The sequence below is a fragment of the Streptomyces sp. AMJ-169 genome, from assembly GCF_055597585.1.
On record NZ_JBVLTJ010000015.1, the window covers coordinates 1 to 115,343 of the forward strand.

Below are 115,343 nucleotides of genomic sequence, written 5' to 3' on the forward strand. Positions count from 1 at the left end.
CCTCCGGTCATTCAGTGGCTCTGGCCGCAGCGGCTTGACTTGTTAGGCACGCGAGATGTCTCTCGGGGGCGGGGGCTTCCTAGTGTGCCCGCCGCGTATTTCGGTTGCCGGACGGGGGCGGCCTCCGACCACAATGTGTATCGCACGCGACACCGCTGACGCCGGTCCGGCATCCGTTTCGCCGACCTTGGCGCCGGTTTTGCGTAATCGGCTTTATGCCCTGTCAGGGGGCTGTTTTTCGGTTTTATGTATGGGGGATTCCATGTCGTACGTCGAACTGCCCGGCGCGCAGGTGCCGATCCGCATGTGGACCGATCCCGCGTCCGTCGAGGACGTCGCGCTCCAGCAGCTGCGCAATGTCGCGACCCTGCCGTGGATCAAGGGGCTGGCCGTCATGCCCGACGTCCATTACGGGAAGGGGGCGACGGTCGGGTCCGTCATCGCGATGCGGGGGGCTGTCTGTCCTGCCGCCGTGGGGGTGGACATCGGGTGCGGGATGTCCGCCGTCAAGACGTCGCTGACCGTCAATGATCTGCCGGGGGATCTTTCGCGGCTTCGGTCGGAGATCGAGCGGGTTATTCCGGTGGGGCGGGGGATGCATGACGAGGCTGTCGCTCCGGGGCGGTTCCATGGGGTTGCCACCTCCGGGTGGGATGACTTCTGGGGGCGGTTTGATGGGGTTGCGGAGGCGGTGAAGTTTCGGGAGGAGCGGGCGGTCAAGCAGATGGGAACGCTTGGAGCCGGGAATCACTATGCAGAGCTTTTGTCCGATTCTGTCGGCTTTGTGTGGATCTCCCTGCACTCCGGATCCCGGAACATCGGCAAGGAACTCGCCGAACATCACATCGGCGTCGCCCAGAAACTCCCGCACAACCAGGGGCTGGTGGACCGGGACCTCGCCGTCTTCGTCTCGGACACTCCGCAGATGGCCGCCTACCGCAACGACCTCTACTGGGCCCAGGAGTACGCCAAGTACAACCGCACGATCATGATGGCGCTCCTGAAGGACGTGATCCGCAAGGAGTTCAAGAAGGCCAAGCCGACGTTCGAGCCGGAGATCTCCTGCCACCACAACTACGTGGCGGAGGAGCGGTACGAGGGCATGGATCTGCTGGTCACCCGCAAGGGGGCGATCCGGGCCGGCTCCGGTGAGTACGGGATCATCCCCGGCTCGATGGGCACCAGTTCGTACATCGTGAAGGGGCTCGGGAACGAGAAGGCCTTCAACTCGGCCTCGCACGGCGCCGGTCGGCGGATGAGCCGGAACGCGGCGAAGAAGCGGTTCTCGCTGCGGGACCTGGAGGAGCAGACGCGGGGTGTCGAGTGCCGTAAGGACTCGGGGGTCCTGGACGAGATTCCGGGGGCCTACAAGAACATCGACCAGGTGATGGAGCAGCAGCGGGACCTGGTGGAGGTCGTGGCGAAGCTGAAGCAGTTCATCTGTGTGAAGGGCTGAGGCGGGGTGCCCCCGGTTCGTGGCGGGGGCACCCTGTCGTTCGGCTACTGCTCGCTGGGCTTCGGGACTTGGCCGGTGCGCAGGCGCCAGTGGCGGAGGTTGCAGCTCTGGACGGTCCTGCCTAGTACGTCGGCGGCGGCCGTGGGGCTGCCCAGCTCCAGCAGGATCAGGTCTTCCTGTTTGGTCCAGCGGCGCCGAGTGCACGCGGCCCGCATTCCGGCGGGACGGGTCCAACTCGCGACGGCGTCGGCGGCGTTCTGCTTGCGGTCCAAGGACAGGCAGCCGGGGTAGTACAGGTCGGCTGCCAGGCGCTGGGCATGTTCCATCATGTAGAGCACGTTGTAGATGCTGTCCCGGGTGTTTCGCGTGAGGGTGCGCTCCGTGCCCGTCACGTCCTTGGCGTACGCGCACAGATGGGCCGCGATGGCGTCGCTGGCCGTGGTGAGCGAGACGAACGGATACCCCTTCTTGGTGAAGCCGACTGAGCCGTCCGCGTCGATCAGTCCCCGGAGGTAGTCGCGGCGGGAGAACTCGGTGTCCGGTGGGGCGATGGTGCTGGACTTGCGGCCGTACGGCAGGCCGAGTCCGTTGAGCTTGGTCCTGGCTTCGAGGGAATACAGGCGCCAGGCGGCCAAGGTGTGCGCCTCGGCGAAGTTCGTGGACTGGGTGTATTCGGTGATGCTGCTGTAGTACGGCGTCAGTTTCTGGAACTTGTGCAGGATTCCGATGTCGCGGGCGTTGATCGCGACGATCAGCCTGCCCTTTTGTCCGGTTCCCTGTTCTAGATGCCCGTCGGCTTGAAAGAAGCCGAACATATAGGCGTACTCGGGGACCGTGAGGTCCATGAAGCGGTGGGCGTTAGGCTCGCAGTCAGCCATGAGGAAGCGCAGTCCTTCCTTGTCGGTCAGGCCCTCGCCCGGGTGGCTGCCTGGGTGAGGGCCGTCGAGTTGATGTGGTGCTGCGAGGCTAGGTCGCCAGTTCGGCGTCCGTTCGGGTGATCGGTGACGTTCACCCTTTTGGCCTACATGGGTGCCCTATGCCTGGCTGCGGTGTCCCTCGCGCCGGCCGTCACGGCGTCCCCCGTGCCGGCCCCACCCTCCCCGCCCCGCAGTCCAGCGTCACCAGCTCCGCCCCCGACAGCTGCTCGAAGAGTGTTTCGCCGCAGCCGATTGCCGCTGGGATGTCGAACTCGGCGCAGCGGATGGTCATGTGGGAGGCGGCGCCGCCGTATTTGGTGATGAGGCCGGCTATGCCGTGGGAGAAGAGCCATTCGTAGCCGGGGTCGGCGTTCTCCGTCAGGATGATGCGGCCGGACAGGGGAAGCGAGGGTGGGGTGAGGGGTTCCACCCTTATCGTCTGGGCCGTTGTGCGGTGGGACGTCACGTAGTTGGGGACTCGGGTCTGGGGGGCGATGATCTGGAGGTCCCGGGGGGTGGTGATGACGTCGGGGAGGTGGATGCGGGACTGGTGGGTGTGGCGGGCGCGGTTCGCGGCGGCCTGCGTGCGCAGCCAGTCCGTGCTCGCCTCCGTGCACTCCTCGTTCGCCCCGCCCAGCAGCTCCTCCACGCTCAGGTACGACAAGTCGTCCCGGCTCAGGCCCTGTTCGGCGCCCCACGCCGTCAACTCGTCCAGCGCCAGGCTGAGGTTCTTCGTGAACTCGAACTTGTACAGCTCCCGCAGGACCCGGGTGCTGCGCACGAACTCCAGCAACTCCCCGGTGCCGAAGGGGAATCCGAACTCGTCGAGTTTCGCCTGGATCGCCTTGCGGGCCGCGGCAGGCAGTGCGTACGAGGTCTCGCGCGCTGTGTCGCCGGAACCCGGCCCCGCGGCCAGGTAGCGCTCGGGGGCCTCGCGGTAGGACGGGACCGTGATGTCGTAGGTGCCGGGGCGCAGATGGCCGTACCTCCGGAGGAACTCCTCGCGGTCCAGGGCGCCTTGGTGCAGGCGGTCGAGGTCGGCGGTGAAGGCGGTGGAGACGGTTTCCACGGTGGTGAGGAAGCCGTCGTGCTCCTCCTGGGAGAGGACGCCGGTGCGCAGGAGCGAGCGCCAGAAGGCCGTCGCGATGAAGGCGCCGCGTACGACGACCGAGAAGGGGAGGGTGCCGTAGGCGGCCGCGTCGTCCAGGAGGGTTTCTGCGGCCTGGAGGCCGGACAGGGACTGCGCCTGTTCTCTGCGGATCGCCGACTCCTCGATGCGGGACGCCATTTCCGCGAACTGGCCGGCGCCGCCGAGCACCACGTTCGTCGTCAGGCGGCGCAGGCTGTCCCGGAAGCGGTCGATCTCCTCCGCCGTGAACCCCGTTTCCAGCAGCCGGAGTTCATGTTCCGGGAAGTCGAAGGCGAGGGAGGTCGCGCAGATGTCGAACTCCGCCTTGTCGTGCGACTCGGGCTGTTCGCGCAGCCGTTGGAGGTAGTGGTCGATCAGTTTGTGCGAGAGGCCGGCGCCGAGGCCGGCCGGGAGGTAGGAGTTGAAGTCGTTGCGGATGTCGACGTAGGGGTGGCCGCCGAGGACGACCATGAGGTGGTGCGGGGCGGGGTCGTGGTAGCCGAGCCGGCGCCGGGCCTCGCGCCAGACGTCCTTCATGACCAGCCGCCGGTACAGGGACACCGCCAGCGGGCGCGGGCGGGTGCCGATGATCTCGGCGGGGTTCCAGTCGGTCATGTCGCTGTAGGCGGTGGAGGAGCCGTGGACGCCGGTGCGGGGGCGGTCGCGGTCGCGCAGGAGGGCGCGGACGCCGGCCAGGGCGGTACGGACGTAGGCGTCGGCGTGTCCGGTGCCGGCGGTGGTCAGCGGGCGGGCCTGGAAGACGTGCACACGTCCGCCGCTGACCGCGAACTCCATGTCGAGGTGCGGCTCGCCGGTGAGCCGTACGACCTCCTTGAACGCCGCGACCACGTCTCGGAGGGGGGCGGGCAGCTCTCCGGGCCCGGCGTCGTGATGCACCCGCACGACCCGCTGCGTACTGCCCGCCCCCGCCGTCACCGTGTCCGTCCGCCCGCCCTCGTCATAGTTGACGACCAGATAAGGCCCCCCACTCTGAAGATCCCGCCCCAGCACCACCCCGCTCACCTCCACCCCCTCCAGCATCGGCTGCACCAGCACCTCGTACCCCCCGATCCCCCCGCCGCCCCGCTCCGCGTAGCCGCGTACGACCGTCCCCACCGCCTCGCCGACGGCCCCCGGATCGTCCGCCGCCACACCGAGCACGCTGTCGTACACCCCCGCCCCGGAGTCCGTCGCGGTGTCCTCGCCGGGCGCGCTGCTGCGGACGACGATCCGGCGGCCGGGGAGGCGGGCGGCGATCTGAGCCGCCAACTCCCTTGGCCGGGACCGCCATTCGGCGACGGTGAAGGTGAGCTGGTCCAGGACGGTCGCGGTGGTGAGGAGGGGGCGCAGCCGGGCCAGGGTCTGGGCCTTCGTACCGAAAATGACAGCGGCCGAGGGCGCGGAGGGCGCCGGGGTCACAGTGGTCATGCGCAGCGTTCCTTCGTGATCGGGTACGGCAGCGGCCGCACAACCCTGGGCGTCGTGCGCCCCAGCCGGACCAGTACCTCGGTGTTGATCGTCCCGGCGGCGTCGGCCCAGTCCTGGACGGTGAGGCCGGCGCCGAGCAGGACGACCCGGTCGCCGTGCGCGACGCGCGGGACGGCGGTGACGTCGACGTGGAGATGGCTCATGCCGACCTGTCCTACGACGGGCGCGGACCGCCCGCCGACCAGGACGCGTCCGGCGCCGCCGCCGAGCGCTTTGGGTAGCCCGTCGGCGAACCCGGCGGGGACGGTCGCGATCACCGCCGGGCCGGGGGTGACGTACGTGCCGCCGTAGCCGATGGGCGTTCCGGACGGGACGTGGTGCAGTTGCTCGACGCGTGAGGTCATCGACAGCACCGGGCGGAACTCCGGCAGGTCGGGCAGGAGGGACGGGAGGTGGGAGGGGCCGAGGCCGTACAACAGGACGCCGGGGCGGACCAGTTCGAGGGGGTGGCGGCGGTGGAGTCCTGCCGCGAGGCCGGGGCTGGCCAGTGCGTGGCGGGGCGGGCGACTGCCCAGGGCGGCCGTGGTGTTGGCGCAGGCCAGGGTGAAGCGGGCGAGCTGGCGGGCGGGGTCCGTGGTGCCCGCGAGGTGTGTGTAGACGCCCTCCACGGTCAAGTGGCGCAAGTTCGCGACGCGTTCGAGATCGGCGGCCGGGTTCAGGCCGTATCTGCGCAGGCCGGTGTCGAACTCCAGGTGGACGCGGGCCTGTTGGCCTTGTGCGGCGGCGGCTCTGTTCAGGTCGCGGGCCTGGGCCGGGTCGTACACGCAGGCGGCGATGCGGGCGTGGAGCAGTTCGGGGAGGTCGGCGGGGGCGGCGGGGCCGAGGAGGAGGATCGGGACCGGGATGCCGGCCGCGCGGAGGGTCAGGGCCTCTTCGGGGTGGGCCACCGCGAGGCGGGGGACGCCGTGGCGGACGAGGAGGCGGGCGAAGGGGACCAGACCGTGGCCGTAGGCGTCGGCTTTCACCACGCCCATCAAGTCGGTGTCCGGGCCCGCCAGTTGGCGCAGGGAGGCGATGTTGTTCGCGACGGCCGCTTCGTCGAGTTCCAGGGTGAGGCGGGTCATCGGGCCACCAGTCCGGTCACCAACTCCTTGAACACACGCCCCCGTTGGCGGTGGTCGGTGAACATGTCCCTGCTGTTGGCGCCGGGGCTGAAGACGACGGCCGCGCCGGACTGGGCTGTCTCGCGGGCGAGTTGGAGCGCTTCGGGGAGGGAGGCGGCGGGCGTGAGGGCGGTGTAGCCGTGGGTTCGGGCGGCGTCCGCGATGCGCGGGGCGGTCTCGCCGATGGTGATGACGTGGGCCGCGCCGCTGGGGAACGCGGCGGTGAAGTCGGCGTTCTTGTCGTCCTTGCCGCCGGTGATGAGGACGACCGGGCGGTCGGGGAAGGCGTCGACGGCGTGCAGGGTGGACCAGGGGTTGGTGGCCTTGGAGTCGTTGTAGTACTCGACGCCGTCGAGCGTGGTGACGTACTCGACGACGTGTTCGCGGCCGGGGTAGGCGGCGATCATCGTGTCCATCGCCTGCCGGCCGACGTCCCAGAGGAGGCCCACGGCGAGGGTGGCGAGGATGTTGGCGGTCGCGGACCGGACGCGCAGGTCGGTGAGTTGGGCCAGGACGCGGGTGAACTCGCCTTGCCGCGCTATGACTTGGCCGTCGTGGACGTACACCCCGTCTACGCCGTCCGGGAGTTCGCGCAGGCTGAAGTAGAGGACGCGGCCCGGTGTGGTCGAGGCGATCCGGCGGCACCACTCGTCGTCGTGGTTGGCGACCGTGTTCTGGAGCTTGGTGTGGTGGCGGACGATCCGGGACTTCAGCTCGGTGTAGTGCTCCCAGGTGTAGAGGTTCATGTGCTCGGCGCGGACGTTGGTGAGGACGCTGGTCAGCGGGCGGAAGCGGTGGCAGTTCTCCAGCTGGCCCGCGCTGACCTCGATGACGGCGACGGAGTCGGGCGTCAGCTCGGGCAGGACGGCGGTGAAGGGCAGTCCGATGTTGCCGGCGACCTGGGTGGGGCGTCCGGCGGCCCGCATCAGCTCGCCGATCAGCGTCGTGGTGGTGGACTTCCCGTTGGTGCCGGTGATCGCGACGACCGGCGCCGGGCACAGCTCGTACGCCAGTTCGACCTCGCTCCAGACGGGCACCCCGAGCGCCCGCGCGGACGCCAGCACCGGGAGGTCGTCGGTGGCGCCGGGGCTGCGGACGATCAGGTCGAACCCGGCGGCGTCCGGCGGTTCGCCGCCGAGCGCGTACGAGATCGGGTGCGAGACCGAAGAAGCCGAAGAAGCCGAAGAAGCCGAAGAAGCCGAAGAAGCCGAAGCTTCCGAAGCGGCCAACCTGCCCAGCGCGCCGGTGAGTTGGCCGGCCGGGCGGGTGTCGGTGACGGTCACTCGGGCGCCGCGTGCCGCGCAGCACAGGGCCGCGCTCTCTCCGCTCGCACCGAGTCCGATCACCAGAACGTTCGCATGGTGAAACAACACTTACTGCCCCCGTGATGTGAAACTCGTGAAACTCAAGGGGCGCCCCTTGCGAAGACGCCCCTCTTCAAAGGCGGTTCAGCCTGCGGCGAGTTCTTCGCTCAGCTCCCGCACCGTCTCCATGTCCTCGAAGTGGATCGTCCGGTCCCCGATGATCTGGTAGTTCTCGCTGCCCTTCCCGGCGATGAGGACGGTGTCCCCCTCGCCCGCCGCGACCAGCGCCGCCCGGATCGCGGCCCGCCGGTCGCTGACCCGCTCGAAGGGCGTACCGGTCGCGGCGAGGCCGGGGACGATGTCGTCGAGGATCTTCTCCGGGTCCTCGCTGCGCGGATTGTCCGAGGTCAGGACGCACAGGTCGGAGTAGAGGCCGGCGATCTCGCCCATGGGCGCCCGTTTGGTGGCGTCGCGGTCGCCGCCGCAGCCGAAGACGGTGATGACGCGGCCGGTGGTGAAGTCGCGGATGGTGGACAGGACGTTGTCCAGGGCGTCCGGGGAGTGCGCGTAGTCGACGATCACCGGGACCCCGGCGGGGGTGCGGTAGCTCTCGAACCGGCCCGGGGTGGGCGGGAGTTCGGCGAGCGCGGCGGCGGCCTGGTCCAGGGAGTGCCCGAGGCTCGCGCAAATCGCCAGCGTGGCAAGGGCGTTGAGGGCGGCGAAGCGGCCCGGGACGGGCAGCGACACCGGCAGCTCACGGCCGCCGTGGCGGAGCGTGAACCGGGTCCCGGCCGCGTCGATCACCAGATTCGCGCCGTGGAAGTCCGCCGACGCGTCCTCCAGCGCGAACGTCGTGACGGCCCCCGGCATCAGATCCAGGATCTCGCGGCCCACCGGGTCGTCGGAGTTGACCACGGCCCGCCGGCACAGCCCCTTGAAGAGGGTGAGCTTGGCGTTCTTGTAGTTCTCCATGGTGCCGTGGTCGTCGAGGTGGTCCTGGGTGAAGTTGGTGAACACCCCGACGTCGACGAAGCAGCTGTCGACCCGGTGCAGGTGCAGCGCCATCGAGGAGGCTTCGAGGACGACGGCGGAGGCGCCCTTGTCGCGCATGTACCCCAGGAGGTACTGGAGGTCGATGGCCTCCGGCGTGGTCGGCGTCGTCTTCTCCAGCGCGATCGGCTCCTCGCCGATCCGGTTCCCGGCGGTCCCGATCACCCCGACGGTGGCGTCGACCGACCGCCGCAGCACGGCTTCCAGCATGAACGCCACCGATGTCTTGCCGTTGGTGCCGGTGATGGCGACCATGTCCATGGCCTTGCCCGGCTCGTCGTACCAGCGGGAGGCGACGACGGGGGAGGCGGCGCGGGTGTCGGCGACGCGGACGACGGCGACGTGCTCGGGGACGCCGGTGACGTCCTCCTCGACCAGTACGGCCGCCGCCCCGTTCGCCACCGCCTGGGCGACGAACCGGTGTCCGTCCACGCTGAAGCCGCGCACCGCGACGAACAGGGCGCCCTCGGCGGCCTTGCGCGAGTCGTAGGCGACGCCCGCGGTGATCTCGGTGCCCGTGTCACCCCGCAGGACCTCGTGGTCGTATCCGTCCAGCAGTTCACTCAGCTTCACAGTCACTCCTACACCGCCGGTCGCGGCGGTTTCTGGCGTCTCGGTGGGCAAGGGTCGGCTCCGCCCCGTCACAGCTCGTCCGACAGCCACGCCTCGCCGATCGCCCCGATGTCGCCGGGGCCGATCGTCACCAGGACGTCGCCGCTGGTGAGGGACGCGCTCGCGAACTTCCTGATGGCGGCGGGGTCCTTTGTATAGCGCACGTCACGGCCGTCGGCGCGCATCGTGCGGACCAGGTCGAGCGAGCTGAGCCCGTAGGTCTCGGTGTCGCGCGCCCGGTGGATGTCGGTGACCACCACCGTCTCACGCCGGGTGAAGCAGCCCGCATATTGGTGCATGAGGTCGCGGACCCGGGTGAAGGAGTTGGGGCGCAGCACGACCAGGTTGCGGGCGCCGGGCGCGGCGGCGCGGACGGCGGCCATGGTCGCGGCGATCTCGTTGGGGTGGCAGGCGATGTCGTCGTAGACGCGGACGCCGGCCCGGCTGCCCTTGTACTCGACGCGGCGCGGCGCGCCTCTGAACTCCTCGATGCCGGGCCGCAGTTGATTGAGCGTCAGCCCGGCCTGGTGGCCTGCGGCGACGGCGGCGAGGACGTTGCCGATGTTGTGCCGGCCCAGCAGCCGGGGCGACAGCTCGCCGAGCCGTTCGCCGCGGTAGGTGACGGTGAAGCGGGGCCTGCCTTCGGAGTCGCCGATGTCCACGGCGCGGTAGTCGGCGCTCTCCGCGAGTCCGAACGTGACCCGGCGCCGGCCCTCGGCGACGGTGAGGGCGCGGGCGCGCGGGCAGTCGGCGGCGGCGATCAGCACCCCGCCGGGCCGCAGCCGCCCGGCGAACTCCTGGAACGCGGAGACGGTGTCGTCGAGCCCGGTGAAGTAATCGCCGTGCTCCGCCTCGATGTTGAGGACCACGGCGAGGTCCGGGGCGAGGCTGAGGAAGTGCCGGTGGTACTCGCAGGCCTCGGCGACGAAGTGCTCGCCGCGCCCCATGCGGTGGTTGCCGCCGGTGGCGGTCGCGACGGCGCCGAGCGAGGCGCCCGGGTCCGCCCCGGCCGCCACCAGCCCCTCGATCGTCAGCGACGTCGTGGTCGTCTTCCCGTGCGACCCCGCGACCGCGATCCCGGTCCGGTACCGGCCCATGACGGCGGCCAGCACCTCGGCCCGGTCGACGACCGCCATCCCGCGCTCCCGCGCCCGCGCCAACTCCGGGTTCCCGTCGGCGATACCGGGCGTCACGACGACGGTACGCACACCATCGTCAAGGTTCTCCGCCCGGTGCCCGACCGCTACTTGAACACCCGCGTCGCGTACGACGGCCAGGTTCGCGCCGTCCTCCCGGTCCGAGCCGGTGACGTGGCCGCCCATGCGGTGCAGCAGCACGGCGAGCCCGCTCATGCTGGAGCCGCCGACGCCGATGAAGTGGACGGGCCCGCCGAGGAGTTGGGCTGCCTGGAGACTGTTTTCGGCCATGCCGAGGCCTGTGTCCATGATGTGCGATACCCCCGTATCAGCACCGGACAGGGCGTGTCGCACGCGCCGGTCCGGTTGAATGTGACCGCGCGTTCCGGGCCTGCCGGCCGGCGCGATCAAGATCGTAGACCGTGACGATAGGGATCACTTGTGTGCCGTGCAACCGCACATCGCCCCCTGCTCGCGGGAGTTACAGGGTGGTGACTCAGCCATGACATACGCGGGGACGCGCCGGAGGATCGCGGCGCTGCTGACGGAGGGTGTGGAGAAGGGGGTCTTCCCCGGCGCGGTGTGGGCGGTCGGTGACAGCCGGGAGGTGCTGGCGAGCGGCGAGAGCGGCACGCTCTCCCCTTATGGATCAGGGGAGTTCGAGGGCCCGATGACCGCGGGCACGGTCTTCGACCTGGCCAGCCTGACGAAGGTGCTCGCGACCTGGGGCTGTGTCGGCGCCCTCGTCGAGAGCGGCCGGCTGACCCCGGACGACCGCCTCGCCGCCCACTGGCCGGAGCTTGACCGGCTCCCGCTGGGAGGGGTGACGGTCCGTCAACTCCTCACGCACACCGCGGGGTTGCCGCTGCGGGCGAACGTCCGGCCGCTCTACGGGCCCGACCGTGAGGCCATCCGCCGGGGTGTCCTGGGCGCCGAGTTGAGGCATCCGCCGGGCGCCGAGGTCCAGTACACCGACCGGGCCGCGATCGTCCTCGGCTTCCTCGTCGAACACCTCACCGGCGAGCCCTTCGCCGTCCACTGCCGCGAGCGGATCTGGGCGCCGCTGGGCCTGGCCGACACCCGCTTCGGCCCGCACGAGCCCGGGTACGCGGCCCGCTGCGCCCCCACCGAGTGGGACGAGGAGAGCGGCGGGCGGCTGCGGGGCGCCGTGCACGACTTCTCGGCGCGGGCGCTGGGCGGGGCGTGCGGGGCCTCCGGGGCGTTCTCGACCGCCGCCGACCTCGGCCGGTTCCTGTCCTGCGTCCTCGACCCGGCCCAGGGGCCCGCGCCCTTCGGCGCCGGCTGGGTGCGCGCCTCGTTGCGCGTGCACACCGGCGAACTCCGGCCGCGCTGGGGGCTGTTGTGGTTCCCGCCGGTCAACACCCCGCCCGCCGAGGATCTTTGGGCGCACTACGGGTTCACGGGCACGGCGATGTGGGTGTCGCCGAAGCGGGGGAAGTGGGCCGTGCTGCTCACCAACAAGCTGTACCACTCGCGGGAGCGGGGGCCGATGACGGCGGTGCGGGACGGGTTCCAGGAGATCGTGTTCGGCTGCTGACGCGGCTGTTCGTCACAGCTCCCGGTGCACCTTGGTGTTGGACGCCTGGGCGCGCGGGCGCAGGACGAGGAGGTCCACGTTGACGTGGCTCGGCCGGGTCACCGTCCAGGCGATCGTGTCGGCCACGTCGTCCGCCGTCAGCGGCTCGGCGACCCCCTCGTACACCTTCGCCGCCTTCGCCGCGTCCCCGCCGAACCGGGTCAGCGCGAACTCGTCGGTCTTCACCATGCCGGGGGCGATCTCGATGACGCGGACCGGCTTGCCGACGATCTCCAGGCGCAGGGTCTCCGCGAGGACGTGGGCGCCGTGCTTGGCGGCGACATAGCCCGCGCCGCCCTCGTACGTCCCGTGCCCGGCCGTCGAGGAGACGACGACGACCGTGCCGTCGCCGCTCGCCTCCAGCCGGGGCAGCAGGGCCTGGGTGACGTTCAGGGTGCCGATGACGTTCGTCTCGTACATCGTGCGCCAGTCCTCGGGGTCGCCGCTCGCCACCGGGTCGGCGCCCAGCGCCCCGCCCGCGTTGTTGACCAGCACCCCGACCGTCTTGAACGCCGACGCGAACTCGTCCACCGCCGCCCGGTCCGTCACGTCCAGCGGGTACGCCGTCGCCGAGCCGCCCGCCTCCGTGATCTCCTTCGCCAGCGCCTCGATCCGGTCCTCGCGGCGGGCGGTCAGGACGACGCGGTAGCCGGCGGCGGCCAGCTTGCGCGCGGTCGCGGCGCCGATGCCGCTGCTGGCGCCGGTGACGACTGCGATACGGGACGCGGGGGAGGGCATGTGCGGCTCCTTGGCCGAGCGGACGGACTCCGTCCAGGGTAGGCGGGGGCGGCCCGGGGGCGCCGGGGGGCTTCACCTGTTGGACGGCGCCTGCCCGCCGCTGCGGGTGGGATACATCGGTACGACCCAGGTCGGAGCCGGTCGAGAGGTGGACGGTATGCGCGGGATGCGGGTTCTTGTCGTGTGCGGGGCGGTGGTGGCGGGGGTCGCCGGACAGGGCGGGGGTGCGCTGGCGCTCGTACGGGTGGAGAGTCCCGCGCCCGAAGCCGGTCTCTCCTACCACGGGTACGCCGTCCTGGAGCGGGGGCACGTGCGCGTGCGCCTCACCGCCCGTAACCACGGCCCCGCCGGCATCCCCGACTCCGCCGTCCGGCTGCGCTGGTCCGTGCCGCTCGCGCAGGGGGCGCAGGGGCTGCCGGGCGGGTGTGCGCGGGCGGGGGCGGCCGAGGTGGTCTGCCGGACCGGGGCGCTGGCGGCCGACGAGGCGGGGGAGCGGGTCGAGGTGGGGGTGCGGCTGCGGGGGCGGCCCGCCGAGGTGGTGCTGGAGGTGGAGACCGCGTGGGGCGGGGGGAGCGCGGACCGGCGGCGGGTGCTCGTCCTGGACACGGGGGATGCGTACAGCTTCTGAAAAGCTGTCCCGGAATACGCGATACCCTCCCGCTGTTCACCGCTATAGTTGAACGGTCAACCACTTGGAGGGTGAGCCGCCATGCAGTTCGGGATCTTCACCGTCGGGGACGTCACCCCGGACCCGACGACCGGACGTACGCCGACCGAGGCCGAGCGGATCAAGGCCATGGTCGCCATCGCGCTGAAGGCCGAGGAGGTCGGCCTCGACGTCTTCGCGACCGGCGAGCACCACAACCCGCCGTTCGTCCCGTCCTCGCCGACGACCATGCTCGGCTACGTCGCCGCGCGCACCGAGAAGCTGATCCTCTCCACCGCGACGACGCTCATCACCACCAGCGACCCGGTGAAGATCGCGGAGGACTTCGCGATGCTCCAGCACCTGGCCGACGGCCGGGTCGACCTCATGATGGGCCGCGGCAACACCGGCCCCGTCTACCCCTGGTTCGGCCAGGACATCCGCGAGGGCATCAACCTCGCGATCGAGAACTACGCCCTGCTGCACCGCCTGTGGCGCGAGGACGTCGTCAACTGGAAGGGCAAGTTCCGTACGGCGCTCCAGGGGTTCACCTCGACGCCGCGCCCGCTGGACGGCGTACCCCCCTTCGTCTGGCACGGCTCGATCCGCTCGCCCGAGATCGCCGAGCAGGCCGCCTACTACGGCGACGGGTTCTTCCACAACAACATCTTCTGGCCGGCCGACCACACCAAGCGGATGGTCGAGCTGTACCGCGGCCGGTTCGCGCACTACGGGCACGGGACGGCGGAGCAGGCGATCGTCGGCCTCGGCGGGCACGTCTTCATGCGGCGCAACTCCCAGGACGCGGTACGGGAGTTCAGGCCGTACTTCGACGTCGCCCCGGTCTACGGGCACGGCCCCTCCCTGGAGGACTTCACCGCCCAGACCCCGCTCACCGTCGGCACCCCGGAGCAGGTGATCGAGAAGACGCTCGCCTTCCGCGAGTACGCGGGCGACTACCAGCGCCAGCTGTTCCTGATCGACCACGCCGGGCTGCCGCTGAAGACCGTCCTGGAACAGCTCGACCTGCTGGGCGAGGAGGTCGTCCCGGTGCTGCGCAAGGAGTTCGCGAACGGCCGCCCGGCGTCCGTGCCGGAGGCGCCCACGCACGCGTCGCTGAAGGCGGGGGCTTCCGCATGAAGCTCGTCGTCGTCTGCGCGGGGCTGAGCGTCCCCTCGTCCACGCGGCTGCTCGGTGACCGGCTCGCCGCCGCCGTCGGGGAGCGGGTGGCCGGGGCCGGCATCGAGGTCGTCGAGGTGCGGGAGCTGGCCGTCGAGATCGCGCACCACCTCACCAGCGGGTTTCCGGGGAAGCGGCTGGCGGGGGCGCTGGACGCCGTCGCGGGGGCGGACGCCGTGATCGCGGTGACGCCGGTGTTCTCGGCGTCGTACAGCGGGCTGTTCAAGTCGTTCTTCGACGTGCTGGAGCCCGGGGCGCTGGAGGGGAAGCCGGTGCTGGTCGCGGCGACCGGCGGGTCGGCGCGGCATTCGCTGGTGCTCGATCACGCGCTGCGGCCCCTGTTCTCCTACCTGCGGGCCGTCGTCGTGCCGACCGGGGTGTACGCGGCCTCCGAGGACTGGGGGAGCGAGGGGCTGCCGGAGCGGATCGGGCGGGCGGCGGGGGAGCTGGCGGCGCTGGCGGGGGCCGGGCGGGGGGCCGTGCCCGCGCAGAAGGGCGCGCCGACCTCCGTGCCGGACGGCGGGCTCACCGTCGTCCCCTTCGCCGAGCGGCTCGCGGCGCTCGAGGAGTAGCCCGGCCGGAGCAACGTCCGGCCGCTCCTGTCAGGAGGCGTCCCGCAGGCATGAGGTTGCCTGCGGGACGGTGAGAGGCAGGTAAAAAGGCTGATCGTAAACCCGGTCGCCGACGCTGCCGGACAGGATGCCTTGGCAGACTGGACGAGTGCCTCAGACCGTACTGCTTGCCGAAGACGACCGCGCCATCCGCCATGCCCTGGAAAGGGCGCTGACGCTGGAGGGCTACCAGGTCACCGCGGTCGCCGACGGGGTGGAGGCACTGGCGCACGCCCACAAGTCGCCGCCCGACGTCCTCGTCCTCGACGTGATGATGCCCGGCATCGACGGACTCCAGGTCTGCCGGGTGCTGCGCGCCGAGGGCGACCGCACGCCGATCCTGATGCTGACCGCGCTGGTCGAGACCGCCGACCGGATCGCGGGCCTGGACGCGGGCGCCGATGATTACGTCGTCAAGCCCTTCGACGTCGAGGAGGTCTTCGCCCGGCTGCGCGCCCTGCTGCGCCGCAGCAGCCCTGATACCCCCTCCGCCGCCCCCGTCTCCGCCCTCCCCAAGGAGCCGCAGGTGTCCGACCGGCACATCGAGGCGGCGGGGCTGCGGATGGACCCGCAGGCGCGGCGGGCCTGGCGCGGCGCGCGCGAGCTGGAGCTGACCCGGACCGAGTTCGAGCTGCTGGAACTGCTCGTGCGCAACGCCGGCATCGTCCTGGACCACTCCACGATCTACGACCGCATCTGGGGCTACGACTTCGGCCCCGGCTCCAAGAACCTCGCCGTGTACGTCGGCTATCTGCGCCGCAAGCTCGACGAGCCGGGCGCCTCGCAGCTCATCCACACCGTCCGGGGCGTGGGGTACGTCCTGCGGGAGGACTGAGTGAGCCTGCTGCGCCGCACGCTGGAACGCAGGCGCCCGGGACTCGCCTCCCTCAGCACGACGTTCGCGGTGTCGTTCGCCGCGATCACCGCCGCCGTGACCATCCTCGTCGGCATCACCTCCTACAACGCCGCCGCCCGGCTGGTCCGGGTCGATCAGCAGACCGTGTTCGGCGAGGTCGTCCAGGACCTGCGCGACGAGGTCCGCCAGCAGCGCATGACCCCGGAGGACTTCTCCTCCTCGGCCCCCGGCCACGACCTCGTCCGCCCCGCCCGCACCAACGTGCAGGTCCTGGGCGCCGGCGGGGACGTCGTCGACCCCGGCCGCCCCCACCTCCCGGTCACCGCCGCCGACCGCAAGGTCGCCGCCGCCCCCGACTCCGGCGCGCTCGTCCAGTACAAGGACGTCACGGTCGGCAGCGACGTCTACCGCATCGCCACCGTCTCCCTCGGCCGCGGCTGGGGCGCCGTCCAGGTCGCCCAGGAGTTCAGCGGCACCGAGGACCTGCTGCGGGCGCTGCAACAGCGGACGCTGCTGCTGGTGGCGGCCGTCGTCACCGCGTCCGGCCTGTTCGGCTGGTGGCTGGCGCGCCGCATCACGCGCCGGCTGGTCGTCCTCACGACGGCTGCCGAGGACGTCGCCCGCACGCGGCGGCTCGGCATCGAGGTCCCGGTGACGGGGTACGACGAGGTCGGCCGGCTCGGCCGCGCCTTCGACCGGATGCTGGGCCGGCTCGCCCAGTCCGAGGAGGACCAGCGCCGGCTCGTCCAGGACGCCGGGCACGAGCTGCGGACGCCGCTGACGTCGCTGCGCACCAACATCTCCCTGCTGCGCCGCATCGACGAGCTGCCGCCCTCGACCCGCGACGAACTGGTCGCGGACCTCGGCCAGGAGGCCCGCGAGCTGACCGACCTCGTCAACGAACTGGTCGACCTCGCCGCCGGGCAGTCCGACACCGAGCCGCCGCAGCGGGTGGACCTCGCCGACCTCGCGGAGGAGGTGGCGGCGCTCGCCCGGCGCCGGACCGGCCGCGAGATCGTCGTCCGGGTCAGCGGCGACACGACGACCGACGGCCGCCCCGGGCTGCTCCAGCGCGCCATGTCCAACCTCCTGGAGAACGCGACCAAGTTCGACCGGGAGGGGAAGGGGCCGGTCGAGATCGCGGTGACCGGTCCGGCGCGGCCGGGGACGATCCGGGTGGAGGTCCTGGACAGGGGGCCGGGGATCTCCGAGGCCGACATGACGCGGGTGTTCGACCGTTTCTACCGGGCGGCGGACGCGCGGTCGCTGCCGGGGTCGGGGCTGGGGCTGTCGATCGTGCGGGAGGTGGCGCTGTCGCACGGGGGGACGCCGTACGCGCATCGGCGGGCGGGGGGCGGGTCGGTGATCGGGTTCACTGTGGGGGGTGGGTGAGGCGGGGGGTGCCGGGGGGTTCGCCGGGGGCTCCGGGCCGGGGCATTTGCTGTGGGCGGTGCGGGATGGGGCAGCGGCTCGGCAAGGAAATGGTGAGAGCGGGAGTGTCCGGCGGCTGGGGTCCGCCGTCGCCGTCGTCGCCCCGGATCTCTCCGGCCGGGACCGGATAGCGGTCGCCGGGTCCGCCGCCGACGCGGTGCCTCTCGTACGACGGCTGCTGGGCGAGGTCGGGCCGTCGTACCGTCCGTTCGGGCCGGCCGCGCTGGTGCGGGAGCTGGTCGCGGGGGTGCCTGAACTGGTGTGGGGCGGGCCGGAGTTCGTGTGGATGGAGACGTGCGCGGCGCCTTCGGTGCCTTCGGTGCGTGTCGAGTGGCTGGACCCGGCGGGGGAGGCGGAGGCCGCCGGGCTGTTCGCGGAGGGGTTCCCGGGGTCGTACGCGCAGCCCGGGCGGGCCGGGGTGCGGCGGTGGGCCGGGGTGCGGGAAGGGGGTTCGCTGCTCGCCGTCGCCGCCGACGCCTGGTCGGCCGAGGCGTGCGGGTTCCTCGCCGGGGTCGTCACGCGGGCCGACGCGCGGGGGCGGGGGCTCGGGGCGGCCGTCTCGGCGTACGTCGTCGACGCGCTCGTACGGCGGCACGGGCGGGCCGCGCTGATGGTCGACGCGGGCAATGTGGCGGCCGTCTCGGCTTATGAGCGGGCCGGGATGAGCAGGTATGCGTTCGGGGCGGCTGCCGTCGCTTCCTGAGGGGCTGTCCTGAGGGAGGGTGCTGTGGGCTTCGGTGAGCTGGACGCGCGTGAGGCCGCTGTGCTGGCGGCGATCGACGAGGGGGCGCTGGCGCGGACCTTGCGGGAGCTGATCGCCGTGCCGAGCGTCACGGGGAGCGCGGCGGAGTCGGAGCTCCAGCATCTGCTGGCGGGGAAGCTGCGGGCGCTGGACATGGACGTCGACCTGTGGTCGATGGATCTGCCCGCGCTGACGGGTGACCCGGGGTTTCCTGGGCTTGAGGTGGAGCGGGACGAGGCGTGGGGGCTGGTGGGGTATCTCGGTCCCGGTGAGGGTGAGGCGGACGTCATCCTCCAGGGGCACGTCGACGTCGTGCCCGCCGGTGATCCCGCCGCCTGGGAGGGGGACCCTTTCGTCCCCCGGGTCCGGGGGGATCTCGTGTACGGCCGGGGGGCCTGTGACATGAAGGCCGGGCTGGCGGCGCAGCTCGCGGTGCTGGGGGCGGTGCGGGCGGCCGGGGTGCGGCTGCGGGGGCGGGTCGGGGTGCACTTCGTGGTGGGGGAGGAGGACGGGGGGATCGGGGCGTTCGGGACGCTGGCGCGGGGGCACCGGGGGCGGGCCTGCGTCATCGCCGAGCCGACCGAGTCCACGCTGATCACCGCCAACGCGGGGGCGCTGACGTTCCGGATCGAGGTCAACGGGCTTGCCGCGCACGCCAGTTCGCGGGAGAAGGGGGTGAGCGCCTTCGACGCGTTCCTCCCCGTGCACCGGGCGCTGGCCCGCCTGGAGGCGGAGCGCAACAAGAACCCCGATCCGTTGTTGGCCGAGTACCCCATCCCCTACGCCCTCTCCATCGGCACGGTCCGCACCGGGGACTGGCCCAGCAGCGTTCCGGATCTGCTGGTCGCGGAGGGGCGGTTGGGGGTGCGGCTTGGGGAGGAACCGGGGGCTGCGCGGGCGGAGTTGGAGGGGGCGGTGGCTCAGGCGTGCGCCTCGGAGGGCTGGTTGCGGGAGCATCCGGCTCAAGTGACGTGGCCGGGGGGTCAGTTCGCGAGCGGGCGGCTGCCGCAGGGCCATGCGCTGTCAGGCGTGGTGTCCCGGGCCCACGCGGACGCCAACGCGGGAGCCCCGCCCCGGGAACGAGGCGCCACTTACGGCAGCGACCTCCGCCTCTATACCGCCGCGGGCATCCCGACCCTCCAGTACGGGCCTGGGCGGATCGGGGTGGCGCATAGTGCGGGGGAGGTGGTGTCGGTACGGGAGACGGTGTCGGTGGCTCGGGCGTTGGCGTTGGTGGTACTGCGGAGCGAGGGCGTGCCTCAGGGCCACACCAGGCAATAAGGCTGATGCCCCGCCTCATGCAACCGATGGCTGAAGTCCTGCCACTCATGCAGCAGTTGGTACACATTGAACGCGTCCCGGGGCCCGCCCCGGTCCGGGACCGTCGACCAGATGAAGGCTGCCGCGCCCACCGCCTCCTCGCCGATGTCCCGCAGCGGATCCACCACCGTCATCGGAAGTTTCACCACCGCGTAGTCCGGGTGGAGGACGACCAGTTCGAGGGGCGGGACCTTGTGGAGGGGGACGCCTTCGATGCCCGTCAGGACCATCGCGGCCATCGTCTCCGGCTTGATCTTGGTGAACATGCCGTTCATGCCCAGCTCGTCACCGCCGAGTTCCTCGGGGCGCATGGAGATCGGGACGCGGGCCGCGGTCGCGCCGTCGGGCGCGCCGAAGTATTTGTAGGTCACCCCCACCCGACCACCATTCCTGCTCCCCGCCCGGAGGCGGTCGGCCCGCTGGTCGATCAGCCGATCGATCCCTTCGGGCACGTCGTTCTGTGCGCTCTGCGGATTCCCGGAGTTTCCCGGACTCCCCGGGCCCCCCGGAACCCCCGGTGCCGGTGAGCCATGGGCCTGATATCGCTGCTCTGCTTCGTTCGCTTCCTCCGCGTCGCGCCGGTGCCTTCCCCGCCGGGCACGTCGAGGACCCAGGTCATCGGTCCCCTCGCCCAGTCCGCCACCGCGATGCATATCTCCACCCGACTGCTTTTCTAGGACGCGCGGACCCCGCCGCGCAACCCGATCATCGTGTCAGTGACCTCCCCCACGGCCGCCCGCCGAAACGTGCGGTGAAACACCTGTCCGCAGGATCTTCCCGGTCCCCGTTCAGTACGGCCCGTGCGGGCTGTATGTATCAGCTCTCAGTTTCTCAGATTCACCGCCGCTCCCCGGCCGACCGCCGGGCCCGCGCACCCCTGGCCTACCCTGAGACGGTGAGCGAACTGCCCTTTGCGTACGACGCACCCGCCTCCCAGGCCCTCTTCGACCGGGCCACGGCCGTCACGCCCGGCGGCGTGAACTCGCCGGTGCGGGCCTTCAAGGCCGTCGGCGGCACCCCCCGCTTCATGGTCTCCGGCACCGGCCCCTATCTGACCGACGCCGACGGCCGGGAGTACGTCGACCTCGTCTGCTCCTGGGGGCCGATGATCCTCGGCCACGCGCACCCCGAGGTCATCGCCGCCGTCCAGGACGCGGTTTCACGTGGAACATCCTTCGGCACCCCCGGCGAAGGGGAGGTCGCCCTCGCCGAGGAGATGGTCGCCCGGATCGCACCCCTGGAGCAGGTCCGCCTCGTCTCCAGCGGCACCGAGGCCACCATGTCGGCGATCCGCCTCGCGCGCGGCTTCACCCGCCGCACCAAGGTCGTCAAGTTCGCCGGCTGCTACCACGGCCACGTCGACTCCCTTCTGGCCGCCGCCGGTTCGGGCCTCGCGACCTTCGCGCTCCCCGACACCCCGGGCGTCACCGGCGCCCAGGCCGGCGACACCATCGTCCTGCCCTACAACGACCTCGAAGCCCTCCGCGAGGCCTTCCGGCTGCACCCCGGTGAGATCGCCTGCGTCATCACCGAGGCGTCCCCGGGCAACATGGGCGTCGTCCCGCCGCTGCCCGGGTTCAACCAGGGGCTCAAGGACATCTGCCAGGCGGACGGGGCCCTCTACATCTCCGACGAGGTCATGACCGGGTTCCGCACCTCCCGCGCCGGGTGGTTCGGGGTCGACGGCGTCGTACCCGACCTCATGACGTTCGGGAAGGTCATGGGCGGCGGTTTCCCCGCCGCCGCCTTCGGGGGGCGCGCCGACGTCATGGCGCACCTCGCCCCCGCCGGGCCCGTCTACCAGGCCGGCACCCTCTCCGGGAACCCGGTCGCCACCGCCGCCGGCCTCGCCCAGCTGCGGCTGCTCGACCAGGCCGCCTACGACCAGCTCGGCGCCGTCTCCGCCCGGCTCCAGTCGCTCGTCTCCGACGCGCTCACCAAGGAAGGCGTCGCGCACACCGTGCAGAGCGCCTCCAACATGTTCTCCGTCTTCTTCACCGACCGGCCCGTGCGCGACTACGAGGACGCCAAGGCGCAGGAGTCGTACCGCTTCACCGCGTTCTTCCACTCGCTGCTGAGCGACGGCGTGTATCTGCCGCCGTCGTCCTTCGAGTCCTGGTTCGTCTCCACGGCCCACGACGAGCGCGCCGTCCAGAAGATCGCCGACGCCCTCCCGGCGGCGGCCCGAGCGGCTGCGGAGGCCACGGCATGAGCGGCACCCCGAACACCGGCGGCAGAAGCAAGGAACTCACCGTCGTCCACCTCATGCGCCACGGCGAGGTGCACAACCCCGACGGGATCCTCTACGGGCGGCTGCCGGACTACCACCTCTCCGAGCTGGGCCGGCGGATGGCCGACCGGGTCGCCGAGCACCTCTCTTCCCGGGACATCACCCACGTCGTCGCCTCCCCGCTGGAGCGGGCGCAGGAGACGGCCACGCCGATCGCCAAGGCGCACGGGCTCGACCTCGCGACCGACGGGCGGCTGATCGAGGCCGGCAACGTCTTCCAGGGCAAGACCTTCGGCGTCGGCGACGGCGCGCTGAAGAACCCCGGGAACTGGAAGCACCTCGTCAACCCTTTCAAGCCGTCCTGGGGCGAGCCGTACGTCGACCAGGTCGTGCGGATGAAGGGGGCGCTGGACGCGGCCAAGGACGCCGCGCGCGGACATGAGGCGGTGCTGGTCAGCCATCAGCTGCCGATCTGGATCGTCCGCTCGTACGTCGAGCGGCGCCGGCTCTGGCACGATCCGCGGCGCCGGCAGTGCACGCTCGCCTCGCTGACGACCTTCACCTACCAGGGGGACCGGATCGTCTCCGTGGGGTACTCGGAGCCGGCGATCGACCTCGTGCCCGCGCATCTGCGGGCGGGGGCGAAACCGGTCAAGGGCAAGGACAAGGCGTTCGGCGCCTGAATCCCTCCCGCACGGCGCCCGAACCCCCGGATTTTCCGGAGCGTAACTGACCGACTCCGTAAGGTAATTGACTCGAACATATCCTTATCTCTCCATCCTGTTACCAAACCCGGAACTTTTCGAGGAACCTCTTCGTTCGTCGCCACCTCTGAATGGGTGACCCAGACAGATAATCGTGACGAACGGGGAGGCCATGCGCACTCTCAGCCGAAGGGGAGCCCTCGGGCTCGGAGCGGGTGCTGCGGCTGCCGCGGGCCTGACCGCCTGCGGAAGCTCCGACGCCGGTTCCGGCAGCGGGGACAAGGGGAGTGACGGCGGCACCAAGGGCAGCGCGAGCCCCAGCGCCGCCGCCCGCCCGATCGGGGACGGCTCGACCTCGTTCACCGGCAAGCAGCCCCACCAGCCCGACGCCCCTCAGCCGCTGGAGGCCGGGCAGGAGCCGCCGCAGTTCGTCATCTTCTCCTGGGACGGCGCCGGCGAGGTCGGCAACGGCCTCTTCCCCCGCTTCCTGGACCTCGCCAAGCAGCACGGCGCGTCCATGACCTTCTTCCTCTCCGGGCTCTACCTGCTGCCCGAGTCGAAGAAGCGGCTCTACGCCCCGCCGAACAACCGCGTCGGCGCCTCCGACATCGGCTACCTCACCGACGAGCACGTCAGGTCGACCCTCACCAACGTCCGCCGCGCCTGGCTCGAGGGCCACGAGATCGGCACCCACTTCAACGGGCACTTCTGCGGCGAGTCGCACGGCTCGGTGAAGTGGTGGACGGCCAAGCAGTGGGCCAGCGAGATAGAGCAGGCCAAGTCCTTCGTCAAGGAGTGGCGCACCAACACCGGCTGGAGCGATATGCCGGCGCTGCCCTTCGACTACGACAAGGAACTCGTCGGCGCCCGCACGCCCTGCCTCCTCGGCCAGGACAACCTGCTGCCCACCGCCCGCGAGCTGGGCTGGCGCTACGACGCCTCCTCGCCCGGCGGCCGCCAGGTGTGGCCCGTCAAGCGGCACGGCGTCTGGGACCTGCCGCTCCAGGCGATACCTTTCCCCGGCCGCAAGTTCGAGGTCCTGTCCATGGACTACAACATGATGGCCAACCAGTCCCAGAACTCCACCAAGGCCCCCGCCTACAACTACCCGGGCTGGCGCAAGCAGTCCGCGGGCGCCTACATCGCCGGCTTCGAGCGCGCCTACGCCACCAACCGCGCCCCCTTCTTCATAGGCAACCACTTCGAGCACTGGAACGGCGGCATCTACATGGACTCCGTCGAGGAGGCGTTCAAGCACATCGCCGCCGAGAAGGAGAAGGGCGCCGACGTCCGCATGGTCTCCTTCCGGCAGTACGTCGACTGGATGGACGTCCAGAAGCCCGAGGTGCTCGCCAAGCTGCGGACCCTCGATGTGGGCCAGGCGCCGTCGCAGGGCTGGAAGAACTTCCTCGTGGAGGCGAAGCCGTCCGCGACCCCCTCCAAGACGGCCTGAAACCCCGCCTGAAATGCGGGTTTCCGCCCACAAGGGGGGTGCGCAAGATCCCCAGAACGGGCATGCGAAACTTTTCACATGAGTGCCGCCCGCAGCGCCCCCCGACGCTCCACCAGCACCTTCCCGCCCCGGCCCCGCTCCCGCCGCGCCGCCCTGACCACGGCCGCCGGCGCCGCGACGGCCGCGCTGCTGCTGTCCGCCTGCTCCTCCGGAGGCACCTCCGGAGGCGGCGGTGACACCCACTTCATCGTCGGCGCCGACGGCATCGCCACCGTCGCCCAGGGCAAGCGGGACGCGGTCCCCGACCTCTCCGGCAAGGCCATCGACGGCACTCGGCTCGACGTCTCCTCCTTCAAGGGCAAGGTCGTCGTCCTGAACGTCTGGGGCTCCTGGTGCTCGCCCTGCCGCGCCGAGGCCCCCGGCTTCCAGAAGGTCTCGCAGGACCTCAAGGCCAAGGGCGTGCAGTTCGTCGGCATCAACACCCGCGACACCAGCACCGAGCACGCGATCGCCTTCGAGAAGCAGCAGGGCGTGACCTACCCGAGCCTGTACGACCCGACGGGCAAGCTGCTGCTGCGGTTCAAGAAGGGCACGCTGAACCCGCAGGCGATCCCCTCGACCCTCGTCATCGACCGCGCCGGCAAGATCGCCGCCCGCTCGCTCTCCGCGCTCAGCGAGGAGCGGCTGCGCGAGATGATCGCGCCGGTGCTCGCGGAGAAGTCGTGACCGACGTCACCGAGTTGGCCGTCGGCGGGCTCAACGGCACGGTCCTGAACGGCGCGTTGATCGCCGCCTTCCCGCTCGCCCTCCTCGGCGGCCTCGTCTCCTTCTTCTCGCCCTGCGTGCTCCCCCTCGTCCCCGGTTACCTCTCCTACGTCACCGGCGTCGCGGGCACCGACCTCGCACAGGCCCGCCGGGGCCGGATGGTCGCCGGCGCGAGTCTCTTCGTCCTCGGTTTCACCGCCGTGTTCGTCTCCAGCGGGGCCCTGTTCGGGTACTTCGGCGAGACGCTGCTGGAGAACCAGGGCGTGCTGTCCAAGGTGCTGGGCGTGCTCATGATCGTCATGGGTGTGTTCTTCATGGGGCTGATGCCCTGGATGACCCAGCGCGAGTTCCGCATCCACAAGAAGCCGGCCACCGGACTGCTCGGCGCCCCGCTGCTGGGCGCCCTGTTCGGGATCGGCTGGACCCCGTGCATCGGCCCGACGCTGGCGTCCGTGCTCACGCTCTCCTCCCAGCAGGGCAGCGCGGGGCGCGGTGCGATACTGACCGTCGCCTACTGCCTCGGCCTCGGTGTGCCGTTCGTGCTCGCCGCGGTCGCGTTCCGCAAGGCGCTCGGCGCCTTCGGCTGGGTCAAGCGGCACTACGTGTGGGTGCTGCGGACCGGCGGGACGATGATGATCGTCACCGGTCTGCTGCTGCTGACCGGGGCGTGGGACAGCCTCGTACAGGACCTCCAGTCCTGGTCCGCCGGCTTCACTGTGGGGATCTGATGAGCAAGACCACCGAGACGACCGCCTCCGCCGCCACCGGCGACGACGATCTGGGCGCCGCCGGTTCCCAGCTCTCCACCGCCCCCCAGGAGTCCCTGAACGTCCCCGCGCTCGGCGTGCTCGGCTGGGCCCGCTGGTTCTGGCGGCAGCTCACCTCGATGCGGGTCGCGCTGCTCCTGCTGCTGCTGCTCGCGCTGTGCGCGATCCCCGGCTCGCTGATCCCGCAGACCGGCAACGACGTCACGAAGGTCACCGACTTCCGCAAGGCGCACGAGACCCTCGCGCCCATCTACGACAAGCTCGGCCTCTTCCACGTCTACAGCTCGGTGTGGTTCTCCGCCGTCTACATCCTGCTGTTCGTCTCCCTCATCGGCTGCATCGTCCCGCGCACCTGGCAGTTCGTCGGCCAGCTCCGCTCCCGCCCCCCGGGCGCCCCGAAACGACTCAACCGGCTCCCGGCATACACGACATGGCGTACGGAGGCGAAGCCGGAGGAGGTCCGCGAGGCCGCGCTGAAGCTGCTGAAGAGGCGCCGCTTCCGCGCGCACGTCGCCGGGGACGCGGTCGCCGCCGAGAAGGGGTACGTCCGCGAGGTCGGCAACCTCGCCTTCCACATCGCCCTGATCGTCCTGCTCGTCGCGTTCGCCTGGGGCCAGCTCTTCAAGTCCGAGGGCAACAAGCTCATCGTCGAGGGCGACGGCTTCTCCAACGTCCTCGTCTCCTACGACGACTTCAAGTCCGGCAACCTCTTCGACGTCTCCGAGGACCTCGTCCCGTTCAGCTTCACGCTCGACAAGTTCACCGGCACGTACGAGCTGACCGGCCCCAACCGGGGCACGCCCCGCACCTTCCAGGCGGCCATCACCTACAGCAAGGGCGCCTACGGCAAGGACCGGAAGACGGTCGTCAAGGTCAACCATCCGCTGGAGATGGGCGACGCGAAGATCTACCTCACCGCCCACGGCTACGCCCCCGTGATCACCGTCCGTGACGGCAAGGGGAACGTCGTCTACCACGACGCCGTCCCCCTGCTCCCGCTGGACGCCAACGTCACCTCCTCCGGTGTCGTCAAGGTCATGGACGGCTACAAGGACGCCGCCGGGAAGACCGAGCAGCTCGGCTTCCAGCTGTTCTTCCTGCCGACGTACACCCAGGGCAACGAGGTCGCCTCGACCTTCCCCGCGCTCCAGAACCCGATCATGAACGTCGTCGGCTACCACGGTGACCTGGGCGTCGACTCCGGTATCCCGCAGAGCGTCTACCAGCTCGACAAGACGCACATGACCGAGTTCAAGGACGCCAAGGGCGCGCAGCAGCGCGAGAACCTGAAGCCCGGGGCGACCATGACGCTCCCGAACGGCGCCGGCTCGATCACGTACGAGGGCACCAAGGAGTGGGCGAACTTCCAGGTCGTCCAGGACCCGGGCGGCGCCTGGGCGCTCACCGGCGCCGTCGCCGCGATCTTCGGCCTCGCCGCGTCCCTGTTCATCCAGCGCCGCCGCGTGTGGGTGCGCGCGGTGACCGGGTCCGACGGCGTCACCGTCGTCGAGATGGCCGGCCTCGGCCGCAGCGAGTCCGCCAAGGTGCCCGAGGAGCTGGGCGCCCTCGCCGAAACCCTCTACGACCAAGCCCCCGGGGCCCCTGACCCCGAAATCCCCTCCCACAAAGCCGTCCTTCCCGAAGGGGCTGAGAAGTGACTCTCGCCGCCACGACGGATCTCGCCGCCGCGACCAACGAACACCTCGCCAACATCAGCAACACGCTGATCTACTCCTCGATGGCCGTCTACACCCTCGCGTTCTTCGCGTACATCGCGGAGTGGACCTTCGGCAGCCGCAGCAAGATCGGCCGCACCGCCGCCGCGCTCGCCCCGGCCGCCGCCGCCAAGGCCGGCAAGAAGACCGCCCCCGCCGTCCAGGTCAAACAGGCCGGCGGCACGGCCGTCCTGGAGCGCCCCCAGGTCGTCGTCCGCGCCGCCTCCGGCAGCCGGGACGTCCCGGACGGGCCCGGCGCGCACGGCGGGGACGAGCAGGGCGACCTGTTCGGGCGGATCGCGATCTCGCTGACGGTCCTGGCGTTCCTCGTCGAGCTGAGCGGCGTCATCGCCCGCGCGGCCTCGGTGCAGCGGGCGCCGTGGGGCAACATGTACGAGTTCAACATCACGTTCTCCACGGTCGCCGTCGCGGTCTACCTGACCCTGCTGGCGCTGCGCAAGAACGTCCGCTGGCTCGGCCTGTTCCTCATCACGACCGTCCTGCTGGACCTCGGCCTCGCCGTCACCGTCCTGTACACCGCGAGCGACCAGCTCGTGCCCGCGCTGCACTCGTACTGGCTGTACATCCACGTCTCGACCGCCATCCTCTGCGGCGCGGTCTTCTACGTCGGCGCGGTCGCCACGATCCTGTACCTCTTCAAGGACTCCTACGAGACCAAGCTCGCGAGCGGCGGTACGCCCGGAAAGTTCGCGAACTCCGTCCTCGACCGGCTGCCCGCCTCCTCCTCCCTCGACAAGTTCGCCTACCGCGTCAACGCGGCCGTCTTCCCGCTGTGGACGTTCACGATCATCGCGGGCGCGATCTGGGCGGGCGACGCGTGGGGCCGGTACTGGGGCTGGGACCCGAAGGAGACGTGGTCGTTCATCACGTGGGTCGGCTACGCCTGCTACCTGCACGCGCGCGCGACGGCCGGCTGGAAGGGCCGCAAGGCCGCCTACCTGGGCCTGGCCGCCTTCGGCTGCTGGCTGTTCAACTACTACGGCGTCAACATCTTCATCTCCGGCAAGCACTCCTATGCGGAAGTGAAGAGCCTCGGGGCCATTGTGGGCGTGCACTTCTGAGTTCGGCCTTCTGAGCGGCGGGCGTCCCCAACCGGGGGCGCCCGCCGCTGTTTTACGAAGCCCTCCGATGAGGCTTCTACGACGGCGGCAGGCACTCCTTCGCCGGCGGGTTCTTCTCCGGCCAGGCGATCTTCACGAACCGCGACCCGCCCTGCGGGGTCAGCTCGACGATCGGTACGGCCTTGTCGTACGGGTTGCCATGGTCGTCCAGGCAGATCCAGCCGCTCGCGCCGTCCACCCGCAACGAGCCCTTGACCTGCGGCCATTGGACGCTCACGGTGTCCAGCGCGGGGAGGGTGGCGCCCTGCCCGGTGGCGCCGCGGATGCCGCGTACGGCGAGGGCGAGCGCGTCGTGGCCGACGATCAGCTGGCCGTCGTCCAGCGGGGCCGCGCCGATCGGGCCGACGGGCTCGCGGACCGCCTGGGCGGCCAGGGACAGCAGGGACGCGGTGTCGGCGGCCGAGCCGCCCGGGGTGCCGGCCGGGGTCCTCGCCCAGGCGTCGGGGTGGGCGAGGCCGGTGTAGCGCACGGAGACGCCGTTGCTGAGGGCGGCGCGCTTGAGGGCGCTGTCGCCCGCGAGGTAGGAGCCCTCGTCGCCGGTGAGCACGGTGAACGAGCGGTTCTGGCAGCCCCGGTCGCCCAACGCGTTGATGAACTGGCGCAGTTGGACGTGGCGGCCGGCGAACAGGATGGTGTTCGTGTCCGGGGCGGTGTCGCACATGATCTGGGTGATCTGCCAGAACGTGTTGGCGGTGGTGCCCTCCTGGTTGCGGTCGGCGGGCGGGGTGAAGGGCTGCGCCCCGTACGGGGAACCCTTGGTCAGCGCGGCGAAGGAGTCCTGGAGCGTGCGCGTGTAGGGGTCGCCGGGCTTGTCGTACACGAGGACCGCCTTGCCCGCGTTGACCTGCGCGTACGAGGCGAGGGCCGCGGCCTCGTCGGTGTTGGTGGGGGAGACCCTGGCCAGGCCCGGGTAGGGGTCCTTGCCGCCCTGGCCGTTGGCGAGGTCGTCGGCGGTGATCGAGGAGCCGATGACCGGGATGCCGTGTTTCGTGAGTGCGGCGACGGCCTGTTTGTTGGCGTCGGTGCTGGTGCCGACGCCGATGACCGCGCGCAGCCGGTCCTTCGTGGCCGTCAGCGCGGCCAGCTGGTCGACCACCGGCTGCCAATGGTCGCTGGTGGCACCGGGGTTGGCGAGCACCAGGCGGATCGCGGGGGAGCGGCCGTTGGCGTCGTGGTTGGCCTCCCACTGGGCGAGGTAGGCGCCCTGGAGCTGGTGCAGCACGTTGCCCAGCGCGGACGGGGAGGACGCGGAGAACGGGAGCAGGACGGCGACGGTGACGTAACTGTCCTTCTTCAGGCCCGCGTTCTCCCGCGCGATGGCCTTGGTGACGTCGGCGAGGGCGGGTCGGCCGAAGTCGTACGCCGTGCCGCTCACGCCGACGCACTCGGCGCTGTGCTCGGGTCTCGCGACGCCGGGGGCGCAGGCGCGGTCCTCGGTCAGCAGGGTGCGGGTGCCGATCACGACCCCGGCGACCAGGGCGGCGGCGGCCAGGACCGCCGCGTACCGGTAGAGGCGGATCGCCCACAGCTCACGCAGCCGGCGCACCATCAGCTCTCCCCGTCCTCTCGGATGTCCCGCGCGACCGTCAGCGGCCGTCCCGCGAGGGCCTGCGCGGGCCAGGTCCGGGACGTCGCGAAGAGCAGGGCGCCCCCGGCCGGGCGCAGGTCGGACAGCTGCTCCAGCTCGAACCGCAGCCGGTCGCAGACCCGGGGGTCGGGCAGCACCAGCGGATCGGTGACCTGCCACACCGCGTGCAGCAGCCTGCGCACCCGCAGGTGCAGTCCGACGTCGGTGCCCCGGGGCGGCGGCGCGGTGCCCAGCCGGCCGAGGGCGACGTCCGTACGCCGGTCGTCCCTCGGGAAGCACGGCGCCGACGCGATGAACCGCAGGTCCGCCAGCCACCGCCCGGTGTCCGACTCCGCGAAGCCGTCCCGGAGATGGGCCACCGCGTCGGCCGACTCCTCCAGCGCCAGCTCGTGATGGAGCCGGTAGCGCGGCCGGTCCTCGTAGTGGACGATCAACTCCTCATGCACGTCACTCCACTTGGGGCCGACGGCGCTGCGGTGGTGCAGCCGCAGGAGCAGCAGCGTGCGCACGAAGGGGTCGCCGACGAAGTGCCCGGGCGTGTCCGGCATCCCCTCCCCGGCGAGCCGTGCCCGCAGCTCGCGCACCCCCGACGAGCCGAAGTCGTCGGGGAGTTGGGCGCGGGCGAGGACGGCAGCGGAGTCGTGGTCGTGGGCGGCGGCCAGCACGGTCAGCTCGTCGAGCCGGTCCGGCGGCACGAGGTGCCCGAGGAGTTCGCCGTACAGCGGCGGCCCGTCCGCCTCGGCCGGCTCGGTCAGCAGCCGGGCCAACTCCCCTGCCGCGCCCGGGTGGTCACGGGCCGCGCGGGCGACGAGGACGATCCCCAGCGGGTTGCCGCCGGTCAACCGGTGCACGGCGTGCGGGAGTTCGGGCGGGAAGTCGGCGTCCTCGCAGACCGCGCCGACGATGTGCAGGGTGTCGTCGGGGGACAGCGGCGGGAGCGGGACGAGCAGGACACCGGGGTCCTGCGGGCCTTGGTGGCGGCCGGCTTCGGCCAGCGGTCTTCGCAACGCACCGCGCAGGAAAGGGAGTTGGGTGCCGCGTACGGTGGCGATCACCGCGACCTGATGGGCGGCCCCGTCGGCCCGGTCCCGCAGCAGCGCCTCAACGAGCCCTTGTCCGGGGCCGGTTGCGATGTTGTCGAGGAGGACGACCGGGCGGCCCAGCCGGGTCAGCCGGGCGCCGATCCCCGTATAGCCGTCGGCAAGATCGGCCAACAGGGCGCGTACCAGCCAGCGTTCGGCGTGCTCGCGGGAGGTGCCGCCCGCGCGGAAGTTGCCGGAGAGCAGCATCAGCCCGCGCTTGGCGTTGCCGCCCGCGTTCGGATAGGTCCGGTACCAGGCGGAGGGGCGCTGGTCCTTGCGGGAGAGGGCGTCCTCGGAGACCGCCTCCAGGGTCGCCTCGACGACCGCCGCGAGGTAGGGGCCCTGGCCCACGGAGGCGGCGGCCACTTTCGCGGCGACCTTCGTGGCCCAGCGGCCGGCCGTGGAGAAGCGGGAGCGGGGCTCGCCCAGCAGCAGGATGCGGGTCAGCTCGGCGCGGATGCGCTCGGAGTCGGGGGCGCCGCCCCAGCCGCCGGCCCGCACCGCGACCAGCCCCGCGGTGAGCCGGGGGAACGTCAACTGGCCCGCCGCGCGCACCGGTTCGGTGAGCTGTTCGGCGAGGACCAGCACGGCCTGCCAGAGCGGGGACCAGGACTCGGGTCTTTCGGTGTGCGGGGCCGCCGCGAACTGGGGGTCCTCGCAGTCGATCCGGGCCAGCGGGGTGTGCTTGCGCCGCTCGCCCTTGTACGGGGTGCTGTAGGCCGCGCGGATCTCGTCCAGCACGGCCGTCTTGCCCAGGCCCCGGCCGCCGGAGAGCACCAGCACCGGTGGGCCTTGCGGGTGTTCGGGCGGGCTCGCGACGTGTTCGTAGGGGCGGATCCCGATCAGCCGGGGCAGCAGCCCCGGGGGCTCCGCGTCGAACAGCGCCCCCCGCCCGTGCAACGGTCCGTGCACCGCACCTCCCCCTGGCCGGTCCCTCAAGTAGAGGGTAAGGACGGGGTGTTGGTGCAGAACAGACGGTGGCGACAAGTTCGTACAAGAAATACATACGGGGGAAACACCGAAGTCCCGGGCCCGCTCGCCCGAGTCGGCTCGGGGAGGGGGCCCGGGACGTCAAGTTCCCCTCAGGTAAGGGAACTTGAGCCTCGGTCAGGCACGGGCGCCTGGAAGGTCAGGCGCCGGTGCCCTGAGAGTCAGGCGCGGACGTCGAACCGGTCCAGGTCGGCGACCTTCGCCCAGGCGGCGACGAAGTCCGTGACGAACTTGGCCTTCGCGTCGTCGCTCGCGTACACCTCGGCGAGGGCGCGCAGCTCGGAGTTGGAGCCGAAGACCAGGTCGGCACGGGTGCCGGTCCACTTCAGCGCGCCGTCCACGCGGCCCTCGAACGCGGTCTGGGAGGCGTCGGTGCCCTTCCACGTCGTGCCCAGGTCGAGCAGGTTGACGAAGAAGTCGTTCGACAGGACGCCCGGGCGGTCCGTGAGGACGCCGGCCTTGGTCTCACCGTGCGAGACGCCCAGGGCGCGCAGGCCGCCGACGAGGACGGTCAGCTCGGGGGCGGTCAGGGTGAGCAGGTTGGCGCGGTCCAGCAGCAGGTACTCGGCGGGGAGGCGGTTGCTCTTGCCGTAGTAGTTGCGGAACCCGTCGGCCTGCGGCTCCAGGGCCGCGAACGACTCGGCGTCCGTGTGCTCCTCGCCCGCGTCGACGCGGCCCGGGGTGAACGGGACCTCGACGTCGTACCCGCCGTCCTTGGCGGCCTTCTCGACCGCGGCGGCGCCGCCGAGGACGATCAGGTCGGCGAGGGAGACCTTCTTGGCGCCCTGGCCGTTGAACTCGGCCTGGATGCCTTCGAGGACACGGAGGACCTGCGCGAGCTGCTCGGGCTCGTTGGCCTCCCAGCCGCGCTGCGGCTCCAGGCGGATGCGGGCGCCGTTGGCGCCGCCGCGCTTGTCGCTGCCGCGGAAGGTGGACGCCGACGCCCAGGCGACGGAGACCAGCTGCGAGACCGTGAGGTCGGAGGCGAGGATCTTCGCCTTCAGCGCGGTGACGTCGGCCGCGTCGATGGCCTCGCCCTCGGCCTGCGGCAGCGGGTCCTGCCAGATCAGCGTCTCGGCCGGGACCTCGGCGCCCAGGTGCAGGACCTTCGGGCCCAGGTCACGGTGGGTGAGCTTGTACCAGGCGCGGGCGAAGGCGTCCGCGAACTGGTCGGGGTTCTCCAGGAAGCGGCGGGAGATCTGCTCGTAGACCGGGTCGAAGCGCAGCGCCAGGTCGGTGGTGAGCATGTTCGGCGCGATCTTCTTGGACGCGTCGTGCGCCGAGGGGACGGTGCCCTCGCCGGCGCCGTTCTTCGGCTTCCACTGCTTGGCGCCGGCCGGGGACTCGGTCAGCTCCCACTCGAAGCTGAAGAGGTTCCAGAAGAAGTTGTTCGACCACTTGGTCGGCGTGGTGGTCCAGGTGACCTCCAGGCCGGACGTGATGGTGTCCGCGCCCTTGCCGGTGCCGTAGCTGTTCTTCCAGCCCAGGCCCTGCTCCTCCATGGAGGCGCCCTCGGGGTCGGCGCCGACGTGGGAGTCGGAGGCCGCGCCGTGGGTCTTGCCGAAGGTGTGACCGCCGGCGATGAGGGCGACCGTCTCCTCGTCGTTCATCGCCATCCGGCGGAACGTCTCACGGATGTCGCGGGCGGCGGCGATCGGGTCCGGGTTGCCGTTGGGGCCCTCGGGGTTGACGTAGATCAGACCCATCTGGACGGCACCCAGGGGCTCCTCCAGCTGGCGGTCGCCGGTGTAGCGCCGGTCGTCGAGCCAGGTCTGCTCGGGGCCCCAGTAGACGTCCTCCTCGGACTCCCAGACGTCCGCGCGGCCACCGGAGAAGCCGAACGTGGTGAAGCCCATGGACTCCAGGGCCACGTTGCCGGCGAGGATCATCAGGTCGGCCCAGGACAGGCTCTGGCCGTACTTCTTCTTCACCGGCCACAGCAGGCGGCGGGCCTTGTCCAGGTTGGCGTTGTCCGGCCAGCTGTTCAGCGGGGCGAAGCGCTGCTGGCCGGCGCCGGCGCCGCCGCGGCCGTCGCTGATGCGGTACGTACCGGCCGAGTGCCAGGCCATCCGGATCATGAACGGGCCGTAGTGGCCGAAGTCGGCGGGCCACCAGTCCTGCGAGGTGGTGAGGACTTCCTCGATGTCGCGTTTCACGGCGGGCAGGTCGAGGGACTTGAACGCCTCGGCGTAGTCGAAGTCACCGCCGAGGGGGTTGGCGACCACCGGGTTCTTCGCGAGGATCTTCAGGTTGAGCCGGTCCGGCCACCACTGACGGTTCCCGCCGCCCTGCGTGGGGTGCAGTGCACGGCCGTCGTGGGCCACCGGGCACTTTGCTTCTGCGGCGTTCTCGGACATTTCGGGGGTTCCTTTCGGAGCTGAGCGCGCTTCGGGATGTGCGAGGGGTCGCTCAGGCAGGGTGTTCAGGTGGTGAGGTTCTGGCGGTGAAGTCTTTGGGCGGCGGTGAAGTCTTTGGGTGACGGTGAAGTCTTTGGGTGGCGGTGAAGTTTTTGGGTGGCGGTGGCCGTCAGGCACAGGCGGGGCACAGGCCCCAGTAGACGACCTCGGCCTCGTCGATGCGGAAGCCGTGGTCGTTCGCGGCGGTGAGGCAGGGGGCGTGGCCCACCGCGCAGTCCACGTCGACGACGGTTCCGCACGTCCTGCATATGAGGTGGTGGTGGTTGTCGCCGACGCGGCCCTCGAACCGGGCCGGGCTGCCGGCCGGTTCGATACGTCGGATGAGTCCGGCCGAGGTGAGGGCGTGCAGCCCCTCATATACGGCCTGAACAGAAACATGCCCCACACGTTCGCGCACCCCGGCGGCGATGGCGTCGACGCCCAGATGATCTCCCGTGCGCACCGTGTCGAGCAGCGCGACCCTCGCGGCCGTCACCCGCAGGCCGACACCGCGCAGCTCTTCGGCGGGGGTAGGGGTTCCGGATGCGGTCATAGGACCAACCTACCCCCACAAACACGAACGGTTCAAGAAAAGGAGGAGTACAGGTTTGGTGAGAGGGGGGTGGGGGGTGTTCATCTGGACGTGGGGAGGCTGGGGGCGGGCTTGCCCCGTACCCCCGCCCCCTGGACAGTGGGCGCCATGAAGCTGCCGAACCGGTCAGTGCCGGAAGCCGAGGCCCGCGAATGGCTGGGTGTCGCCGTGGGGGAGGCGCGGGCCGGGCTCGCTGAGGGGGGTGTTCCCATCGGGGCCGCGCTCTACGGCGCCGACGGCACGCTCCTCGGCCGGGGCCACAACCGCAGGGTCCAGGACGGCGACCCCTCCACGCACGCCGAGACGGCGGCCTTCCGGGCGGCGGGCCGGCAGCGGTCGTACGCCGGGACGACCATGGTGACGACCCTCTCCCCGTGCTGGTACTGCTCGGGCCTGGTCCGGCAGTTCGGCATCTCCAGGGTCGTCATCGGGGAGGCGGAGACCTTCCAGGGCGGACACGACTGGCTGGCCGAACACGGAGTGGAGATCGTCCTCCTCGACGACGCCGAATGCGCGTCCCTGATGCGGGAGTTCATCGAGAAGAACCCGGAGCTGTGGAACGAGGACATCGGGGAGTAGCCCCGCGAAGCACCCGGCCCCACAGAGCTTCCAGCACCGCAGAACTTCCGGCGCGGCAAAGCTTCCGGCGCCGCGAACTTTCGGTCCCGCCAAGCTTCCGGCCCCGTAGAGCTTCCGGCGCGGCAAAGCTTCCGGCCCCGCAGAGCTTCCGGCCCCGCCAAGCTTCCGGTCCCGCCAAGCTTCCGGCCCCGCAGAGCTTCCAGCACCGCAAAGCTTCCGTCCCCGCAAAACCGGCGGGACCTTACTGCCCAGCACCCCCCGCCTCCCGCGCGATCCCCTCCAACCGCCCCCGATACCCCTCCCACCAACCCCGGTCCCCCTCCGGCAAGCTGCTGCTCCCCGGGATCAACCCCACCGCCCCGTCGATGAGTTCACGCACGATGTCCGCGTGCCCGGCATGCCGGTTCGTGTCGGCGATGACTCGGGTCAGCAAGTGATGCAACGTCGCCGCGCGCCGTTCCTTCGGCCACCACGGGACCTGGCCGACCGCCTCCAGCGGCAGGGCGGCGATGGTCGCGTCGGAGTGGGCCCAGGCCGCGCGGTACAGGGACGTGATGTCCGCGCGGGACTCCTCGGCGGTCGCGTACATGTCGGCCTGGGGCTCGGCGTCCTGGGTGTACCACCACGCCGGAGGGCTCTCAGTGAAGTAGGGGCGGCCGAACGTGTCGCCGAAATACCCCAGTTCCACCCCGGCCGCATGCTTGACCAGCCCCAGCAGATTCGTCCCCGTCGGCGTCAGCGGGCGGCGTACGTCGTACTCGGAGAGGCCGTCCAGCTTCCACAGCAGGGCCTCGCGGGCTTCGCGCAGATAGCGGACCAGGTCCGCCTTCGGATCGGTGACCGTCATGCGGCGAGTCTCGCAGCCACCACTGACAACGCCCCCTCACCAGCGAGAACGCGCCCTAGCCCAGCCCTACCCCTCCTTGGACTCGTCCCCGAAGTCCCGAGAATCCCGAGAATCCCGAGAATCCTTGCGCCGCAACTCCTCCTCCCGCCGCCGAAGATCCGCCTCCCAGTCCTTCAGCAGCGCCTCGTCCTTCTTGTTCTCCTCCTCGCGGAGGGACTTCAGGAACTCGGGGTTGTCGTCGGGCGCGACCCAGGTGTGCCCCCGGTGCCACTCCGACGGTGTACGGCCCCCGGTCGGAGGGTTGCGCACCTTCCCCGCCACCAGCCACACGATCGGCCCCACCAGCCAGAACAGCAGGATCAGGAACACCCACGCGACCTTCGGAAGGTGCTTCGCCTCGTCCTCGGGCGTGTTGAGGCAGTCGATCAGCGCGTAGACCGTCAGCGCCAGCGGCACCAGGAACATCAGGACTCTGAGCATCGCGGCGGCTTCCCCCAAGGATGTGCAGTCGGATGCGGCCAAGGGTAACGGGTAGGAAAAAACCAGACCCGCACCTCCCGCCGACCGGCCCCTCATCCCCCTCGGCGATACTGGGACACATGGCTTACGACGATCTCCGCTCCCTCCTCCGGGCCCTGGAACGCGAAGGCGACCTCAAGCGTGTGAAGGCCGAGGTCGACCCCTACCTGGAGATCGGGGAGATCGTCGACCGCGTCCAGAAGTCCGGCGGCCCCGCGCTCCTCTTCGAGAACGTGAAGGGCTCCGCGATGCCCCTCGCGATGAACGTCTTCGGCACCGACCGCCGCCTGCTCAAAGCCCTCGGACTGAAGTCCTACGCCGACATCTCCGACAAGATCGGCGGCCTGCTGCGCCCCGAACTCCCGCACGGCTTCATCGGCGTACGCGAGGCGTTCGGCAAGCTCGGCGCGATGACGCACGTACCGCCGAAGAAGGTCAAGGAGGCGCCGGTCCAGGAGGTCGTCCTCCAGGGCGACGACGTCGACCTCGACCAGCTGCCCGCGCTCTTCACCTGGCCCCAGGACGGCGGCTCGTTCTTCAACCTGGGCCTCACGCACACCAAGGACCCCGAGTCCGGCATCCGCAACCTCGGCCTGTACCGCCTCCAGCGGCACGACAAGCGGACCATCGGCATGCACTGGCAGATCCACAAGGACAGCCGCAACCACTACCAGGTCGCCGCCCGCCGGGGCGAGCGGCTGCCGGTCGCGATCGCCTTCGGCTGCCCGCCCGCCGTGACGTACGCCTCCACCGCCCCGCTCCCCGGCGACATCGACGAATACCTCTTCGCCGGGTTCATCGCGGGCAAGCGGATCGAGATGGTCGACTGCAAGACCGTCCCGCTCCAGGTCCCGGCCAACGCCGAGGTCGTCATCGAGGGCTGGCTGGAGCCCGGCGAGATGCTGCCCGAGGGGCCGTTCGGCGACCACACCGGGTTCTACACGCCCCAGGAGCCGTTCCCCGCGCTGAAGATCGACTGCGTGACGATGCGCAAGCGCCCGCTGCTCCAGTCGATCGTCGTCGGCCGCCCCCCGACCGAGGACGGACCGCTGGGCCGCGCCACCGAGCGCTTCTTCCTCCCCCTGCTGAAGATCATCGTCCCGGACATCGTGGACTACCACCTCCCCGAGTCCGGCGGCTTCCACAACTGCGCGATCGTCTCGATCGACAAGAAGTACCCCAAGCACGCGCAGAAGGTGATGCACGCGGTCTGGGGCGCCCACATGATGTCCCTGACGAAGCTCATCGTGGTCGTCGACTCCGACTGCGACGTCCACGACCTGCACGAGGTCGCCTGGCGCGCCCTCGGCAACACCGACTACGCCCGCGACCTGAGCGTCGTCGAAGGCCCCGTCGACCACCTCGACCACGCCTCCTACCAGCAGTTCTGGGGCGGCAAGGCGGGCATCGACGCGACGAAGAAGTGGCCCGAGGAGGGCTACACGCGTGACGGGGGCTGGCCGGACATGGTCCTGTCCGACCCGGATACGGCGGCGAAGGTCGACCGCCGCTGGAAGGAGTACGGACTGTGACCTCCGCAGCCGCCGTCTCACAACCGGGGCGCACGAAAGCTTTCTTGCGCCTCGTCATGATCGAGCACTCCGTCTTCGCGCTCCCCTTCGCCTACATCGCCGCCTTCACCGCGATGTACCAGGCCGACAAGAGCGTCCACTGGACGAAGCTCCTCCTGGTCACCGTCTGCATGGTCGGCCTGCGGACGTTCGCGATGGCCGTCAACCGGATCATCGACCGGGAGATCGACGCCCGTAACCCCCGTACGGCCCAGCGCGAGCTGGTGACCGGCGCGATGTCGGTGCGGCACGCCTGGACCGGTGCCCTCGTCGCGGTCGTCGTCTTCCTCGGCTCGGCCGCGCTGCTCAACCCGCTCTGCCTGGCGCTCGCGCCCGTCGCCGTGATCCCGATGGTCGTCTACCCCTACGGGAAGCGGTTCACGAACTTCCCGCAGGCCATCCTGGGGCTCGCGCAGGCGATGGGCCCGGTCGGCGGCTGGCTCGCGATCAGCGGCGAGTGGTCCTGGGACGCGGTGATCCTGGGGCTCGCGGTGGGCATCTGGATCGGCGGCTTCGACCTGATCTACGCCTGCCAGGACGTCGCGACGGACCGCGAGACCGGGGTCAGGTCGGTCCCGGCCCGTTTCGGCATCCCGGCCGCGATCTGGGGGGCGCGCGGCTGCCACGCCGTCACGACCGGGCTGCTCGTCTGGTACGCCGCCGCGACCGGCGCGGGCGCCTTCTTCTGGCTCGGACTGGCCGTCGTGGCAGGGGCGTTCGTGTACGAGCACACGATCGTGCGGCCCCACGACCTCTCCCGCCTCAACCGCGCGTTCTTCTCCGTCAACGGGTTCATCGGCATCGCGCTGTTCGTGTGCGCGCTGCTCGATCTGCTGGTGCGGGGGCTGACGCTGTGAGTGTTCCGTCCGACGGTACGCTCAAGATGTGAACGCAGGAGAAACGCAGCGCACGCCTTGGATCGTGGGGGTGTCCGGGGCATCCGGTACGCCGTACGCCGCTTCGGTGCTGCGGGGGCTCCTCGCCGCCGGTGAGGCCGTCGACCTGGTCGTCAGCCGCGCCTCCCGGCTCACCCTCCTGGACGAGACGGGCATCTCGTTCCGGGACGCCCACTGGCGGGACGACCTCGCGGACTGGCTCGGCCGGGGGGCCGACGGCAAGCGGGACACCTACGACGCCGACCTCGCCGGGGTGCGGTACTGGGCCGCCGGCGACCTGGCGGCGGGGCCGTCGTCGGGGTCGTACCCCGCCAAGGGGATGCTGATCGTGCCGGCCTCGACGGCGTGCGTGGCGGGGGTCGCGCTCGGGCTGTCGAAGGACCTGCTCCAGCGGGCGGCCAGCGTCACGCTCAAGGAGCGGCGCCCGCTCGTGGTCTGTGTCCGGGAGGCGCCGCTGAACGGGCAGACGCTGCGGCATCTGGTCGCGCTCGACGACGCCGGGGCGAGCGTCGTACCGGCCTCGCCCGGGTTCTACGCGGGGGCCACGCACATCCAGGACCTCGTCGACTTCGTCGCGGGGCGGGCGCTCGACGCGGTGGGGGTGCCGCACGGGCTGTACCGGCGCTGGCGGGGCGAGCTGGGCGCGGCGCAGTAGTTCAGGTCAACTTTTCTCACGGATGTTTTCAGCGGAAGGCTTCATGCGCATGGACGCGGTGGACAGGCAGCTCATCCAGGCCCTGCGGGAGAACGGCCGGGCCTCGTACGCGGAGCTGGGGCGGCTCGTCGGGCTCTCGGGGCCCAGCGTCACCGACCGCATCAACCGGCTGGAGGCGGCCGGGGTGATCACCGGCTACCGGGCGACCGTCAACGCCGCGTCCCTCGGCCTCGGGGTGAGCGCGCTCATCGGCATCTCGCTGTCCGACGCCGCCGACCACGAGGACGTGGCGCGCCGGATGAAGGAGTTCGGCGAGATCGAGGACTGCTGGTTCATCGCCGGTGACGACTCCTTCATGCTCAAGGTCCGCGCGGGCGACGTGGACGGCCTGGAGCGGCTGATCCGGCGGCTGAGCGGGACGAAGGGCGTGTCGCGGACGCGGACCACGATCGTCCTGTCGACGAAGTGGGAGAACCGGGTGGGGGAGCTGCCGGAGGAGGTGTAGCGGGGGCGTAGCGTGGGGGATCGTTCGGGTTCGGTCGGTACGAAAGGTGTGTTGCATGGACGTCGGGCGCAAGCGCGAGCTGGAGGAGAAGGTCCGCTCCGGCGAGCGGCTGACCCGCGAGGACGGCATCGCGCTGTACGCGTCGGACGACCTGGCCTGGCTCGGCGGCCTCGCGCACGAGGTGCGCACGCGCAAGAACGGTGACGTCGTCCACTTCAACGTCAACCGGCATCTCAACATGACGAACGTGTGCACGGCGTCGTGCGCGTACTGCTCCTTCCAGCGCAAGCCGGGGGAGAAGGACGCGTACACGATGCGCATCGAGGAGGCCGTGCGGCTGGCCAAGGAGATGGAGGGCGAGCACCTCACGGAGCTGCACATCGTCAACGGCCTGCACCCGAACCTCCCTTGGCGCTACTACCCGCGTTCGCTGCGCGAGCTGAAGGCCGCGCTGCCCGGGGTGTCGCTGAAGGCGTTCACGGCGACGGAGATCCACCACTTCGAGACGATCTCCGGCCTGTCCGCCTCCGAGATCCTCGACGAACTCATCGACGCCGGCCTCGAATCGCTGACCGGCGGCGGCGCGGAGATCTTCGACTGGGAGGTCCGGCAGCACATCGTCGACCACCGCACCCACTGGGAGGACTGGTCGCGCATCCACCGGCTGGCGCACGAGAAGGGTCTGAAGACCCCGTGCACCATGCTGTACGGCCACATCGAGGAGCCCCGCCACCGCGTCGACCACGTGCTGCGGCTGCGTGAACTCCAGGACGAGACCGGCGGTTTCCAGGTCTTCATCCCGCTGCGCTACCAGCACGACTTCGTCGACATGAAGGACGGCAAGGTCAGGAACCGCCTCCAGGAGCGCACCCAGATGGCGACGGGCGCGGAGGCCCTGAAGACGTTCGCGGTGTCGCGCCTGCTGTTCGACAACGTCCCGCACGTCAAGGTCTTCTGGGTGATGCACGGCGTCCAGACCGCCCAACTGGCGTTGCAGCACGGCGCGGACGACATGGACGGCTCGGTCGTCGAGTACAAGATCACCCACGACGCGGACGACTACGGCACCCCGAACAAGCTGACCCGCGAGGACCTGCTGGACCTGATCCGGGACGCGGGCTTCCGGCCGGTGGAGCGGAACACGCGGTACGAGGTCATCCGGGAGTACGACGGGCCGGACGCGGGGCGCAGGGAGTCGCCGCAGCCGATGCGGGTGTGAGGCGGGGCGCTGCGGGTGGGCCGGGGTCCGGCGGGTGGGCCGGGGCTTTACCTGTTGGCCACCCAAGGGGCGTCGGGTAAGGCTTACGCTGCTGCCGTGGCCCTTACCTTTACCCTCGACCCGGCCGTCACCCCCGAGCTGCGGGACGGCATCCTCCACCTGTGGGTGGACGTCTCCAACGCGGGCGGCGCCGTCGGCTTCGTCCCCGGGGTGGACGTCGAGACCGTCCGCCCCGCCCTGCTCAAGCAGCTGACGGCGCTGGTGGAGGGCCGCGCCCGGCTGCTGGTCGGGCGCGACGAGGAGGGGCGGGTCGCGGCGACGGCCTTCCTCACCTTCAACACCCACCCGCTGATGACGCACTGGCTGTGGCTGTACACGGTGATGGTCCACCCCCGCCACCAGGGCAAGGGCTACGGCCGCGACCTCCTCGCCGCCGCCGAGTCCGCCGCCCGCTCGTTCCCCGGCATCGAGGCGATCCGGCTGAGCTGCCGGGGCGGGCTCGGGCTCGAGCGGTTCTACGGGGCGTGCGGGTACAAGGAGGTCGGGCGGATACCGGACGCGATCCGGGTGGCGCCGGGGGATGATCGGGACGATGTCGTCATGTTGTTGCCGTTGGGGTGAGTGGGGGGTGTTCGGGGACGGGGGTGGGGTGTCCGGCTCTGGGGGCGGGGTGTGATCGCCGGGGTGTGCGCTGTGACCCCGGGGTGTGCGCTGTGCCTCCGGGTGGGTGCTGTGACCCCCCTCCAAGATCGCGGGTCCGGCGTGGTTGACTGGACGGTGCCCCTTTTGGGGCTTCCGACTGTTCGACACGGAAGTGTGGATTGAGATGCTCCGCTACACGCTGATGCGCCTCGGGATCTTCGTGGGCTGCCTCTTGGCCGTCTGGGGCCTCGTCTACTCCGGGATCGTCCCGCGCGGGCTCGGCGAGTCCAACGGCATGTGGATCGTCCTGCTCTCCCTGGTGCTGTCCGCGCCGATCAGCTTCGTCGTGCTGCGGGGGGAGCGCGACCGGGCGTCCGTGAACGTCGTCGCGCGGGTGGACCGGATGAAGGCGAATCTGGAGGCGAACCGGTCGCAGGAGGATGAGGTGGCTGAGGGGGCGCAGGGGGCGGCGGGGACGCCGGGGCAGACGCCGGCCTGATCGCCGGGGCAGACGCTGGCGTGATCGTTGGGGCAGACGTCGGCGTGATGTCGGGATGGATGCCGGCGTGATGCCGGGACGGATGCCGTTTCTGATGGCGCGGTCGGCGTCGGTCCGACCCGGTTCCGGCGGGCCGTTCTCCGGGCGGTGACCGGCGCTTCGGGCAGGCCCTAACCTTGGTCGCATGGGTGCCGTGAAGACCAAGCGGATGCCGCGCGCGGTCCGTGAGCAGCAGATGCTGGACGCCGCCGTACGGACCTTCGGGCGCCGTGGGTACATGGCCGCCTCGATGGACGAGATCGCCGAACTCGCCGGTGTCTCCAAGCCGTTGGTGTATCTCTACCTCAACTCCAAGGACGACCTCTTCTCCGCGTGCATCCGCCGCGAGGCCGCCGCACTGGTCACCGCCGTGCGCGCCGGGGTCTCCACGGAGGTCCCCGCCGACCGCCAACTCTGGGACGGCCTGCGGGCGTTCTTCGCGCACACCGCCGAGCATCCGGACGCCTGGTCGGTGCTGCACCTCCAGGCCCGCACGCACGGGGAGCGGTTCGCCGGTGAGATCGCCGCGATGCGGGAGGAGTTGGTGGCGTTCGTGACTCAACTGATCGTCGCCTCGGCGCGTGACGCCCACCGCAACCCCGACCTGGCGGAACGCGAAGTGGCGGGCCTGGCCGAGGCGTTGGTGGGCGCGGCGGAGTCCTTGGCGGACTGGGCGAACGCGACGGAGGGCGTGACGGCGAGGGAGGCGGCGGCGACACTGATGAACTTCGCCTGGGCGGGGTTGGGGAGTTTGATGGAGGGGAGGGTTTGGGGGGTGCCGGGGGAGTGAGGGGCGGGGAGGGGTTGGGGTCTTTTGAGGGGGCTCGGGCTGGGGCTTTTGGGGAGGCTCGCGCCGAGGGGTTGGGCCTTCTGGGGGGCGGGGGGCGGGGGGCGGAGGGCGTCCGAGGGGGGTGCCGGAAGCATTCCGAGGACGCCTCGCCGGAGGTCTTCCAGAGGGGCTCAAGCTGAGGTCTTCCGGAGAGGTCTGCGGTGGAGGCCTTCCGAGGACGCCTTGCTGGAGGCCTTCTGAAGGGGCTCAAGCTGGAGGTCTTACGGAGAGGTCTGCGTTGGGGGTCTTCTGAGGAGGCCCGCGCTGGAGGTCTTCTGGAGAGGCTCGTGCTGGAGGTCTTTCGAGGACGCCGCGCTGGAGGTCTTCTGGAGAGGCTCGTGCTGGAGGTCTTTAGAGAACGCCTCGCCGGAGGTCTTCCGAAGAGGACCGCGCCGGAGGCCTTCCGCGCACGCTCCCCCTACGCGCGCCCCAACGCCTCCACCCGCCCCCGCACATGCACCCGCCCCTTCCCCCCGGCCTCCCGCAGCTCGAACCGTTCCCCGTCCGACGCGAACACCACCGCCGACGGCAGCGGCACCGGCGCCTTGAACTCCGCCCGCAGCCGCACCCCCGCCGGCGTCCCGTGCGCGGCGAGGCACCGGGCGACCGTCCACATCCCGTGCGCGATGGCCCGGGGAAACCCGAACAACCGGGCCGTCAGCGGATACAGATGAATGGGATTACGGTCCCCGGACACGTCCCCGTACCGCCGCCCCACATCCCCACCGAGCCGCCACTCGTCGAGCAGCGGCAGACTGACGGCATCCTCAACAAGGCTGCTGGCAGGCTCAGTTGACCCATCGGCCTGACGATGCCGCGCGAGATACGTACTGCGCGACTCCCACACGACACCCCCACCACGCCGCAACTCGGTCAGCACCACCGCCTCGGTCCCCCGCCGATGCGCCACCAACTCCTCGACCCGCACACCGAGTTCGTACTCCCCGGTCACGGCGAGCTCGTCGTACCGAGTGATCTCGACGGAGGTATGAACCAGCCCGAGCAACGGCAACGGAAAGGAGGGCGCGCTCATCAGCCGCATGGCGAGGGGGAACCCGAGGACATGCGGATAAGTCACGGGAAGCGAGTCATCCCCGGCGGCGAACCCACAGACCCGCTCGTACGCGGACAGCCGGGCGAGGTTGATCCGAAGCCCGCTCAAAAGAAGCGGATCACGGCTGAACTCGGCATCGGGACGGGCCCGTTTGAAGGGGGAGAGGAGCGCTCCGCGGGCGAGCAGGAGGGAGAGCGCGGTCATCGGACCTCCGGAGGCGGCGGCGCGGACGAGACGGAGGGAGCGACCCCGGCGACAGGGGTACGGGCGTCACCGTCAGCCCCCGGAGGCGACGCGAGCGAGGAGGGCGTCACCGTCAGCCCCCGGCGCGGGCGCGGGCAGGGCGGAGGACGTGGCCGTTGGACCCCGAACGTCGCCGTCAGCCCCCGGAGGCGACGCGAACGCGGAGGTCGTGCCCATCGGACCGGCGGCAGCCACCTGGGCGTCGCCTTCAGCCCCCGGCAGCAGCGCGGACGCGGAGAGCGCCATCGGACCGGCGGCAGCCACACGCACATCGCCGTCAGCCTCTGGCAGCGACGTGGGCGAGGCGGAGGGGGTGATTCCGGCAGCAGCGATATGGGCGTCGCGGTCAGTCCCCGACGGCGGCGCGAGCGAGGAGGGCGTGGCCATCGGACCGGCGGCAGCCACCTGGGCGTCGCCTTCAGCCCCCGGCGCGGGCAGCGCGGAGGGCGTGGCCATCGGACTCCGGACATCGCTGCCAGCTCCCGGCAGCAGAGCGGACGCGGAGGGCGCCATCGGACCGGCGGCAGCCACACGCGCATCGCCGTCAGCCCCTGGCAGCGACGTGGGCGAGGCGGAGGGGGTGATTCCGGCAGCAGCGATATGGGCGTCGCGGTCAGTCCCCGACGGCGGCGCGAGCGAGGAGGGCGTGGCCATCGGACCGGCGGCAGCCACCTGGGCGTCGCCTTCAGCCCCCGGCGCGGGCAGCGCGGAGGGCGTGGCCATCGGACTCCGGACATCGCTGCCAGCTCCCGGCAGCAGAGCGGACGCGGAGGGCGCCATCGGACCGGCGGCAGCCACACGCGCATCGCCGTCAGCCCCTGGCAGCGACGTGGGCGAGGCGGAGGGGGTGATCCCGGCGGCAGCGATATGGGCGTCGCCGTCAGCCCCAGGCGCGGGCGTAGGCAGGGCGGAGGGCGTGCCCATCGGCCCCCCGGCGGCAGCCACCCGCACATCGCCCCCACCCCCCAGCGACAACAAACCCATCACGCCCCCAGCAAACTCTGCCCGCACACCCGCACCACCTGCCCATTGACCGCCCCCGACCCCGGATGCGCCAGCCACGCCGTCGTCTCCGCCACGTCCGCCGGAATCCCGCCCTGCGCAAGGGAGTTCATCCGCCGCCCGGCCTCACGGATGAACAGCGGTACGGCGGCCGTCATCTGCGTCTCGATGAACCCGGGGGCGACGGCGTTGACGGTGACCCCGTGCTCGGCGAAGGCCTTGGGCCCCAACGCCCTTACCAGACCGGCGATCCCGGCTTTGCTCGCCGCATAGTTGGTCTGCCCGGCGTTCCCGGCGAGCCCGGAGATGGAAGCCGTCGCGACGATCCGCCCGCCGGCCCGCAAGGCACCCTTCGCGAGCAGCACGTCGGTCGTCCGCAGGACACTCGCCAGATTGACGTCGATGACCGAACTCCACCGCTCGGCAGGCATGTTGACCAGCCGCCGGTCCCGAGTGATCCCGGCGTTGTGCACCAACACATCAAGCCCGTCAGGGAGTTCGGCGGCGATCCGCTCCCCGGCACCGCCCCCGGTGACGTCCAGCAAGAGCGCCCGCCCCCCGATCCGCTCAGCCAACTCCCGCGCGTCCGACTCGGCTTGAGGCACATCGAGGACGACGACATGGGCACCGTCCCGCGCAAGGGTCTCGGCGACGGCGGCCCCGATCCCCCGCGCGGCCCCGGTGACCAGCGCGGTCCGCCCGGCCAGCGGCAACGCCCAGTCCCCGTCGTACACCTCCCCGCCCCCGACGCAGATCACCTGCCCGCTGACGTACGCGGACTTCGGCGAGAGCAGGAACCGCAGCGTCGACTCGGCGGCCCCGGCATCGGCCAGCCGCACGAGATTGACGGTCCGCCCCCGCCCGACCTCCTTGCCGAGCGACCGGACGAACCCCTCCAACGCCTGCTGCACGGCGGCCTGTTGCGGATCACCGGAGTCGAGCGGGGCACCGAGCACGACGATCCGCCCGCTGGCGGCGACGGACCGGACGACGGGGTGCAGGGCGGCGTGCACATCGGCGAGGGTGCCGATGTCCCGTACGCCGGTGGCGTCGAGAACGACGGCGCCGGGACGACCGGGACCGGAGCCGGAACCGCCGCTTCCCGTACTGCCGCTCCCAAGTCCCGCACCGTCGCTTCCCATACCACCACCCCCAAGTCCCGCACCGCCGCCCCCCGCACCACCACCCCCAAGTCCCGCACCGCCGCCCCCCGCACCGCCACCCCCAAGTCCCGCACGCTCCAGCACCGTTGCCACCCCAGGCGCCGGCACCCCCGCCGTAAGGTGAACCAAGTCGCCGGTGAGAGAAGGACGTTCGGGTGACCAGCGGTGCAGGACCGCCGGCTGGGGCAGCCCGAGCCGGCGGGTCAGGAAACGGCCGGGCGCGGTGGCGGCGAAGCTCAGATAGCGATCGGCCATGGTCGTCTCCAGTCCCCCGGTCTCCCGGCGCCCTGCCCTCCGGCCCCGTCTCTCGCGGCCCGGCGCAACATGCTTACTCCCAAGTAAGGTTACCGCGAGTAAGTCTAGGTCAAAGGTGAGGAACAGGTCGACATGAGCCCTCTGGAACTGGTCCGCGAGAACGACCCGAAGCCCCCCGCCGAACCCCCGCGCGCCCGCCGCGTAGCGGTGATCGGCGGCGCCCGTACCCCCTTCGCCCGCTCCGACGGCCCCTACGCCACCGCCTCCAACCAGGAGCTGCTGACGGCCGCAGTGAACGGCCTCGCGCTGCGCTACGGGCTAGGGCCCTCCTGATGGATCTCCGCGGCGTCGCGATGCCCGGCACGCACGCTCGCCGCACGGCGCGAAGGGACAGGTGGCTCCGCCACATGACCCTTCGCGCCGCACGCCGATCGCACGCACCGAACACCGCTCCTTCTCCCGCGGAGATCCATCAGGAGGGCCCTAATGTCCCGGGCGTGGTGGGCGAGTTGGTGGCCGGCGCGGTGCTGAAGCACAGCCGGGACTTCAACCTGGCCCGCGAGACGCTCCTCGGCTCGAAACTGGACCCGCGCACCCCGGCGTACGACATCCAGCAGGCGTGCGGCACCGGGCTGCAAGCCGTCATCGCCGCCGCCAACAAGATCGCCCTCGGCCAGACCGACTCGGCGGTCGCGGGCGGCGCCGACACCGCGAGCGACGCCCCGCTGGGCGTCCACGACGAGCTGCGCCGCATCCTGCTGGAGGCCCGCCGCGCGAAGTCGGCCGGGGCGCGGCTGCGGGCGCTGGCGAAACTCCGCCCGGGGCACCTCGTCCCCGAGATCCCCCGCAACGCCGAGCCGCGCACCGGCCTGTCCATGGGCGAGCACGCGGCGGTGACCGCCCGCGCCTGGGGCATCACCCGCGAGGCCCAGGACGAACTCGCGGCGGCCAGCCACCAGCGGCTCGCGGCGGCCTACGACAGGGGCTTCTTCGACGATCTCGTCGTCCCCTTCCGGGAGTTGAGACGCGACCAGAACCTCCGCCCCGACTCGACACCGGAGAAACTCGCCGCCCTGAAGCCGGTGTTCGGCGTCAAGGACCCCAACCCGACGATGACGGCGGGCAATTCGACCCCGCTCACCGACGGCGCCGCCGTCGTCCTGCTGGCCTCGGAGGAGTGGGCCGAGACACGCGGCCTGGAGCCGCTGGCCTATCTGACGGCCTACGAGACGGCGGCGGTCGACTTCGTGCGCGGGGACGCGGCCGGCGGGGAGGACGGGCTGCTGATGGCGCCCGCGTACGCGGTACCCCGGATGCTGGCCCGAACGGGCCTGGAAATAGGGGACTTCGACTACGTGGAGGTTCACGAGGCCTTCGCCTCCCAAGTGTTGGCGACGCTGGCGGCCTGGGAGAAGCAGGGCCTGGCGCCGGTGGACCGCGACCGGCTCAACGTCACCGGATCTTCACTGGCGACCGGTCACCCCTTCGCCGCGACCGGCGCCCGGATCGTCGCGACGCTCGCCAAACTGCTGGCCGAACGGGACGCTCCCGCAAGGGGGTTGATCTCGATCTGCGCGGCCGGCGGACAGGGGGTGACGGCGGTCCTGGAGCGGGCCTGACCAGCGGACGTGACGGTTGTTCACGTATTGCCGAGACTGCACAGGCCCGCCCCCGGACGACCCGGGAACCCTCACAGGCCCCACACGTACGGCCCGTACGATCGCTGGCCTAACCGCTGGTAACAGATTCCCCGAGGCCCCCAGGCTGGACGCCTCGGAGCGCGAGGCACGTACGTTTGATGCAGCGAGCGCTATGTGCGCTGCACGCCCAGGGAGCCGCCTGTGTCCACCTCGTACCTTTCCTCGGCCGAATTCGCCGACGGCGCCCCTCCCGCCCCCGTGGAACCGGAGACGCGGCGCCTCGACGGAGTCGTCCGCGAAGCCGCCGTACCCGCTTTCGCACCGCCCGTCACCCACGGCTCGCTCGCCGAACTGCCCTACGACAACGCCGCGTTGGCGCCCGACGCGGTGGCCCTCAGCCGGCGCGGGCCCGACGGCCGCTGGAGCGACGTCACGGCCGCCGAGTTCGCCGCCCAAGTCCAGGCCGTGGCAAAGGGGTTGATCGCCGAGGGGCTCGTACCCGGCGACCGGGTCGCCGTCATGGCCCGCACCCGGTACGAGTGGTCGCTGCTCGACTTCGCGGCCTGGGCGGCCGGTCTCGTGACCGTCCCCATCTACCCCACCTCCTCCGTCTTCCAGGCCCGCTGGATCCTCCAAGACTCAGGCGCCGTCGCCCTGTTGACCGAGACCGTGGGCCAGGCCGCCGCCCTCGGCCCCGAGCGCGACCGGCTGCCCGACCTCAAGCACATCTGGGTGATGGACAAGGGCCACCTCGACCGGCTCGCCGACGCCGGCGGGCACGTCCCCGACTCCGAGGTCGAGATCCGCCGGGGCATGCTCATCCCCGACACCCTCGCCACCCTCATCTACACCTCCGGCACCACCGGACGCCCCAAAGGCTGCGCGCTCACGCACGGCAACTTCTTCGCCGAGGTCGACAACGCCATCGAACTGCTCGCCCCGGTCTTCAAAGCGCGCGGCATCGAGGTCTCCGTCCTGCTCTTCCTGCCCATGTCGCACGTCTTCGGCCGCATGGTCGCCATCGCCTGCGTCCGCGCCCGCGTCCGCCTCGGCCACGCCCCCAGCCTCAAGTCCGAGGACCTGCTGCCCGACCTCGCCGCCTTCAAACCGACCTGCCTGCTCGCGATCCCCTACATGCTGGAGAAGGTCTTCAACGTGGCGCGGGCGCGCGCGGAGGCGGGCGGCCGGGTGACGTCCTTCGACCGCGCGGTGAACGTCGCGCGGCGCTACGGCGAGGCCGTCGAGGCCCAGAAGACCGGCACGGGCCCCGGCCCCGGCGCCGCCCTGCGCACCGCCCGCACCTTCTACGACCCCCTGGTCTACCGCCGCATCCGCAACGCGATGGGCGGCCGGGTCCGCCACGCCATCTGCGGCGGCTCCCCCCTCGGCCGCCGCCTGTCGTCCTTCTACCTCGGCGCCGGCATCGAGATCTACGAGGGCTACGGCCTCACCGAGACGACGGGCGCGACGACCTGCACCCCGCCGCTCAAACCCCGTCTGGGCACGGTCGGTTGGCCCATGCCGGGCACCCGCATCCGTATCGCCGCCGACGGTGAGATCCTCATCGCCGGTGACCACGTGCTGCGCGGCTACTGGGACCCCGCGGCCGGCGGAGTCGTCCCCGCGGCTCCCGGCGGCTGGCTCGCGACCGGTGACATAGGCGAGCTGGACGACGAGGGCTACCTCACCATCACCGGCCGCAAGAAGGAAATGATCATCACGGCGGGCGGCAAGAGCGTGGCCCCGGCGCCCCTGGAGGACTGGCTGCGCTCGCACCCCCTCATCTCCCAGTGCATAGTCCTGGGCGACGGCCGCCCCTACGTGTCCGCCCTCCTGACCCTCGACCCCGAAGGCCTCACCCACTGGCGCCAGATGAACGGCAAACACCCCGTCCCCGTCGAACTCCTCATCGGCGACGAGGAGTTGGAGGCGGTCCTGCAACGCGCCATAGACGAGGCCAACAAACTGGTCTCCCGCCCCGAATCAATCCGCCGCTTCGCCGTCCTGCCAAGGGACTTCACGGAGTCGGCCGGCTATCTGACTCCGTCGATGAAGCTGAGGAGAGCGGCGATCCTGCGGGACTTCTCGGAGGAGGTGGAGGGGTTGTACGAGAGGGGGTGAGGGGCGGGGCTTTTGGGGAGGGCGGGGCGACGGTTTTCGGGGGTCCGGGGAAGCTTGCGGGGTCTTCGGGGAGGGGGGTTGAAGGGACGGGCCGGGGGTCTTCGGGGGCTCGGGGAAGTGTGCGGGGCTTTCCGGGAGAGGGTTGAGAGGCGGGCTGGCGGTTTTCGAGGGCCCGAGGAAGCTCGCGGGGCTTTCCGAGAGGGGGTTGAGAGGGCGGGTCGGTGGTCTTCGGGGGTCCGAGGGAGCTTGCGGGGCTTTCCGGAAGCGTTTGAGAGGCTGGCCGGAGGTTTTCGGGGGCCCGAGGAGGCTCGTGGGGCTTTCCGGGAGGGGGTTGAGAGGGCGGGCCGGGGGTCTTCGGGGGTCCGGGAGGGTTTGAGGGGCGGGCCGGCGGTTTCGAGGGGCCGGGGAGGCTCGCGGGTCTTCCGGGAGTGGTCTGAGAGGGCGGTCGGCGGTTTTCGAGGGCCCGAGGGAGCCGTGTCCGGGGTCTCCGGGAGGGCGTTCGCCAGCTGCTCGAGCCCGTCCGGGGTCTCCGGGAGGGCGTTCGCCGGCCACTCGAGCCCGCCCCGGGTCGCCGGGAAGGCGTTCGCCAGCCGCTCAAGCCCCCGCGCCGCTCACCCGCTCACCCACTCACGCGGCCGAACCCCTCCCCACCGGTCAGCAACTCCGCCACCCCCTCCGCGAATCCAGTCAGCCGCTCCAGCTCCGGGCCGCCGCGCGCGATCCGGAAACCATGCCGGCGGGCCCAGAACGCGGCCTGCACGGCGTGGAGTTGGGACCACCGCCGCAGCCGCTCCCGGTCGACCCCGGCGGCCTCCCCGAAGACGTCCAGCGCCCGGTACACGGCCGCCCGCACATCAGGCGCGGCGAGCAGCGAAAGCGCCCTGGTCTTCAGGAAGTTGCCACCGTCGTACCCCTGATCCCCGGCACACCCCTTCGGGTCCACCACCAGCCACGGCTCCCGCTCGGCCCGCAGGATGTTACGGGCGTGCAGATCCCCGTGAACCATCGTGTCGGGCTGACCCCGGCCGAGGTCGCGGACGGTGTCGTACGCACAGCCCAGCGCACGGGCGGACAGACCGTGCCCCAACTCGTCGGCATCAAGCCGGAGTTGCCTCTCCCACTCATCGGCCCGCTCCCTCAGCCGGGGCACCCCCGCAGGCGCCGGTACGGCCAGCCGACGGCTCAACTCCCCGGCGACGGAGGCGATGACGTCCTCGTCCCGTTCAACTTCCGCCAGCGTCCGCGCACTCACCCGCTCCAGCAGCATCGCGAACCGAGAGCCGTCCCGCTCGTACAACGCCACGGCCCCCCGCCCACCCCAGACGGCAAAGGCGTCCGGCTCATGCACGTTCCCCGGATGCGGAAAGGAAACTTTGAGCACGGCGGAACCCCCGCAGTCCCGCACAACGGGCACGACGACCCCGACCCCGCCGTACATGAGGTCCCCGTCGACTTCACACCCCCACGTACCGAGCAACTCCCCGACCAGCAGCGGAAGTTCAGCAAGCCACTGCTCGGCCCGCTCCCCTTCACGGGCGAGGGTGGTCCGAACGAACTCATCGGGTACGTCGATCATCCGGGCACCCTAGCGGCGCGGCGGCTTGAGCGGCTGGCGAAAGCCTTCGCGGAGACCCCGGACGGGCTTGAGCGGCTGGCGAAAGCCTTCGCGGAGACCCCGGACGGGCTTGAGCGGCTGGCGAAAGCCTTCGCGGAGACCCCGGACGGGCTTGAGCGGCTGGCGAAAGCCTTCGCGGAGACCCCGGACGGGCTTGAGCGGCTGGCGAAAGCCTTCGCGGAGACCCCGGACGGGCTTGAGCGGCTGGCGAACGCCTTCGCGGAGACCCCGGACGGGCTTGAGCGGCCGGCGAACGCCTTCCCGGAGACCCCGGACGGGCTCGAGCGGCCGGCGAACACCCTCCCGGAGACCCCGGACACGGCTCCCTCGGGCCCTCGAAAACCGCCGGCCGCCCTCTCAGACCCCTCCCGGAAGACCCCGCGAGCCTCCTCGGCCCCTCGAAACCGCCAGCCCGCCTCTCAACCCCCTCCCGGAAGACCCCGCGAGCTTCCCCGAGCCCGGGGTTCGCGGCGAGCCGGGCGGGATTCCGGCCGGGCTCGCGGCCCGCTGGGCGGAACCGCTGCCGCGGAAGACGCTCACGCGAGCCCCACCCTCGGCGCGCGGACGGACCTGGGCCCGAGCTTCGCGACGAGCCGTTGTCGCAGAAGGCGCTCACGCGAGCCCCACCCCCGGCACCCCCCACCCCCAGCCCCCTCACCCCCGCTGCCGCAACTCCACCACCAGATCGGCGAACGCCCGCGCCGGCGGGCTCAGCGCGTCCCACCTGCGCACCGCCCACCCGACGGGCAACGGCCGCAGCCCGGCCAGCGGGATCAGCCGCAGGGCGCCGCCCACGGGAGCGGCCAGCCCGGGCAACGCCGGTACGACCGCCCGCCCCACGCCCACCTCGACGAGCAGCAGCGCCGTGTCCCAGTCGGCCACGCTGGTGTCGTACACGAACCGCACCCCCAACTCGGCGGCGGCGGCGTCCAGTCGGGCGGCGGAGGTGGAGTTCGGGGGCAGCTGGATCAGACGGACGCCGTCCAGTTCGGCCGGGTCCAGGGACGCACGGCCGGCGAACTCGTCGTCCGAGGGCACCGCGAGCACCCAGGGCAGCTCCACCACCGGCCGCTGCTCGATCCCCCGCACGGGCGGGCCGAGCGTGATCCAGGCGAGGTCGAGCACCCCGTCGGCCAGCGCATCGAAGCTGCCCCGCCCCGAACTCACCGTCCGGAACTCCAAGTTGACATCCGGATGGGTACGCCGGAACGCCACCACCGCGTCCGACATGAAGTGCCGTACGGTCGTCGCCCCCGTGGCGAGCCGGACGTACCCGCTGGTCCCCGCCACGAGATCCCTCAACTGCCGTACGGCCAGGTCGAGTCCGGAGATCCCCTCACTCGCGGCGGCCTCAAGCAGCCGGCCGGCCTGCGTCGGCACCACCCCACGGGGCCGCCGCTCCAGCAACCCGGCCCCGGTCTCCCGCTCCAGCCGCTTCACATGCTGGCTCACCGCCGACTGCGTACACCCCAACTCCCGCGCCACCGCACTCAGACTCCCGGCCCGGCACACAGCCACGAACACCCGCAGATCCTCCAGCGTCACACCCCCAAGCTAACACTTGGGTCCACCGACAAATCCCAAGGATTGACTGGGTGTTGGCCCCCGTACGACCATGACCACAGGGCCCGAAAGGCGGCAACCCGCTCCCAGCCGGAAGGGAGCGGGTGCCGACCTGCTTGGAGAGACGTACACAGGGCGCACATGTGAGGGACATCCCCTACGGAATGCCCCCTAAGGCCAGGGATGCCCCCTACCCCTCCCGTACCGCGATCAGAAACGCGTGCGGTGTCCGCTCCTCCCCCTCCGGCTCCCGTACCGACTGCGACAGCAGCCGGAACCCGGCCCCCTTCAGCAGCGCGGCCATCGTCTCCGGGCGGCGGCGCAGGAAATCGAGGGTGACGGGGTGGCCCCAGGGGTGTTCGTGGCGGCGGGGTTCGTCGCCCACCTGGAAGCCGAGGAGGAGGTGGCCGCCGGGTGCGAGGACGCGGTGGAACCCGGAGAAGAGGTCGGGGAGCCGGTCGGCGGGGGTGTGGATGGAGGAGTACCAGCACACGACGCCGTCGAGGGAGCCGGCCGGGAGGGCGAGGTCGAGCATCGAACCCTGTGCGAAGGGGACCCCGGGATTCTCCCTACGGGCCACCGCGAGCATCGACTCCGACAGGTCGAGGCCGGTCATCTCCAGGCCCAGCGCGGCGAGCCGTTTCGTGGTCCGGCCCGGACCGCAGCCGAGGTCCGCGACCTTCCCTCCGGCGCCGACGAGTTCCGCGTACACCGCGAGGACGGCCCGTTCCAGCGGCTTGTTCTCCAGTTCCTCGCGGAACTTCTCCGAGTAGTCCTCGGCGATGGCGTCGTAGAAGACGCGGGTGGCGGTCAGGAAATCTGTCATGGGCGGGGACCTTAGGGCACGCCACTGACAATGGGAGGGAGCTGTCGACCGCACCCGAATTCGGAATGCGGTATTCCGTGCCGGAGACCGGACGGACAGGTGTGAACGGAACCCGCGTGAACGGAATATGAATTCTCGGCGCGCCCCCTCGTACCGAACGCACCGACGCAAGGGCGGACCCTCGTACCGAAAAGGGCAGGAGCCCCGATGCCGAACGGCGCGGGGCTCCTTGGGTACTGCTCTCAGACTGCGATCCATGCTGCCGGAAGCGGCAGCATCCCGGCGATCAGACCGGGGTGACGTTCTCCGCCTGCGGGCCCTTCGGGCCCTGGGTCACGTCGAAGGAAACCTGCTGGTTCTCTTCGAGGGAGCGGAAACCCGCGGCGTTGATCGCGGAGTAGTGGACGAAGACGTCGGGGCCGCCGCCTTCCTGGGCGATGAAACCAAAGCCCTTTTCGGCGTTGAACCACTTCACGGTTCCGGTAGCCATAAGCCCTCCTTGGGCCCAAAGGGTCGCCCTGCTCCAGAACCTGCAAGTGTGAAAGCAGTGCCGCACAATGCAAACTTCCGAAAACGTCGAGAGCCCGCGGTCACATGCTCCGCAGGCTCTGTACTGCAAGGGAAACCAAACTGCAACTTGCGTCGAGCCTAGCACGCAGGCAGCCGAAAGCGATAGAGGTCAAGATCACGTCACCCGGATGTTTGAAGTACCGGGGAGAAGGATTGACGCGGCGGGAAGAACGGGGCCAGAAGGACCAGGGGTCTCGGTGGGGCCGCGCGGGGGGTGACTCTGCACCCTACCCGACCGGGGGCTAGCCTCGCGATGTGGACAATTCTCGCACCCGGCCCCGCGTCGGACACATCCAGTTCCTCAACTGCCTGCCCCTGTACTGGGGTCTCGCGAGAACGGGCACGCTGCTCGATCTCCAGCTGACCAAGGACACCCCGGAGAAGCTCAGCGAGCAGCTCGTCCGCGGGGAGCTCGACATCGCGCCGATCACCCTGGTCGAGTTCCTGCGCAACGCCGACGACCTCGTCGCCTTCCAGGACATCGCGGTCGGCTGCGACGGGCCTGTCATGTCCTGCGTGATCGTCTCCCAGGTCCCCCTCGACCGCCTCGACGGCGCCCGCGTCGCCCTCGGCTCGACCTCCCGCACCTCGGTCCGGCTCGCCCAGCTGCTGCTCGCCGAGCGCTACGGCGTCACCCCCGAGTACTACACGTGCCCGCCCGACCTCAGCCTGATGATGCAGGAGGCCGACGCCGCCGTCCTCATCGGCGACGCCGCCCTGCGCGCCAACCTCCTCGACGGTCCGCGCTACGGCCTTCAGGTCCACGACCTCGGCACGCTCTGGAAGGAATGGACCGGCCTCCCCTTCGTCTTCGCCGTCTGGGCCGCCCGCCGCGACTACCTCGAACGCGAGCCCGAGCTGACCCGCGAGGTCCACCGCGCCTTCCTCGCCTCCCGCAACCTCTCCCTCGACGAGGTCACCAAAGTCGCCGAACAGGCGGCGCGCTGGGAGGAGTTCGACGAACAGGTACTGGAGAAGTACTTCACCACCCTCGACTTCCGCTTCGGCACCCACCAGCTGAACGCGGTCACAGAATTCGCCCGCAGGGTCGGCCCGACGACCGGGTTTCCGGCGGATGTGAAGGTGGAGTTGCTGCGTAGCTGAGGGTTGCGGCTGCGGGGTCGGCGGGGTCGGCGGGCCGATCGGAGCCGGCGGGGCGGTCGGGGCGGTCGGAGTACGGGGGCGGCCGGCGGGGCCGGCGGGCTGGCGTGTGCGGTGCTGAGTTCGCGGGACGGCGAGGGGTGGCTGCGCCGGCTTCCGGAGTGTGTGGTGCGGAGTCCGCTTCGGGTCCCGGGGGTGCGTGCGCGGGGGAGCGAGGGCTGCTTCCGGGCTGTGGGGGTGCGGGGCTGCGGGGCCGTCGGGTCGGCATGGGTGGCGGGTGTGGCGCTGAGTTCGCGGGACGGCGCGGTGCGCGGTGAGCGGAGTCGGCGGCAGGTCCGGGGCGTGCGGCGCAGGCCGGCGGCTGGATCCCGAGGCGTGCGGTACGACGCCTGCTTCCCGCGCGCGGGCGGGTCTGCTTCCGGTCCCCGGGGTGAGTGGCACGGAGTCCTGCGGGGGTGCGAGGTCTGCTTCTGGGCTCCGGGGGCGTGGGTACGAGGCCTGCGTTCCGGTCCCCGGGGCGTGCGGCGCAGGCCGGTTTCGGTTTCCGAGGTGCTCGGTACGACGTTTGTTCCCGGCGTCCGGGGTGGGTCTGTTTCCGGTCCCTGGAATGAGTGGTGCAGGTCGGCTTCCGTGCCGGAGGTGCTCGGTACGACGTCTGTTCCTGGCGTCCGGGGCGGGTCTGCTTCCGGTCCCCGGGGTGAGTGGTGCCGAGTCCGCTTCAGCTTCTCGGCGTGTGCGGCGCGGTGTCTGTCGAGGGCTTTGGGATACGCGGCGCGTGCCTGTTCCAGATCCCTTGGGTGCGCGGTACGACCGCAGTTGACGTCGTCGTAATTGCCCTCGATGCTCCAACTCCCTTGTACGCGTCCCCTCCCCGCAGGGTGCGAGCGGCGTGACGCCGGCCCCCGGAGTCCAGGGCGCGCACTGGCTCCGGCGTTCAGGGGAGCGCGCAGTGCTCCGGCGTCCAGGAGGCGCAGCGCTCCGGTACCCAGGGTGCGCAGTGCTCCGGCGGCCACGGGGCACTCGGCGCTTCGGTGCCCTGTGTTCAGCGGTGGCCCAACCACTCCTCCTCGTCCAGCAACTTCCGCAACGCGGGCGAGAGTTCAGGCGCCGTCGCGCCGTCGGCCTGTGCGTCCGCGACCGCCGTGAGGTACGCCAGCGACTCCTCCCGCAGCCGCGCCCGCTCGGCCCCCCGCCGCCCCCCGGCCCGCCACACCCCCACCGCGAGCGGTACGAGCAGCAACGCCCCGTACGCCACCGGCGCCCCCTCCCACCACGCGTACCCGGCCCCACCGAGCGCACCGGCGACCAGCAGACACCCGGCCTCACCGTGCCAGCCGGTGTCGTGGGCGAGGGCTTCGTAGGCGGCGACGGAGTCGGGCTTCTCGGGGACGGCCGCTGGACCCTTACGGGGAGCCGGGGAACCCTGAGTGCCCTGAACGTCGGCTGCCGAACCCCTACGGGGAGCCGAGGAACCCTGAGCGGGAGCCGCCGGATCCTGAACGCCGGCTGTCGGACCCTTACGGGAAGCCGTTGGGCTCTGAGTGCCGGGCGCCGAACCCTTAAGGGGAGCCGAGGACTCCCGAGCGGGGGGCGCTGAATCCTGAGCGCAGGGCGTCGAGCCCTTAAGGGAAGCCGAGGAATCCCGCGCCGGGGCCGCTGGATCCTGAGCGCTGGCCGGCGGAGCCTTACGGGAAGTCACCGGACCCTGATCCCCTGCGGCTGCCCCCTTACTGGTAGCCGCCGAACCCTCAAGGGGACCAGCCGAACCCTTAAGGGACCCCTCCTCCAGCCCGTCGCCGGACCCCTCCTCCAGCCCGTCGCCGGACCCCTCCTCCACCCCGTCGCCCGCGCCCCCACGCGTACAGGACTCCCGCACACCCCCCTCCCCGCTCCCCACCCCCCGATACACCGGCACCGCCACCACCGCTCGCCCGCCCCCGTACTCCGACCGCCCCTCCAGCCACGCCGGTATGTACGCCACCGGCAGCCCCCGCGCCCGCGCGACCCCGAGCACGTGCCGGTAGCCGACCAGCGCCGGATGCCTCAACTCCCGTTTCCAGCGCAGCCGTACGGTCGTGAGGGCGGCGGTGGCGAGGACCAGGAGGGGGGCGGTGGGACCGTAGGACAGGGCGGGGCTGTCACCGAGGTCAGCCAGCCCCTCCAGACCCCCTAGGTCCCCCAGGGACAGGATCAGGGGCGCGAGGAACGGCCAGAGCGCCCCCGTCACCAGCGCCGCGCCCCCGATCCACACCGCCCGCCCCCGCCGGGCCTCCCGCAGCGCGTCCCGGCGTTCCTCGAACATCTCCGCGACGGCGTCGTCGTCCAGATAGTTCACGCCGTACTGCGCACCGATCGTCCGGGCCGACGCCAGCACGGTCGGATCGGTCGCCAGCGTCGCCCCGCTGATCGGAAGAAGGTCCATTTCCGGATCATGGCACGGGAGTTCGGGTGCCCCGGCGGGCGTCGGGAGGGAACGCGCGGGGGGCGTGCGGGGGAGTCGTGGACGGCGGGGAAGGGCAGGATGGTGGCCGTGCTGACCGAGCAGTGGGTGACCGGGCCATGGGTGATCGCGTCGGCGGCGGCGCTGTGGGGAACAGCGTCCGGCGCGGCGCTGCCCCGGGCGGTGTACAGGTTTTCGGTACCGGTGGTGGAGGAGGAACCCGTAGGGGAGAGGGAAGCCGAGCGGGCGGGGAGGCGCGCGGGGGAGAGGGGGCGCGCCGGAGAGAGGGGGCCTGCGGGGAAGGGGGAACCCCCAGAAGAAAGGGCGCCCCTCAAGAAGGTCCAACCCCCAGAAGAAGGGGAACCCGCAGAGGAAAGGGCGCTCGCCAAGAAGGGCCAACCCGCAGAAGAAGGGGAACCCGCAGAACAAAGGGCGCCCACAAAGGAAAGGGCGCCCGCCGAGAAGCGCCAGCCCGCCCCTGACCCCACCCTCACCCCAGACTGGCACCGCACCTGCCCCGCCGGCCACCCACTACGAGGCTGGCTGGGCCCCGCCCGCTGCCCGACCTGCGCGAGCCCCCCTAGGGGACCGGCCAAGGAACCCTCGCCGTTCAGCGGCCCCCTAAGGGAAGGGGTGCCCCTAAGGGAAGGAATGCCCCTAGGGGAAAGGAACCCGTCAGGAGACCGGCACCCCGTAGGGGAAGCCACCGCCGCCCCCGGAGCCCCGGCACCCCAGCCGCCAGCACCCCCGCAGAAATCCGCCCCCCAACTCCCCGAACCCCCCGCCCGCCCACATCAGCCATCCCACCTCCCCAAGCCCCCCACCTACGACCCACCCCTCACCCCCCTCACCACGCCCAGCTACGGCCCATCCCCCACCCCCCTCACCACGCCCACCTACGACCCATCCCCCACCCCCTTCGCCACCCCCACCTACGGCCCACCCCTCACTTCCCTAGCCACCCCCACCGCCCTCCTCTGCGCCCTCCTCGCCCTAGCCACCGGCCCCCGCCCCGAGCTCGCCGTCTGGCTGCTGCTCGCCCCCGTATGGGTGCTGCTGGCCGCCGTCGACATACGCGTACGCCGGCTGCCGAACCCGCTCACCCTCGGGCTCGCCGGTGCCGCAGCCCTTCTGCTGGGGCTCGTCCAGCTGCTGCCCGAACATGCCGGGGAGTGGGGCACCGCACTCCTCGCCGGGCCCGTCTTCGGACTCGGGCTGACCCTTCTGCACCTGCTCAACCCGGCCGGGATGGGCTTCGGGGACGCCAAGCTGGCGCTGGGGTCGGGGGTCGTGCTGGGGTGGTACGGGTGGGACACCCTCCTGCTCGGGGCGTTCTCGGGGTTCGCCCTCGGGGCGCTGTACGGGATGACCCTGGTCATCACCCGGAGAGCCGGCCGGCGGACGGTCATCGCGTTCGGCCCGTTCCTCATCGCCGGGACCGTCCTCGGCGTACTGGCCGGGGCGTACACAGCCTGACGAGGGTGCACGCCCCCCGGAGCGCCCGACCGGGACGCGCGCAGTCTGACCGGGACGCGCATGACCTTGACCGGCGCCCATCGCCGTGACCGGGACGCGCATGACCTTGACCGGTGCCCATCGCCGTGACCGGGACGCGCATGACCTTGACCGGTGCCCATCGCCGTGACCGGGACGCGCATGACCTTGACCGGTGCCCATCGCCGTGACCGGGACGCGCATGACCTTGACCGGTGCCCATCGCCGTGACCGGGACGCGCATGACCTTGACCGGTGCCCATCGCCGTGACCGGGACGCGCATGACCTTGACCGGTGCCCATCGCCGTGACCGGGACGCGCATGACCTTGACCGGTGCCCATCGCCGTGACCGGGACGCGCATGACCTTGACCGGTGCCCATCGCCGTGACCGGGACGCGCATGACCTTGACCGGTGCCCATCGCCGTGACCGGGACGCGCATGACCTTGACCGGTGCCCATCGCCGTGACCGGGACGCGCATGACCTTGACCGGTGCCCATCGCCGTGACCGGGACGCGCATGACCTTGACCGGTGCCCATCGCCGTGACCGGGACGCGCATGACCTTGACCGGTGCCCATCGCCGTGACCGGGACGCGCATGACCTTGACCGGTGCCCATCGCCGTGACCGGGACGCGCATGACCTTGACCGGTGCCCATCGCCGTGACCGGGACGCGCATGACCTTGACCGGTGCCCATCGCCGTGACCGGGACGCGCATGACCTTGACCGGTGCCCATCGCCGTGACCGGGACGCGCATGACCTTGACCGGTGCCCATCGCCGTGACCGGGACGCGCATGACCTTGACCGGTGCCCATCGCCGTGACCGGGACGCGCATGACCTTGACCGGTGCCCATCGCCGTGACCGGGACGCGCATGACCTTGACCGGTGCCCATCGCCGTGACCGGGACGCGCATGACCTTGACCGGTGCCCATCGCCGTGACCGGGACGCGCATGACCCTGACCGGCCCCCATCCCCCCGACCGGAACGCCCATCACCTTGACCGGCGCCCATCCCCCCGACCAGGACGCCCATCCCCCCGCCCGGCGCCCATCACCCCGCCCGGGACGCATCCGCCCCCACCGCAGCCCACACACCCCGACCGCAGTCCCCCACGCCCCCACCACAGTCACCCACCCCCGACCGCCCCCCGTCCAGCCTGACCGCAGCCCCCCCACCCCCCTGGCGTACGCTAAGTCGAGTCCGTCCACACCCCTCCGAAAGGGACGCCCGGTGACCGAGAAGGCCGACCTCCAGTCCGTCCTCGACCGTGCCGCAGCCGGTGGGCGGATCACCCCCGAGGAAGCGCTCGATCTCTACCGGGACGCCCCGCTGCACGCGCTCGGCGCCGCCGCCGACGCCGTGCGCCGGCGGAAGTACGCCGGCACCGAGCACATCGCGACGTACATCATCGAGCGGAACATCAACTACACGAACGTGTGCGTCACGGCGTGCAAGTTCTGTGCGTTCTACGCCGCGCCGAAGGACAGGGCGAAGGGCTGGACGCGTGATCTGGACGACATCCTGCGCCGCTGCGCGGAGACCGTCGAGCTCGGCGGGACGCAGATCATGTTCCAGGGCGGGCACCACCCGGACTACGGGGTCGAGTACTACGAACGCCACTTCGCGGCGATCAAGGACGCGTTCCCGCAGCTGGTGATCCACTCGCTGGGCGCCTCCGAGGTCGAGCACATGGCGCGGATCTCCGGGGTGTCGGTCGAGGAGGCCATCACCCGTATCCACACCGCCGGCCTCGACTCCTTCGCCGGCGCCGGCGCGGAACTCCTCCCCGCGCGCCCCCGCAAGGCGATCGCGCCCCTGAAGGAGTCCGGCGAGCGCTGGCTGGAGATCATGGAGACCGCGCACCGGCTGGGCGTGGAGTCCACCTCGACCATGCTCATGGGCACCGGCGAGACCAACGCCGAACGCATCGAGCACCTGCGGATGATCCGCGACGTCCAGGACCGCACCGGCGGTTTCCGCGCGTTCATCCCGTACACCTACCAGCCCGAGAACAACCACCTGAAGGGCCGCACCCAGGCGACCCTCTTCGAGTACCTGCGGATGATCGCCATCGCCCGCGTCTTCATGGACAACGTCCAGCACATCCAGGGCAGTTGGCTGACGACCGGCAAGGAGGTCGGCCAGCTCTCCCTGCACTACGGTGCCGACGACCTCGGCTCGATCATGCTGGAGGAGAACGTCGTCTCCTCGGCCGGCGCCAAGCACCGCTCCAACCGCCAGGAGATCATCGACCTGATCCGCAAGGCGGACCGCGTCCCGGCCCAACGCGCCACGACGTACGAGCACTTGGTGATCCACGACGACCCGGCGAACGACCCCGTCGACGAGCGCGTCATGTCGCACATCTCCTCCACGGCGATCGAAGGCGGCACCGCCCACCCCGAGTTGAAGCTGATCGCCACCAACTGAGGCCCACCACAACAGAACTGAGGCCCCCGGAAAGCCGAGCCATGCCCCTGAGGCCCCCCGGAGCCGTGCCGTGCTGACGATCCACACCGCGCCCCTGCTCCTGCCGGTCGGCGTGGAACCGATCGCGGACGGCGCGGTCGCGGTCGACGGCGACCGGATCACCGCCTTCGGCCCCTACGACACCGTCGCCGCCGCCGCGCCCGCCGCCCGCGTACGCCGCTGGCCCGGCGTCCTCACCCCCGGGCTGCGCCAGCGCCACGCCCTGCGGCTGCTGCGCGACTGCTACCACCCCGACCCGCGCGAGGCCGACGAGCTGGGCGAACTCCCGCTGTACGGCGAGGAGTTCGCGGCCCTGGAACGGACCGGCGCCCTCACCGGCACCCGCCGCTCCGGCAGTGTCCGGCGCGGTATCCAGCGGATGCTGGCCCACGGCACGACGGCCGTCGCGACCCCGGGCGCCCGCTTCACCGACCCCCTCCTCGCCCAGGCGATCGCCCGCTCAGGTCTCGTCGTCACCGACGGCACGGCCCCCGACGGCCGCCCCGGCCTCGACCCCTTCGCCGACGGCCACACCCTCGCCGCCACCGTCCGCACCCCCCTCGCCGTCGGCGCCCGAGCCGACCTCGCCGTGTTCGACGTCCCCGACGAGACGGCGCTCCTGGAGCAGGGCGCGGGGAGTTGCGCGGCGACCGTCCTCAACGGCCGCCTGATGTACCGGAGTCGGTGAACTCCCCCTGAAACAGCCCGCCTTCTGAAGAGCGCGCCCTCCCTGCGGGAACTCCCCCTGAAACAGCCCGAGTCGGACCGCTCCCTCACGACTTCCCCGCGAACGCCTTCCCGAACGCCCCCGAACTCTGGCTCACCCCACTGCAATTGGTCGCCGAGTCCCCCTTCTCCGCCGACCCGCTCTCGCACTGCTGATCCCGGAACGTCGCCCACATCGACACCCACGCGATCCCCTTCTCCTCGGCGAACTCCCGTACCTGCGCCGCGTCGGAGAGGCTGAGCGTCTCCCCGGCGATGTCGTTGACGCCGAGCATCGAGGTGAGCGCCATGCCGTGCCAGGCGCCCTCGTCGGAGGTGCCGAAGACGGACTTCAGCTGGGTGTGGGCGGCGGTCGCGGAGGTGATGGCGTAGTCGCCCATGTCGCCGGTGTAGCTCTCGCCGTAGTTCATGGTCATGATGTTGACGCCGGAGACCTGGACGTCGTACTTGTTCGCCGAGGCCAGCAGGGCGAGGCCGGCGGAGTCGAGGCCGGAGGGCATCACCGGGAGGGTGTAGGTGACCTTCAACTCCGGGCGCTGCTTCTGGAGTTGGGCGATCGCCTCGGAGCGCCGGGCGACCGAGGCGCTGTCGGTGAGGGTGGTGCCCTCGATGTCGAAGTCGGCCTTGGTCGCGCCGGCCGCGTCCAGGGCGGCGCCGTACGCCTTCGCGAGGTCGGAGGCGCTGGAGCAGACCGTCGCCAGCTCCTTGCCGGAGGCGCCGCCGAAGGAGACGCGGACGCTCGCGCCGGTGGCGGTCAGGGCCGCTATCCGGGATTTGACCTTCGTGTCGCCGATCGCGTCGGTGCCGTTCCACTTGGCGGTGCAGCTGCTGCCGTCGGAGATGACGAAGGCGAGGTTGTAGGTGGCCGGGGAGCCGGCGGAGTCGTTCGCGGAGGCCTCGGTGGCGCTGACGTAGGGCTCGTAGGACGTGGTGGCGGTGGGGGACTGGGACGGCTGAGGGGTCGATGAGGGGGTGGCTGAATCAGTCGCCTCGGGGGCCGCCTCCGTCGTCGCGCTCTTGTCCGCCGAACAACCCGTCGCCGCGAGGGCGAACAGGCAGGTCAGCCCGGTCAGCGACGTCAGGAAACGCCTCATGCTCAAGCACCCGCTCTCGTGATTTCGATCTCAGGGAAGGCGAAACAAATTGTGTTTCTGAAGTAAAAATGTCTCACACGAGGGCAGGGAGCGAAGGAACAGTAACCGCACAGAAAGCGCATGGACAGAGTCGATCAAAACCGGGCAAGCCCCCGCCCAAAAGGGACAATCAACCCTTGCATTCCGCGGGGTCGGCGCGCAGCCGTTTTGCCGTTCTCTCAGGTGAAAGACAGGTTCCGGTGTTTCTCATGGGTCTCTCACAACAGAGTCAGAGTTTAGGCCACATAAAGGCTCCCTAATATCCGGGGAATGCATTCCGAGCCCGCCTACGAAAGCCGCGCAGCCGCCCGCGGTCGCCGTCGCAAACGCGGCCGTGACTCCGCCGAGGGGCCCGTGTTCGTCGACAATTCCGGACGCAGGTCCAAGCTGCTGCGCCGGCTCGGCCTCCTCCTCGGGGTCGGCTGCCTCGCCTACGCCGTGATCCTCGGCGCCGCCTTCATGGGCTGGGGCACCTCGCTCACCCCGTCCGCCCTGCTGCCCTTCGGCGGCGGAAACGGCGGCGGCGCCCAGGGCCCCGGCGGCGGCCTCGGCCCGGCCGGCGGCCGCAACGGAACCGCCCCCAGCGGCGCCCCCACCGCCGCCCCGCCGGTCTACTCCGACGGCTCCGCGAACCCCGCCGCCGTCCCCTCCGCCGTCCCCTCCGCGTCCGCGACGGCCGGCTGACCCGCCCCCGGCGGCACATCTGAGGACCCCAACCGGAACGGAACGCTGAGGCAACTCCCCATGGCTACGACGACGTCCAACCGCGGCCGCCGCCGCGCCCCCTCCCGGATCGGGCGGGCGGCGGGCAAGGCCGCGGCACTCCAGAAACCGCGGGTCATCCTCGCGCTGCTGCTCCTGCTCGCGCTGACCAGCGTCATGCTGCTCGACGGCTATCTGCGCGCCGAGGTCGGCGGCGACGAGCGGGTCAGGACCGGCGCCAGCGCCGACGACGTACCCGACAAGGTCCTCGACGGCGGGCCCATCCTCACGTTCCGGGGCGGGCAGGCGACCAGCATCTCGGTGCCGAAGAAGACGATCGCGCTGACCTTCGACGACGGCCCCAACCCGACCTGGACCCCGCAGGTCCTCGCGATCCTTCAGAAGTACGACGTGCCCGGCACGTTCTTCCTGGTCGGCTCGATGATCTCGCGCTACCCGGACATCGTGAAGGACATGGTCGACGAGGGGAACGAGGTCGGCATCCACACCTTCACCCACGTCGACCTCTCCTACCAGTCCGACGCCCGCGTCAACCGCGAGATGCAGCAGACCCAGCTCGCCCTGGCCGGCGCGGCCGGCATCACCACGACCCTGTTCCGCGCCCCCTACTCGTCCGAGACGAACGCCATCGACAACTACAGCTGGCCCGTCTACAAGAAGCTCGGCGCGGACGGCTACACCAGCGTCTTCGTCGACACCGACTCCGACGACTGGAAGAAGCCCGGCGTCTCGAAGATCATCCAGTGGGCGACGCCCGAGGACGGCAAGGGCGCCTCGGTCCTCTTCCACGACGCCGGCGGCGAACGCTCCCAGACCATCGCCGCCCTCCCCACCTACATCGAGAAGATGAAGGCCAAGGGGTACACCTTCACCACGATCAGCGGGGTGATGGAGGAACAGCAGCAGACCGGTACGACGGCCCCGGCGGGAGCCGGAGCGGGAGCGGGCGCCGGAGCCCCGGGCGGCGCCGAAGGACAGGGCGGCGGCGCAGGCCAGGGCACCGGGATCGACCGGCTCCAGGCCGCCCACCGCAAGGCGTCCGGCGTCACCCTCTACGAGGGCAAGGCCCTCCTCGCGGCCGTCGCGCTCGCCGAATGGACGGTCCCGGCGCTCTCCGTCGGTCTGATGGTCGTAGGCGTCGCGGTCATGAGCCGGTTCGGGATGATGCTGATCCTCGCGCGGCGGCACTACCGCAAACGCAACAAGCGGCGCTTCAGCTGGGGGCCCGAGATCACCCGGCCGGTGAGTGTGATCGTCCCGGCGTACAACGAGAAGGAGTGCATCGCCAACACCCTTGAGTCGCTGGCGCAGAGCACGCATCCGATCGAGGTCATCGTCGTGGACGACGGTTCCACGGACGGCACTTCGGAGATCGCCCGCGAGGCCGCCGACCGGCTCGGCATGACCAACGTACGCGTCATCCGGCAGGAGAACGCGGGCAAGCCGGCCGCGCTCAACAACGGGGTGCGCAGCGCGAGCCACGACATCGTCATCATGATGGACGGCGACACCGTCTTCGAGCCCGACGCCGTCCACCAGCTGGTGCAGCCGTTCGCCGATCCCAAGGTCGGGGCGGTCGCGGGCAACGCCAAGGTCGGCAACCGCAACACCATCATCGGGGCCTGGCAGCACATCGAGTACGTGATGGGCTTCAACCTCGACCGGCGCATGTACGACCTGCTGCGCTGCATGCCGACGATCCCCGGCGCGATCGGCGCGTTCCGCCGCGACGCGGTCCTGGAGGTCGGCGGGATGAGCGAGGACACCCTCGCCGAGGACACCGACATCACCATCGCCATGCACCGCGCGGGCTGGCACGTCGTCTACCAGGAGCACGCCCGCGCCTGGACCGAGGCGCCGGGCTCGCTCAAGCAGCTGTGGTCGCAGCGCTACCGGTGGTCGTACGGGACCATGCAGGCGCTCTGGAAGCACCGCAAGTCCCTTACGGACAAGGGGCCTTCGGGGCGGTTCGGGCGGGTCGGGATGCCGCTCGTGGTCATCTTCCAGATCATCACGCCGGTGTTCGCGCCGCTCATCGACGTGTTCACCGTCTACTCCATGATCTTCGTCGACTTCCAGGCCGCGCTGCTCGCCTGGCTCGCCGTCCTCGGTCTCCAACTCCTGTGCGCCGCCTACGCGTTCCGGCTCGACCGGGAGCAGTACCGGTATCTGCTGATGATGCCGCTCCAGCAGCTCGCCTACCGGCAGATGATGTACCTCGTCCTGATCCACTCCTGCATCACCGCGCTGACCGGCGGGCGGCTGCGCTGGCAGAAGCTCAAGCGGACCGGTGAGGTCGGGACTCCGGCGGGGGCGAGCTGATGGGGACCCGCAGGAAGGGGGCGCCGCTTCCGGAGCCCCGCGTGCTGCCCGAGACACCTGCCGTCGAGCCTGCCGCGAAGCCCCAACGGCCGTCCAGGGACCGGTACTTCGACACCCTCAGGGCCCTCGCCCTGATCCGGGTCGTCGCGTATCACACCTTCGGCTGGGCCTGGGCCGGCATGGTCTTCCCGTCCATGGGGATCATGTTCGGGCTCGCCGGGACGCTCATGGCGAAGTCGCTGGAGCGGCCCGCGCCGAAGGTGATCCGGGGCCGGCTGCGCAGGCTGCTGCCGCCGTTCTGGTTCTGGGGCTTCTTCGTCGTCCTCGCGATGCTCAAGCACGACTGGATGCCGGGCTGGCAGATCGTCTTCTGGATCGTGCCGGTCGGTGACCCGCCGGGCAACGCGTGGGGGACGCAGGCCTGGGAGATCCTCTGGTACCTGCGTACCTACCTCTGGTTCGTGCTGCTCTCGCCCGTGCTGCTGCGGGTGTTCCGGCTCGCGCCGGTCGTGGTGCTGCTCGGCTCGCTCGCGCCGATCCTCGTCCTGCACTACCTGTGGGAGCCGCCGGACAACCGGTTCGGCAACGGGCTGACCGACCTCGCGACCTTCCTGTTCTGCTGGGTCCTCGGCTTCGCGCACCGCGAGGGCGTGCTCCAGCGGCTCAAGCCGTTCGCGGTCGTCGTCCTCTCCCTCGCCGCGATCGGCTTCGGCGGCTGGTACGCCTTCACCCACCAGGGGGAGACCGGCAGTTACGACCTCGACGACATCCCCCTCGCGCAGGCGTTCTGGTCCGCCGGGTACGTGACGCTGCTGATGTATGCCAAGGCGTACTTCAAGGTCGATCTCGCCGGGCTCGTCAAGCACAGGCGGCTCGACCGGATCGTCACCGTCTTCAACGCCCGCGCGGTCACGATCTACCTGTGGCACGAGATCGCGCTGGTCCTCGCGGTCCCGCTGATCGACCAGTTCTGGAACGTCCCCGCGTTCGTGAAGTGGCTTCCGCTGGGCAGCCAGTGGTTCATGTTCATCATCGGGTGCGTGCTGATCGTCGTGTTCGTGCTGCTGTGCGGGTGGGTGGAGGACGTGGCGGGGAAGAAGAAGCCCAAGCTGCTGCCGCGCTAGCTTTCTACGGGGCTGTCGCTAGAAACCTCTAGATACCGCTAACAGTCTCTAGAGGTAGGGCTGCAAGAATGACCCGGTGACCCGCGCATTCCTGGACAAGCAGCCGCACGAAGTCGCCACGATGTTCGACAACGTGGCGGAACGGTACGACCTGACCAACGACGTGCTGTCCCTCGGACAGGACCGGCGCTGGCGCAAGGAGGTCGCGCGGGCGGTGGACGCCCGCCCGGCGCAGAAGGTCCTCGACCTCGCGGCCGGCACGGCGACCTCCTCGCTGCCGTTCGCGCAGAGCGGCGCGTACGTCGTCCCCTGCGACTTCTCCCTCGGGATGCTCCAGGTCGGCAAGGCGCGCCACGCGTGGCTGCCGTTCACCGCCGGGGACGCGACACGGCTGCCGTTCAAGGACGACACCTTCGACGCCGTGACGATCTCCTTCGGGCTGCGCAACGTGCAGGACTTCGACGCGGCGCTGCGCGAGATGCACCGGGTGACCCGCCCCGGCGGGCGCGTCGTGATCTGCGAGTTCTCGCACCCGACGTGGGCGCCGTTCCGCACGGTCTACACCGAGTACCTGATGCGCGCGCTGCCCCCGGCGGCCCGCGCGGTCTCCTCCAGCCCCGACGCGTACGTCTACCTCGCCGAGTCGATCCGCGCCTGGCCGAACCAGCCGGCGCTCGCCGCGCGGCTTCAGGAGGCCGGGTGGGAGCGGGTCGCGTGGCGGAATCTGACCGGGGGAGTGGTGGCGCTGCACCGGGGCTTCAAGCCCGCCTGACAGCGGGCCCTGACAGGGAGAGCCCCTAAGGGCGCGGGCCCTGACAGGGAGAGCCCCTAAGGGCTGGGGCCGCTAATACGCCGGGCCGCCGAACCCCGCCACGGCGTACGGGTCGCCCGGCTCCTCCAGCTCGCGCTGCATCCCGCCGCCGCCCGGCCGGGGCACCCGCGGTTCGTGGACGCCCGCCCCGCCGCCGCCCTCCCCTTCGCCGAAGTCGAACCACACCGTGACGACGGCGCCGCGCGGGATCTCGACGCCGGGGGGCGGGTACTGGCGTACGACGTGGTCGATGACCGTGCGGGAGAAGTCGGGGCGGTCCGGCGCGGCGAGCCGGATGCCATGGGCCTTGGCCGAGTCGCGCGCGTCCATGGCCATCAGGCCGACCAGACGTGGGACGCGCACTTCGGGTGTCTTGGGTGGTATGTGCACAGATGTCACCCCCAGCGGTACTGGCAGGGTAACCGCTGGAGGGGGCCGTCCGGAAGCTCTGTGCGACGAATTCGCGACGGTTGGCTACCCAGAGTTACAGCTTGAGCCGGTAACAGAGCGCCTCCTCCGCGAGGCGAGGGTGCGGGAAGCGATCGGAAAGCTCCATTCCCAGCCGTTTCGCGACCGCCGCCGACCGCTCGTTACCGGGCCTGATCATCGCGACGACACTCGTGACGCCCGCCGACCGCACCCGCTCCAGGGTCATATGGGCCGCCGCCGTGACGTACCCCTTGCCCCAGTGCGCGCGTCCGAGCCGCCAGCCGATCTCGATCTCGCCTTTCGGCCCCCAGTCCTGCGGCCATGGCTGCGCCCCGGTGAAGCCGATCACCTCGCCCTCCCGGTCGAGCATGGTCCACAGACAGAACCCGTGCTCCGCGTCGTGCCGCCGCTGACGGGCGGTGAGTTCCTCGTAGTACGACAGCTCGGCCGAACCGCCGCCGAAGAACTCCATCACCTCGGGGTGGTCGAAGATCCGATGCCAGGCGACGGCGTCCTCGTCCGTGGGGACGCGCAGACGTACGACAGGGAGAGCCAGGTTCACGGGGGGAGCCCTTCAGCCGGGTGATCAATTCTGCTGAATAGACTGCCCATGTCCAGTGCCGGTCGGCACGCAGATTCCGATACTTGGGGAGATCCAGCCGTGACCGTCGTGACTGAGAACACCGCCGACGTCATCGTCGTGGGCGCGGGGCCCGCCGGTTCGACGACCGCCTACCACCTCGCCAAGTCCGGGCTCGACGTCCTCCTGCTGGAGAAGACCGAGTTCCCGCGCGAGAAGGTGTGCGGCGACGGGCTCACCCCGCGTGCCACGAAACAGCTGGTCGCGATGGGGGTCGACCTCTCCGAGGAGGCCGGCTGGCTGCGCAACAAGGGCCTGCGCATCATCGGCGGCGGCGTCCGCCTCCAGCTGGACTGGCCCGAGCTGGCCTCCTACCCGGACTACGGACTCGTCCGCAAACGCGACGACTTCGACGAGCAGCTGGCCCGGCAGGCGCAGAAGGCGGGGGCGCGGCTGCACGAGCGGTGCAACGTGGGCGCGCCGGTCGTCGACGAGCGGACCGGGCGGATCACCGGGGTGCACGCGAGGGTCGGGGAGGAGAAGCGGGAGGTCACCTTCCACGCGCCGCTGGTGGTCGCCGCCGACGGCAACTCCACGCGGCTGTCCCTGGCGATGGGGCTACACCGGCGGGAGGACCGGCCGATGGGGGTGGCGGTGCGGACGTACTTCGAGTCGCCGCGGCACGAGGACGACTACCTGGAGTCCTGGCTGGAGCTGTGGGACCGGCGCGGGCCCGGCGAGGACCGCCTTCTCCCCGGCTACGGCTGGATCTTCGGCATGGGGGACGGGACGTCGAACGTCGGCCTCGGGGTCCTCAACACCTCCGACTCCTTCAAGGAGCTGGACTGGCGTGAGGTGCTGAAGGCGTGGTGCGCGTCGATGCCCGAGGAGTGGGGGTACACGCCGGAGAACATGACGGGCCCGATCCGCGGCGCGGCGCTCCCCATGGCCTTCAACCGCCAACCCCATTACACCAAGGGCCTGTTGCTGGTCGGCGACGCCGGCGGCATGGTGAACCCCTTCAACGGCGAGGGCATCGCCTACGCCATGGAGTCCGGCCAGATCGCCGCCGACGTCATCGTCCAGGCCCACGCCCGCGCGACCCCCGGCCAGCGGGAGATCGCCCTCCAGCGCTATCCGCAGGTCCTGAAGGACACCTACGGCGGCTACTACACCCTGGGCCGCGCCTTCGTGAAGCTCATCGGCAACCCGAAGGTCATGAAGATCGCCACCCAACGCGGCCTGACGCACCCGTTGCTGATGAAGTTCACCCTGAAAATGCTGGCCAACCTGACGGACCCGACGGGCGGCGACGCGATGGACCGCATCATCAACGGGTTGAGCAAGGTGGCGCCGAAGGCGTAGGGGAGGGGGCGGAGCCGGTCCGGCTCGGCAGGGGGCGGCCTCAAGGGTTACGACGACGAGGGCGCCCCCTGCGCAACTGCCCCGGCTATTCGGCGCCCTCCAGCTCCCGCACCTTCGCCGCCCGCCGTGCGAACACCTCCGCGCGCCGCTCCCCGGCCTGCCGCAACGCCTCCTTGCGGTCCCGCCTGGAGAGCCGGTCGAGATACACGTGCCCGTTCACATGGTCGGTCTCGTGCGCGAGACAGCGGGCGAAGTAACCGGTGCCTTCGATGGTGAGGGGGGCGCCGGTCCTGTCGAGCCCCCGCACGAGCGCGCGGTCGGGGCGGGGTACGTCCATCACGGCGCCGGGGACGGAGAGACACCCCTCCCCGTCGTCCAGAAGACGCCGCCCGGCGGGCCCTTGGGGCTCCAGCACCGGGTTGACGATGTGCCCGACATGCCGGACACCGTCGTCGTCGGGGCAGTCGTACACGAACAGGCGCAGATCCACGCCGACTTGGTTCGCGGCGAGACCCGCGCCGTCGGCGGTGTACATGGTGCGGAACATGTCGGCGACGAGCGCGGCGAGGTCGGGGCCGAACTCGGTGACGTCACGGCAGGGCCGGTGCAGGACCTGCTCGCCGTACTCGGTGATCCGCAGGACGCGGCCGGCGCGGGCCTCGGGGGCCGGGCGCGGGTAGGAGTCGACGGGGCGGCCTTGGACGAAGACGCTGGGCACGCTGGGCTCTCCTTCGTGTGGCCGTGGCGCTGGGTGTCACGGCGGAGGAGAGCCCATTCTCGTGCGGGTGTTCAGAGGACGCGTACCGCGCCTGTCGCCGGGTAGCCGGAGAGGTCCTGGATGACTACGCCCTTGGAGGGGTTGGCGGCGTCGAGGTACTGGCCCCCGCCGATGTAGACGCCCACGTGGTAGGCGGAGCCCTTGGAGCCCCAGTAGAGGATGTCGCCGACCTGGAGGTTGGAGAGGGAGACCTCGGTGCCTACGGTCGACTGGTCCTCGGAGACGCGCGGGAGGTCGATGCCGACCTGCTTGAACGCGGCCTGCACGAGGCCGGAGCAGTCCCAGGCGTTGGGGCCGGTGCCGCCCATGACGTACGCGTCGCCGACCTGCGCCTTGAGGAACGCGATGACGGTCGCGACGCTGCCGCTGGCGGGCGCCGAGACGTCGGAGGAGCTGCTGCTGGACGCGCTGAGGCTCGTACGGGCCGTCGAGCGGGACACAGCGGCCTCGGCGGCGGCCTTGCGGGCCTCCTCCGCCTTCTTCTTGGCCTCGGCCTTCTTCGCGGCGTCCAGATCCTTCGCGGCCTGCTTGGCCGCGGCGGAGGCGGCGGCGTCCCGCTCGGCCTGGAGCTGGTAGTTGGCCGCGGCGAGCTGGGTGGCCTGCGCGGACTGCGCGACCTGGTTGGTCAGGTCGGCGGTGAGCGTCGGCAGTTCGAGCGTCTGCGTCACGGGCGACTCGGCGGCGCTCGCCGAACCGGCCGCCGTGGCGACCGCCAGCGTGCCGAGGACACCACTGGCGACTCCGGCCCGCATCGCGATCGTCGACGCGCTGCGGCGGGGTTTCCGGTGGCTGCGTATGTGAGCGGTGTGGGACATGGGGATAACCGGTACCAGGAGGTCCTTCATACCTTCAAGGAACGTGTGCTGCGCCACATTTGTTCAACAGGTCCGCCAACTTCCGTGCCCCCGGCTCTTTATTGACGCCGTAACGGACATTGTGGACCTGGGTGCACAAGGCTGTGATCACGGCCTTTCGCTGTTACGCCCGAATTGCCCGACGCCTACCATCTGTTGAGACCGTTGGCCAAGCCCGGCTTCTGACGGCCGCTCACCGGTGTGGCGGAGGTCACGGAACCGTCACGCGTCCACATCTCGCCTTCGCGTCCCCCTGATGTGTGAACGCCGTCCTCTATCAATCGCACCTGTCCAGGGCCAATTTGCATGCACGGGAAGCCTCTTGATATAGAGACGCGCCTTTCCGGCCCACCCTGACGAGCGAAAATGTCACGCCTGGTGATCACTTGAAAGCTTCGTGTACGAAGATCATGGCTGATATGACTACATGATCCATCGTCAGGTGGTGGAGATCACAAAGCTTGTGCAATACCCCGTGTCGCAGATCACAGATCGGCGGGCATAGGATGCGGAGCGATTGGGCTTGTGACTTGCTTCACATGTTCGCGATCTTCGTGCGAGCCCACATCACAGCAACCCTCCCCCAAGTCCTCGGATCCGCTCGGACAGGGGGGACCCCCCAACAGTCAACGCCGACTGAGAGGAGCGAGGACGCGGTGAACGCCTATGCGCCCATCCTCGTACTGGGAGCCCTCGGGGCAGGCTTTGCGATCTTCTCCGTGGTCATGGCCACGCTGATCGGGCCGAAGCGGTACAACCGCGCCAAGCTTGAGGCCTACGAGTGCGGGATCGAGCCGACCCCCACGCCGGCCGGCGGCGGGCGCTTCCCCATCAAGTACTACCTGACGGCGATGCTCTTCATCGTCTTCGACATCGAGATCGTCTTCCTCTACCCCTGGGCCGTCACCTTCGACGCCCTCGGGGTCTTCGGGCTCGTGGAGATGCTGCTCTTCGTGCTCACCGTCTTCGTCGCCTACGCGTACGTCTGGCGGCGCGGCGGCCTGGAATGGGACTGAGAGGCCTTTGGCAATGGGACTCGAAGAGAAGCTGCCGAGCGGCTTTCTGCTGACCACCGTCGAACAGGCCGCGGGCTGGGTGCGCAAGGCGTCCGTCTTCCCCGCCACCTTCGGCCTCGCCTGCTGCGCCATCGAGATGATGACCACCGGGGCCGGCCGCTACGACCTGGCCCGCTTCGGCATGGAGGTCTTCCGGGGCTCGCCCCGCCAGGCCGACCTGATGATCGTCGCCGGCCGGGTCAGCCAGAAGATGGCGCCGGTCCTGCGGCAGGTCTACGACCAGATGCCGAACCCCAAGTGGGTCATCTCCATGGGGGTGTGCGCCTCGTCGGGCGGCATGTTCAACAACTACGCGATCGTCCAGGGCGTCGACCACATCGTCCCCGTGGACATCTATCTGCCGGGCTGCCCGCCGCGCCCCGAGATGCTGATGGACGCGATCCTCAAGCTCCACCACAAGATCCAGACCTCCAAGCTCGGCGTCAACGCCGAGGAAGCGGCCCGGGAGGCGGAGGAGGCGGCCCTGAAGGCCCTGCCGACCATCGAGATGAAGGGGCTGCTGCGGTGAGCGACGCCCACCCCGAGGACGCCGAGAGCCCGGCGGGGCTGCCCGCGCCGCGCGGCGCGGGCGAGGAGATCCGCGTCCAGCGCGGCATGTTCGGCGCCGGCAATGGCGGCGACACCTCCGGCTACGGCGGCCTCGTCCGCTCGGTCCGGCTGCCGGGCGCCTCCGCGCGGCCGTACGGAGGCTGGTTCGACGAGGTCGCCGACGAACTGGAGGGCGCCCTGGAGGAACAGGGGCTGCTGCCCGGCAACGCGATCGAGAAGACGGTCGTCGACCGGGACGAACTCACCTTCCACATCGAGCGCGAGCACCTTCTGCGCGTCGCCCGCACCCTGCGCGACGACCCGGCGCTGCGCTTCGAACTGTGCACCGGCGTCAGCGGCGTCCACTACCCGCACGACAAGGGCCGCGAGCTGCACGCCGTCTACCACCTGCGCTCGATCACCCACAACCGGCTGATCCGCCTCGAAGCCAGCGCCCCCGACACCGATCCGCACCTGCCGTCCCTGGTCGCGGTCTACCCGACCAACGACTGGCACGAGCGCGAGACCTACGACTTCTTCGGGATCGTCTTCGACGGCCACCCGGCGCTGACGCGGATCATGATGCCGGACGACTGGCAGGGCCACCCGCAGCGCAAGGACTACCCCCTCGGCGGCATCCCCGTCGAGTACAAGGGCGCCCAGATCCCGGCTCCGGACCAGCGGAGGTCGTACTCGTGAGCACGTCGCACGCATCCGCCGCCTCGGCGCGCGAAACCACCGAAGGCGCCGTCTACACGGTCACCGGCGGCGACTGGGACGAGGTCGTCCAGTCCGCGGCCCGCGCGGACGACGAGCGCATCGTCGTCAACATGGGCCCCCAGCACCCCTCCACCCACGGAGTGCTCCGCCTCATCCTGGAGATCGAGGGCGAGACCGTCACCGAGGCCCGCTGCGGCATCGGCTATCTGCACACCGGGATCGAGAAGAACCTCGAATACCGCACGTGGACGCAGGGCACCACCTTCGTCACGCGCATGGACTACCTGACGTCCTTCTTCAACGAGACCGCCTACTGCCTCGGCGTCGAGAAACTCCTCGGCATCGAGGACCAGATCACCGAACGCGCCGAGATCATCCGCGTCCTCCTCATGGAGCTCAACCGGATGTCCTCCCACCTGGTGTGCATCGCCACCGGCGGCATGGAGCTCGGCGCCACCACGATCATGATCTACGGCTTCCGCGACCGCGAACTGATCCTCGACATCTACGAGCTGATCACCGGCCTGCGGATGAACCACGCCTACATCCGCCCCGGCGGACTCGCCCAGGACCTCCCGCCCGGCGCGGTGGACCAGATCCGCGAGTTCGTCAAGAAGATGAAGAAGAACCTCCCCGAGTACGACAAACTCGCCACCGGCAACCCCATCTTCAAGGCCCGGATGCAGGACGTCGGCCACCTCGACCTGGCCGGCTGCATGGCCCTCGGCGCGACCGGCCCGATCCTGCGCTCCACCGGCCTCCCGCACGACCTGCGCAAGGCCCAGCCCTACTGCGGCTACGAGACCTACGACTTCGACGTGCCCACCGCCGACACCTGCGACTCCTACGGCCGCTTCCTGATCCGCCTGGAGGAGATGCGCCAGTCGCTGCGCATCGTCGAGCAGTGCCTGGACCGGCTCCAGCCGGGCCCGGTCATGGTCGCCGACAAGAAGATCGCCTGGCCCGCCCAACTGGCCCTCGGCCCCGACGGGCTGGGCAACTCCCTCGACCACATCAAGAAGATCATGGGCACCTCCATGGAGGCCCTGATCCACCACTTCAAGCTGGTCACCGAGGGCTTCAGGGTCCCGCCCGGCCAGGCGTACGCGGCCGTCGAGTCACCCAAGGGCGAACTCGGCGTGCACGTCGTCTCCGACGGCGGCACCCGCCCCTTCCGGGTCCACTTCCGCGACCCGTCCTTCACCAACCTGCAAGCGATGGCGGCGATGTGCGAGGGCGGCCAGGTCGCCGACGTCATCGTCGCCGTCGCGTCCATCGACCCCGTGATGGGAGGCGTCGACCGGTGACCACCTCTTCTGCCGCCGGCACCCCGGGCCGGGGCGTCGGCCTGGGCATGCCCGAACTGCCCGCGCCCGCCTACCCGGACGACGTACGGGCCCGCCTGGAGCGGGACGCGCGCGACGTGATCGCCCGCTACCCCGACTCCCGCTCCGCGCTCCTGCCGCTGCTGCACCTCGTGCAGGCCGAGGAGGGCCACGTCACCCGCACCGGGATGCGTTTCTGTGCCGACGTCCTGGACCTCACCACCGCCGAGGTCACCGCCGTCGCCACCTTCTACTCCATGTACCGGCGCCGGGCCGGCGGCGACTACCAGGTCGGCGTCTGCACCAACACGCTGTGCGCGGTCATGGGCGGCGACGCGATCTTCGAGGCGCTCCAGGAGTATCTGGGTGTCGGCAACGGGGAGACCACCGACGACGGGTCGGTCACCCTGGAGCACATCGAGTGCAACGCGGCCTGCGACTTCGCGCCCGTCGTGATGGTCAACTGGGAGTTCTTCGACAACCAGACCGTCGAGAGCGCCAAACGCCTCGTCGACGAGCTGCGCCTGGGCCGGACCGTACGGCCCACGCGCGGAGCGCCGCTGTGCACCTTCAAGGAGACCGCCCGCATCCTCGCGGGCTTCCCCGACGAGCGCGAGGGCGCCGTGGAGGCGAGCGGCGCAGCCGGCCCCGCCTCACTGGTGGGCCTCCGCCTGGCCAGGGGAGAGACCGCACCCGCGCGCGTGGTCCACCCGCGGGACGAACCCGCGGACCGGCCCGCCACCGAGGAGGGGGAGGGATGACCTTGGCACCCGAGCTGAAAGGCAGCAGCCCCGAGAAGCTGCTCGCACCCGTGCTGTCGGCCTTCTGGGACGAGGAGCGGTCCTGGTCGCTCGACGTCTACCGAAGGCACGAGGGGTACGAGGGCCTGCGCAAGGCGCTCGCCATGTCGCCGGACGACGTCATCGCCTACGTCAAGGACTCCGGTCTGCGCGGGCGCGGCGGCGCCGGGTTCCCGACGGGGATGAAGTGGCAGTTCATTCCCCAGGGGGACGGTAAACCGCACTATCTAGTTGTCAACGCCGACGAATCGGAACCGGGGACCTGCAAGGACATCCCGCTCCTCTTCGCGAACCCGCACAGCCTCATCGAGGGCATCGTCATCGCGTGTCACGCCATCAGGTCGTCGCATGCCTTCATCTATCTGCGGGGCGAAGTCGTCCCCGTTCTGCGGCGGTTGCACGAGGCCGTGCGCGAGGCCCACGAGGCCGGCTACCTCGGCGAGGACATCCTGGGCAGCGGGCTCGATCTCCAGCTCACCGTGCACGCCGGCGCCGGCGCGTACATCTGCGGTGAGGAGACCGCGCTGCTCGACTCGCTCGAAGGCCGCCGGGGTCAACCGCGGCTGCGTCCTCCTTTCCCTGCCGTCGAGGGGCTCTACGCCTGCCCCACTGTCGTGAACAACGTCGAGTCCATCGCGTCGGTTCCCGCCATCCTCCAACGGGGGAAAGAATGGTTCCGGTCGATGGGCAGCGAGAAGTCACCGGGCTTCACGCTGTACTCCCTCTCCGGCCACGTCGCGAGCCCCGGCCAGTACGAGGCCCCGCTCGGTGTGACCCTGCGCCAGCTGCTGGAGATGAGCGGCGGGATGCGCCCCGGGCACCGGCTGAAGTTCTGGACGCCGGGCGGCTCCTCCACGCCGATGTTCACCGCCGAACACCTCGACGTCCCCCTCGACTACGAGGGCGTCGGCGCCGCCGGCTCGATGCTCGGCACCAAGGCGTTGCAGTGCTTCGACGAGACGACGTGCGTGGTGCGGGCGGTGACCCGCTGGACGGAGTTCTACGCCCACGAGTCCTGCGGCAAGTGCACGCCGTGCCGCGAGGGGACGTACTGGCTCGTGCAGCTGCTGCGCGACATCGAGGCCGGCAAGGGCGTCATGAGCGACCTCGACAAGCTGAACGACATCGCCGACAACATCAACGGCAAGTCGTTCTGCGCCCTCGGCGACGGCGCCGCCTCGCCGATCTTCTCCTCGCTGAAGTACTTCCGCGAGGAGTACGAGCAGCACATCACCGGCCGGGGCTGCCCCTTCGACCCGGCCAAGTCGACGGCCTGGGCGGACCGCCCGGAGGTGAACGCATGACGGTGACCACAAGTGCCCCCTCCGGAGGCGGGGGAGAGGCGGCGGTCCCGCCGGAGGACCTCGTGACCCTGACCATCGACGGCGCCGAGATCAGCGTGCCCAAGGGCACCCTCGTCATCCGCGCCGCCGAACAGCTCGGCATCGAGATCCCCCGCTTCTGCGACCACCCCCTCCTCGACCCGGCCGGCGCCTGCCGCCAGTGCATCGTCGAGGTCGAGGGCCAGCGCAAGCCCATGGCGTCCTGCACGATCAGCTGCACCGACGGCATGGTCGTCAGGACCCACCTCACCTCGCCCGCCGCCGAGAAGGCCCAGCACGGCGTGATGGAGCTGCTGCTCATCAACCACCCGCTGGACTGCCCGGTCTGCGACAAGGGCGGCGAGTGCCCCTTGCAGAACCAGGCCATGTCGCACGGCCAGGCCGACTCCCGCTTCGACGGCCGCAAAAGGACCTACGCCAAGCCCGTACCCGTCTCCGCGCAGGTCCTCCTCGACCGGGAGCGCTGCGTGCTGTGCGCGCGCTGCACCCGCTTCTCCAACCAAGTCGCCGGCGACCCGATGATCGAGCTGATCGAGCGGGGCGCGCTCCAGCAGGTCGGGACCGGGGAGGGCGACCCGTTCGAGTCGTACTTCTCCGGGAACACCATCCAGATCTGCCCCGTGGGCGCGCTCACCTCGGCCGCCTACCGGTTCCGTTCCCGGCCCTTCGACCTGGTGTCGTCGCCGTCGGTGTGCGAGCACTGCTCCGGGGGCTGCGCCACCCGCACCGACCACCGGCGCGGCAAGGTCATGCGCAAGCTCGCCGCGAACGACCCCGAGGTCAACGAGGAGTGGATCTGCGACAAGGGGCGCTTCGCCTTCCGGTACGCGCAGCAGCGCGACCGGTTGCAGACGCCCCTGGTGCGCAACGCCGAGGGCGACCTGGAGCCCGCCTCCTGGCCGGAGGCCCTCCAGATCGCCGCCCAAGGGCTGCTCGCCTCGCGCGGGCGCGCGGGAGTGCTCACCGGCGGGCGACTCACCGTCGAGGACGCCTACGCGTACAGCAAGTTCACGCGCGTGGCGCTCGCCTCCCACGACATCGACTTCCGCGCGCGCGTGCACAGCGGCGAGGAGGCCGACTTCCTGGCCTCCCACGTCGCCGGGCGCGGCCGGGACCTCGACGGCACCGGCGTCACGTACACCGCCCTGGAGAAGGCCCCGGCCGTGCTGCTCGCCGGGTTCGAGTCGGAGGAGGAGGCGCCCGGCGTCTTCCTGCGGCTGCGCAAGGCGTGGCGGGGGCACGGACAGCGGGTGTTCTCGCTGGCCACCCATGAGACGCGGGGCCTGCGCAAGGCGGGCGGCACGCTGCTGCCGGCCGCTCCGGGCACCGAGACGGAGTGGCTGGACGCCCTCGCGGCCGGCAGCGGCCTGGAGCCGCCCGGCGAGGAGGCCGCACGCGCCCTGCGGGCGGACGGCGCCGTCATCGTCGTGGGCGAGCGCCTGGCCGGTGTCGCGGGCGGGCTCACGGCCGCCGTGCGGGCCGCGCAGGCGACCGGGGCGCGGCTGGTGTGGATCCCGCGCCGGGCCGGGGAGCGCGGGGCGCTCGAGGCGGGGGCGCTGCCCGCGCTGCTGCCCGGCGGACGCCCGGTGACCGACCCGCGCGCGCGGGAGGAGGTCGCCGCTGTCTGGGGCCTGGCCGAACTCCCGCACGGGTACGGCCGCGACACCGGGCAGATCCTGGAGGCCGCCGTCGCCGGTGAACTCCGGGCGCTGGTCGTCGCCGGCGTCGAGGTCACCGACCTGCCCGACCCCGCACGCGCGCGTACCGCGCTCGACGAGGTCGGCTTCCTGGTCTCCCTGGAGCTGCGGCCCAGCGAGGTCACCACTCGCGCGGACGTCGTCCTGCCCGTCGCCGCCGTCGCCGAGAAGCCCGGGGCCTTCCTCAACTGGGAAGGCAGGGTGCGCTTCTTCGAGGCCGCGCTCAAGCCTGAGCAGCTGACCCGTACGCCCGCGCCGAGCGACGCGCGCGTGCTTCATATGCTCGCCGACGCCATGGCCCGCGCCGAAGGCGCTAATGGGAGCTGCCACTTGGGGCTGCCGGATCTGCGCTCCGCGCGCGCGGAGATCGACCGGCTCGGCGCCTGGGACGGCGCCCGGGCCGCCGCTCCCGCCGAGAGCGCCGGGGTGCTGCCCCGCCCGGCCGCCGGGGAGGCCGTGCTCGCCGGCCACCGGCTGCTGCTCGACCAGGGCGCGCTCCAGGACGGCGACGACGCGCTCGCCGCGACCCGGCACGCGGCCCGCGCGCGCGTGTCGCACGCCACGGCCGCCGAGGCAGGCGTCGAGAACGGCGCCCTGCTCGCCGTGACGGGCGCCGCCGGGACGGTCGAACTGCCCCTGGAGATCACCGACATGCCCGACCGGGTGGTGTGGCTCCCGCTGAACTCCACCCGCGCGGGTGTCGCCTCCGCCACCGGGGCCCGCCCCGGAACCCTCGTCCGCATCGGCCCGGCGCAGCCCGCCGACGCCCCCCAGGAGGTGGAGGCGTGAACCAGTACCTCGCCGCGGAAGACCTCTCCATGTTCGGCCGCGACCCCTGGTGGCTCGTCGTCGTCAAAGCGGTGTTCTGCTTCGCGTTCCTGATGGTGACCGTGCTGTTCTCCATCGTCTGGGAGCGCAAGGTCGTCGCCTGGATGCAGCTGCGCATCGGGCCCAACCGGCACGGCCCCTGGGGCATGCTCCAGTCCCTGGCCGACGGCATCAAGCTGATGCTCAAGGAGGACGTCGTCGTCAAACGCGCGGACAAGGTCGTCTACGTCCTCGCGCCGGTCATCGCCGCGATCCCCGCGTTCATGGCGATCGCCGTCATCCCCTTCGGCCCGGCCGGCAACGAGGTCTCGATCTTCGGCCAGCGCACGACGATGCAGCTCACCGACCTGCCCATCGCGATGCTGTACATCCTGGCCGTCGCCTCGGTCGGCATCTACGGCATCGTCCTGGCCGGCTGGAGCTCCGGGTCGACGTACCCGCTGCTGGGCGGGCTGCGCTCGTGCGCGCAGATGATCTCCTACGAGATCGCCATGGGCGCCGCGTTCGCCTCGGTGTTCCTGTACTCGGGCTCCATGTCGACGTCGACGATCGTCGAGCAGCAGCACGACCGCTGGTACATCCTGCTGCTGCCGGTGTCGTTCGTCCTGTACATCGTCACCATGGTCGGCGAGACCAACCGCGCCCCCTTCGACATGCCGGAGTCCGAGGGCGACCTGGTGGGCGGCTTCAACACCGAGTACTCGTCGATCAAGTTCGCGCTGTTCATGCTCGCCGAGTACGTCAACATGGTGACCGTCTCGGCCGTCGCCACCACCCTCTTCCTCGGCGGCTGGCGGGCCCCCTGGCCGGTCAGCACCTTCTGGGAGGGCGCCAACCACGGCTGGTGGCCCATGCTCTGGTTCACCGTCAAGGTCCAGCTGCTGCTGTTCTTCTTCATCTGGCTGCGCGGCACCCTCCCGCGCGTGCGCTACGACCAGCTGATGAAGCTCGGCTGGAAGGTGCTCATCCCGGTCTCGGTGGCCTGGCTGATGCTCGTCGCGACCGTACGGACCCTGCGCAACGAGCACTACGCCTTCGCCGACATCGCCCTCTACGTCGCCGGCGGCCTGCTCGCCGTCCTGCTGGTCTCTTTCGTCGCCGACACGTTCCGCGAGAAGGCCAAGGGCGCCGAACCCCCCGCCGAACCGGCCGCGTTCGACCCCATGGCGGGCGGATTCCCGGTGCCGCCGCTGCCCGGACAGGAGCTTCCCGCGGTGCCCCGCCGCCGGCCGCGCAGGGAGCGGGAGCTGATTGTCAGTGGTGGGGTCGATACTCAGAGTGACGGACCTCATGACGGAAAGGAGGCGTCCGATGGCTGATGAGCCGAAGGAGACCGACCCCGGTTTCCTCAACCCCGTCGCCGGCTTCGGCGTGACCTTCAAGGCCATGTTCAAGAAGCGGCTCACCGAGCAGTACCCGGAACAGCAGAAGACCACCGCCCCCCGGTTCCACGGACGGCATCAGCTCAACCGCCATCCGGACGGCCTGGAGAAGTGCGTCGGCTGCGAACTGTGCGCCTGGGCCTGCCCCGCCGACGCGATCTACGTCGAGGGCGCCGACAACACCGACGAGGAGCGCTACTCCCCGGGCGAGCGCTACGGCCGCGTCTACCAGATCAACTACGCCCGCTGCATCCTGTGCGGCCTGTGCATCGAGGCGTGCCCCACGCGCGCGCTGACGATGACCAACGAGTTCGAACTGGCCGACTCCAGCCGCGCGAACCTCATCTACACCAAGGAACAGCTCCTGGCCGGCCTGGAGGACGGCATGGTCGACTCGCCCCACGCGATCTACCCGGGGACCGACGAACAGGACTACTACCGGGGGCTCGTGACGGAGGCGGCGCCGGGGACGGAGCGCCAAGTGGCCGTCTCCCAGGGCGAGAAGCCTCAGGACGAGGGGGTGGTGGGCGCATGACCGCGCAGCTCGCGGCCTACTCGACCTCCACCGGAGAAGCCTTCCAGTTCTGGGTGCTCGGCACGGTCGCGGTGATCGGCGCCTTGTGCACCGTCTTCATGCGGAAGGCCGTCCACAGCGCCCTCTGCCTCGCCGGGACCATGATCGTCCTGGCGGTGTTCTACCTCGCCAACGGGGCGTACTTCCTGGGCATCGTCCAGATCGTCGTCTACACCGGCGCGATCATGATGCTGTTCCTCTTCGTGGTCATGCTCGTCGGCGTCACCGCCGCCGACTCCCTGAAGGAGACCATCAAGGGCCAGCGCTGGCTCGCCCTGCTCAGCGGGCTCGGCTTCGGCGTCCTGCTGGTCGCGGGGCTCGCCAACGCCTCCCTGACGGAGTTCGACGGCCTCGCCCAGGCGAACGCGAACGGCAACGTCGAGGGCCTGGCGACCCTCATCTTCACCAAGTACGTGTTCGCCTTCGAGATCACCGGCGCGCTGCTCATCACGGCCTCCGTCGGCGCGATGCTCCTCACCCACCGCGAGCGTGCCGAACGCGCCATGACCCAGCGCGAGCTGGCCGCCCGGCGGGTGCGCGACGGCAAGCACGTGCCCCCGCTGCCCGCCCCCGGCGTGTACGCGCGGCACAACGCCGTCGACATCGCGGGCCTGCTGCCCGACGGCACGCCCTCGGAGCTGACGGTCAGCAAGACGCTGCGCGACCGCGGCCAGATCCGGGACGTGTCCCAGGAGGCGATCAGCGACCTGAAGGCCCTCCAGCAGCGCTCCGAGGAGCGGCTGGAGCGGGCCGCCGTGGAGCCGCCGCACTTCAAGCAGGACGCCCGGCAGGCCGAGGAGGCGTCGCAGTGAACCCGGTCAACTACCTGTACCTCGCCGCCCTGTTGTTCACGATCGGCGCGACCGGCGTCCTCATCCGGCGCAATGCGATCGTCGTGTTCATGTGCATCGAGCTGATGCTGAACGCCTGCAACCTCGCGTTCGTCGCCTTCTCGCGGATGCACGGCAACCTCGACGGCCAGATCATCGCCTTCTTCACGATGGTCGTCGCCGCGGCGGAGGTCGTGGTCGGACTCGCGATCATCGTGTCGCTGTTCCGCGCCCGGCACTCCGCGTCCGTCGACGACGCCAGCCTGATGAAGCTGTAAGGGGTCGCAAGAATCGTGGAGAACCTCATCGCGCCGCTGATCGCGGCGCCCCTGCTCGGAGCGGCCGTTCTGCTCACCGGAGGCCGCCGGCTCGACGCCGCCGGCCACTGGATCGGCACGTGCCTGTCGGCCGTCTCCTTCGTCCTCGGCGTGGTCCTGTTCACCGACCTGCTCGGCAAGGACGCCGAACACCGCACGCTGACCAGCCACTTGTTCAGCTGGATCCCCGTGGAGGGCTTCCAGGCGGACGTCGCCTTCCGCCTCGACCAGCTGTCCATGACGTTCGTCCTGCTGATCACCGGCGTCGGCTCCCTGATCCACCTGTACTCGGTGGGCTACATGGAGCACGACGAGCGCAGGCGCCGCTTCTTCGGCTATCTGAACCTGTTCCTCGCGGCGATGCTGATCCTGGTCCTCGCCGACAACTACCTCCTGCTGTACGTCGGCTGGGAGGGCGTGGGCCTCGCCTCGTACCTGCTCATCGGGTTCTGGCAGCACAAGCCCAGCGCCGCGACGGCAGCCAAGAAGGCCTTCCTGGTCAACCGGGTCGGCGACATGGGCCTGTCCATCGCGATCATGCTGATGTTCACGACCTTCGGGACGTTCGCCTTCGGCCCCCTCCTCGGCACCCACGCCGAGCCCGGGGCCGCCGCCGGCGCCTCCGAGGGCAAGCTCACCGCGATCGCCCTGATGCTCCTGCTGGCCGCCTGCGGCAAGTCCGCGCAGGTCCCGCTCCAGTCCTGGCTCGGGGACGCCATGGAGGGCCCCACGCCCGTCTCGGCGCTCATCCACGCGGCGACGATGGTCACGGCGGGCGTCTACCTCATCGTCCGCTCCGGCGCGATCTTCGACGCCGCCCCGGACGCCCAGCTGGTCGTCACGGTCGTCGGCGCGGTCACGCTGCTGTTCGGCGCGATCGTCGGTTGCGCGAAGGACGACATCAAGAAGGCCCTCGCGGGCTCGACGATGTCGCAGATCGGCTACATGGTCCTCGCCGCGGGGCTCGGCCCCATCGGGTACGTCTTCGCGATCATGCACCTGGTGACGCACGGCTTCTTCAAGGCCGGGCTCTTCCTGGGCGCCGGCTCGGTCATGCACGGCATGAACGACGAGGTCGACATGCGCAAGTACGGCGGCCTGCGCACGTACATGCCGGTCACGTTCGTCACCTTCGGCCTCGGCTACCTCGCGATCATCGGCTTCCCCGGGCTGTCCGGCTTCTTCTCCAAGGACAAGATCATCGAGGCGGCGTTCGCCAAGGGCGGCACCGAGGGCTGGATCCTCGGCGGCTGCGCGCTCCTGGGCGCCGCCATCACCGCGTTCTACATGACGCGCGTGATGCTGATGACGTTCTTCGGCGAGAAGCGCTGGCAGCCGGACGCGGAAGGACATGAGCCGCACCCGCACGAGTCCCCGAGGTCCATGACGATCCCCATGATCGTCCTGGCCTTCGGATCGGTCTTCGCGGGCGGCCTGTTCAGCATCGGCGACCGCTTCCTGAACTGGCTGGAGCCCATCACCGGGCACGACCACGGACACGCCCCCATCGGCGCGACCACGGTCACCCTGGCCACCATGGCGGTCCTCGTGCTCGGCGTCGCCCTGGCCTGGGCCCAGTACGGCCGCCGCCCGGTGCCGGCCGTCGCCCCGCGCGGTTCACTGCTCACCCGCGCGGCCCGCCGCGACCTCCTCCAGGACGACTTCAACCACGTCGTCCTGGTCCGCGGCGGCGAACACCTCACGCGCTCCCTGGTGTACGTCGACCACACCCTGGTCGACGGCGTCGTCAACGGCACGGCGGCCGGCTTCGGCGGGCTCTCCGGGCGGCTGCGCAGGCTCCAGAACGGCTTCGCGCGGTCGTACGCGGTCTCGATGTTCGGCGGCGCGGCCCTCCTGATCGCCGCGACCCTGCTGATGAGGGCGGTCTGATACCGATGTCCTTTCCCCTGCTGACAGCGACGGCGGTGCTGCCCGCCGTCGGAGCGGTGGCCACGGCCGCCGTACCGGCCGCGCGGCGTAATGCCGCGAAGTCGCTCGCCCTGCTGTTCTCGCTGGGCACGCTCGCCCTCGCGATCGCCGTCCTGGTCCGCTTCGACCCCGGCGGCGACCGCTACCAGCTGACCGAGTCGCACGCCTGGATCAAGGACTTCGGGGTCCGCTACGAACTGGGCGTCGACGGCATCGCGGTGGCGCTCGTCGCGCTGACGGCGCTGCTGATCCCGTTCATCGTCCTGGCGGGCTGGAACGACGCCGACCCGCTGGAGACCGGCAGCCGGCGCTGGCGGCCCACCCAGGGCTTCTTCGCGCTGATCCTGGCCGTCGAGGCGATGGTGATCATCTCGTTCGAGGCCACCGACGTCTTCCTCTTCTACATCTTCTTCGAAGCCATGCTGATCCCGATGTACTTCCTCATCGGAGGCTTCGGGGACCGCGCCCACGAGCACGGGGAGGAGACGGCGGCGACCCAACGGTCGTACGCGGCCGTCAAGTTCCTGCTGTACAACCTGGTCGGCGGGCTGATCATGCTGGCCGCCGTCATCGGGCTCTATGTGGTCGCGGGCAACTTCAGCCTCCAGGAGATCGCCGCCGCGCGGGCGGCCGGCACGCTCGACATGGCGACGAACACCGAACGCTGGCTGTTCCTCGGCTTCTTCTTCGCGTTCGCGGTGAAGGCCCCGCTGTGGCCGCTGCACACCTGGCTGCCCAACGCGATGGGCGAGGCCACCGCCCCGGTCGCCGTCCTCATCACGGCCGTCGTCGACAAGGTCGGCACGTTCGCGATGCTTCGTTTTTGTCTGCAACTCTTCCCAGAGGCGTCGAAATGGGCGACTCCGGTCATTCTCGTACTCGCCCTGATCAGCATCATCTACGGCGCCCTGCTCGCCGTCGGCCAGCGGGACATCAAGCGGCTGATCGCGTACGCGTCGATCTCGCACTTCGGGTTCATCGTTCTGGGCATCTTCGCGATGACCAGCCAGGGCCAGTCCGGCGCGACGCTCTACATGGTCAACCACGGCATCTCCACGGCCGCCCTGATGCTCGTCGCCGGCTTCCTGATCTCCCGGCGCGGCTCGCGGCTCATCGCCGACTACGGCGGCGTCCAGAAGGTCGCCCCGGTGCTCGCCGGGACGTTTCTCATCGGCGGCCTCGCCACCCTGTCACTGCCCGGACTGGCGCCGTTCGTGAGCGAGTTCCTCGTCCTGGTCGGCGCGTTCGCCCGCTACCCGGTCGCGGGGATCATCGCCACCTTCGGCATCGTCCTGGCCGCCCTGTACACCCTCGTCCTCTACCAGCGGACGATGACCGGGCCGGTCAAGCCCGAGGTCGCGGCGATGCCCGATCTGAAGGTGCGGGAGATCGCGGTCGTGGCGCCCCTGGTGGTGCTGCTGATCCTCCTCGGGGTGTACCCCAAACCGGTCGCCGACGTCGTCAACCCGGCGGTCAAGCAGACGCTTTCCGACGTACACAAGAAAGACCCCCAGCCTGAGGTGGAGGCGGCCAGGTGAGCGCGACAGTCGTCCACAGCCTGTGGACAACGGCGGCCGATCCGATCTCGAAGATCGACGCGCCGAAGATCGAATACGGGCAGTTGTCACCCGTCCTGATCATCCTCGGCGCGGCGGTCCTCGGCATCCTGGCCGAGGCATTCGTCCCGCGCCGGCAGCGTTATTACGCGCAGCTGTTCGTCTGCGCGGTCGCCCTGTGCGCCGCCTTCGCGGCGGTCGTCGCGCTCGCGGCCGACGGGTACGCCACCACCCGCGCGGGCATCGCCGCCATGGGCGCGATCGCCGTCGACGGACCCGCCCTCTTCCTCCAGGGCGTCATCCTGCTGTCCGCCCTGGTCGCCCTCTTCACCTTCGCCGAACGCCGCCTCGACCCCGAGGCGCACGGCAACCGGGTCGACTCCTTCGCCGCCCAGGCCGCCGCCGTACCCGGCAGCGACGCCGAGAAGGCGGCCGTCAAAGCGGGGTTCACCACCACCGAGGTCTTCCCGCTGCTGCTGTTCGCGGTCGCCGGGATGCTGGTCTTCCCCGCCGCCAACGACCTGCTGACCCTCTTCATCGCCCTGGAGGTGTTCTCCCTCCCGCTCTACCTGCTGTGCGCCCTGGCCCGCCGCAAGCGGCTGGTCTCCCAGGAGGCGGCCGTCAAGTACTTCCTGCTCGGCGCCTTCGCCTCCGCGTTCACCCTGTTCGGCATCGCCCTGCTCTACGGCTACGCGGGCTCGGTGTCCTACGGGACGATCGCCCAGGTCGTCGACGGCACCGTCAAGTCGGTGGACCCCGCCCTCGCCGACACCATGGGCAACGACGCGCTCCTGCTCATCGGCGCCGCGCTCCTGGTGATGGGCCTGCTCTTCAAGGTCGGCGCGGTCCCCTTCCACATGTGGACCCCGGACGTCTACCAGGGCGCCCCTACCCCGGTCACCGGCTTCATGGCCGCCGCCACCAAGGTCGCCGCCTTCGGCGCCCTCCTGCGCGTCCTGTACGTCGTCCTGCCCGGGCTGCGCTGGGACTGGCGGCCGGTCATGTGGGGTGTCGTGATCATCACGATGCTCGGCGGCGCGATCGTCGCGATCACCCAGACCGACATCAAGCGGCTGCTGGCGTACTCGTCCATCGCGCACGCGGGATTCATCCTCGCGGGTGTCATCGCGATGACGCCTGACGGTGTCTCCTCGGTGCTGTTCTACCTGGCGGCCTACTCCTTCGTGACGATCGGCGCGTTCGCGGTCGTCACCCTGGTCCGCGACGCCGGCGGCGAGGCCACGCACCTGTCCAAGTGGGCGGGCCTGGGCCGCCGTTCACCCCTGGTCGCGGCCGTCTTCGCGGTCTTCCTGCTGGCCTTCGCCGGCATCCCGCTGACCTCGGGGTTCGCCGGGAAGTTCGCCGTCTTCAAGGCGGCGGCCGAGGGGGGCGCGGCGCCGCTGGTCGTGGTCGGTGTGATCTCCTCCGCGATCGCCGCGTTCTTCTACATCCGCGTGATCGTCCTGATGTTCTTCAGCGAGCCGCGGCCCGAGGGACCGACGGTGGCGGTTCCGTCACCGCTGACGACGACCGCGATCGCGATGGGCGTCGTGGTGACGATCGTGCTCGGCGTGGCCCCCCAGTACTTCCTGGACCTGGCGGGCCAGGCGGGGGTGTTCGTACGCTGACCTGCGGCGCTGGCCTGTGAGACATACATGTGGCCCGGCTCCCTCGGGGGTGCCGGGCCACAGGCGGGTCTGTGCGGGGGGCTACTGCTCCCTGGTGCGGCGGGTCCTGATCTGGGTGAGGTCCAGGTCCATCGGGAAGGGGGCGGCTACCTTCATGCGCTCGCGGAAGATGCCGGTGCTGGTGTAGGTGCCGGTCGTCGGCTCCAGCTCGAAGGTGTGGACGACGGCGAGGCCCTTCTCGTTCTCGATGCGCCAGTAGTGGGGGATCTTGGCGCGGGAGTACTTCAGGGGCTTGGTCTCGCGGTCACGGGAGACGGATTCCTCTGAGACGACTTCGATGGCCAGGATGACGGCTTCCACCGAGACCCGAGTCTGTTCCGAATTTTCCCCCACCGCATCCTCGTGCACCACGACCACATCCGGCTCGGGCCTGTTCTGATGGTCGATGTCGATGGTGAACTCGCGGATCACCTCGAACTCCGCAGGCGCGAGAGACTGGAGTTGCCACTCGAAGAAACTCACAGTGCGCGAGTGAAACAGGGTCTGCGGACTCACGAAGACCAGGCTCCCGTCGATCAGTTCCGTGTGCGCAGGAAGATTCGGAAGCCGGTCCAGGTCGTCGGCAGTCCAGCCGCCCTCCGGCGGCATCGGCCAGGCGGACTCGGACGCCTTCGGTGCGACGCTCATCAGTGCTCCCATGGGACGGAGTCTCGACGGTCTATCCAGGCTATCCGCCGAAAACGGGTGAGTCTCCCGCGAACGTGTGAACGGGGTCGTGTCCTTGACGCGGACCAGGCTGGCTGGGGCCCGGTGCGGGGAGACCGATTCAGGTGGCGCGGGTCGCTCGGGAGGCTTGAGCCTGTGGATAACTCTGTGGCTGTCGGTGCGGGGCCCTATGGTGGAGGCAGGTCGAGGGACGGCGTACGGGGGACGGGCGATGGGCGGGATCAGGGAGATGGCAGAGGTGGCCGGGGTGTCGGGTGTGGTGGAGAGCGAAGCGCTGGGCACGCTGCGGCGGGTGTTCGGGTACGAGAGCTTCCGCGGGGAGCAGGAAGCGATCATCGAGCACGTCGTGGACGGCGGGGACGCGGTCGTCCTCATGCCCACCGGCGGCGGCAAGTCGTTGTGTTATCAGATCCCGGCGCTGGTCAGAGCGGGCACGGGGATCGTCGTCTCGCCGCTGATCGCGCTCATGCAGGACCAGGTGGACGCGCTGCGCGCGGTGGGCGTGCGGGCCGGGTTCATCAACTCCACGCAGGGGTTCGACGAACGGCGCCTGGTGGAGGCCGAGTTCGTCTCCGGCGAGCTGGACCTGCTGTACCTCGCCCCCGAGCGGCTGCGCCTGGACGGCACGCTGGAGCTGCTCTCCCGCGGCAAGATCTCGGTGTTCGCGATCGACGAGGCGCACTGCGTCTCCCAGTGGGGCCACGACTTCCGGCCCGACTACCTCTCCCTCTCCCTCCTCGGCGAACGCTGGCCGGACGTCCCGCGCATCGCGCTGACGGCGACGGCGACGAAGGCGACGCACGAGGAGATCGTCCAGCGCCTGGTCATGCCGGCCGCCCGGCACTTCGTCGCCAGCTTCGACCGGCCCAACATCCAGTACCGCATCGTCCCCAAGGCCGACCCCAAGAAGCAGCTGCTGGGCTTCCTGCGCGAGGAGCACGCGGGGGACGCCGGCATCGTCTACTGCCTGTCGCGCAACTCGGTGGAGAAGACGGCCGAGTTCCTGGTGAACAACGGGATCGCGGCCGTGCCGTATCACGCCGGGCTCGACGCGGCCGTCCGCGCGGACCACCAGTCCCGCTTCCTGCGCGAGGACGGCCTGACCGTCGTCGCGACCATCGCCTTCGGCATGGGCATCGACAAGCCCGACGTCCGCTTCGTCGCCCACCTCGACCTGCCGAAGTCCGTCGAGGGCTACTACCAGGAGACCGGCCGCGCGGGGCGGGACGGCCAGCCGTCGACGGCCTGGATGGCGTACGGCCTCAACGACGTCATCCAGCAGCGCAAGATGATCCAGTCCGGGGAGGGCGACGAGGCGTTCCGGCGCCGCGCGCAGTCCCACCTCGACGCGATGCTCGCGCTGTGCGAGACCGCCCGCTGCCGGCGCGGCCAGCTCCTCGACTACTTCGGCCAGGACCCCGACGCGGCGGGCTGCGGCAACTGCGACACATGCCTGACCCCGCCGGAGACCTGGGACGGCACGGTCGCGGCCCAGAAGGTCCTCTCCACCGTCGTCCGGCTCCAGCGCGAGCGCGGGCAGAAGTTCGGCGCCGTCCAGATCGTCGACATCCTCCTCGGCAAGCGCACCGGCAAGGTCATCCAGTTCGACCACGACCAGCTGTCCGTCTTCGGCATCGGCCAGGATCTCGCCGAGGGCGAATGGCGGGGCGTCATCCGCCAGTTGCTCGCCCAGGGCATCCTCGCCGTCGAGGGCGAGTACGGCACGCTGGCGCTGACCGAGGCCAGCGGGACGGTGCTGCGGCGCGAGCGGGAGGTGCCGTTGCGCAAGGAGCCGAAGCGGCCCACCGCCGCGAAGGCGTCCGGCGCGGCGGGTTCCTCCTCCGGCAAGGGCAAGTCCAAGGCGGCCGTCGTCGAACTGCCCTCCCAGCTCCAGCCCGCGTTCGAGGCACTGCGCGCGTGGCGCGCCGAGCAGGCCCGTGAGCAGGGGGTTCCGGCGTACGTCATCTTCCACGACGCGACGCTGCGGGAGATCGTCAGCGTGTGGCCGGCGTCGGTGCGGGACCTGGCCGGGATCAGCGGGGTGGGGGAGAAGAAGCTCGCGACCTATGGGGAGGGGGTGGTCGCGGCGCTGGCGGAGTTGGGCGGGGCGCCGGAGGGGGTGGGGTCGGATGCCGCGGGTTCTGGGGCGGGCGGTTCGGTTTCCGCGCCGCGCGGGTCCGCTCCGGCGGGCGGGTCGGCTCCGGCTCGCTCACCGCGCGGGTCGGCTTCGGTGAGTTCCGGGGCTCGGGCGGGTTCCGGAGCTCCGGCGGCCTCCGGGGTTCCGGCGGGCGCCGCTGCCCCCGGGGGCGACGACCTCTGGGGTGAGATCGAGGAGGAGCCCGACTGGTCGTAGGGGGAGGCCCGTTGGGGGCCGTCCGCTGAGCGGAGTTCAGGGAGCGTGCGGCTCACGTCAACGCCGTGAGCCCCGGCGCGAACGCGATCAGCAGCGGCAGCAGCGGGATCAGCGCGGCGACCGCCGTGGTCAGCGCCCGGTGCCGGCGCGGCAGCCGCGGCGGCGGCTTCAGCAGGCGGTCGACGCGCTCGCCCAGGAGCCGGTGGCTGGAGGCGCAGGACAGCACACCCCGGTGCTGGTTCAGCTCGATCAGAGCGAGGGCGGTCGTGAGGTGGCCGCAGCGCCGGGACGCGCTGTCGTCGGCGGCGAGTTCGACGAGGCGGTGGGTCTGGTCGCAGAAGTGGGCGAAGAGGGGGACGCGCGGGAAGCCGGTCGCGAGGGCCGTCGAGAGGTGCAGGAGCCAGTCGTGGCGGGCGCGGGCGTGGCCGCGCTCATGGGCCAGGACGGCGTCGACCTGGTGGGCGGTGAGCCGGTTCAGCGCGCCGGTGGTGACGATGAGCTGCGGCGGGCTGCCCGGGAGCCACCACGCGTCGGGGTACTCGTCCTCCAGGACCAGCAGCGGCCCCCGCGCGGACGGCAGCCCCGCCGGCAGATCCGGGGCCCGCTCCCGCAGCAGCGCCCGTTCGAGCGCGCGCCGCCGCCGGGCCTCGACCAGCTGACGGGCCAGCATCGCCGTCGTCCAGGCCGCCCCGCAGGCCAGCAGCAGCGTCAGGGCCGCCGCCCACACCGGCGCGGCCGACAGGTCGTACGCCTCCCTGACCTCCTGCGGCGCCGGGGCGAACAGCTGGGAGCGGACGGTGTGGAAGACGGCCGCCGCGCCCAGGGCGAGGGCGGTGAGGCAGCACAGCAGGACCGTGGCGACCAGGCACTGCCACACCCACAGGCCCACCACCGGCTCCCGTTCCGGCCAGCAGGCCCGGGTCAGCGCGTGCGGCGCCGGCACGGCGGCGGCCAGGGCGACGACGCTCAGCAGGAGCAGGCAGACGACCATGCCACGGGCTCCCCATCTCGGTCGGGTCTGGGTCGGCTTCGCGGCTCACCGTTCCCCGCCGCCAGTATGGCCGTGCGGCAAGGGCCGGGTCAGCCCTTCGCACAGGCCCGCCCGGACCTCGTGCGCCGCGCGGCACGCAGCTGCCCTCCCGAGGTGCTCCCGCCGGTCCGCGACCGTCAACCCGGCGGCCCCCAACCCCCCTTTCGGGTAAGGAAGTTGTCCACAAGGCGGGCCATATCCACAGGCTGGACCGCAATCTTGACGGAGCGGTGCGAACAGGGAGACTCTGGGCAGGTGCCGGAAGGCCTCGGGGAGGGGGCCTTCGGTTGGTGCACCTGGGGGGCGGATGACCAAAGGGGAGGCCGGTCCCGGGGCGGCGCGTCGCCGTCCGGGGCCGGGGAGGAAGCGGGAGCCGCGCCGGCTCGCGGAGCTGGAAGCGGCGATGCGCGGCAGGCTCGGCCGGGAGTGCGTGTACGTGCCGTCGTGCCGCTTCGGGCTGTACGTGGCGCTGCGCCACTGGTGCCCGCCCGGCGGCCGGGTCCTGATGTCCCCGGTCAACGACGACGTGATCTTCTTCGTCCTGCTCGCGGCGGGCCTGCGCCCGGTCCAGGCCCCGCTCAGAGCGCTCGATGCGTCGATCGACGTGGACGCGGTGCCGCAGGAGACCTGGGCGGGCCTGTCGGCGGTCCTGACGACGAACCTGTACGGCAACCCCGAGGACACCCCCCGCCTGCGCGCGCGCTGCGACCGCCTGGGCATCCCGCTGTTCGAGGACGCCGCGCACGCCATCGGCAGCGAGAGCGGCGGCCGTCCCGTGGGCGCCTGGGGCGACGCCTCCGTCTTCAGCCTCTCCAAGCACGCCGGCGCCAAGGCGGGCGGCTTCCTCACCGTCGCCGACCCCGCCCTGCGCGCGACCTTGGCCAAGGCCCGCGACGACCTGCTCCTGCCGTCCCGCGCGGGAGCCGAACTCGCCTACGCCGTCCGCCCGTACGCGGAGGCCGCCGTACGCGGGCTCGGCCTGCGCGCCGCCGCGTGGGCCACCCTGCGGATGCTGGGCCGCGCGGAGCGCGAGGACATCAGGATGCCGCTGCGCCCCGAAGCCCTCACCCGCGCGGCAGCCGCCGCCCCCGGCCTCACCGCGTACGACTCCTGGGTCCGCGTCGACATGCACGACTACCGCCTGCGCGCCGGAACCCACCGCCTCGCGCGCGTGGGACGCAGGCTCGCCCGCCTGGACGACGTCCTGGCCGCCCACCGCGCGGGCACGCGGGCCCTGCTGACGACACCCTGGGCGCGCACGTACACGGAAGAGGCCCAACCCCTGTTCCGCGTCCCCCTGTTCGTCGAGGACCGCGACCACGCGCGCGAGGTGCTCGCCCGCCGGGGCATCATCGTCGGCTATCTGTACGACCCCCCGCTGGACGACTACGCGGGCCCCGAGTTCACCGACGCCTCGCCCGACCCCGCGGGCGCCCGCTGGTTCGCCCGGCACGCCCTCCCCGTCGACCCCCTCCGCGCGCGCGAGGTGACCGAGGCACTGGGCGAGGCCGGCGTACGACCCGCAGGGCAGCCCCCGGCCCGGCACCCCACCCCCCGGACGGCCGACCATGGCTGAGACCCGCACCGTCCAGGACCGGAAGGGCGCCGGCCCCCCGAAACCCGCCCCCGCGCGCGGGAGCGGCCCCGACTCCCTCTTCAAGAACGCCTACTTCCTGATGCTCAGCACAGGAGTCTCGGCCGTCCTGGGCCTCGGCTTCTGGCTGGTCGCCGCCCGCTACTACACCGAGGAGGCCGTCGGCCAGGGCTCGGCGGCCATCGCGGCGATGCGCCTGCTGGCGAGCATCACGGCGACGACGATGATCGGCGCCGTCGTCCGGTTCGTCCCGCGCGCGGGACGCGCGACCGGCTCCCTGGTGGGCCGCGCGTACCTGGCCAGCTCGGTGGTCGTGGCGGTCGCCGCCGTCGTCTTCCTGCTCACGCTCGGCCTGTGGGGGCCGTCGTACGCGCCCCTGGGGACGCCGGCGGCGGGGGCCGGGTTCGTCGTCGCGTGCGTGGCGTGGGCGCTGCTGACGCTCCAGGACGGGGTGCTGACCGGGCTGCGCAAGGCGCTGTGGGTGCCGGTCGGGAACGCGGTGTTCTCCGTCGGCAAGCTGATCCTGCTGGCCTTCTTCGCGACCGCGCTGCCGGTGCTCGGGATCTTCGTGTCCTGGGCGGTCGCGATCGCCTTCTCCACGCTGCCGCTCGGCTGGCTGGTCTTCCGCCGGCTGATCCCGCGCCAGGCCGCCGCCGACCGGGACGTCGAACCGCCCGGGCCGCGCGAGATGGGCCGCTTCCTCGCCGGGGACTCGCTGGGCGCGCTGTTCAGCCTCGCGATGATCAACCTGCTGCCGGTGATGGTCGCCGTCCGCTTCAGCGCCGCCGAGAACGGCTACTTCTACGTCGCCTACACCGTCGGCGGCACCATGGAGTTCATGGCCATCAACATGGCCTCCTCCCTCACCGCCCACGCCTCGCACGACCCGCGCCGCCTCGCCGACGGCGTACGCGGGGCGCTGCGCCGGATGGGCCTGCTGCTGGTCCCCGTCGTCCTCGTCCTGGTGCTGTTCGCGCCCCAGATCCTCACCCCGTTCGACCAGGACTACGCCGAGCACGGCACCACGGTCCTACGGCTGCTCGCCCTGGGGGCGCTGCCCCGGGTCGTCGTCGAGCTGTACATCGGGGTGCTGCGGGTCCAGGGGCGTACGGGGGTGCTCGCCGCGCTCCAGGGCGCGATGTGCACGCTGGTCCTGGGGGGCGCGGCCCTGTTGTTCGCGCCTGCCGGGATCGCGGGGGCGGGGTGGGCGGTGCTGCTGGGGATGACGTTGACGGCGCTGGTGTCGGTGGTGGGGTTGCGCGCGGCCTTGCGCCCCGCTCCGGTGTCCGGGGGCGCCCCTGAGAGCGCCCCTGAGACCGGCCCTCGCTTGGGCGCGACCGCCGGGTACGGCACGTCCGCCGCCCCTATGTGGGCTCGCCGCGCGGGGGTTGCCGACGAGGACACTGTGCCGCTGTTCATCGGGCGGCCCGGGTATGAGCGGGAGGCGTTGGGGGCGGATATGTTGGCGATTCTTGTGCGGCCGGGGGGTGGGGGGTTCTTGGGGGCGGGGGCTGGGGCTGGGGCGATGCCGGGGGCGCCGGTCAGGGGGAAATCGGGGGCGAAGTCCGGGGCGCGGTCGGGGTCGGACTTGGGGGCGCTCTCGGGGGTGCCGGTTGGGGAGAAACCGGGGTCGAAATCGGGGGCGGACTCGGGGGCGCTCTCAGGGGCGCGTGCAGAGTTGGACTCGGGGGCGCTCTTGGGGGCGGACTCGGGGGCGTTCTTAGGGTCGGCTTCGGGGGCGCGCGCCGGGCACTCTCGCAACCCCGGGCACCCTGACACCCCCGGCCGCCGCCTCGCCGAACCCCCGTACACAGCAAGGGGTTTATGGTCCCGCGCAGGCCAACGACGGCTCCGCGCGGGATTATGGGCCGCCCTCTGGACAGCCGTGGCGACGTTCGTCGTCGGGGCCTGGCACCTCCCCTGGCTGCGCGCGCCGGAGCCGTCCACGACTCTGCCGCCGGCCCCCCTCACGGGCCGCGCGATGCTCGACGCCCTGCCCCCGGCCGCCGCCGGCGCGGGCCTGGTGCTGCTCCTTCTGTACGTCGCCTCGGTGACGCTCTGCCTGCGGCAGGACCCGTGGCTGCCGGGTACGGCCCTCGGCGCGGTCGCCCTCGCGCTGTACGCCGTGCCGGTCGCGCTGGGGCGGGAACCGGAGGCGGTGAGTGGGACGTTCTACACGGAAACGGCGCGTTTCTTCGCGGAGGCGATGGGGCTCGACGGGCCTGAGCCGCTGCTGAGGTGGGTGCCGCCGATCTGTCTGCTGCTGTGTCTCGTCGCGCTGTGGCAGTTGCTCGCCCGGCTGGGGGAGCGGCTGCGGCTGCCATGGGCGGTGCGGTGGGGGGCCGTCTATCTCGCCGCCCTGGGGGGCTGGGCGTGGCGAGAGGACCTGGCTTCCGCCGCGCCGCCGCTGCTCGCCTCGCTCTTCGTCCTGGTCCTGGCGCTGTCGGTGCACCGCGCGCAGCCGCCCCAAGGCCAGACCGCCACCACCTGACCCGCCACCACAATCCGTACGCCAAGGGGGGAACCGCCGTGCGTCCGCCACCTGCTCCGCACGAGAGAACCGAACCGGAACCGGGCCGGGGTCCCCGGAGCGCGGAGATCTGTCAGAGCGTGGAGATCCGTCAGAGCGCGGAGACGTCCCAGCCGACCTCGGAGACGTCCGAGCCGCCGGGGTGGGATGAGGAGGGGGTGGGGGAGAGGGGGCCGCGTGTGGGGGAGGGACGGGGGGAATCGCGGTGGGCTCGGGAGGGGGAGCGCTGGGAGGACCCGGGTTCGCCGGATGCGGGGGAGCCACGGGGGCGGGAGTCCTGGGAGGGGCGGGGGTCGGAAGATTTGCGCCTGCCCGGTGCGGGGGAGCCGCAAGCGGGGGAGTCCCGGGAGGGCTTGCGTTCGCCGGGTGTGGGGGAGTCCCGTGAGGGGGAGCGCTGGGAGGACCCGGGTTCGCCGGATGCGGGGGAGTTGCGGGGGCGGGAGTCCCGGGAGGGGCGGGGGTCGGAAGATTTGCGCCTGCCCGGTGCGGGGGAGCCGCAAGCGGGGGAGTCCCGGGAGGACTTGGGTTCGCCGGGTGTGGGGGAGTCCCGTGAGGGGGAGCGCTGGGAGGACCCGGGTTCGCCGGATGCGGGGGAGCCACGGGGGCGGGAGTCCCGGGAGGAGCGGGGGTCGGAAGATTCGCGTCTGTCCTGCGTGGGGGAGCCGCAAGCGGGGGAGTCCTGGGAGGGGGAGCGCCGGGAGGACTTGCGTTCGCCGGACCTGGGGGAGTCGCGGGGGCGGGAGTCCCGGGAGAGGCGGGGGTCGGAAGATTCGCGTCTGCCCGGTGCGGGGGAGTACCCGAAGGACGGGTGCCGGGAGGACGGGCGTCCGGAGGACTCGCGTTCGCCCCACACCGCGGACCACCAAGAGAAGCCCCGCCGGGAAGACCCACGCCCCCCGAACACACCGGGCCGCCCCGAAGACCCCCGCGTCCCTCACCGCGCCACCCCCTCCCGCGTACTCCCCTGGCCCCAAGCCGCCGGCCAGTCCAGCGCCGCGGACTGGCCCGCCGCCGCAGGACAGTCCCGTACGACGGAACTCCGCGCGGTCCGCTGGCCGGAACCGGAGGCCGAGCAGGGCGGGCAGGAGCCCGAGGCCATCCCGGCAGATGAGGACACGGTGGCAGAGCAGCGCGCCCGAGACGCCGCCGAACCACCCTTGAGGAAACCCGGGGCCACAGCCGAGGACGGTTCAGCGAACCCCGGAGGTCCCGTAGGGGCAGCACCCGCCTCTCCATCGGCTCCCGGAGGTCCCGTAGGGGCAGCGCCCGTCTCTCCATCGGCTCCCGGAGGTCCCCTAGAGGGAGCGCTTGTCTCTCCATCGGCCCCCGGAGATCCCTTAGGGGCGGCGCCTGTTCCTTCGCCGGCTCCCGGAGGTCCCCTAGGGGGAGCGCCCGTCTCTCCATCAGCTCCCGGAGGTCCCCTAGGGGCAGGGCCCGCCTCTTCATCGGCCCCCTCAGATCCCTTAGGGGGAACGCCCGTTTCCTCGTCGACTCCCGCAGCTCCCTTGGGGGCAGCGCCCGCTTCTTCGTCGGCGTCCGCAACTCCCCTAGGGACAGCGCCCGCCCTCGCGTCCCCCGCAAGCCCCCTAGGTCCCCTAGGGGCAAGGCCCTCCTCTTCGTCGGCGCCCGTAGCGCCCTTGGGGGCAGCGCCCGCCCCCTCGTCACCCCCCGCAGCCCCCCTAGGGACAGCCCCCACCCCCTCGCCCCCTCCCGCAACCCCCCCAAGAGCCCCCACCCCCCACCGATCCCGCACCTCCACCGCCACCGCCCTCGCCCCCCCACCCCCTCGCCCCCCAGACCCCGTGACCGATCTCGCCGACCTCCCCCCTGCCCGCCCCTGGGCCCACTCCTCCCTCTGGCCCGCCGTAGCCCTCCTTGGCGCTCTCGGGCTGTGGGGATACGCCGTCACCCATACCGACATCACCCGCCTCGACGACTTCGGGCTCGTCACCGCAGCGCATCCCACCTTCTGGGCCGGCCTGGTCCTGCTCACCGCAGGTTTCTGGCACACCCTCGTCAACTCCCGTCACCGGCACCCCGCTTGGGCGCCCGCGTACGTCGTCGGGCTGCTCGTGATGGAGCGGGCGACGCAGGCCGTGCTGTACCCGACCCCGCTGTACGCGTGGGCGTGGAAGCACGACGCGGTCATCGACCATCTACTCAACTCCGGCCGCCTGCAAGGCTCCGGCGTGCTCGGGGACATGGCGGTGTACGACCAGTGGCCGGGCTTCTTCGCGGCGCAGGCAACTCTCGTACGGCTGCTGGGAGTTGATTCCGCCGCGCGGTACATGGCGTGGTGGCCGCTGTTCTCCGGTCTGTTGCTGCTGCTCCCGCTGGTGCTGATCTACCGGACGTTCACCGAGGACAGGCGGCTGATCTGGACGGCCGTATGGCTGTTCTGTGTCGGCAACTGGGTCGGACAGGACTACTTCTCACCCCAGTCGCTCGCGTTCGCGCTGCACCTCGGGGTGCTGGCGATCGTCCTGCGCCGATACGCGAGCGGCACCAACTTCCGTGCGCAGCAAGGCCGTTCACGGCAGGCCGTATGGACGGTGGTCCTCACCCTCCTGGTCACCGCGATCGTCATCTCCCACCAGCTCACCCCGGGCATGCTGATCGTCTCCCTGCTCGCGCTCTTCTTCGCGCGCCGCTACCGCGACAAGGTCCCGCTGATCACCACGGCCGTGATCTTCCTGGCCTGGTGCCTGACGGCGGCGCTGCCGTTCCTGTCGGCGGCGCTGCCCGACATGCTGCGCGGCATCGGCGACGTCGGCGCGAACGTCGAGACGGGCTACGGCGCGACGCCGACCGGCGCGGGCGCGGTGCTGTCGTCGTGGACGGCCCGGCTGCTGTCCGGCTCGCTGCTGCTGCTCGCGGCGCTCGGCGCCTGGCGCCAACCGGTGCTGCGGCAACGGGCGTTCGCGCTGCTGCTGCTCGCGCTCGCCCCGCTGCCCATGTTCGTGGCGAGCAGCTACGGCAGCGAGATGATCTTCCGGGTGCTGATGTTCCTGCTGCCCGGCGCCGCGTTCTTCGCGGCGGCGGCGCTGCTGCCGCAGGTCAGGACGCTCACGGCGAAAGAGCGCAACCCCGCGCGGATAAAACGCCGTTACGCCTGGCTGCCGCTGCCCGTCCTGCTCGCCGGGACGCTCGCGTTCGTGCCCAGCTACTCCGGCAAGGACCGCATCAGCTACTTCCCGCCCGCCGAGGTCGGCCTCGTCCAGAAGCTCTTCGCCCAGGCGCCCACCGGCTCCCTGGTCGTCGCCCCTGACCGCAACTACCCGCTGGCGTACGACAATTACTGGCGCGTGGACCACTACTGGTTCCTCGACGACTCCCGCAGCCACGTCGACCTCATCCTGCGCAGCCCCGCCGCGACCCTCGCCAGTGACATGTCCGCCGTCCGTGCCCCGGCCCGCGCCTATCTCCTGTTCTCCCAGGGCCAGTACGCCGACTCGGAGATGAACGGCCTCCTCACCAAAGCCCAGTTGGACCGCATCCGCACCGCGATCGCCGCCTCCCCGCTCTTCGAGGAGGTCGCGCGCAACAGCGCGGGCGTGGCGTACGTCCTGAAGGAGCCGCCCCCGTGACAGCGAGGAAGCCGAAGGAGCCGAACAGGCCGAAGGAGCCGCCCAGATGACCCCTCAGGAACTCGTCGTCCGCATGGCCGCCCCCTTCTCCGGCTGGCTCGCCACCGCCTCCCTCGCGCTGCCCGCCGCGTCCGCGCCCAGAGCCGCGGCCGTCGTGCTGTTCCTGCTGGCCGGACCCGGCGCGGCCCTGGTCAGGATCTGCGGCCCCGCGCTCGCCGCCAGCCCGGCCGAAGGGCCCGTAGAACAAAGGGACTTGGCCTTCGCCCGCCGCTCCGACCTGCTGGAGCGGCTGATGCTGACCGTCTTCGTGAGCGTGTCCGCCGTCATGGTCACCGCGACGGTGTTCATCGCCACGCACGCCTTCAGCGCGCAGCGCGTCCTGCTCACCCTGACGCTGCTGACGACCGTCGCGGCGTTCTGCCCGCGCCTGCGCGCCTCCCCGCCGAGGACTGCGAAAGGTACTTCCCCGTGAGGTGGCTCCACCGTTTACGAGGCCCCCGCCGCCCGCCGACGTCCGTAGGACGCCAGGTGACTCCCGCACAGCGCCCGCCAGTTACCGGGCAGCGCCCGCCAGTTACCGGGCAGCGCCCGCCAGTTACCGGGCAGCGCCCGCCAACTCCCGAGCAGCGCCCGCCAACTCCCGCACAGCACAGGGCAATTCCCGTACGCCAAGAGCCAACCCCACTGCGCCACGCCCCAACTCCCCTGCACCGCCACCGAATCCCCCCACACCGCCGCCCCGGCAAACGCCGCCGCCTCCTGCTGACGGCCCTCCTCGCCGCCTGTGCGACCGTCGCCGCCGTGGCTCTCCTCAAGGACCGGCCCGCCGGTACCCCCGGCTCGCGCCCCTCCGCCCAGGGCGGTCGCTGCGCACCCACCGCGCTCCTGGAGCCGCCCTGCGGCGCCTGGTTCGGCGCGTTCGTGCCGCACGACAAGGACGACCTGGCCGCCAAAGTCAGCGCCTACGAACGCCGGATCGGCCGCCCCCTCGACATCGTCTACACCTACCACGACATGTCGCTCCCCCAAGGCACCCGTGAGGAAGGCCTGTTGCTCACCGACGAGGAGCAACAGGTCGGCAAGGACCACCTGTTGCTCCTCTCCTGGGAGAGCAAGGTCTGGGGCGGCACGGCGGCCCAGCAGCCCACGTGGCGGCAGATAGCGGACGGCGATCTCGACGCCTCGGTCGTCGACGTCCAGGCCCGCCGCATCAAGGCATACGGCAAGAAGGTCTTCCTCTCCTTCGACCTGGAGATGGACACCCGCACCCCGGCCAGCGGCACCCCCGAGGAGTACGTCGAGGCCTACCGCCACATCCACGACCGCTTCCGCGCGCTCGGCGTCACCAACGTGGTGTGGACGTGGATCACCACCGGCTACCTCGGCCACGCCGACCTCATCAAACGCATGTACCCGGGGGACGGTTACGTCGACTGGGTCGCCTACAACCAGTACAACTACTACCAGTGCCACGACACCGGCTGGCTGAGCTTCGCGCAGACCCAGCAGTCGACCCACGACTGGATCCGCGAGCACATCTCCGCCGAGAAGCCGCTGATGCTCTCCGAGTTCGGCACCGCGAACGACCCCACCCGCCCCGGCCGCCAGGCCCAGTGGTACGCCCAGGTCCCGTCCGTCCTCAAGGACCTCACCGGAGTCAGGGCGGCCCTCCAGTGGAACTCCCGCGACCCCGGCCCGCACTGCGACCTCGCGGTGGCCAACTCGGCGGCATGGGCGGCGTTGAAAAAGGCGGTGTCGGACCCGTACTTGAACCAGCCCCTGAAGTGAGGCCCCTTAAGGGACGCCCTCAGCCTCACGGCCCTCAGCCTCACGGCCCTCAGCCTCACGGCCCTCAGCCTCACGGCCCCCGGTCTCGCTGCCCCCAGCCCCGCCGCCCCCTAGGGCCCCTAGGGAACTCAGGGGCGCCCGCTCCCTTAAGGGACGCCCCCACCCTTAGGGGCCCGCCCCTCAGCCACGCACCCCTGCACCCCTGCACCCCTGCACCCCTGCACCCCTGCACCCCCGCACCCCTGAGATCCCCTAGCCCCCCCAAGCGACTCACCCCGCGAACACCGGCCCCCTCACCACAGCCCGCCCCCTCCGATACCACCGCCACCCCACAGTCCGAACCGCATCCCGATAAGGCGCCACCCGAGCCCCCCGCCCCTCAAGCCACCCGGCGACATCCGCAGCCGTATGCCCCCGCCGCACGATCAGCCGCGCGAGCCGGTACACCTCGTCCCGCTCCGAACTCAGCGCATGCCGCACGGCGGTCGCCGTCTCGTACCCCGCCGCGGCGGACGCCCGCCGCACCCGCCGGTCGTTGTACCCGTGCGGATACGCCAGATGCCGCACCGGATGCCCCAGCACGTCCTCCAACACCGCCCGAGAATCCCGCAGTTCACCGTCCAGCTCCCGCCCCCCGAGGGTGTCCAGCTGGGCATGGGTGACCGTATGGCTGCCGATCTCCACCCCGGCCCGCTCCAGCTCGGCCACCTGACCGAGCGCCATCATCGGCGCCGGCGGCAGCAGACTGCGCCCGCCGGGGGTGATCGCCCCGGTCGTGAGATACGCCGTCGCCGTCAGCCCGCGCGCGAAGACGGCCTCGGCGGTCGCCCCCGGCAGATCCGCGAACCCGTCGTCGAACGTCAGCAGCACCGGCCGCGCAGGCAACTCCGCCCGCCCGGCGAGGAATTCGGCGAACGTACTGATGGTGACGGGCGTACGACCGCTGTCGACGACCGCGTCCAGATGCTCCCCGAACACCTGCGGCGAGACGGTGAACTCGGCGATCCAGGAAGGGGGTTCGGCCATCACCGCGTGATAGAGGAACACCGGCACGACACCAGGGCCGCTCATCTGGAACCCCGGCGAACAGAACCCCGGCGAACAGAAACCCGGCGAACAGAACCCCGGAGAGCGGAACCCCAGCCGGCACCCGCCCACCCGACACTCGCGCACCCGACACCCGCCCACCCGGCACTCACCCACCCAACAACCCCCCGCCGAACAGAACTTCGCCGCAGAGCCACCCGCGCCCGCACATACCCCACCGGCCCGTACAACATCCCCCTCCGCTGCAACCGCGACAGCCGCCGAGGCCAAGGATGCTCCCGCAGCGCACCCCCGATCCCCACGTCAGCCTCCCTGCTGGCCGTCAACTCCCGCGCATACCCAACCCCCTTGGGCAACCGAATAAGGAACGAGGGCAACAACCCAGGACAGTTGACGAGAACAGCCGCCAAGTACGCCCCAAGACCCGCCCCATACCCATACGCCTGCCCCTCCAGATCCCCCCACGTCTCCCGATGGTGATGCCACACCAACGCGTACGGCGTGTAGTGCAGCCGATACCCCCGCGCAAGCACCCGCACGAACCCGTACAGATCATCACCCCCGCGCGCGAGCGTCCCCGCCCCGGTCGCCGGATCGAACCCCCGCACCTCACGCAGCACCGCCGTACGGAACGCCATGCTCGCCCCCGACCCGAACCGCCCGGCGGTGAAGGGGAACAGCGGCTGGTCGGCGGGCGGGGACAGGGGATCGTAGGTCCGGGGCGCGAACCCCTTCGCGAAGCCGCCGTGGCTCTCCAGGAGGACCTGCGCCGGGGTGCGCAGCCGCGCGGGCAGGATGAGGCCGGTGGTGCAGCCGAGGCGCGCGTCGGCGGCGAAGGGGGCGGTCAGCTCGGTGAGCCAGCGGGGGTCGGCGACGACGTCGTCGTCCGTGAACGCCACCACCTCCCCGCGCGCCTCCCGCACCCCCCGGTTGTGCGCCACCGCGAGCCCCGCGACCGGCTCCCGCACGTACCGCACCCGCTCGGCGTACTTCGCCCGCACCAGCTCCCGCGTCGCGTCCGTCTCGGGCGCGTTGTCGACCACGACGACCTCGAACCGCGGATGATCCTGCGCCAGCAACGAGTCGAGCGCGTAAGCGAGTTGACCGGTCCGCTCACGGGTGGCGACGATGACGGTCGTGTACGGCGGGACGGCGGACGCGTACGACCGACCACTCCCGGCCGGCGGACCCTGCACCCGCGCCGCCAGCCCGGCAAGCACCCCCTTAGGGTCCTCCCCCTCCGGGACCTCCCCTAGGAGAGTCCCTAAGGGCACCCCCTCCCGCCGGACGAGCACGAACACCGGCCCGGCCCCGACCGGCGGACTCCCCGGCCCCGGCCGCAGAACCACCCCCTCCCCCCGAAAGTCCAGCTCGGCGACCTGCACCGGCCGGATCGCGAGAAACCGCCGGATCTCCTCCTCGACAAGAGCACGAGCACGAGAACGCGTACGAGTGACACGAGCCGTACGGGACATGAACCCCCCTGACGTCATGAGCCGTGCTCCAACTGCCGCCGCCACAAAGCCCCGTAGGCCCCGTAGGCCCCGCAGCCCCGGCGGACCCGCTAACCCCCCCGCAGCCGCCCCGCCCCCTTCAGCACCCGCGCAGCCACCCCCGCCAACCGAGGCCGCTCGCGCACGAAGTGATGCGCCCGGCGCGCAGGCTCGCGGCTGAGCCAGTACAGCGCCGCCCCCGCCCCCGCACGCGTCCACGCGCCCTCGTACACCGGGATCTCGCCCGTCCGCAGCGCGTCCTTGTACTCGGCGGCCCCCCGCCCGAGATCCAGCGTCCTGATCCCCTCGGCGGCGGCGGCCTCGGCCATCCGCAGATGCAGCACGAGACCCGGCGAGAACTTCGCGAACTCGGTGTCGTAGGAAGGGAACCAGCAGGCCAGGACGGTCGAGGAGCGCAGGCCGAAGTGGGCCGCGAGGGGGCGCGCGCCGGCGTAGAGGACGGAGAGCGTGCCCGTGCACTCGGGGGCGCGCGTCTCGGCCAGGAGCCCCACCAGTCGGGTGATCCACTCCTGCGCGAAGCGGTCGCGCCGGCCCGTGCGCCGGTACTGGGCGGACTTCCAGGCCATCAGGGTGCGCAGCGCGGCGGGGTCGCGCTCGTCGAAGACGAACCTCAACTCGCCCGCCTGGCGCCCGAGTTTGCGCTCCTTGGCGAGCGTCGTGCGCAGGAACTTCGGCGACTGCCCGCGCAGGACGGACTCGTAGGTGTCGTAGCCCTTCTCGACGTCGATGACGTACGACGGGTACTCGGCGGCGGCGTGCGGGACGAACAGGGCCTGTTCCGCCTCCAGGTTGTCGAAGGCGAAGCTCGACAGGCCGCAGGCCCGCATCAACTCGCCCGGTTCCAGGCCGAGTCCGGGTGTGAGGACGGCTCCCTGCGCGTCGGACACGCCGTACGCGAGCGCCTGCCCCCGGCCGAGCGCCCCGCGCTCGTGCGGCAGGAAACCGACCGGTTCACGCCCCTCGTACACCACCGCGACCCGGGCGCGCGCCTTCACGCGCCCCACGGCGTCCGCGAACTCCGGTTCCATGAACGGGTTCCGGGGCGCCGCCGACATGGCGCGCAGCGCCCGCCACCGCTCCCGCTCCCCCTCGCCCAGCTCGTGCGTGCCCAGCACGCGCGTACGCCCACTGCTCAACCTGACCCCCCGATCAAGTCCCCCCTGGACAACCTGGACGGTACCCCTCCCGCCCCCGGCGCGGTAGATAGCGCCGCATGTTGTTGCCAACCGGTGCAGTCTTCGCAGACGCCCTGAGACGGGGACGTTCGAACAACCGCCGCGCGAGCTTCGGCGGGCGCTCGAACGGGCGGCGGGGGAGGGCCGGCCGGCGCTCGAACGGCCGTGTGCGAGACCGCCAGTTGGCCCTCGGCGGCCCGCCCGGGTCCGTATTCTCTGATCATGGCCGCACCCACCACCGCTTCCGCCGCGCGCGCGTACGACCTCGTCGCCACCGACCTGGACGGCACACTGCTGCGCGCCGACGACACCTTCTCCGACCGCTCGCTGGACGCCCTCCAGCGGGTCGTCGAGGCCGGCGCGCGGCACCTGGTGGTGACCGGCCGCCCCGCCCCCCGGGTCCGCCCCCTCCTGGACGTCCTGCGCGGCAGAGGCCTCGCGGTGTGCGGCCAGGGCGCCCAGGTGTACGACATCGGCGCCGGCCGCCTGCTGTGGTCGGTGACCTTGGACCGGGACCTGGCGGAGACCGCGCTCGGCAAGATCGAGGCGGAGGTCGGCCAGGTGTACGCGGCCGTCGACCAGGACGGCGTCGAGGGGCTGACCCTGATCGAGCCGGGCTACCGGATGCCCCACCCGACCCTGCCGGCCCTGCGCGTGGGCCACCGCGCCGACCTGTGGTGCGAGCCGATCAGCAAGGTCCTGCTGCGCCACCCGACGCTCACGGACGACGAGTTGGCGGCGATCGCCCGCGCGGCGGTCGGCTCGCTGGCCACGGTGACGATGTCGGGCCCGGGGACGGTGGAGCTCCAGCCGCCCGGCGTCACCAAGGCGACGGGCCTCGCCCTGGCCGCCGACCGGCTGGGCCTGGCCCCCGAGGCCACGGTGGCCTTCGGGGACATGCCCAACGACATCCCGATGTTCGAGTGGTCCGCCCACGGCGTCGCCATGGCCAACGCCCACCCCGAGCTGAAGGCGGCGGCGGACGAGGTGACCCTGTCCAACGAGGACGACGGGGTGGCCGTGGTGCTGGAGCGGCTGTTCCCGTAGGGGGAGCTCAAGTGGACCGGGCGAGCCCCGTACGGGGCGCCTCAGTAAGCCCCGTACACGTTGTCGATCGACCCGTACACCGCCGCCGCGTAGTTGCACGCGGCGGTGATGTTCGCGACCGGGTCGTAGGGGTCGTAGGCCGTGCCGGACACGTGGTACGCCTGGAAGGTCGGGTCGATGACCTGGAGCAGGCCCTTGGACGGGGTGCCCTTGGCGGCGTTGGAGTCCCAGTTGTTGATGGCCCAGGGGTTGCCGGAGGACTCGCGGATGATGTTGCGGTAGATGCCGTTGTAGCTGCCCGGGATGCCCTTCTGGGACATGATCGCGAGGGATTCGCGGATCCAGCCGTCGAGGGTGTTGGGGTACCCGGCGGGGGTCGTCGAGGCGGTCTTGACGGCCGCGGACGCGGTGGTCGCGCCGATCAGCGGGAGGGCGAGCACGGCGGCGCCGGTGGCGGCGACGGCGAGGGTGCGGGCGAGGCGGTGGGGACGGAATGCGGACATGAGTGTGTTCCTCTCCGGCGCCTGCGAGGTGAGCTGTCGGGTTCGGGCGGGGAGGTGCCCGGCCGGTCCGCCGGGAAGGCGGTACGGCTTCACCCCGAGCCGGCCCGGAGGGGTGCTCCGGGACGGCGTACTGCCTGGGTCCCCCGCTCCTGCCGTGCGCGAGTGGTTTCGTCGATGGGAAGAGCCGGGACGGCGGCAGGATTAGGCGTCCGTCCGACTTGGCCGGGAACGTATGCGAGAGCGACTGCCTGGAACAAGTGCCGGATTCACCTCTGGTCCCTATTGGGAGCGCTAAGGGGTTTATGGGCGACTTGATCGTTTGCGTCCGGGAAGCGTCAACTGGCAAGTGACGACAGGGGGAAGAGGGAATGCCGAGGCCGCGGTGGCCGGCGGGGCCCCGTGACCCAATTCACGAAACGGCAATTACGGCAAAATGGACAGATGCTGAATATGTCGGACCATTACATGTCGTATCGAACGATCAGAAACATAGCGGTCGTGATCCGATAGGGGCCGGGCTGTAACCGTGGGGGCTATCGGTGATCGAAACCTGACCGGATACGCTGACTCGGGTGATGGCAGCGACCTGTCGACAAACCGTGTAATCGTCAACAGCAGTCAGTGGGCAACAGCAGACAGGAGATCCCTCGTGACCGTCGTCGGGCCGTTCGGGCTGAGCGTGCGGGACCAGGCTCTGGAAGCCGATGTCCAGGCCGGGATGGCAGCCGTCGAGGGGGGCCTCCTGGAGGCCACCAAGAGCGAGGTCCCGTTCATCACCGAGGCCGCGCAGCACCTCGTACGCGCCGGCGGGAAACGCTTCCGACCCCTCCTCGTCATGCTCACCGCCCAGTTCGGCGACCCTTACGCCCCCGGTGTCGTGCCGTCCGCCGTCGGCGTCGAGCTGACCCACCTGGCGACCCTGTACCACGACGACGTCATGGACGAGGCCGACGTCCGGCGCGGTGTCGCCAGCGCCAACACCCGCTGGGGCAACTCCGTCGCCGTCCTCACGGGTGACTTCCTGTTCGCCCGCGCCTCCCAGATCCTCGCCGGCCTCGGCCCCGAGATCATCCGCATCCAGGCCGAGGCGTTCGAGCGGCTGGTCACCGGCCAGATCCTGGAGACCGCGGGCCCGACCGACGGCCGCGACCCGGTCGAGCACTACCTGGACGTCCTCGCCGGCAAGACCGGCTCCCTGGTCGCCGTCTCCTGCCGCTTCGGCGCGATGACCTCGGGCGCCGACGAGACGGTCGTGGACATCCTCACGCAGTACGGCGAGCGCCTCGGCGTCGCCTTCCAGCTCGCCGACGACTTCCTCGACGTCGCCTCCGACTCCCACGAGTCCGGCAAGACCCCCGGCACCGACCTGCGCGAGGGCATCGCGACCCTCCCCGTGCTGCGGCTGCGCGAGATGGCCGCCCGCGACGGCCGCCCCGAGGACGTCGCCCTGTGCGAACTCCTCGCCTCCGACCTCACCGACGACGCCCGCCACGCCGAGGCCCTGACCGCCCTGCGCGCCCACCCCGCCCTGGAACAGGCCCGCCGCGACACCATCCGCTACGCGGAGGAGGCCCGCGCCGCCCTGTCCCCGCTGCCGGAGTGCGACGCGAAGACGGCGCTGGTGGAGCTGTGCGACGCGGTGGTGCACAGGGCGGGCTGATCCCCTAGGGACCCTGATCCCCTAAGGGACACGAGAGGTGTCCAGGGGGTTTGTCATACCGCAGGAGTACGAGGAGTTGACTCTGCGGGCTGACGCGATTGTCAGTCCCGTTTGGTGTCATGGAGGTACGGACGAACGACCACGGCTCACCGGTTCGGGTGAGAATGGCGGTCAAGGGCAGCCGTACGACGGCCCGCCCGGCCCGCCGCCGAAGACGGAGGTAAGGCACATATGTCACCGTACGCATCCGACGACAGCACCACCCCGGAGGCCATGGCCGAGGCCGACGAGGCGCGGGCCCGGCGGCGCAGGACGGCCGTGCGGTACGTCGTCCCGGTCACGGTCGTAGGGGTGGCCGCGGCGACCATCGGCCTCGTCCCCGCGCTCGCCGACTCCGGCGACCCGAGCCTGCCGAAGATCACCGCCCAGCAGCTCCTCGACAAGATCGCCAAGTCGGACGTGCAGCAGCTGTCCGGCACCGTGAAGATCACGACCGACCTGGGCCTGCCCGACCTCGGCGGCCTGGAGAGCAGCCTTCTCTCCAGCGCGACCCAGTCCTCCGGCGACGGCTCCTCGGCCGACCCCAAGGCGAAGCTCACCGAACTCGCCTCCGGCACCCACACCCTGCGCGTCGCGGCCGACGGCCCCGAGAAGCAGAAGCTCTCCCTGCTGGAGAACGCCGCCGAGTACAGCCTCGTCCACAACGGCAAGGACGTCTGGGGCTACGACAGCAAGTCCAACGAGGTCTACCACGCGACGTCCCCCGAGGGCGCCGACGCCAAGGAGCCCGTCCCGACGACCCCGAAGGACCTCGCCGACGAGACCCTGAAGTCCGTCGACGACACGACGTCCGTGACGGTCGACGGCACCGCCCAGGTCGCCGGCCGCGACGCCTACAAGCTCCTCGTCAAGCCCAAGCAGTCCGGTACGACGGTCGGCGCGATCAGCATCGCCGTCGACGCCAAGACGGGCCTGCCGCTGAAGTTCACGCTCACCCCGAAGAGCGGCGGCGCGGCCGTGATCGACGCGGGCTTCACCCAGGTCGACTTCGCCAAGCCGGCCGCGTCCACCTTCGACTTCACGCCGCCGAAGGGGGCGAAGGTGACGGAGGGGGGCGCGCTCGGGAAGGAGGCCGCGTCCGACAAGTCCGCGGCGTCGGCGATCTCCGGGCAGGGTTTCACGGTGGGCCAGGGGACTGAGGGCAAGGGCTCCGAGGGTCCGAACGTCCTCGGCAAGGGCTGGACGTCGATCGCCACGTTCGACACCGGCGCGAAGGGCGCCGCCCTCCCGTCCTCCGGCGACACGTCCTCCGCCATGGGCGGCTTCCTGAACTCCTTCGGCGACAAGGTCTCCGGCAGCTTCGGCAAGGGCACGGTCTTCTCGACCCGCCTGGTGAACGCGCTGATGACGGACGACGGCAAGATCTATGTGGGCGCGGTCACCAAGGAGGCGTTGGTGAAGGCGGCTGAGCAGAAGTAACGGTAGGGGGCTGGGGGGGGGAGGGGGCGGGAGGATATGGGTGAAGTGGTGGGTGGGGGAGGGGAGTTGGGTTCGGGCGGGCCGGAGTTGGGGCCTGGGGCGGGTGAGCTGGGTTCAGGTGGGCCGGGGTTGAAGCCTGGGCCGGGTGAGCTGGAGCCGGGCGGACCGGGGTTGAAGCCTGGGCCGGGTGGACTGGACTCGGGTGGAGCGGAGTTGAAGCCTGGGCCGGGTGAACTGGAGCCGGGCGGGCCGGAGTCGGGCGGGCCGGAGTTGGGGCCGGAGCCGGGTGGACTGGAGCCGGGTTCGGGTGGGCCGGAGTCGAAGTCGGCGCCGCCCACCGTCCCGGGACCGCCCGCCACCCCGCTCGCGCTCCCGCCTTCTCCGCCGACGTCGCCCGCACCGCCTGAGCCCTCGCCCGCGCCTTCTCCCCTCGCGCCGCCCGCATCCCCTCCCACCCCGCCCGCGCAGTCTCCGCCCGGTTCACCCCAGCCCCCGCCGGCGTCGCCCTCTCCCCTCACGCCGCCCCCGCCGTATCTCGCATCACCCGATGCCCCCGTGATCCACACCAAAGCCCTCACCAAGCGCTACCGGGGTGGCCAACTGGCCGTGGACTCCCTCGACTTGACCGTCCCGGCGGGCAGTGTCTTCGGCTTTCTCGGGCCCAACGGCTCGGGGAAGACGACGACCATCCGCATGCTGATGGGCCTGATCGCGCCGACTTCGGGCACAGCGAGGGTGCTTGGCGAACCGATGCCCGGCGCGGCCCGCGAAGTCCTCCCCCAGGTAGGCGCGTTGATCGAGGGCCCGGCGCTGTACGGCTTCCTCTCCGGCCGCGACAACCTCGTACGCTACGACGCCGCCGACCCCACAGCCGACCCGAGAACGCGAACCGCCCGTGTAGCAGAGGCACTTGACCGGGTCGGCCTGACGGCGGCGGCCGGCAAGAAGGCCAGGGCGTACTCGCTCGGCATGAAGCAACGCCTGGGCCTGGCAGCGGCGTTGCTCCAGCCCCGCAAACTCCTGGTCCTGGACGAGCCGACGAACGGCCTCGACCCGCAGGGCATGCGCGAAATCCGCACCCTGGTAAGGGAGTTGGCGGCGGACGGCACGACCGTATTCCTCTCCTCCCACCTCCTCGACGAGATCGAACAGGTCTGCACCCACGCGGCGGTGATGGCCAGGGGCCGCCTGATCACCCAGGGCCCGGTGACGGAGCTGGCGGCCCGAGCAAGAGGCAGACTCCTCGTGACGACCCCCGACCCGGCCGACGCGGCAAGGGTGTTGAAGGAACAGGGCCTGACGGACGTGACAACGACAGCCGACCAAGTCACCGCGGACCCCCCGGACCGAGACCTGGCGGACCTGAACGCGGCGTTGGTGAGGGCGGGCGTAAGGGTGAGAGCGTTCGGCGTCCGACGGGCGTCGCTGGAGGACGCGTTCGTGGAACTGACGGGTGAGGGGTTTGATGTCGCGGGCTGAGAAGAGGGGGACGCAGGAGACGGGGACGGAGGAGAAGGCGGCGACGGCGGATCCGGCGCGGCCGGCGACGTCGGCGAGGACTGACCCGGCACTGGCACAGGCACCCGAACTGACGCTGAGGCCAGACCCGGCACCCGAGCTGACGCCAGATCCGGCACCGGCACCCGAGCTGACGCTGAGGCCAGACCTGGCACCCGAGCTGACACCGGACCCGGACCCGGCACCGGCACAGGCACCCGAGCTGAGGTCAGACCCGGCACCGGCACCCGAACTGACGCTGAGGCCCGACCCGGCACCCGAGCTGACGCTGAGGCCTGACCCGGCACCCGAGCTGAGGTCAGACCCGGCACCGGCACCCGAGCTGACGCCGACACCCGAGCCACCGACACCGCCCCGCCCCCTGAAGAACCCCTCACTTCCCTCCTCCTCCCACCCCTCGCGCCCCTCCCACCTCTCACCCTCCCACCCCTCACGCCCATCACCCTCCCACCCCTCCCACCCCCCAAGCCCCTTCTGGACCCTAGGCCTGCTGGCGAGCGAACTCTCGATCACTCTCCGCCGCTGGCGGACGCTCGCCCTGCTGGCGGTCCTGGCGGCGGTCCCGATCCTCGTAGGGATCGCGGTGAAGATCGAGACGAGCGGCGGCTCTTCGGCGGGCAGTGGCCCCGGCGGCGGCCCGGCGTTCATCGCGCAGATCACCAACAACGGCCTGTTCCTGGTGTTCACGGCACTCGCGGCGACCTTGCCGTTCTTCCTGCCGATGGCCGTAGGCGTCATCGCGGGCGACGCGATCGCGGGCGAGGCGAACGCGGGAACCCTGCGCTACCTGCTGGTCGCCCCGGCCGGCCGCACCCGCCTGCTGCTGACCAAGTACCTGACGACGATGACGTTCTGCCTGATCGCGACCCTGACCGTGGCTCTGTCGGCCCTGGCGGTGGGCGCGCTGCTCTTCCCCCTAGGGGATCTGACGACGATCTCGGGCACCCGGATCACCTTCGCGGACGGCCTGCTGAGGGCGCTGCTGATCGCGCTGGCGGTGGCGCTGTCGCTGACGGGGATCGCGGCCCTGGGCCTGTTCATCTCCACCCTGACGAACAGCGGCATCGCGGCGATGGCGACGACCGTAGGCCTCCTGATCACCGTCCAGATCCTCGACCAGATCCCCCAACTGCACGCCCTCCAGCCGTACTTCTTCTCCCACTACTGGCTGTCCTTCGCCGACCTGATGCGCGAGCCGGTCTACTGGGACGACATCCAGCGGAACCTGGGCCTGCAAGCCCTGTACGCGGCCGTGTTCGGCTCGGCCGCGTGGGCGAGGTTCGCGGCGAAGGACATCACGGCCTGAG

Annotated in this window: 95 protein-coding genes, 2 pseudogenes and 1 riboswitch (1 of these 98 running past the window's edge); of the genes and pseudogenes, 62 read left to right on the forward strand and 35 right to left on the reverse strand. The window is 71.1% G+C overall.

Annotated elements, in window-relative coordinates; translation table 11 throughout:
• Nucleotides 1–262: 262 nt before the first annotated feature.
• Nucleotides 263–1,456, forward strand: a complete 1,194-nt coding sequence (locus tag ACYUD3_RS30695; RefSeq protein ID WP_470976913.1) for an RtcB family protein — start codon at nt 263–265, stop codon at nt 1,454–1,456.
• A gap of 44 nt (nt 1,457–1,500) precedes the next feature.
• Here the strand turns inward: ACYUD3_RS30695 and ACYUD3_RS30700 are convergent, their stop codons facing one another.
• From ACYUD3_RS30700 to murC, 6 genes are all read right to left on the reverse strand, one after another.
• Nucleotides 1,501–2,334 carry an LAGLIDADG family homing endonuclease gene (locus ACYUD3_RS30700; protein WP_470976916.1) on the reverse strand — a complete coding sequence of 278 codons (834 nt, stop codon included), beginning with the start codon at nt 2,332–2,334 and terminating at the stop codon, nt 1,501–1,503.
• 190 nt (nt 2,335–2,524) lie between these two features.
• A complete protein-coding gene (locus ACYUD3_RS30705; protein ID WP_470976920.1) occupies nt 2,525–4,930 on the reverse strand; it encodes a PEP-utilizing enzyme in 2,406 nt (801 codons plus the stop codon).
• The gene (gene alr, locus ACYUD3_RS30710) at nt 4,927–6,054 is read right to left on the reverse strand and encodes an alanine racemase (protein WP_470976923.1); all 1,128 of its coding nucleotides are present in this window, start codon (nt 6,052–6,054) and stop codon (nt 4,927–4,929) included. Before alr ends, ACYUD3_RS30705 begins: the two co-directional genes overlap by 4 nt.
• Nucleotides 6,051–7,439 (reverse strand): UDP-N-acetylmuramoyl-L-alanine--D-glutamate ligase, encoded by a 1,389-nt coding sequence (gene murD / locus ACYUD3_RS30715; RefSeq protein ID WP_470976926.1) that lies wholly within the window; start codon nt 7,437–7,439, stop codon nt 6,051–6,053. The genes alr and murD overlap by 4 nt, the downstream gene beginning before the upstream one ends.
• 102 nt (nt 7,440–7,541) lie before the next feature.
• Nucleotides 7,542–9,020, reverse strand: coding sequence for a UDP-N-acetylmuramoyl-L-alanyl-D-glutamate--2,6-diaminopimelate ligase (locus ACYUD3_RS30720; protein ID WP_470976929.1), 1,479 nt, complete (start codon nt 9,018–9,020; stop codon nt 7,542–7,544).
• Between the two features lie 68 nt (nt 9,021–9,088).
• Entirely contained in the window at nt 9,089–10,486 is a 1,398-nt protein-coding gene (gene murC, locus ACYUD3_RS30725) for a UDP-N-acetylmuramate--L-alanine ligase (protein ID WP_470976932.1), read from the reverse strand.
• A 211-nt stretch (nt 10,487–10,697) separates the two neighbouring features.
• Between murC and ACYUD3_RS30730 the strand changes: the two genes are divergently transcribed.
• The gene (locus ACYUD3_RS30730) at nt 10,698–11,753 is read left to right on the forward strand and encodes a serine hydrolase domain-containing protein (protein ID WP_470976935.1); all 1,056 of its coding nucleotides are present in this window, start codon (nt 10,698–10,700) and stop codon (nt 11,751–11,753) included.
• 12 nt (nt 11,754–11,765) lie between these two features.
• Here the strand turns inward: ACYUD3_RS30730 and ACYUD3_RS30735 are convergent, their stop codons facing one another.
• Entirely contained in the window at nt 11,766–12,530 is a 765-nt protein-coding gene (locus ACYUD3_RS30735; RefSeq protein ID WP_470976937.1) for an SDR family NAD(P)-dependent oxidoreductase, read from the reverse strand.
• A gap of 157 nt (nt 12,531–12,687) precedes the next feature.
• Between ACYUD3_RS30735 and ACYUD3_RS30740 the strand changes: the two genes are divergently transcribed.
• From ACYUD3_RS30740 to ACYUD3_RS30770, 7 genes are all read left to right on the forward strand, one after another.
• The gene (locus tag ACYUD3_RS30740; protein ID WP_470976940.1) at nt 12,688–13,158 is read left to right on the forward strand and encodes a hypothetical protein; all 471 of its coding nucleotides are present in this window, start codon (nt 12,688–12,690) and stop codon (nt 13,156–13,158) included.
• 81 nt (nt 13,159–13,239) lie between these two features.
• A complete protein-coding gene (locus ACYUD3_RS30745) occupies nt 13,240–14,316 on the forward strand; it encodes an LLM class flavin-dependent oxidoreductase (RefSeq protein ID WP_470976943.1) in 1,077 nt (358 codons plus the stop codon).
• A complete protein-coding gene (locus tag ACYUD3_RS30750; protein WP_470976946.1) occupies nt 14,313–14,927 on the forward strand; it encodes a CE1759 family FMN reductase in 615 nt (204 codons plus the stop codon). Before ACYUD3_RS30745 ends, ACYUD3_RS30750 begins: the two co-directional genes overlap by 4 nt.
• A 127-nt stretch (nt 14,928–15,054) precedes the next feature.
• Complete coding sequence (locus tag ACYUD3_RS30755) at nt 15,055–15,801, forward strand: response regulator transcription factor (RefSeq protein WP_470976949.1); 747 nt, start codon at nt 15,055–15,057, stop codon at nt 15,799–15,801.
• The gene (locus ACYUD3_RS30760) at nt 15,802–17,214 is read left to right on the forward strand and encodes a sensor histidine kinase (protein WP_470976952.1); all 1,413 of its coding nucleotides are present in this window, start codon (nt 15,802–15,804) and stop codon (nt 17,212–17,214) included.
• Between the two features lie 58 nt (nt 17,215–17,272).
• Nucleotides 17,273–17,956: a GNAT family N-acetyltransferase gene (locus ACYUD3_RS30765; protein WP_470976955.1), complete on the forward strand. Its 684-nt coding sequence runs from the start codon at nt 17,273–17,275 to the stop codon at nt 17,954–17,956.
• A gap of 24 nt (nt 17,957–17,980) precedes the next feature.
• Nucleotides 17,981–19,276 (forward strand): ArgE/DapE family deacylase, encoded by a 1,296-nt coding sequence (locus tag ACYUD3_RS30770; RefSeq protein WP_470976958.1) that lies wholly within the window; start codon nt 17,981–17,983, stop codon nt 19,274–19,276.
• Here ACYUD3_RS30770 and ACYUD3_RS30775 read toward each other — a convergent pair.
• On the reverse strand, nt 19,255–19,968 hold the full coding sequence (locus ACYUD3_RS30775) for a hypothetical protein (RefSeq protein ID WP_470976961.1): 714 nt from the start codon (nt 19,966–19,968) through the stop codon (nt 19,255–19,257). The genes ACYUD3_RS30770 and ACYUD3_RS30775 overlap by 22 nt on opposite strands.
• A gap of 242 nt (nt 19,969–20,210) precedes the next feature.
• Here ACYUD3_RS30775 and hemL point away from each other — a divergent pair, with 242 nt between their 5' ends.
• The 7 genes from hemL (at nt 20,211) to ccsB (ending at nt 28,031) form a co-directional block, all read left to right on the forward strand.
• Nucleotides 20,211–21,527 (forward strand): glutamate-1-semialdehyde 2,1-aminomutase, encoded by a 1,317-nt coding sequence (hemL, locus tag ACYUD3_RS30780; protein ID WP_470976964.1) that lies wholly within the window; start codon nt 20,211–20,213, stop codon nt 21,525–21,527.
• Nucleotides 21,524–22,228 carry a histidine phosphatase family protein gene (locus tag ACYUD3_RS30785; RefSeq protein WP_470976967.1) on the forward strand — a complete coding sequence of 235 codons (705 nt, stop codon included), beginning with the start codon at nt 21,524–21,526 and terminating at the stop codon, nt 22,226–22,228. The genes hemL and ACYUD3_RS30785 overlap by 4 nt, the downstream gene beginning before the upstream one ends.
• Before the next feature lie 193 nt (nt 22,229–22,421).
• Nucleotides 22,422–23,702, forward strand: a complete 1,281-nt coding sequence (locus ACYUD3_RS30790) for a polysaccharide deacetylase family protein (protein WP_470976970.1) — start codon at nt 22,422–22,424, stop codon at nt 23,700–23,702.
• A 78-nt stretch (nt 23,703–23,780) separates the two neighbouring features.
• Nucleotides 23,781–24,428, forward strand: a complete 648-nt coding sequence (locus ACYUD3_RS30795) for a TlpA family protein disulfide reductase (protein WP_470976973.1) — start codon at nt 23,781–23,783, stop codon at nt 24,426–24,428.
• Nucleotides 24,425–25,195, forward strand: a complete 771-nt coding sequence (locus ACYUD3_RS30800) for a cytochrome c biogenesis CcdA family protein (RefSeq protein WP_470976976.1) — start codon at nt 24,425–24,427, stop codon at nt 25,193–25,195. The genes ACYUD3_RS30795 and ACYUD3_RS30800 overlap by 4 nt, the downstream gene beginning before the upstream one ends.
• Nucleotides 25,195–26,892: a cytochrome c biogenesis protein ResB gene (gene resB / locus ACYUD3_RS30805; protein ID WP_470976979.1), complete on the forward strand. Its 1,698-nt coding sequence runs from the start codon at nt 25,195–25,197 to the stop codon at nt 26,890–26,892. Before ACYUD3_RS30800 ends, resB begins: the two co-directional genes overlap by 1 nt.
• Nucleotides 26,889–28,031 carry a c-type cytochrome biogenesis protein CcsB gene (gene ccsB / locus ACYUD3_RS30810; RefSeq protein ID WP_470976982.1) on the forward strand — a complete coding sequence of 381 codons (1,143 nt, stop codon included), beginning with the start codon at nt 26,889–26,891 and terminating at the stop codon, nt 28,029–28,031. Before resB ends, ccsB begins: the two co-directional genes overlap by 4 nt.
• A 76-nt stretch (nt 28,032–28,107) precedes the next feature.
• Here ccsB and ACYUD3_RS30815 read toward each other — a convergent pair whose 3' ends face one another.
• From ACYUD3_RS30815 to ACYUD3_RS30830, 4 genes are all read right to left on the reverse strand, one after another.
• Nucleotides 28,108–29,640, reverse strand: coding sequence for a type 1 periplasmic-binding domain-containing protein (locus ACYUD3_RS30815; RefSeq protein ID WP_470976985.1), 1,533 nt, complete (start codon nt 29,638–29,640; stop codon nt 28,108–28,110).
• On the reverse strand, nt 29,640–31,673 hold the full coding sequence (locus ACYUD3_RS30820) for a hypothetical protein (protein WP_470976988.1): 2,034 nt from the start codon (nt 31,671–31,673) through the stop codon (nt 29,640–29,642). Before ACYUD3_RS30820 ends, ACYUD3_RS30815 begins: the two co-directional genes overlap by 1 nt.
• 239 nt (nt 31,674–31,912) lie before the next feature.
• Complete coding sequence (gene katG, locus ACYUD3_RS30825; protein ID WP_470976991.1) at nt 31,913–34,108, reverse strand: catalase/peroxidase HPI; 2,196 nt, start codon at nt 34,106–34,108, stop codon at nt 31,913–31,915.
• Nucleotides 34,109–34,277: 169 nt separating this feature from the next.
• Nucleotides 34,278–34,700, reverse strand: a complete 423-nt coding sequence (locus tag ACYUD3_RS30830; protein WP_470976994.1) for a Fur family transcriptional regulator — start codon at nt 34,698–34,700, stop codon at nt 34,278–34,280.
• A gap of 147 nt (nt 34,701–34,847) precedes the next feature.
• On the opposite strand from ACYUD3_RS30830, the gene ACYUD3_RS30835 reads away from it, so the two are divergent.
• The gene (locus ACYUD3_RS30835) at nt 34,848–35,318 is read left to right on the forward strand and encodes a nucleoside deaminase (RefSeq protein ID WP_470976997.1); all 471 of its coding nucleotides are present in this window, start codon (nt 34,848–34,850) and stop codon (nt 35,316–35,318) included.
• A gap of 241 nt (nt 35,319–35,559) precedes the next feature.
• Here ACYUD3_RS30835 and ACYUD3_RS30840 read toward each other — a convergent pair whose 3' ends face one another.
• On the reverse strand, nt 35,560–36,165 hold the full coding sequence (locus ACYUD3_RS30840) for a DinB family protein (RefSeq protein WP_470977000.1): 606 nt from the start codon (nt 36,163–36,165) through the stop codon (nt 35,560–35,562).
• A gap of 66 nt (nt 36,166–36,231) precedes the next feature.
• Nucleotides 36,232–36,645: a PLD nuclease N-terminal domain-containing protein gene (locus ACYUD3_RS30845; protein WP_470977003.1), complete on the reverse strand. Its 414-nt coding sequence runs from the start codon at nt 36,643–36,645 to the stop codon at nt 36,232–36,234.
• 119 nt (nt 36,646–36,764) lie between these two features.
• Between ACYUD3_RS30845 and ACYUD3_RS30850 the strand changes: the two genes are divergently transcribed.
• The 8 genes from ACYUD3_RS30850 (at nt 36,765) to ACYUD3_RS30885 (ending at nt 43,500) form a co-directional block, all read left to right on the forward strand.
• Nucleotides 36,765–38,216 (forward strand): menaquinone biosynthesis decarboxylase, encoded by a 1,452-nt coding sequence (locus tag ACYUD3_RS30850; RefSeq protein ID WP_470977006.1) that lies wholly within the window; start codon nt 36,765–36,767, stop codon nt 38,214–38,216.
• Nucleotides 38,213–39,112, forward strand: a complete 900-nt coding sequence (mqnP, locus tag ACYUD3_RS30855; RefSeq protein ID WP_470977009.1) for a menaquinone biosynthesis prenyltransferase MqnP — start codon at nt 38,213–38,215, stop codon at nt 39,110–39,112. The genes ACYUD3_RS30850 and mqnP overlap by 4 nt, the downstream gene beginning before the upstream one ends.
• A 28-nt stretch (nt 39,113–39,140) precedes the next feature.
• A complete protein-coding gene (locus tag ACYUD3_RS30860; protein ID WP_470977012.1) occupies nt 39,141–39,806 on the forward strand; it encodes a UbiX family flavin prenyltransferase in 666 nt (221 codons plus the stop codon).
• 49 nt (nt 39,807–39,855) lie between these two features.
• Entirely contained in the window at nt 39,856–40,311 is a 456-nt protein-coding gene (locus ACYUD3_RS30865) for an Lrp/AsnC family transcriptional regulator (RefSeq protein ID WP_470977380.1), read from the forward strand.
• Nucleotides 40,312–40,366: 55 nt separating this feature from the next.
• Nucleotides 40,367–41,530, forward strand: coding sequence for an aminofutalosine synthase MqnE (mqnE, locus tag ACYUD3_RS30870; RefSeq protein WP_470977015.1), 1,164 nt, complete (start codon nt 40,367–40,369; stop codon nt 41,528–41,530).
• A 96-nt stretch (nt 41,531–41,626) separates the two neighbouring features.
• On the forward strand, nt 41,627–42,151 hold the full coding sequence (locus ACYUD3_RS30875; protein WP_470977018.1) for a GNAT family N-acetyltransferase: 525 nt from the start codon (nt 41,627–41,629) through the stop codon (nt 42,149–42,151).
• Between the two features lie 205 nt (nt 42,152–42,356).
• Entirely contained in the window at nt 42,357–42,671 is a 315-nt protein-coding gene (locus ACYUD3_RS30880) for a DUF4229 domain-containing protein (RefSeq protein WP_470977021.1), read from the forward strand.
• A 184-nt stretch (nt 42,672–42,855) separates the two neighbouring features.
• Nucleotides 42,856–43,500: a TetR/AcrR family transcriptional regulator gene (locus tag ACYUD3_RS30885; RefSeq protein ID WP_470977024.1), complete on the forward strand. Its 645-nt coding sequence runs from the start codon at nt 42,856–42,858 to the stop codon at nt 43,498–43,500.
• A gap of 457 nt (nt 43,501–43,957) precedes the next feature.
• Here the strand turns inward: ACYUD3_RS30885 and ACYUD3_RS30890 are convergent, their stop codons facing one another.
• The 3 genes from ACYUD3_RS30890 to ACYUD3_RS30900 all read right to left on the reverse strand — a co-directional run bounded on the left by ACYUD3_RS30890 (nt 43,958) and on the right by ACYUD3_RS30900 (nt 47,256).
• A complete protein-coding gene (locus ACYUD3_RS30890) occupies nt 43,958–44,797 on the reverse strand; it encodes a MaoC family dehydratase (protein ID WP_470977027.1) in 840 nt (279 codons plus the stop codon).
• 72 nt (nt 44,798–44,869) lie between these two features.
• Nucleotides 44,870–45,292 (reverse strand): hypothetical protein, encoded by a 423-nt coding sequence (locus ACYUD3_RS30895; RefSeq protein ID WP_470977030.1) that lies wholly within the window; start codon nt 45,290–45,292, stop codon nt 44,870–44,872.
• A gap of 527 nt (nt 45,293–45,819) precedes the next feature.
• A complete protein-coding gene (locus tag ACYUD3_RS30900) occupies nt 45,820–47,256 on the reverse strand; it encodes a 3-oxoacyl-ACP reductase (RefSeq protein WP_470977033.1) in 1,437 nt (478 codons plus the stop codon).
• Between the two features lie 132 nt (nt 47,257–47,388).
• Here ACYUD3_RS30900 and ACYUD3_RS30905 point away from each other — a divergent pair.
• The 3 genes and pseudogenes from ACYUD3_RS30905 to ACYUD3_RS30915 form a co-directional block, all read left to right on the forward strand.
• A pseudogene (locus ACYUD3_RS30905) lies at nt 47,389–47,582 on the forward strand (acetyl-CoA C-acetyltransferase); the annotation flags it as partial.
• A 165-nt stretch (nt 47,583–47,747) separates the two neighbouring features.
• A pseudogene (locus ACYUD3_RS30910) lies at nt 47,748–48,875 on the forward strand (acetyl-CoA C-acetyltransferase); the annotation flags it as partial.
• Between the two features lie 222 nt (nt 48,876–49,097).
• On the forward strand, nt 49,098–51,017 hold the full coding sequence (locus ACYUD3_RS30915) for an AMP-dependent synthetase/ligase (RefSeq protein WP_470977036.1): 1,920 nt from the start codon (nt 49,098–49,100) through the stop codon (nt 51,015–51,017).
• Nucleotides 51,018–51,636: 619 nt separating this feature from the next.
• Here the strand turns inward: ACYUD3_RS30915 and ACYUD3_RS30920 are convergent.
• The 4 genes from ACYUD3_RS30920 to ACYUD3_RS30935 all read right to left on the reverse strand — a co-directional run bounded on the left by ACYUD3_RS30920 (nt 51,637) and on the right by ACYUD3_RS30935 (nt 55,511).
• Nucleotides 51,637–52,593 (reverse strand): aminoglycoside phosphotransferase family protein, encoded by a 957-nt coding sequence (locus ACYUD3_RS30920; RefSeq protein WP_470977040.1) that lies wholly within the window; start codon nt 52,591–52,593, stop codon nt 51,637–51,639.
• A gap of 693 nt (nt 52,594–53,286) precedes the next feature.
• Nucleotides 53,287–54,177: a LysR family transcriptional regulator gene (locus ACYUD3_RS30925; RefSeq protein WP_470977043.1), complete on the reverse strand. Its 891-nt coding sequence runs from the start codon at nt 54,175–54,177 to the stop codon at nt 53,287–53,289.
• 208 nt (nt 54,178–54,385) lie between these two features.
• Nucleotides 54,386–55,021, reverse strand: a complete 636-nt coding sequence (locus tag ACYUD3_RS30930) for a class I SAM-dependent DNA methyltransferase (protein ID WP_470977046.1) — start codon at nt 55,019–55,021, stop codon at nt 54,386–54,388.
• A 286-nt stretch (nt 55,022–55,307) separates the two neighbouring features.
• On the reverse strand, nt 55,308–55,511 hold the full coding sequence (locus ACYUD3_RS30935) for a cold-shock protein (RefSeq protein WP_069779342.1): 204 nt from the start codon (nt 55,509–55,511) through the stop codon (nt 55,308–55,310).
• 335 nt (nt 55,512–55,846) lie between these two features.
• Between ACYUD3_RS30935 and ACYUD3_RS30940 the strand changes: the two genes are divergently transcribed.
• Complete coding sequence (locus ACYUD3_RS30940) at nt 55,847–56,695, forward strand: menaquinone biosynthetic enzyme MqnA/MqnD family protein (RefSeq protein WP_470977049.1); 849 nt, start codon at nt 55,847–55,849, stop codon at nt 56,693–56,695.
• A 1,039-nt stretch (nt 56,696–57,734) separates the two neighbouring features.
• Here the strand turns inward: ACYUD3_RS30940 and ACYUD3_RS30945 are convergent.
• Nucleotides 57,735–59,114, reverse strand: a complete 1,380-nt coding sequence (locus tag ACYUD3_RS30945) for a ribosomal eL19 family protein (RefSeq protein ID WP_470977052.1) — start codon at nt 59,112–59,114, stop codon at nt 57,735–57,737.
• 669 nt (nt 59,115–59,783) lie between these two features.
• Between ACYUD3_RS30945 and ACYUD3_RS30950 the strand changes: the two genes are divergently transcribed.
• From ACYUD3_RS30950 to ACYUD3_RS30960, 3 genes are all read left to right on the forward strand, one after another.
• Complete coding sequence (locus tag ACYUD3_RS30950; RefSeq protein WP_470977055.1) at nt 59,784–60,608, forward strand: prepilin peptidase; 825 nt, start codon at nt 59,784–59,786, stop codon at nt 60,606–60,608.
• Nucleotides 60,609–61,868: 1,260 nt separating this feature from the next.
• A complete protein-coding gene (mqnC, locus tag ACYUD3_RS30955; protein ID WP_470977058.1) occupies nt 61,869–63,068 on the forward strand; it encodes a cyclic dehypoxanthinyl futalosine synthase in 1,200 nt (399 codons plus the stop codon).
• Between the two features lie 70 nt (nt 63,069–63,138).
• Complete coding sequence (locus ACYUD3_RS30960) at nt 63,139–63,795, forward strand: imidazolonepropionase-like domain-containing protein (protein WP_470977061.1); 657 nt, start codon at nt 63,139–63,141, stop codon at nt 63,793–63,795.
• A gap of 85 nt (nt 63,796–63,880) precedes the next feature.
• On the opposite strand, the gene ACYUD3_RS30965 is transcribed toward ACYUD3_RS30960, so the two are convergent.
• The gene (locus tag ACYUD3_RS30965; protein ID WP_470977064.1) at nt 63,881–64,927 is read right to left on the reverse strand and encodes a chitinase; all 1,047 of its coding nucleotides are present in this window, start codon (nt 64,925–64,927) and stop codon (nt 63,881–63,883) included.
• A 309-nt stretch (nt 64,928–65,236) separates the two neighbouring features.
• Between ACYUD3_RS30965 and ACYUD3_RS30970 the strand changes: the two genes are divergently transcribed.
• The 4 genes from ACYUD3_RS30970 to ACYUD3_RS30985 all read left to right on the forward strand — a co-directional run bounded on the left by ACYUD3_RS30970 (nt 65,237) and on the right by ACYUD3_RS30985 (nt 69,907).
• The gene (locus ACYUD3_RS30970; RefSeq protein ID WP_470977067.1) at nt 65,237–65,650 is read left to right on the forward strand and encodes a hypothetical protein; all 414 of its coding nucleotides are present in this window, start codon (nt 65,237–65,239) and stop codon (nt 65,648–65,650) included.
• A 60-nt stretch (nt 65,651–65,710) separates the two neighbouring features.
• Complete coding sequence (locus ACYUD3_RS30975; RefSeq protein ID WP_470977070.1) at nt 65,711–68,011, forward strand: bifunctional polysaccharide deacetylase/glycosyltransferase family 2 protein; 2,301 nt, start codon at nt 65,711–65,713, stop codon at nt 68,009–68,011.
• A complete protein-coding gene (locus ACYUD3_RS30980; RefSeq protein WP_470977073.1) occupies nt 68,011–69,135 on the forward strand; it encodes an acyltransferase family protein in 1,125 nt (374 codons plus the stop codon). The genes ACYUD3_RS30975 and ACYUD3_RS30980 overlap by 1 nt, the downstream gene beginning before the upstream one ends.
• 76 nt (nt 69,136–69,211) lie before the next feature.
• Nucleotides 69,212–69,907, forward strand: a complete 696-nt coding sequence (locus ACYUD3_RS30985; RefSeq protein WP_470977076.1) for a demethylmenaquinone methyltransferase — start codon at nt 69,212–69,214, stop codon at nt 69,905–69,907.
• A 72-nt stretch (nt 69,908–69,979) separates the two neighbouring features.
• Here the strand turns inward: ACYUD3_RS30985 and ACYUD3_RS30990 are convergent, their stop codons facing one another.
• Together ACYUD3_RS30990 and ACYUD3_RS30995 are read right to left on the reverse strand one after the other, a co-directional pair.
• A complete protein-coding gene (locus ACYUD3_RS30990; protein ID WP_470977079.1) occupies nt 69,980–70,309 on the reverse strand; it encodes a PASTA domain-containing protein in 330 nt (109 codons plus the stop codon).
• A 121-nt stretch (nt 70,310–70,430) separates the two neighbouring features.
• Nucleotides 70,431–70,937 carry a GNAT family N-acetyltransferase gene (locus ACYUD3_RS30995; RefSeq protein WP_470977082.1) on the reverse strand — a complete coding sequence of 169 codons (507 nt, stop codon included), beginning with the start codon at nt 70,935–70,937 and terminating at the stop codon, nt 70,431–70,433.
• A gap of 99 nt (nt 70,938–71,036) precedes the next feature.
• Here ACYUD3_RS30995 and ACYUD3_RS31000 point away from each other — a divergent pair, with 99 nt between their 5' ends.
• Nucleotides 71,037–72,320 (forward strand): geranylgeranyl reductase family protein, encoded by a 1,284-nt coding sequence (locus ACYUD3_RS31000; RefSeq protein ID WP_470977085.1) that lies wholly within the window; start codon nt 71,037–71,039, stop codon nt 72,318–72,320.
• Between the two features lie 85 nt (nt 72,321–72,405).
• On the opposite strand, the gene def is transcribed toward ACYUD3_RS31000, so the two are convergent.
• Together def and ACYUD3_RS31010 are read right to left on the reverse strand one after the other, a co-directional pair.
• Nucleotides 72,406–73,038 carry a peptide deformylase gene (gene def, locus ACYUD3_RS31005; RefSeq protein WP_470977088.1) on the reverse strand — a complete coding sequence of 211 codons (633 nt, stop codon included), beginning with the start codon at nt 73,036–73,038 and terminating at the stop codon, nt 72,406–72,408.
• A 71-nt stretch (nt 73,039–73,109) separates the two neighbouring features.
• Entirely contained in the window at nt 73,110–73,943 is an 834-nt protein-coding gene (locus ACYUD3_RS31010; RefSeq protein ID WP_470977091.1) for a C40 family peptidase, read from the reverse strand.
• Between the two features lie 665 nt (nt 73,944–74,608).
• Between ACYUD3_RS31010 and ACYUD3_RS31015 the strand changes: the two genes are divergently transcribed.
• Genes ACYUD3_RS31015 through nuoN form a run of 14 tightly spaced genes read left to right on the forward strand, consistent with a single transcriptional unit; the run spans nt 74,609 to nt 90,485 of the window.
• On the forward strand, nt 74,609–74,968 hold the full coding sequence (locus ACYUD3_RS31015) for an NADH-quinone oxidoreductase subunit A (RefSeq protein WP_007383963.1): 360 nt from the start codon (nt 74,609–74,611) through the stop codon (nt 74,966–74,968).
• A 13-nt stretch (nt 74,969–74,981) separates the two neighbouring features.
• On the forward strand, nt 74,982–75,536 hold the full coding sequence (locus ACYUD3_RS31020) for a NuoB/complex I 20 kDa subunit family protein (protein WP_023547484.1): 555 nt from the start codon (nt 74,982–74,984) through the stop codon (nt 75,534–75,536).
• Nucleotides 75,533–76,255: an NADH-quinone oxidoreductase subunit C gene (locus tag ACYUD3_RS31025; RefSeq protein WP_470977094.1), complete on the forward strand. Its 723-nt coding sequence runs from the start codon at nt 75,533–75,535 to the stop codon at nt 76,253–76,255. Before ACYUD3_RS31020 ends, ACYUD3_RS31025 begins: the two co-directional genes overlap by 4 nt.
• Nucleotides 76,252–77,583 carry an NADH-quinone oxidoreductase subunit D gene (locus tag ACYUD3_RS31030; protein ID WP_470977097.1) on the forward strand — a complete coding sequence of 444 codons (1,332 nt, stop codon included), beginning with the start codon at nt 76,252–76,254 and terminating at the stop codon, nt 77,581–77,583. Before ACYUD3_RS31025 ends, ACYUD3_RS31030 begins: the two co-directional genes overlap by 4 nt.
• The gene (gene nuoE / locus ACYUD3_RS31035) at nt 77,580–78,362 is read left to right on the forward strand and encodes an NADH-quinone oxidoreductase subunit NuoE (protein ID WP_470977100.1); all 783 of its coding nucleotides are present in this window, start codon (nt 77,580–77,582) and stop codon (nt 78,360–78,362) included. The genes ACYUD3_RS31030 and nuoE overlap by 4 nt, the downstream gene beginning before the upstream one ends.
• Nucleotides 78,359–79,705, forward strand: coding sequence for an NADH-quinone oxidoreductase subunit NuoF (nuoF, locus tag ACYUD3_RS31040; RefSeq protein WP_470977103.1), 1,347 nt, complete (start codon nt 78,359–78,361; stop codon nt 79,703–79,705). Before nuoE ends, nuoF begins: the two co-directional genes overlap by 4 nt.
• On the forward strand, nt 79,702–82,230 hold the full coding sequence (locus ACYUD3_RS31045; protein ID WP_470977106.1) for an NADH-quinone oxidoreductase subunit G: 2,529 nt from the start codon (nt 79,702–79,704) through the stop codon (nt 82,228–82,230). Before nuoF ends, ACYUD3_RS31045 begins: the two co-directional genes overlap by 4 nt.
• Nucleotides 82,227–83,588 (forward strand): NADH-quinone oxidoreductase subunit NuoH, encoded by a 1,362-nt coding sequence (gene nuoH / locus ACYUD3_RS31050; RefSeq protein ID WP_470977109.1) that lies wholly within the window; start codon nt 82,227–82,229, stop codon nt 83,586–83,588. The genes ACYUD3_RS31045 and nuoH overlap by 4 nt, the downstream gene beginning before the upstream one ends.
• On the forward strand, nt 83,581–84,186 hold the full coding sequence (nuoI, locus tag ACYUD3_RS31055; RefSeq protein WP_470977112.1) for an NADH-quinone oxidoreductase subunit NuoI: 606 nt from the start codon (nt 83,581–83,583) through the stop codon (nt 84,184–84,186). The genes nuoH and nuoI overlap by 8 nt, the downstream gene beginning before the upstream one ends.
• On the forward strand, nt 84,183–85,037 hold the full coding sequence (locus ACYUD3_RS31060; protein WP_470977115.1) for an NADH-quinone oxidoreductase subunit J: 855 nt from the start codon (nt 84,183–84,185) through the stop codon (nt 85,035–85,037). The genes nuoI and ACYUD3_RS31060 overlap by 4 nt, the downstream gene beginning before the upstream one ends.
• Nucleotides 85,034–85,333 (forward strand): NADH-quinone oxidoreductase subunit NuoK, encoded by a 300-nt coding sequence (nuoK, locus tag ACYUD3_RS31065; RefSeq protein ID WP_003992252.1) that lies wholly within the window; start codon nt 85,034–85,036, stop codon nt 85,331–85,333. The genes ACYUD3_RS31060 and nuoK overlap by 4 nt, the downstream gene beginning before the upstream one ends.
• Before the next feature lie 15 nt (nt 85,334–85,348).
• Nucleotides 85,349–87,262, forward strand: coding sequence for an NADH-quinone oxidoreductase subunit L (gene nuoL / locus ACYUD3_RS31070; RefSeq protein ID WP_470977118.1), 1,914 nt, complete (start codon nt 85,349–85,351; stop codon nt 87,260–87,262).
• A 5-nt stretch (nt 87,263–87,267) separates the two neighbouring features.
• The gene (locus ACYUD3_RS31075) at nt 87,268–88,839 is read left to right on the forward strand and encodes an NADH-quinone oxidoreductase subunit M (RefSeq protein ID WP_470977121.1); all 1,572 of its coding nucleotides are present in this window, start codon (nt 87,268–87,270) and stop codon (nt 88,837–88,839) included.
• Nucleotides 88,836–90,485: an NADH-quinone oxidoreductase subunit NuoN gene (gene nuoN, locus ACYUD3_RS31080; protein WP_470977124.1), complete on the forward strand. Its 1,650-nt coding sequence runs from the start codon at nt 88,836–88,838 to the stop codon at nt 90,483–90,485. The genes ACYUD3_RS31075 and nuoN overlap by 4 nt, the downstream gene beginning before the upstream one ends.
• An 81-nt stretch (nt 90,486–90,566) precedes the next feature.
• On the opposite strand, the gene ACYUD3_RS31085 is transcribed toward nuoN, so the two are convergent.
• Complete coding sequence (locus tag ACYUD3_RS31085) at nt 90,567–91,172, reverse strand: Uma2 family endonuclease (protein WP_470977127.1); 606 nt, start codon at nt 91,170–91,172, stop codon at nt 90,567–90,569.
• Nucleotides 91,173–91,422: 250 nt separating this feature from the next.
• Here ACYUD3_RS31085 and recQ point away from each other — a divergent pair, with 250 nt between their 5' ends.
• A complete protein-coding gene (gene recQ, locus ACYUD3_RS31090; RefSeq protein WP_470977130.1) occupies nt 91,423–93,564 on the forward strand; it encodes a DNA helicase RecQ in 2,142 nt (713 codons plus the stop codon).
• Between the two features lie 52 nt (nt 93,565–93,616).
• Here recQ and ACYUD3_RS31095 read toward each other — a convergent pair whose 3' ends face one another.
• A complete protein-coding gene (locus tag ACYUD3_RS31095; RefSeq protein ID WP_470977133.1) occupies nt 93,617–94,555 on the reverse strand; it encodes a M56 family metallopeptidase in 939 nt (312 codons plus the stop codon).
• Between the two features lie 346 nt (nt 94,556–94,901).
• Here ACYUD3_RS31095 and ACYUD3_RS31100 point away from each other — a divergent pair, with 346 nt between their 5' ends.
• The 4 genes from ACYUD3_RS31100 to ACYUD3_RS31115 all read left to right on the forward strand — a co-directional run bounded on the left by ACYUD3_RS31100 (nt 94,902) and on the right by ACYUD3_RS31115 (nt 102,777).
• Entirely contained in the window at nt 94,902–96,170 is a 1,269-nt protein-coding gene (locus ACYUD3_RS31100) for a DegT/DnrJ/EryC1/StrS family aminotransferase (RefSeq protein ID WP_470977136.1), read from the forward strand.
• Nucleotides 96,163–98,679, forward strand: coding sequence for a lipopolysaccharide biosynthesis protein (locus tag ACYUD3_RS31105; RefSeq protein ID WP_470977139.1), 2,517 nt, complete (start codon nt 96,163–96,165; stop codon nt 98,677–98,679). Before ACYUD3_RS31100 ends, ACYUD3_RS31105 begins: the two co-directional genes overlap by 8 nt.
• Before the next feature lie 1,841 nt (nt 98,680–100,520).
• A complete protein-coding gene (locus tag ACYUD3_RS31110) occupies nt 100,521–102,305 on the forward strand; it encodes a glycosyltransferase (RefSeq protein WP_470977142.1) in 1,785 nt (594 codons plus the stop codon).
• A 46-nt stretch (nt 102,306–102,351) separates the two neighbouring features.
• A complete protein-coding gene (locus tag ACYUD3_RS31115) occupies nt 102,352–102,777 on the forward strand; it encodes a hypothetical protein (protein WP_470977145.1) in 426 nt (141 codons plus the stop codon).
• Between the two features lie 14 nt (nt 102,778–102,791).
• Here ACYUD3_RS31115 and ACYUD3_RS31120 read toward each other — a convergent pair whose 3' ends face one another.
• Nucleotides 102,792–102,998: a hypothetical protein gene (locus ACYUD3_RS31120; protein ID WP_470977148.1), complete on the reverse strand. Its 207-nt coding sequence runs from the start codon at nt 102,996–102,998 to the stop codon at nt 102,792–102,794.
• Between the two features lie 108 nt (nt 102,999–103,106).
• Between ACYUD3_RS31120 and ACYUD3_RS31125 the strand changes: the two genes are divergently transcribed.
• Nucleotides 103,107–104,093: a glycosyl hydrolase gene (locus ACYUD3_RS31125; protein WP_470977151.1), complete on the forward strand. Its 987-nt coding sequence runs from the start codon at nt 103,107–103,109 to the stop codon at nt 104,091–104,093.
• 270 nt (nt 104,094–104,363) lie between these two features.
• Here the strand turns inward: ACYUD3_RS31125 and ACYUD3_RS31130 are convergent, their stop codons facing one another.
• The 3 genes from ACYUD3_RS31130 to ACYUD3_RS31140 all read right to left on the reverse strand — a co-directional run bounded on the left by ACYUD3_RS31130 (nt 104,364) and on the right by ACYUD3_RS31140 (nt 107,790).
• Nucleotides 104,364–105,164 carry a polysaccharide deacetylase family protein gene (locus tag ACYUD3_RS31130; protein ID WP_470977154.1) on the reverse strand — a complete coding sequence of 267 codons (801 nt, stop codon included), beginning with the start codon at nt 105,162–105,164 and terminating at the stop codon, nt 104,364–104,366.
• A complete protein-coding gene (locus tag ACYUD3_RS31135) occupies nt 105,161–106,615 on the reverse strand; it encodes a glycosyltransferase family 2 protein (RefSeq protein WP_470977157.1) in 1,455 nt (484 codons plus the stop codon). Before ACYUD3_RS31135 ends, ACYUD3_RS31130 begins: the two co-directional genes overlap by 4 nt.
• A gap of 89 nt (nt 106,616–106,704) precedes the next feature.
• Entirely contained in the window at nt 106,705–107,790 is a 1,086-nt protein-coding gene (locus tag ACYUD3_RS31140; protein ID WP_470977160.1) for a GNAT family N-acetyltransferase, read from the reverse strand.
• A gap of 261 nt (nt 107,791–108,051) precedes the next feature.
• On the opposite strand from ACYUD3_RS31140, the gene ACYUD3_RS31145 reads away from it, so the two are divergent.
• On the forward strand, nt 108,052–108,876 hold the full coding sequence (locus tag ACYUD3_RS31145) for an HAD family hydrolase (protein WP_470977163.1): 825 nt from the start codon (nt 108,052–108,054) through the stop codon (nt 108,874–108,876).
• A gap of 41 nt (nt 108,877–108,917) precedes the next feature.
• Here the strand turns inward: ACYUD3_RS31145 and ACYUD3_RS31150 are convergent, their stop codons facing one another.
• On the reverse strand, nt 108,918–109,379 hold the full coding sequence (locus ACYUD3_RS31150) for a transglycosylase SLT domain-containing protein (RefSeq protein WP_470977166.1): 462 nt from the start codon (nt 109,377–109,379) through the stop codon (nt 108,918–108,920).
• A 3-nt stretch (nt 109,380–109,382) separates the two neighbouring features.
• Nucleotides 109,383–109,563: riboswitch (cyclic di-AMP (ydaO/yuaA leader) on the reverse strand.
• A gap of 465 nt (nt 109,564–110,028) precedes the next feature.
• Between ACYUD3_RS31150 and ACYUD3_RS31155 the strand changes: the two genes are divergently transcribed.
• The 4 genes from ACYUD3_RS31155 to ACYUD3_RS31170 all read left to right on the forward strand — a co-directional run bounded on the left by ACYUD3_RS31155 (nt 110,029) and on the right by ACYUD3_RS31170 (nt 115,342).
• Nucleotides 110,029–111,039 (forward strand): polyprenyl synthetase family protein, encoded by a 1,011-nt coding sequence (locus tag ACYUD3_RS31155; RefSeq protein ID WP_470977169.1) that lies wholly within the window; start codon nt 110,029–110,031, stop codon nt 111,037–111,039.
• A gap of 231 nt (nt 111,040–111,270) precedes the next feature.
• Nucleotides 111,271–112,518 carry a LolA family protein gene (locus tag ACYUD3_RS31160; protein WP_470977172.1) on the forward strand — a complete coding sequence of 416 codons (1,248 nt, stop codon included), beginning with the start codon at nt 111,271–111,273 and terminating at the stop codon, nt 112,516–112,518.
• Between the two features lie 555 nt (nt 112,519–113,073).
• A complete protein-coding gene (locus ACYUD3_RS31165; protein WP_470977175.1) occupies nt 113,074–113,997 on the forward strand; it encodes an ABC transporter ATP-binding protein in 924 nt (307 codons plus the stop codon).
• Nucleotides 113,998–114,523: 526 nt separating this feature from the next.
• Nucleotides 114,524–115,342, forward strand: a complete 819-nt coding sequence (locus ACYUD3_RS31170) for an ABC transporter permease (protein ID WP_470977383.1) — start codon at nt 114,524–114,526, stop codon at nt 115,340–115,342.
• Here the strand turns inward: ACYUD3_RS31170 and ACYUD3_RS31175 are convergent.
• Nucleotides 115,332–115,343, reverse strand: the end of a protein-coding gene (locus ACYUD3_RS31175; RefSeq protein ID WP_470977177.1) for a flavodoxin family protein. It continues 591 nt past the right edge of the window; 12 of the gene's 603 nt are visible here — the last part of the coding sequence; the start codon falls outside the window, past its right edge; the stop codon is at nt 115,332–115,334. The genes ACYUD3_RS31170 and ACYUD3_RS31175 overlap by 11 nt on opposite strands.

Excerpts from the sequence above, each read along its gene's own strand:
- ACYUD3_RS30795 (WP_470976973.1), top strand. The coding sequence starts at position 23,781 with ATGAGTGCCGCCCGCAGCGCCCCCCGACGCTCCACCAGCACCTTCCCG.
- ACYUD3_RS30775 (WP_470976961.1), bottom strand. The coding sequence starts at position 19,968 with ATGCATCGCGGTGGCGGACTGGGCGAGGGGACCGATGACCTGGGTCCT.
- ACYUD3_RS31135 (WP_470977157.1), bottom strand. The coding sequence starts at position 106,615 with ATGTCCCGTACGGCTCGTGTCACTCGTACGCGTTCTCGTGCTCGTGCT.
- ACYUD3_RS30975 (WP_470977070.1), top strand. The coding sequence starts at position 65,711 with ATGGCTACGACGACGTCCAACCGCGGCCGCCGCCGCGCCCCCTCCCGG.
- katG (WP_470976991.1), bottom strand. The coding sequence starts at position 34,108 with ATGTCCGAGAACGCCGCAGAAGCAAAGTGCCCGGTGGCCCACGACGGC.
- ACYUD3_RS31105 (WP_470977139.1), top strand. The coding sequence starts at position 96,163 with ATGGCTGAGACCCGCACCGTCCAGGACCGGAAGGGCGCCGGCCCCCCG.
- ACYUD3_RS31100 (WP_470977136.1), top strand. The coding sequence starts at position 94,902 with ATGACCAAAGGGGAGGCCGGTCCCGGGGCGGCGCGTCGCCGTCCGGGG.
- ACYUD3_RS30920 (WP_470977040.1), bottom strand. The coding sequence starts at position 52,593 with ATGATCGACGTACCCGATGAGTTCGTTCGGACCACCCTCGCCCGTGAA.
- ACYUD3_RS30845 (WP_470977003.1), bottom strand. The coding sequence starts at position 36,645 with ATGCTCAGAGTCCTGATGTTCCTGGTGCCGCTGGCGCTGACGGTCTAC.
- ACYUD3_RS30730 (WP_470976935.1), top strand. The coding sequence starts at position 10,698 with ATGACATACGCGGGGACGCGCCGGAGGATCGCGGCGCTGCTGACGGAG.
- ACYUD3_RS31045 (WP_470977106.1), top strand. The coding sequence starts at position 79,702 with ATGACGGTGACCACAAGTGCCCCCTCCGGAGGCGGGGGAGAGGCGGCG.
- ACYUD3_RS31095 (WP_470977133.1), bottom strand. The coding sequence starts at position 94,555 with ATGGTCGTCTGCCTGCTCCTGCTGAGCGTCGTCGCCCTGGCCGCCGCC.
- ACYUD3_RS31160 (WP_470977172.1), top strand. The coding sequence starts at position 111,271 with ATGTCACCGTACGCATCCGACGACAGCACCACCCCGGAGGCCATGGCC.
- ACYUD3_RS30755 (WP_470976949.1), top strand. The coding sequence starts at position 15,055 with ATGCCTTGGCAGACTGGACGAGTGCCTCAGACCGTACTGCTTGCCGAA.
- ACYUD3_RS30745 (WP_470976943.1), top strand. The coding sequence starts at position 13,240 with ATGCAGTTCGGGATCTTCACCGTCGGGGACGTCACCCCGGACCCGACG.
- ACYUD3_RS31060 (WP_470977115.1), top strand. The coding sequence starts at position 84,183 with ATGACCGCGCAGCTCGCGGCCTACTCGACCTCCACCGGAGAAGCCTTC.
- alr (WP_470976923.1), bottom strand. The coding sequence starts at position 6,054 with ATGACCCGCCTCACCCTGGAACTCGACGAAGCGGCCGTCGCGAACAAC.
- ACYUD3_RS30835 (WP_470976997.1), top strand. The coding sequence starts at position 34,848 with ATGAAGCTGCCGAACCGGTCAGTGCCGGAAGCCGAGGCCCGCGAATGG.
- mqnE (WP_470977015.1), top strand. The coding sequence starts at position 40,367 with ATGGACGTCGGGCGCAAGCGCGAGCTGGAGGAGAAGGTCCGCTCCGGC.
- ACYUD3_RS30895 (WP_470977030.1), bottom strand. The coding sequence starts at position 45,292 with ATGGCCACGCCCTCCGCGCTGCCCGCGCCGGGGGCTGAAGGCGACGCC.
- ACYUD3_RS30700 (WP_470976916.1), bottom strand. The coding sequence starts at position 2,334 with ATGGCTGACTGCGAGCCTAACGCCCACCGCTTCATGGACCTCACGGTC.
- ACYUD3_RS30885 (WP_470977024.1), top strand. The coding sequence starts at position 42,856 with ATGGGTGCCGTGAAGACCAAGCGGATGCCGCGCGCGGTCCGTGAGCAG.
- ACYUD3_RS30695 (WP_470976913.1), top strand. The coding sequence starts at position 263 with ATGTCGTACGTCGAACTGCCCGGCGCGCAGGTGCCGATCCGCATGTGG.
- ACYUD3_RS31075 (WP_470977121.1), top strand. The coding sequence starts at position 87,268 with ATGTCCTTTCCCCTGCTGACAGCGACGGCGGTGCTGCCCGCCGTCGGA.
- ACYUD3_RS30815 (WP_470976985.1), bottom strand. The coding sequence starts at position 29,640 with ATGGTGCGCCGGCTGCGTGAGCTGTGGGCGATCCGCCTCTACCGGTAC.
- ACYUD3_RS31150 (WP_470977166.1), bottom strand. The coding sequence starts at position 109,379 with ATGTCCGCATTCCGTCCCCACCGCCTCGCCCGCACCCTCGCCGTCGCC.
- resB (WP_470976979.1), top strand. The coding sequence starts at position 25,195 with ATGAGCAAGACCACCGAGACGACCGCCTCCGCCGCCACCGGCGACGAC.
- ACYUD3_RS30850 (WP_470977006.1), top strand. The coding sequence starts at position 36,765 with ATGGCTTACGACGATCTCCGCTCCCTCCTCCGGGCCCTGGAACGCGAA.
- ACYUD3_RS30930 (WP_470977046.1), bottom strand. The coding sequence starts at position 55,021 with ATGACAGATTTCCTGACCGCCACCCGCGTCTTCTACGACGCCATCGCC.
- ACYUD3_RS30705 (WP_470976920.1), bottom strand. The coding sequence starts at position 4,930 with ATGACCACTGTGACCCCGGCGCCCTCCGCGCCCTCGGCCGCTGTCATT.
- ACYUD3_RS30890 (WP_470977027.1), bottom strand. The coding sequence starts at position 44,797 with ATGACCGCGCTCTCCCTCCTGCTCGCCCGCGGAGCGCTCCTCTCCCCC.
- ACYUD3_RS30740 (WP_470976940.1), top strand. The coding sequence starts at position 12,688 with ATGCGCGGGATGCGGGTTCTTGTCGTGTGCGGGGCGGTGGTGGCGGGG.
- ACYUD3_RS30840 (WP_470977000.1), bottom strand. The coding sequence starts at position 36,165 with ATGACGGTCACCGATCCGAAGGCGGACCTGGTCCGCTATCTGCGCGAA.
- nuoF (WP_470977103.1), top strand. The coding sequence starts at position 78,359 with ATGACCTTGGCACCCGAGCTGAAAGGCAGCAGCCCCGAGAAGCTGCTC.
- ACYUD3_RS31145 (WP_470977163.1), top strand. The coding sequence starts at position 108,052 with ATGGCCGCACCCACCACCGCTTCCGCCGCGCGCGCGTACGACCTCGTC.
- ACYUD3_RS30785 (WP_470976967.1), top strand. The coding sequence starts at position 21,524 with ATGAGCGGCACCCCGAACACCGGCGGCAGAAGCAAGGAACTCACCGTC.
- ACYUD3_RS30965 (WP_470977064.1), bottom strand. The coding sequence starts at position 64,927 with ATGAGGCGTTTCCTGACGTCGCTGACCGGGCTGACCTGCCTGTTCGCC.
- ACYUD3_RS31130 (WP_470977154.1), bottom strand. The coding sequence starts at position 105,164 with ATGAGCGGCCCTGGTGTCGTGCCGGTGTTCCTCTATCACGCGGTGATG.
- nuoI (WP_470977112.1), top strand. The coding sequence starts at position 83,581 with ATGGCTGATGAGCCGAAGGAGACCGACCCCGGTTTCCTCAACCCCGTC.
- recQ (WP_470977130.1), top strand. The coding sequence starts at position 91,423 with ATGGGCGGGATCAGGGAGATGGCAGAGGTGGCCGGGGTGTCGGGTGTG.
- ACYUD3_RS30750 (WP_470976946.1), top strand. The coding sequence starts at position 14,313 with ATGAAGCTCGTCGTCGTCTGCGCGGGGCTGAGCGTCCCCTCGTCCACG.
- ACYUD3_RS30830 (WP_470976994.1), bottom strand. The coding sequence starts at position 34,700 with ATGACCGCATCCGGAACCCCTACCCCCGCCGAAGAGCTGCGCGGTGTC.
- ACYUD3_RS31115 (WP_470977145.1), top strand. The coding sequence starts at position 102,352 with ATGACCCCTCAGGAACTCGTCGTCCGCATGGCCGCCCCCTTCTCCGGC.
- ACYUD3_RS30945 (WP_470977052.1), bottom strand. The coding sequence starts at position 59,114 with ATGGACCTTCTTCCGATCAGCGGGGCGACGCTGGCGACCGATCCGACC.
- ACYUD3_RS30950 (WP_470977055.1), top strand. The coding sequence starts at position 59,784 with ATGCCCCTAGGGGAAAGGAACCCGTCAGGAGACCGGCACCCCGTAGGG.
- ACYUD3_RS30935 (WP_069779342.1), bottom strand. The coding sequence starts at position 55,511 with ATGGCTACCGGAACCGTGAAGTGGTTCAACGCCGAAAAGGGCTTTGGT.
- ACYUD3_RS30865 (WP_470977380.1), top strand. The coding sequence starts at position 39,856 with ATGGACGCGGTGGACAGGCAGCTCATCCAGGCCCTGCGGGAGAACGGC.
- murC (WP_470976932.1), bottom strand. The coding sequence starts at position 10,486 with ATGGCCGAAAACAGTCTCCAGGCAGCCCAACTCCTCGGCGGGCCCGTC.
- ACYUD3_RS30880 (WP_470977021.1), top strand. The coding sequence starts at position 42,357 with ATGCTCCGCTACACGCTGATGCGCCTCGGGATCTTCGTGGGCTGCCTC.
- ACYUD3_RS31020 (WP_023547484.1), top strand. The coding sequence starts at position 74,982 with ATGGGACTCGAAGAGAAGCTGCCGAGCGGCTTTCTGCTGACCACCGTC.
- ACYUD3_RS30980 (WP_470977073.1), top strand. The coding sequence starts at position 68,011 with ATGGGGACCCGCAGGAAGGGGGCGCCGCTTCCGGAGCCCCGCGTGCTG.
- ACYUD3_RS30970 (WP_470977067.1), top strand. The coding sequence starts at position 65,237 with ATGCATTCCGAGCCCGCCTACGAAAGCCGCGCAGCCGCCCGCGGTCGC.
- ACYUD3_RS30735 (WP_470976937.1), bottom strand. The coding sequence starts at position 12,530 with ATGCCCTCCCCCGCGTCCCGTATCGCAGTCGTCACCGGCGCCAGCAGC.
- ACYUD3_RS30900 (WP_470977033.1), bottom strand. The coding sequence starts at position 47,256 with ATGGCCGATCGCTATCTGAGCTTCGCCGCCACCGCGCCCGGCCGTTTC.
- ACYUD3_RS31085 (WP_470977127.1), bottom strand. The coding sequence starts at position 91,172 with ATGAGCGTCGCACCGAAGGCGTCCGAGTCCGCCTGGCCGATGCCGCCG.
- ACYUD3_RS30790 (WP_470976970.1), top strand. The coding sequence starts at position 22,422 with ATGCGCACTCTCAGCCGAAGGGGAGCCCTCGGGCTCGGAGCGGGTGCT.
- ACYUD3_RS31010 (WP_470977091.1), bottom strand. The coding sequence starts at position 73,943 with ATGAAGGACCTCCTGGTACCGGTTATCCCCATGTCCCACACCGCTCAC.